General features: G+C 59.2%; 112 protein-coding genes, 1 tRNA gene and 1 pseudogene (2 of these 114 only partly in view). 57 read left to right on the top strand and 57 right to left on the bottom strand.

All coding sequences use genetic code 11. The features are described from left to right. Positions 1-34, bottom strand: partial view of a cysteine desulfurase NifS gene (gene nifS, locus WYS_RS05465; RefSeq protein WP_019177158.1) — the 5' end (the start) only. It extends 1,163 nt beyond the left edge of the window; only the first 34 of its 1,197 coding nucleotides appear in the window; the start codon lies at positions 32-34; its stop codon lies off the left edge, out of view. 204 nt (positions 35-238) lie between these two features. Between nifS and WYS_RS05470 the strand changes: the two genes are divergently transcribed. Next, entirely contained in the window at positions 239-1,450 is a 1,212-nt protein-coding gene (locus WYS_RS05470; protein ID WP_019177159.1) for an aminotransferase class V-fold PLP-dependent enzyme, read from the top strand. Here WYS_RS05470 and WYS_RS05475 read toward each other — a convergent pair. From WYS_RS05475 to WYS_RS05495, 5 genes are all read right to left on the bottom strand, one after another. Further along, positions 1,378-1,854, bottom strand: a complete 477-nt coding sequence (locus tag WYS_RS05475; RefSeq protein WP_019177160.1) for a hypothetical protein — start codon at positions 1,852-1,854, stop codon at positions 1,378-1,380. The genes WYS_RS05470 and WYS_RS05475 overlap by 73 nt on opposite strands. Continuing rightward, a complete protein-coding gene (locus WYS_RS05480; RefSeq protein ID WP_026068844.1) occupies positions 1,851-2,321 on the bottom strand; it encodes a hypothetical protein in 471 nt (156 codons plus the stop codon). The genes WYS_RS05475 and WYS_RS05480 overlap by 4 nt, the downstream gene beginning before the upstream one ends. 5 nt (positions 2,322-2,326) lie before the next feature. Next, positions 2,327-2,803, bottom strand: a complete 477-nt coding sequence (locus WYS_RS05485; RefSeq protein ID WP_147654452.1) for a hypothetical protein — start codon at positions 2,801-2,803, stop codon at positions 2,327-2,329. A 70-nt stretch (positions 2,804-2,873) separates the two neighbouring features. Beyond that, complete coding sequence (thpR, locus tag WYS_RS14495; RefSeq protein WP_019177163.1) at positions 2,874-3,434, bottom strand: RNA 2',3'-cyclic phosphodiesterase; 561 nt, start codon at positions 3,432-3,434, stop codon at positions 2,874-2,876. A 49-nt stretch (positions 3,435-3,483) separates the two neighbouring features. Beyond that, positions 3,484-3,978 (bottom strand): hemerythrin domain-containing protein, encoded by a 495-nt coding sequence (locus WYS_RS05495; protein WP_162137703.1) that lies wholly within the window; start codon positions 3,976-3,978, stop codon positions 3,484-3,486. Between the two features lie 244 nt (positions 3,979-4,222). Here WYS_RS05495 and WYS_RS05500 point away from each other — a divergent pair, with 244 nt between their 5' ends. Further along, positions 4,223-5,167 carry an NAD(P)/FAD-dependent oxidoreductase gene (locus tag WYS_RS05500; RefSeq protein ID WP_019177165.1) on the top strand — a complete coding sequence of 315 codons (945 nt, stop codon included), beginning with the start codon at positions 4,223-4,225 and terminating at the stop codon, positions 5,165-5,167. Between the two features lie 6 nt (positions 5,168-5,173). On the opposite strand, the gene WYS_RS05505 is transcribed toward WYS_RS05500, so the two are convergent. The 3 genes from WYS_RS05505 to cbpB form a co-directional block, all read right to left on the bottom strand. Further along, a complete protein-coding gene (locus WYS_RS05505) occupies positions 5,174-5,923 on the bottom strand; it encodes a PrsW family intramembrane metalloprotease (RefSeq protein ID WP_019177166.1) in 750 nt (249 codons plus the stop codon). Positions 5,924-6,039: 116 nt separating this feature from the next. After that, entirely contained in the window at positions 6,040-6,213 is a 174-nt protein-coding gene (locus WYS_RS05510; protein ID WP_019177167.1) for a DUF362 domain-containing protein, read from the bottom strand. A gap of 116 nt (positions 6,214-6,329) precedes the next feature. After that, on the bottom strand, positions 6,330-7,709 hold the full coding sequence (gene cbpB / locus WYS_RS14500) for a peptide-modifying radical SAM enzyme CbpB (protein ID WP_019177168.1): 1,380 nt from the start codon (positions 7,707-7,709) through the stop codon (positions 6,330-6,332). Positions 7,710-8,079: 370 nt separating this feature from the next. On the opposite strand from cbpB, the gene WYS_RS14505 reads away from it, so the two are divergent. From WYS_RS14505 to WYS_RS05545, 5 genes are all read left to right on the top strand, one after another. After that, positions 8,080-9,147: an amidohydrolase family protein gene (locus WYS_RS14505; RefSeq protein WP_019177170.1), complete on the top strand. Its 1,068-nt coding sequence runs from the start codon at positions 8,080-8,082 to the stop codon at positions 9,145-9,147. Further along, a complete protein-coding gene (locus tag WYS_RS05530) occupies positions 9,129-9,593 on the top strand; it encodes a universal stress protein (protein ID WP_236993906.1) in 465 nt (154 codons plus the stop codon). The genes WYS_RS14505 and WYS_RS05530 overlap by 19 nt, the downstream gene beginning before the upstream one ends. Beyond that, positions 9,590-10,435, top strand: a complete 846-nt coding sequence (locus WYS_RS05535; RefSeq protein ID WP_019177172.1) for a CBS domain-containing protein — start codon at positions 9,590-9,592, stop codon at positions 10,433-10,435. Before WYS_RS05530 ends, WYS_RS05535 begins: the two co-directional genes overlap by 4 nt. Before the next feature lie 21 nt (positions 10,436-10,456). Beyond that, positions 10,457-12,163 (top strand): glycine--tRNA ligase, encoded by a 1,707-nt coding sequence (gene glyS / locus WYS_RS05540; protein WP_019177173.1) that lies wholly within the window; start codon positions 10,457-10,459, stop codon positions 12,161-12,163. A gap of 206 nt (positions 12,164-12,369) precedes the next feature. After that, a complete protein-coding gene (locus WYS_RS05545; protein ID WP_026068845.1) occupies positions 12,370-13,569 on the top strand; it encodes a CBS domain-containing protein in 1,200 nt (399 codons plus the stop codon). Positions 13,570-13,620: 51 nt separating this feature from the next. On the opposite strand, the gene WYS_RS14510 is transcribed toward WYS_RS05545, so the two are convergent. From WYS_RS14510 to WYS_RS05560, 3 genes are all read right to left on the bottom strand, one after another. Continuing rightward, on the bottom strand, positions 13,621-15,000 hold the full coding sequence (locus WYS_RS14510) for an MATE family efflux transporter (protein WP_049796253.1): 1,380 nt from the start codon (positions 14,998-15,000) through the stop codon (positions 13,621-13,623). 289 nt (positions 15,001-15,289) lie between these two features. Continuing rightward, a complete protein-coding gene (locus WYS_RS05555) occupies positions 15,290-15,784 on the bottom strand; it encodes a MarR family winged helix-turn-helix transcriptional regulator (RefSeq protein WP_019177176.1) in 495 nt (164 codons plus the stop codon). A 458-nt stretch (positions 15,785-16,242) separates the two neighbouring features. Next, on the bottom strand, positions 16,243-16,887 hold the full coding sequence (locus WYS_RS05560; protein ID WP_081579849.1) for a DUF1638 domain-containing protein: 645 nt from the start codon (positions 16,885-16,887) through the stop codon (positions 16,243-16,245). 114 nt (positions 16,888-17,001) lie between these two features. Here WYS_RS05560 and WYS_RS05570 point away from each other — a divergent pair, with 114 nt between their 5' ends. The 4 genes from WYS_RS05570 to WYS_RS05585 all read left to right on the top strand — a co-directional run bounded on the left by WYS_RS05570 (position 17,002) and on the right by WYS_RS05585 (position 22,221). Beyond that, the gene (locus WYS_RS05570) at positions 17,002-17,730 is read left to right on the top strand and encodes a winged helix-turn-helix domain-containing protein (protein ID WP_019177179.1); all 729 of its coding nucleotides are present in this window, start codon (positions 17,002-17,004) and stop codon (positions 17,728-17,730) included. A 165-nt stretch (positions 17,731-17,895) separates the two neighbouring features. Next, positions 17,896-20,091, top strand: a complete 2,196-nt coding sequence (locus WYS_RS05575) for a nitrogenase component 1 (protein WP_019177180.1) — start codon at positions 17,896-17,898, stop codon at positions 20,089-20,091. Beyond that, positions 20,088-21,380 carry a nitrogenase component 1 gene (locus tag WYS_RS05580; protein WP_019177181.1) on the top strand — a complete coding sequence of 431 codons (1,293 nt, stop codon included), beginning with the start codon at positions 20,088-20,090 and terminating at the stop codon, positions 21,378-21,380. The genes WYS_RS05575 and WYS_RS05580 overlap by 4 nt, the downstream gene beginning before the upstream one ends. 190 nt (positions 21,381-21,570) lie before the next feature. Further along, entirely contained in the window at positions 21,571-22,221 is a 651-nt protein-coding gene (locus WYS_RS05585; protein ID WP_019177182.1) for a class I SAM-dependent methyltransferase, read from the top strand. Positions 22,222-22,485: 264 nt separating this feature from the next. Here WYS_RS05585 and WYS_RS05590 read toward each other — a convergent pair whose 3' ends face one another. Beyond that, positions 22,486-23,703, bottom strand: coding sequence for an FprA family A-type flavoprotein (locus WYS_RS05590; RefSeq protein ID WP_026068846.1), 1,218 nt, complete (start codon positions 23,701-23,703; stop codon positions 22,486-22,488). A gap of 163 nt (positions 23,704-23,866) precedes the next feature. On the opposite strand from WYS_RS05590, the gene WYS_RS05595 reads away from it, so the two are divergent. Beyond that, complete coding sequence (locus WYS_RS05595; RefSeq protein WP_019177184.1) at positions 23,867-24,628, top strand: V4R domain-containing protein; 762 nt, start codon at positions 23,867-23,869, stop codon at positions 24,626-24,628. Between the two features lie 37 nt (positions 24,629-24,665). On the opposite strand, the gene WYS_RS15960 is transcribed toward WYS_RS05595, so the two are convergent. Then, complete coding sequence (locus WYS_RS15960) at positions 24,666-24,842, bottom strand: hypothetical protein (RefSeq protein ID WP_187120196.1); 177 nt, start codon at positions 24,840-24,842, stop codon at positions 24,666-24,668. A gap of 159 nt (positions 24,843-25,001) precedes the next feature. On the opposite strand from WYS_RS15960, the gene WYS_RS05605 reads away from it, so the two are divergent. The 9 genes from WYS_RS05605 (at position 25,002) to WYS_RS05650 (ending at position 37,383) form a co-directional block, all read left to right on the top strand. Further along, positions 25,002-27,617, top strand: a complete 2,616-nt coding sequence (locus WYS_RS05605) for a valine--tRNA ligase (RefSeq protein ID WP_019177186.1) — start codon at positions 25,002-25,004, stop codon at positions 27,615-27,617. 98 nt (positions 27,618-27,715) lie between these two features. Continuing rightward, positions 27,716-27,791, top strand: a tRNA-Gly gene (locus tag WYS_RS05610). A gap of 151 nt (positions 27,792-27,942) precedes the next feature. After that, on the top strand, positions 27,943-30,063 hold the full coding sequence (locus tag WYS_RS05615; RefSeq protein WP_081579850.1) for an SPFH domain-containing protein: 2,121 nt from the start codon (positions 27,943-27,945) through the stop codon (positions 30,061-30,063). Positions 30,064-30,820: 757 nt separating this feature from the next. Then, entirely contained in the window at positions 30,821-32,500 is a 1,680-nt protein-coding gene (locus WYS_RS05625) for a pyridoxal-dependent decarboxylase (RefSeq protein WP_019177189.1), read from the top strand. Further along, positions 32,497-33,345 carry a hypothetical protein gene (locus WYS_RS05630; protein ID WP_019177190.1) on the top strand — a complete coding sequence of 283 codons (849 nt, stop codon included), beginning with the start codon at positions 32,497-32,499 and terminating at the stop codon, positions 33,343-33,345. The genes WYS_RS05625 and WYS_RS05630 overlap by 4 nt, the downstream gene beginning before the upstream one ends. Then, positions 33,342-34,220, top strand: a complete 879-nt coding sequence (locus WYS_RS05635; protein WP_147654454.1) for a radical SAM protein — start codon at positions 33,342-33,344, stop codon at positions 34,218-34,220. Before WYS_RS05630 ends, WYS_RS05635 begins: the two co-directional genes overlap by 4 nt. A gap of 214 nt (positions 34,221-34,434) precedes the next feature. After that, positions 34,435-35,214: an AAA family ATPase gene (locus tag WYS_RS05640; protein ID WP_026068847.1), complete on the top strand. Its 780-nt coding sequence runs from the start codon at positions 34,435-34,437 to the stop codon at positions 35,212-35,214. Then, positions 35,214-36,134: a hypothetical protein gene (locus WYS_RS05645; protein WP_019177193.1), complete on the top strand. Its 921-nt coding sequence runs from the start codon at positions 35,214-35,216 to the stop codon at positions 36,132-36,134. Before WYS_RS05640 ends, WYS_RS05645 begins: the two co-directional genes overlap by 1 nt. Before the next feature lie 4 nt (positions 36,135-36,138). Next, complete coding sequence (locus WYS_RS05650) at positions 36,139-37,383, top strand: nitrogenase component 1 (RefSeq protein WP_081579851.1); 1,245 nt, start codon at positions 36,139-36,141, stop codon at positions 37,381-37,383. A 15-nt stretch (positions 37,384-37,398) separates the two neighbouring features. Here the strand turns inward: WYS_RS05650 and WYS_RS05655 are convergent, their stop codons facing one another. After that, the gene (locus WYS_RS05655) at positions 37,399-38,022 is read right to left on the bottom strand and encodes an HAD hydrolase-like protein (protein ID WP_026068848.1); all 624 of its coding nucleotides are present in this window, start codon (positions 38,020-38,022) and stop codon (positions 37,399-37,401) included. A gap of 676 nt (positions 38,023-38,698) precedes the next feature. On the opposite strand from WYS_RS05655, the gene WYS_RS16230 reads away from it, so the two are divergent. Continuing rightward, positions 38,699-39,793 carry a phosphotransferase family protein gene (locus tag WYS_RS16230; protein WP_019177196.1) on the top strand — a complete coding sequence of 365 codons (1,095 nt, stop codon included), beginning with the start codon at positions 38,699-38,701 and terminating at the stop codon, positions 39,791-39,793. 252 nt (positions 39,794-40,045) lie between these two features. Here the strand turns inward: WYS_RS16230 and WYS_RS05665 are convergent, their stop codons facing one another. The 3 genes from WYS_RS05665 to WYS_RS05675 all read right to left on the bottom strand — a co-directional run bounded on the left by WYS_RS05665 (position 40,046) and on the right by WYS_RS05675 (position 43,344). Beyond that, the gene (locus tag WYS_RS05665) at positions 40,046-41,236 is read right to left on the bottom strand and encodes a radical SAM protein (protein WP_019177197.1); all 1,191 of its coding nucleotides are present in this window, start codon (positions 41,234-41,236) and stop codon (positions 40,046-40,048) included. Between the two features lie 165 nt (positions 41,237-41,401). Then, positions 41,402-42,235, bottom strand: a complete 834-nt coding sequence (locus tag WYS_RS05670) for a methylthiol--CoM methyltransferase (RefSeq protein ID WP_026068850.1) — start codon at positions 42,233-42,235, stop codon at positions 41,402-41,404. 2 nt (positions 42,236-42,237) lie between these two features. After that, complete coding sequence (locus WYS_RS05675; RefSeq protein ID WP_049796255.1) at positions 42,238-43,344, bottom strand: MtaA/CmuA family methyltransferase; 1,107 nt, start codon at positions 43,342-43,344, stop codon at positions 42,238-42,240. Positions 43,345-44,066: 722 nt separating this feature from the next. On the opposite strand from WYS_RS05675, the gene thiM reads away from it, so the two are divergent. The 4 genes from thiM (at position 44,067) to WYS_RS05700 (ending at position 46,642) form a co-directional block, all read left to right on the top strand. Further along, on the top strand, positions 44,067-44,867 hold the full coding sequence (gene thiM / locus WYS_RS05685; RefSeq protein ID WP_019177201.1) for a hydroxyethylthiazole kinase: 801 nt from the start codon (positions 44,067-44,069) through the stop codon (positions 44,865-44,867). Further along, positions 44,864-45,535 carry a thiamine phosphate synthase gene (gene thiE / locus WYS_RS05690; RefSeq protein ID WP_019177202.1) on the top strand — a complete coding sequence of 224 codons (672 nt, stop codon included), beginning with the start codon at positions 44,864-44,866 and terminating at the stop codon, positions 45,533-45,535. The genes thiM and thiE overlap by 4 nt, the downstream gene beginning before the upstream one ends. Before the next feature lie 23 nt (positions 45,536-45,558). After that, positions 45,559-46,143 (top strand): cobalt-precorrin-7 (C(5))-methyltransferase, encoded by a 585-nt coding sequence (locus tag WYS_RS05695; RefSeq protein WP_019177203.1) that lies wholly within the window; start codon positions 45,559-45,561, stop codon positions 46,141-46,143. Between the two features lie 70 nt (positions 46,144-46,213). Then, positions 46,214-46,642 (top strand): zinc-ribbon domain-containing protein, encoded by a 429-nt coding sequence (locus WYS_RS05700; RefSeq protein WP_019177204.1) that lies wholly within the window; start codon positions 46,214-46,216, stop codon positions 46,640-46,642. Positions 46,643-46,692: 50 nt separating this feature from the next. On the opposite strand, the gene WYS_RS05705 is transcribed toward WYS_RS05700, so the two are convergent. The 7 genes from WYS_RS05705 to WYS_RS05735 are packed head-to-tail and all read right to left on the bottom strand — an operon-like array spanning position 46,693 to position 55,093. Beyond that, positions 46,693-47,265, bottom strand: a complete 573-nt coding sequence (locus WYS_RS05705; protein ID WP_201798853.1) for a chemotaxis protein CheD — start codon at positions 47,263-47,265, stop codon at positions 46,693-46,695. A gap of 5 nt (positions 47,266-47,270) precedes the next feature. Continuing rightward, positions 47,271-47,894 (bottom strand): chemotaxis protein CheC, encoded by a 624-nt coding sequence (locus WYS_RS05710; RefSeq protein WP_019177206.1) that lies wholly within the window; start codon positions 47,892-47,894, stop codon positions 47,271-47,273. Between the two features lie 31 nt (positions 47,895-47,925). Continuing rightward, on the bottom strand, positions 47,926-49,884 hold the full coding sequence (locus WYS_RS05715; protein ID WP_049796257.1) for a chemotaxis protein CheA: 1,959 nt from the start codon (positions 49,882-49,884) through the stop codon (positions 47,926-47,928). A 2-nt stretch (positions 49,885-49,886) separates the two neighbouring features. Continuing rightward, positions 49,887-50,915, bottom strand: a complete 1,029-nt coding sequence (locus WYS_RS05720) for a protein-glutamate methylesterase/protein-glutamine glutaminase (protein ID WP_019177208.1) — start codon at positions 50,913-50,915, stop codon at positions 49,887-49,889. Position 50,916: 1 nt separating this feature from the next. Continuing rightward, positions 50,917-51,285 (bottom strand): response regulator, encoded by a 369-nt coding sequence (locus tag WYS_RS05725; protein ID WP_019177209.1) that lies wholly within the window; start codon positions 51,283-51,285, stop codon positions 50,917-50,919. Between the two features lie 13 nt (positions 51,286-51,298). Continuing rightward, entirely contained in the window at positions 51,299-51,823 is a 525-nt protein-coding gene (locus tag WYS_RS05730; RefSeq protein ID WP_049796258.1) for a chemotaxis protein CheW, read from the bottom strand. Between the two features lie 9 nt (positions 51,824-51,832). Beyond that, positions 51,833-55,093, bottom strand: a complete 3,261-nt coding sequence (locus WYS_RS05735; protein WP_019177211.1) for a methyl-accepting chemotaxis protein — start codon at positions 55,091-55,093, stop codon at positions 51,833-51,835. A 206-nt stretch (positions 55,094-55,299) separates the two neighbouring features. Between WYS_RS05735 and WYS_RS05740 the strand changes: the two genes are divergently transcribed. The 5 genes from WYS_RS05740 to WYS_RS05760 all read left to right on the top strand — a co-directional run bounded on the left by WYS_RS05740 (position 55,300) and on the right by WYS_RS05760 (position 61,665). Further along, positions 55,300-56,139 carry a CheR family methyltransferase gene (locus WYS_RS05740; RefSeq protein WP_019177212.1) on the top strand — a complete coding sequence of 280 codons (840 nt, stop codon included), beginning with the start codon at positions 55,300-55,302 and terminating at the stop codon, positions 56,137-56,139. Between the two features lie 122 nt (positions 56,140-56,261). Continuing rightward, positions 56,262-57,614: a cobyrinate a,c-diamide synthase gene (locus tag WYS_RS05745; protein WP_019177213.1), complete on the top strand. Its 1,353-nt coding sequence runs from the start codon at positions 56,262-56,264 to the stop codon at positions 57,612-57,614. Between the two features lies 1 nt (position 57,615). Then, positions 57,616-59,421 (top strand): cobyric acid synthase, encoded by a 1,806-nt coding sequence (locus WYS_RS05750; RefSeq protein ID WP_019177214.1) that lies wholly within the window; start codon positions 57,616-57,618, stop codon positions 59,419-59,421. Continuing rightward, positions 59,418-60,266: a cobyric acid synthase gene (locus WYS_RS14515; RefSeq protein ID WP_019177215.1), complete on the top strand. Its 849-nt coding sequence runs from the start codon at positions 59,418-59,420 to the stop codon at positions 60,264-60,266. The genes WYS_RS05750 and WYS_RS14515 overlap by 4 nt, the downstream gene beginning before the upstream one ends. A gap of 172 nt (positions 60,267-60,438) precedes the next feature. Beyond that, a complete protein-coding gene (locus WYS_RS05760) occupies positions 60,439-61,665 on the top strand; it encodes a carboxylate--amine ligase (RefSeq protein ID WP_236993910.1) in 1,227 nt (408 codons plus the stop codon). Here WYS_RS05760 and WYS_RS05765 read toward each other — a convergent pair. Next, positions 61,649-62,275, bottom strand: a complete 627-nt coding sequence (locus WYS_RS05765) for a hypothetical protein (protein ID WP_019177217.1) — start codon at positions 62,273-62,275, stop codon at positions 61,649-61,651. The genes WYS_RS05760 and WYS_RS05765 overlap by 17 nt on opposite strands. 120 nt (positions 62,276-62,395) lie before the next feature. Here WYS_RS05765 and WYS_RS05770 point away from each other — a divergent pair, with 120 nt between their 5' ends. After that, entirely contained in the window at positions 62,396-62,665 is a 270-nt protein-coding gene (locus tag WYS_RS05770) for a 2TM domain-containing protein (RefSeq protein ID WP_019177218.1), read from the top strand. 4 nt (positions 62,666-62,669) lie between these two features. Here the strand turns inward: WYS_RS05770 and WYS_RS16235 are convergent, their stop codons facing one another. Beyond that, complete coding sequence (locus WYS_RS16235) at positions 62,670-62,972, bottom strand: DUF3243 family protein (RefSeq protein ID WP_019177219.1); 303 nt, start codon at positions 62,970-62,972, stop codon at positions 62,670-62,672. 321 nt (positions 62,973-63,293) lie between these two features. On the opposite strand from WYS_RS16235, the gene WYS_RS05780 reads away from it, so the two are divergent. Both WYS_RS05780 and WYS_RS14520 read left to right on the top strand, forming a co-directional pair. Next, positions 63,294-64,010 (top strand): ABC transporter ATP-binding protein, encoded by a 717-nt coding sequence (locus WYS_RS05780; RefSeq protein ID WP_019177220.1) that lies wholly within the window; start codon positions 63,294-63,296, stop codon positions 64,008-64,010. Next, positions 64,007-65,371, top strand: a complete 1,365-nt coding sequence (locus tag WYS_RS14520; protein WP_019177221.1) for an ABC transporter permease — start codon at positions 64,007-64,009, stop codon at positions 65,369-65,371. The genes WYS_RS05780 and WYS_RS14520 overlap by 4 nt, the downstream gene beginning before the upstream one ends. A gap of 20 nt (positions 65,372-65,391) precedes the next feature. Here the strand turns inward: WYS_RS14520 and WYS_RS14525 are convergent, their stop codons facing one another. Next, the gene (locus WYS_RS14525) at positions 65,392-65,610 is read right to left on the bottom strand and encodes a DUF3096 domain-containing protein (RefSeq protein ID WP_019177222.1); all 219 of its coding nucleotides are present in this window, start codon (positions 65,608-65,610) and stop codon (positions 65,392-65,394) included. A gap of 598 nt (positions 65,611-66,208) precedes the next feature. Here WYS_RS14525 and WYS_RS15965 point away from each other — a divergent pair. After that, positions 66,209-66,382 (top strand): hypothetical protein, encoded by a 174-nt coding sequence (locus WYS_RS15965; RefSeq protein WP_019177223.1) that lies wholly within the window; start codon positions 66,209-66,211, stop codon positions 66,380-66,382. Positions 66,383-66,412: 30 nt separating this feature from the next. On the opposite strand, the gene WYS_RS05800 is transcribed toward WYS_RS15965, so the two are convergent. The 9 genes from WYS_RS05800 to WYS_RS05840 form a co-directional block, all read right to left on the bottom strand. After that, the gene (locus WYS_RS05800; protein WP_019177224.1) at positions 66,413-67,804 is read right to left on the bottom strand and encodes a DEAD/DEAH box helicase; all 1,392 of its coding nucleotides are present in this window, start codon (positions 67,802-67,804) and stop codon (positions 66,413-66,415) included. 182 nt (positions 67,805-67,986) lie between these two features. Next, positions 67,987-68,628 carry a DUF1638 domain-containing protein gene (locus WYS_RS05805; protein WP_019177225.1) on the bottom strand — a complete coding sequence of 214 codons (642 nt, stop codon included), beginning with the start codon at positions 68,626-68,628 and terminating at the stop codon, positions 67,987-67,989. A gap of 88 nt (positions 68,629-68,716) precedes the next feature. After that, positions 68,717-69,178, bottom strand: coding sequence for a ferritin-like domain-containing protein (locus tag WYS_RS05810; RefSeq protein ID WP_019177226.1), 462 nt, complete (start codon positions 69,176-69,178; stop codon positions 68,717-68,719). A gap of 72 nt (positions 69,179-69,250) precedes the next feature. Beyond that, entirely contained in the window at positions 69,251-70,414 is a 1,164-nt protein-coding gene (locus WYS_RS14530; RefSeq protein WP_019177227.1) for a CorA family divalent cation transporter, read from the bottom strand. A gap of 98 nt (positions 70,415-70,512) precedes the next feature. Further along, on the bottom strand, positions 70,513-71,586 hold the full coding sequence (hypD, locus tag WYS_RS05820) for a hydrogenase formation protein HypD (RefSeq protein ID WP_019177228.1): 1,074 nt from the start codon (positions 71,584-71,586) through the stop codon (positions 70,513-70,515). After that, positions 71,567-71,959 carry a hydrogenase maturation nickel metallochaperone HypA gene (gene hypA / locus WYS_RS05825; RefSeq protein ID WP_026068853.1) on the bottom strand — a complete coding sequence of 131 codons (393 nt, stop codon included), beginning with the start codon at positions 71,957-71,959 and terminating at the stop codon, positions 71,567-71,569. The genes hypD and hypA overlap by 20 nt, the downstream gene beginning before the upstream one ends. 132 nt (positions 71,960-72,091) lie before the next feature. Beyond that, positions 72,092-72,757: an endonuclease III domain-containing protein gene (locus tag WYS_RS05830; RefSeq protein ID WP_147654456.1), complete on the bottom strand. Its 666-nt coding sequence runs from the start codon at positions 72,755-72,757 to the stop codon at positions 72,092-72,094. Continuing rightward, positions 72,711-74,027, bottom strand: a complete 1,317-nt coding sequence (locus tag WYS_RS05835; RefSeq protein WP_019177231.1) for a bifunctional folylpolyglutamate synthase/dihydrofolate synthase — start codon at positions 74,025-74,027, stop codon at positions 72,711-72,713. The genes WYS_RS05830 and WYS_RS05835 overlap by 47 nt, the downstream gene beginning before the upstream one ends. Before the next feature lie 23 nt (positions 74,028-74,050). Further along, the gene (locus WYS_RS05840) at positions 74,051-74,836 is read right to left on the bottom strand and encodes an asparagine synthase C-terminal domain-containing protein (RefSeq protein ID WP_019177232.1); all 786 of its coding nucleotides are present in this window, start codon (positions 74,834-74,836) and stop codon (positions 74,051-74,053) included. An 84-nt stretch (positions 74,837-74,920) separates the two neighbouring features. Here WYS_RS05840 and nikR point away from each other — a divergent pair, with 84 nt between their 5' ends. Next, positions 74,921-75,379, top strand: a complete 459-nt coding sequence (gene nikR / locus WYS_RS05845; RefSeq protein ID WP_019177233.1) for a nickel-responsive transcriptional regulator NikR — start codon at positions 74,921-74,923, stop codon at positions 75,377-75,379. A gap of 75 nt (positions 75,380-75,454) precedes the next feature. After that, complete coding sequence (locus tag WYS_RS05850; protein ID WP_019177234.1) at positions 75,455-77,866, top strand: DNA topoisomerase I; 2,412 nt, start codon at positions 75,455-75,457, stop codon at positions 77,864-77,866. Between the two features lie 2 nt (positions 77,867-77,868). Here the strand turns inward: WYS_RS05850 and WYS_RS05855 are convergent, their stop codons facing one another. The 10 genes from WYS_RS05855 to WYS_RS05900 form a co-directional block, all read right to left on the bottom strand. After that, positions 77,869-79,302, bottom strand: coding sequence for a radical SAM/SPASM domain-containing protein (locus WYS_RS05855; RefSeq protein ID WP_147654458.1), 1,434 nt, complete (start codon positions 79,300-79,302; stop codon positions 77,869-77,871). A 200-nt stretch (positions 79,303-79,502) separates the two neighbouring features. Next, positions 79,503-79,928, bottom strand: coding sequence for a hypothetical protein (locus WYS_RS05860; protein ID WP_019177236.1), 426 nt, complete (start codon positions 79,926-79,928; stop codon positions 79,503-79,505). Then, positions 79,925-80,524, bottom strand: coding sequence for a GTP-binding protein (locus tag WYS_RS14535; protein ID WP_019177237.1), 600 nt, complete (start codon positions 80,522-80,524; stop codon positions 79,925-79,927). The genes WYS_RS05860 and WYS_RS14535 overlap by 4 nt, the downstream gene beginning before the upstream one ends. A gap of 111 nt (positions 80,525-80,635) precedes the next feature. Beyond that, a complete protein-coding gene (locus tag WYS_RS15970) occupies positions 80,636-80,842 on the bottom strand; it encodes a hypothetical protein (RefSeq protein ID WP_147654459.1) in 207 nt (68 codons plus the stop codon). A 421-nt stretch (positions 80,843-81,263) separates the two neighbouring features. Next, positions 81,264-81,710 (bottom strand): OsmC family protein, encoded by a 447-nt coding sequence (locus tag WYS_RS05875; RefSeq protein WP_019177239.1) that lies wholly within the window; start codon positions 81,708-81,710, stop codon positions 81,264-81,266. A 1-nt stretch (position 81,711) separates the two neighbouring features. Beyond that, the gene (locus tag WYS_RS05880; protein WP_019177240.1) at positions 81,712-82,902 is read right to left on the bottom strand and encodes a nicotinate phosphoribosyltransferase; all 1,191 of its coding nucleotides are present in this window, start codon (positions 82,900-82,902) and stop codon (positions 81,712-81,714) included. 133 nt (positions 82,903-83,035) lie between these two features. Next, entirely contained in the window at positions 83,036-84,316 is a 1,281-nt protein-coding gene (eno, locus tag WYS_RS05885) for a phosphopyruvate hydratase (RefSeq protein ID WP_049796259.1), read from the bottom strand. A 95-nt stretch (positions 84,317-84,411) separates the two neighbouring features. After that, entirely contained in the window at positions 84,412-85,374 is a 963-nt protein-coding gene (locus WYS_RS14540; RefSeq protein ID WP_019177242.1) for a DUF835 domain-containing protein, read from the bottom strand. 156 nt (positions 85,375-85,530) lie between these two features. Further along, positions 85,531-85,680: a 50S ribosomal protein L40e gene (locus WYS_RS05895; protein WP_019177243.1), complete on the bottom strand. Its 150-nt coding sequence runs from the start codon at positions 85,678-85,680 to the stop codon at positions 85,531-85,533. Between the two features lie 63 nt (positions 85,681-85,743). Beyond that, positions 85,744-86,715, bottom strand: a complete 972-nt coding sequence (locus WYS_RS05900) for a replication factor C small subunit (RefSeq protein WP_019177244.1) — start codon at positions 86,713-86,715, stop codon at positions 85,744-85,746. Positions 86,716-87,274: 559 nt separating this feature from the next. On the opposite strand from WYS_RS05900, the gene WYS_RS05910 reads away from it, so the two are divergent. The 7 genes and pseudogenes from WYS_RS05910 (at position 87,275) to WYS_RS05930 (ending at position 90,445) form a co-directional block, all read left to right on the top strand. After that, on the top strand, positions 87,275-87,580 hold the full coding sequence (locus WYS_RS05910) for a hypothetical protein (RefSeq protein ID WP_019177246.1): 306 nt from the start codon (positions 87,275-87,277) through the stop codon (positions 87,578-87,580). Between the two features lie 93 nt (positions 87,581-87,673). Next, positions 87,674-87,736 (top strand): annotated as a pseudogene (locus WYS_RS16620) (zinc-ribbon domain-containing protein); the annotation flags it as partial. 132 nt (positions 87,737-87,868) lie between these two features. Continuing rightward, positions 87,869-88,168 carry a hypothetical protein gene (locus tag WYS_RS16445; RefSeq protein WP_019177247.1) on the top strand — a complete coding sequence of 100 codons (300 nt, stop codon included), beginning with the start codon at positions 87,869-87,871 and terminating at the stop codon, positions 88,166-88,168. An 85-nt stretch (positions 88,169-88,253) separates the two neighbouring features. Continuing rightward, positions 88,254-88,466 (top strand): zinc-ribbon domain-containing protein, encoded by a 213-nt coding sequence (locus WYS_RS16625; protein ID WP_081579858.1) that lies wholly within the window; start codon positions 88,254-88,256, stop codon positions 88,464-88,466. After that, complete coding sequence (locus tag WYS_RS14550) at positions 88,445-88,711, top strand: DUF6677 family protein (RefSeq protein WP_019177248.1); 267 nt, start codon at positions 88,445-88,447, stop codon at positions 88,709-88,711. Before WYS_RS16625 ends, WYS_RS14550 begins: the two co-directional genes overlap by 22 nt. A 122-nt stretch (positions 88,712-88,833) precedes the next feature. Next, positions 88,834-89,478: a MarC family protein gene (locus WYS_RS05925; RefSeq protein ID WP_019177249.1), complete on the top strand. Its 645-nt coding sequence runs from the start codon at positions 88,834-88,836 to the stop codon at positions 89,476-89,478. Between the two features lie 46 nt (positions 89,479-89,524). Continuing rightward, positions 89,525-90,445 carry a TIGR00269 family protein gene (locus WYS_RS05930; RefSeq protein ID WP_019177250.1) on the top strand — a complete coding sequence of 307 codons (921 nt, stop codon included), beginning with the start codon at positions 89,525-89,527 and terminating at the stop codon, positions 90,443-90,445. Positions 90,446-90,463: 18 nt separating this feature from the next. On the opposite strand, the gene WYS_RS05935 is transcribed toward WYS_RS05930, so the two are convergent. Together WYS_RS05935 and WYS_RS05940 are read right to left on the bottom strand one after the other, a co-directional pair. Then, positions 90,464-91,741 (bottom strand): serine hydroxymethyltransferase, encoded by a 1,278-nt coding sequence (locus WYS_RS05935; RefSeq protein ID WP_019177251.1) that lies wholly within the window; start codon positions 91,739-91,741, stop codon positions 90,464-90,466. Between the two features lie 117 nt (positions 91,742-91,858). After that, the gene (locus WYS_RS05940; RefSeq protein ID WP_019177252.1) at positions 91,859-92,896 is read right to left on the bottom strand and encodes a bifunctional phosphoglucose/phosphomannose isomerase; all 1,038 of its coding nucleotides are present in this window, start codon (positions 92,894-92,896) and stop codon (positions 91,859-91,861) included. Between the two features lie 165 nt (positions 92,897-93,061). Here WYS_RS05940 and ribB point away from each other — a divergent pair, with 165 nt between their 5' ends. The 5 genes from ribB to WYS_RS05965 all read left to right on the top strand — a co-directional run bounded on the left by ribB (position 93,062) and on the right by WYS_RS05965 (position 96,095). After that, on the top strand, positions 93,062-93,766 hold the full coding sequence (gene ribB / locus WYS_RS05945; RefSeq protein ID WP_026068855.1) for a 3,4-dihydroxy-2-butanone-4-phosphate synthase: 705 nt from the start codon (positions 93,062-93,064) through the stop codon (positions 93,764-93,766). Next, positions 93,763-94,209, top strand: a complete 447-nt coding sequence (locus WYS_RS05950) for an adenylyltransferase/cytidyltransferase family protein (protein ID WP_019177254.1) — start codon at positions 93,763-93,765, stop codon at positions 94,207-94,209. The genes ribB and WYS_RS05950 overlap by 4 nt, the downstream gene beginning before the upstream one ends. Continuing rightward, positions 94,206-94,673 (top strand): riboflavin synthase, encoded by a 468-nt coding sequence (gene ribC / locus WYS_RS05955; protein ID WP_019177255.1) that lies wholly within the window; start codon positions 94,206-94,208, stop codon positions 94,671-94,673. Before WYS_RS05950 ends, ribC begins: the two co-directional genes overlap by 4 nt. Positions 94,674-94,678: 5 nt before the next feature. Beyond that, positions 94,679-95,089 carry a 6,7-dimethyl-8-ribityllumazine synthase gene (gene ribH, locus WYS_RS05960; protein WP_019177256.1) on the top strand — a complete coding sequence of 137 codons (411 nt, stop codon included), beginning with the start codon at positions 94,679-94,681 and terminating at the stop codon, positions 95,087-95,089. A gap of 121 nt (positions 95,090-95,210) precedes the next feature. Beyond that, complete coding sequence (locus tag WYS_RS05965; RefSeq protein ID WP_019177257.1) at positions 95,211-96,095, top strand: NmrA/HSCARG family protein; 885 nt, start codon at positions 95,211-95,213, stop codon at positions 96,093-96,095. 7 nt (positions 96,096-96,102) lie between these two features. Here the strand turns inward: WYS_RS05965 and WYS_RS05970 are convergent, their stop codons facing one another. Then, positions 96,103-97,293 carry an aminotransferase class I/II-fold pyridoxal phosphate-dependent enzyme gene (locus tag WYS_RS05970; RefSeq protein ID WP_019177258.1) on the bottom strand — a complete coding sequence of 397 codons (1,191 nt, stop codon included), beginning with the start codon at positions 97,291-97,293 and terminating at the stop codon, positions 96,103-96,105. 222 nt (positions 97,294-97,515) lie between these two features. On the opposite strand from WYS_RS05970, the gene WYS_RS05975 reads away from it, so the two are divergent. Then, on the top strand, positions 97,516-99,456 hold the full coding sequence (locus tag WYS_RS05975) for a phosphoadenosine phosphosulfate reductase domain-containing protein (RefSeq protein ID WP_081579860.1): 1,941 nt from the start codon (positions 97,516-97,518) through the stop codon (positions 99,454-99,456). Between the two features lie 63 nt (positions 99,457-99,519). Here the strand turns inward: WYS_RS05975 and ftsZ are convergent, their stop codons facing one another. Next, positions 99,520-100,749, bottom strand: a complete 1,230-nt coding sequence (ftsZ, locus tag WYS_RS05980; protein WP_201798855.1) for a cell division protein FtsZ — start codon at positions 100,747-100,749, stop codon at positions 99,520-99,522. A 279-nt stretch (positions 100,750-101,028) separates the two neighbouring features. On the opposite strand from ftsZ, the gene WYS_RS14555 reads away from it, so the two are divergent. Further along, a complete protein-coding gene (locus tag WYS_RS14555) occupies positions 101,029-101,382 on the top strand; it encodes a roadblock/LC7 domain-containing protein (protein WP_019177261.1) in 354 nt (117 codons plus the stop codon). On the opposite strand, the gene WYS_RS05995 is transcribed toward WYS_RS14555, so the two are convergent. Both WYS_RS05995 and metG read right to left on the bottom strand, forming a co-directional pair. Further along, positions 101,379-102,041, bottom strand: coding sequence for a CehA/McbA family metallohydrolase (locus WYS_RS05995; RefSeq protein WP_019177262.1), 663 nt, complete (start codon positions 102,039-102,041; stop codon positions 101,379-101,381). The genes WYS_RS14555 and WYS_RS05995 overlap by 4 nt on opposite strands. Beyond that, positions 102,038-104,248 carry a methionine--tRNA ligase gene (metG, locus tag WYS_RS06000; protein WP_019177263.1) on the bottom strand — a complete coding sequence of 737 codons (2,211 nt, stop codon included), beginning with the start codon at positions 104,246-104,248 and terminating at the stop codon, positions 102,038-102,040. The genes WYS_RS05995 and metG overlap by 4 nt, the downstream gene beginning before the upstream one ends. 139 nt (positions 104,249-104,387) lie before the next feature. Between metG and WYS_RS06005 the strand changes: the two genes are divergently transcribed. Both WYS_RS06005 and WYS_RS06010 read left to right on the top strand, forming a co-directional pair. Then, entirely contained in the window at positions 104,388-106,157 is a 1,770-nt protein-coding gene (locus WYS_RS06005; protein WP_019177264.1) for a ribosome biogenesis/translation initiation ATPase RLI, read from the top strand. Positions 106,158-106,395: 238 nt separating this feature from the next. Continuing rightward, positions 106,396-107,589 (top strand): FprA family A-type flavoprotein, encoded by a 1,194-nt coding sequence (locus WYS_RS06010; protein WP_019177265.1) that lies wholly within the window; start codon positions 106,396-106,398, stop codon positions 107,587-107,589. A 9-nt stretch (positions 107,590-107,598) separates the two neighbouring features. On the opposite strand, the gene metK is transcribed toward WYS_RS06010, so the two are convergent. After that, on the bottom strand, positions 107,599-108,864 hold the full coding sequence (gene metK, locus WYS_RS06015) for a methionine adenosyltransferase (RefSeq protein ID WP_049796260.1): 1,266 nt from the start codon (positions 108,862-108,864) through the stop codon (positions 107,599-107,601). Positions 108,865-108,956: 92 nt separating this feature from the next. Between metK and WYS_RS06020 the strand changes: the two genes are divergently transcribed. Further along, the gene (locus tag WYS_RS06020) at positions 108,957-109,478 is read left to right on the top strand and encodes a CBS domain-containing protein (protein ID WP_019177267.1); all 522 of its coding nucleotides are present in this window, start codon (positions 108,957-108,959) and stop codon (positions 109,476-109,478) included. A 71-nt stretch (positions 109,479-109,549) separates the two neighbouring features. After that, the gene (locus WYS_RS14560) at positions 109,550-110,473 is read left to right on the top strand and encodes a PHP domain-containing protein (RefSeq protein ID WP_049796261.1); all 924 of its coding nucleotides are present in this window, start codon (positions 109,550-109,552) and stop codon (positions 110,471-110,473) included. A gap of 64 nt (positions 110,474-110,537) precedes the next feature. On the opposite strand, the gene WYS_RS06030 is transcribed toward WYS_RS14560, so the two are convergent. Further along, positions 110,538-111,938, bottom strand: coding sequence for a dihydrolipoyl dehydrogenase family protein (locus WYS_RS06030; protein ID WP_019177269.1), 1,401 nt, complete (start codon positions 111,936-111,938; stop codon positions 110,538-110,540). Positions 111,939-112,220: 282 nt separating this feature from the next. Here WYS_RS06030 and WYS_RS06035 point away from each other — a divergent pair, with 282 nt between their 5' ends. After that, on the top strand, positions 112,221-112,400 hold the full coding sequence (locus tag WYS_RS06035; RefSeq protein WP_019177270.1) for an ammonium transporter: 180 nt from the start codon (positions 112,221-112,223) through the stop codon (positions 112,398-112,400). Next, entirely contained in the window at positions 112,397-112,735 is a 339-nt protein-coding gene (locus WYS_RS06040) for a P-II family nitrogen regulator (RefSeq protein WP_019177271.1), read from the top strand. Before WYS_RS06035 ends, WYS_RS06040 begins: the two co-directional genes overlap by 4 nt. Before the next feature lie 87 nt (positions 112,736-112,822). Here WYS_RS06040 and WYS_RS06045 read toward each other — a convergent pair whose 3' ends face one another. Both WYS_RS06045 and WYS_RS06050 read right to left on the bottom strand, forming a co-directional pair. Continuing rightward, the gene (locus WYS_RS06045) at positions 112,823-113,248 is read right to left on the bottom strand and encodes a hypothetical protein (RefSeq protein WP_019177272.1); all 426 of its coding nucleotides are present in this window, start codon (positions 113,246-113,248) and stop codon (positions 112,823-112,825) included. Between the two features lie 217 nt (positions 113,249-113,465). Continuing rightward, positions 113,466-113,735, bottom strand: partial view of a hypothetical protein gene (locus tag WYS_RS06050; RefSeq protein ID WP_019177273.1) — the 3' portion only. It continues 90 nt past the right edge of the window; only the last 270 of its 360 coding nucleotides appear in the window; its start codon lies off the right edge, out of view — the gene reads right to left on this strand; its stop codon occupies positions 113,466-113,468.

A 113,735-nucleotide genomic window follows, 5' to 3' on the forward strand; every position in this document is an offset into this window, starting at 1 on the left:
TAGTGGCGCTGTTGTCAAAGTAGATCCTGTCCATCAGTTCGCCTCAGAGCGCATATTTTCTTGCATTATTTTAAACTTCACGATTGTGAAACGATTTCTTGGAAGAGTAATGGCCCGCCGCGCGGGCGCACGATACATCCAATAGGCGCTTCAGAGCTTATAATTCATTGGGAGGGTCCGCTTTTTCCCGTTTTTCCCAAACCTGATATACGAGATAGCCGAATCCCAGGTCGTTCCCATGGATGCTGAGAGGCTGCGCGAGGACTTTCCCATATACTCGTCCCAGGATAGGGACATCATCTACCTGGACAACGCGTGCCAGACCTTCCGCCCCCGCCAGGTCATCGAGGCTATGAACAGCTATTATGCCGACTTCCCGGCCTGCGGCGGCCGCTCCGTCCACCGCCTCGCCACGCTGGTATCCCTTAAGCTGGACGAGGCCCGCGAGAAGGTGGCCGGATTCATAGGCTGCTCCGACCCCGACCGCATCGTGTTCACCAAGAACTGCACCGAGGCGCTGAACCTGGTGGCCAAGGGCTACCCGTTCAAGAAGGGCGACGCCGTACTCACCACCGACATGGAGCACAACAGCAACCACGTCCCCTGGCTCCAGATGTCCGAGCGCGCCGAGCTGAGGCATCGCTATGTCGCGACCCCGTCGTCCGGCATCTTCGACGTCCAGGCATACCGCGGCGCGCTGATGCCGGACGTCCGCATGGTCTCCATGGTCCACACCAACAATGTCACCGGGACCACCATCCCCGAGAAGGAGGTCATCGAGCTGGCGCACGAGCGCAACATCCCCGTGATGCTGGACGGCGCACAGTCGGTCCCGCACCGCAAGATCGACGTGGAGGCCCTGGATGTGGATCTGCTCACATTCTCCGTGCACAAGATGCTCGGCCCCGCCGGGGTGGGGGTGCTGTACGCCAAGGAGGGTATGCTGGAGAGGATCGAGCCGCTCATAGGGGGCGGGGGCGGCGTCGGAACCACGGACTACGGCAGCGCGGAGTTCCTTCCACCACCCGAAAAGTTCGAGTCCGGCCTCCAGAACTATTCCGGGATCATCGGCTCGGGGGCGGCGGTGCAGTACCTCGAGTCCATCGGCATGGACGAGGTCAGGGAGCACGAGGCCCGGCTGAACACCCTGGTGACTGACGGACTCAAGGACATCGAGCAGGTCAGCATCCTCAAGCCCCTGGACCCCCGCCTCCGCAGCGGGGTGTTCTCCTTCAACGTGCGGGGGATGAGCTCCCATGACGTGGCCATGATCATCGACGAGATGGCCAAGGTGCAGATGCGCTCCGGCATGCACTGCGTGCACCCGTTCTTCCTGTCCCGGAACATTGACGGGTGCGCTCGCGCCTCATTCTATGTCTACAACACCGAGGCGGAGTGCAAGAGGTTCGTGGAAGCGGTGAAGGAGATCGTGGACACCTTCTCGAGCTGAACCGTCACGAGCACTTTGCTGTCCACTATTCTGTTCTCCAGGCGCACGCTCTGCCCGTACCGCAGCTCCAGCGTTGCGGCGGCCTCGCCGTTGGAACACAAGAGCACGGGGGCGCTGCACTCCACCGCCGTCCTCTTCCCGTCGTGCATCGTCCATACCGAACCGTTGGCCACGATCAGGCTGTGCTCGGGGGTCGGCAGGAACCTCGACGCCTCGATCACCATGCTGGCTCCCTCCCCGCACCCCGGAAAACGCTCCAGGAGCTCGCCGAGCTCAGTGGCACCGTCGATCGCGGCCCGGTCCGTGCTGGAATCGTCCAGCGAGGCGAAGGAGGCCATGATGACCGCCATCACCGCCAACCCGCAAGCGGTCAGGGCCACCCGGGACCACAGGAACTCGATCACGCCGTCACCTCCATCAGGACCACCAGGCGGCTGTCGGAGCGGATGCAGGACAGCGTAACTTCGGTGATACCGGGACCGATGCTGATCTCGCCGCCCGGGGCGATGAGGTGCACCGGAGGATCGCTCATGTACTCGGTATGGAACACCGCGCCGTTGTACACGCAACGCACCCCTAAGGAGAATGAAATGCCTGTGGCACCGCCGACCTCGATCCGCCCGTCGCCGCGGGAGGCCGATGAGGATATCTCCACCGCCACGGTCCTGACGTTGCCCTCCCCGGCCACCAGGACCTCGGTGGCGGCTGCGGCAAGCTCCTCGGCGGAGGTCCGCATTGACGCCTTGGCCACCGATGCCTCGTAGCTGTCGAGGCTCCCTATCACGGCGGGGAGGGCGAGGGACACCATCAGGCTTATCAGCATCAGCTTCAGCGGAAGGCCTTCGATGCCCCTCTTGTTCCAATTCTTCATCCTTATCACTCAGAGACGACCGGTATGGTCAAGCTGTTGTCGCTGCCCATGCCGCTCTTGGTGGCGGTGACGGTGATGAACCCGACGGACTTACCGGTCTGCGAGGCCGTGAGCCCGGTGAAGGTCACCTTGCCCAGGCCGTCGGTGGTCCCATGCACCTGCTTGCCGTCCTTGAGCACGTTGCACCCGTCAAGCACCACGGTGGTGCCGGGCACGGCGTCCCCGTTCTGGTCCATGACCGTGATGGTCAGGCTCATGCCGGAGATGGTGTAGATCCCATCCTTGTCGCCATCGGCCAGCACTATCTCGGTCGGATTGGAATACACGGCGTCGATGGAGCTGGGGGCGCTCAGCCCGCCCATCCATCCCAATATCAGAGCGGTCCCCAGCCCCGCTATTACGACCATTATCATCAGCTGCAGGGGCAGTCCCTCGATCCCGGCCTTCTTGTCGTTCTTTATGCTCTTCTTGAACAGGCTCATGTTTCTCCCGGGGTCGGGGAGGGCCGGGTGGAGTATCAATGACCTGCGACTACAGTGAATATTCGGCCGGCTACGGGCTGTTGAGGACGATCTCTTCCAGGGTAGTATACTGGGGGCCACACCGGGTGAGCACGCTCTTCTTGAGCTGGATGCGGTCCACCCTCTGCTCGCCGAAGTCGTCTTCAGCGTGGTTCTCGATGATCTGCCGCAGGGTGGCATTGGACGTCTCCACCTTGGCCCGGGCGACCGTGAGATGGGGCGCGAACGCCCTGGCCTCTCGGGAGAAGCCCAGTTCGGTCAGGCTTTCGTCCAGCCTACCGGCCATGGTGGCCATGGGCAGAGCGTCGTTCATCCCCACCCAGATCACTCTGATCCTGGATCTGCCGGGGAACGAGCTGACGCCCTTGAACCTGATGGTGAAAGGGCCCACACCCTGGGCGGCGTCCCTCATGGCCTCGGCGAGGCGGGAGACCAGCTTCTCATCGGTGTCGCCCAGGAACTTCAAGGTCACATGGATCTGCCCCGGGTCCACCACCTTAAGCGTTGGGTCAGCGTTCTTCAGCTCGGCGGCGAAGTCCTCGATCCTCTGCTCCCTGGCGAGGTCAACGGAGATGAAGGCCCTGATGGTCATCCATGGAGCATCTGCTCCGGTGAGGCATCAAGCTATCGACCGCACGCCGTCACCTGTTCGCCATCGTGCTGGCCGGGACCCCGACTCGGGTCAGCTCGGCCTGGGTCTTCCGGTACTTGTCAGCGAGCTCGTTGATCTCTTCCTGGGTGAAGTGGCCCGCTATGGCCCCGAAGGTGATGTCCTCCTCCGACTCCATATGCCTCTGGAAGAGGTCCCGGAGGAGCTGCAGCTTGGCCGTCCAGTGCTCGTGATCAAGGCCCTTGTACAGCAGGTCGTTGAGCACCGCCCTGGCCATATAGTGGTCCTCCTCGTTGCGGAGCCCGATCGAACGGTACACGCCCTGCAGCTGCTCTATCGCCGGGTATATGGAGTGCTCTTCCGCGCTCATGTGCGTGAGCGCCCTGACGATCAGGTCCCCCATGGTATCGACCCGATCGGCGGGATCGCTGCCGATCAGGCGTTCCGTCGCTTTCATTATCTCCTTGTGCTCCTTGCGGATCATCTCGAACAGGTCCATCATCGGCCTCCTGACAGCGCCACACATGTCATTTCTGTCCCTAACGTACAAAATAATACCCCTGTCCGGCCGCCTCCGCAGGGCGCGCCGGGGACTGTTCGGGACGCCATGATGCAGTGCGGACGGCCCGCCCGCAACGGTAGTATATGGCCGTTGCGCGCACGCTCCCGGCGGACGGCGCCCGGGATCCGCCGCTCCGGCAACGGTTTCCGAGGCCAGGTCCATTTAATGGCGAAAGTCTAAATTATTATGGCTTGATTAACAACATTGCATGTTGTTCGATCTCATTATCATTGGGGCCGGGCCGGCAGGCCTCACCGCGGGCATCTACGCCAGGACCCGCAAGCTCAACACTCTCATCATCGACGCGACCGTTCCCGGGGGGCAGCTGGCGAGCCTGTACCCGGAAAAGGCCATCGAGAACTACCCTGGACTGGTCCAGACAGAAGCGGGGGCGCTGTCCGGCAACCTGGTCAACCACGCCAAGAGCATGGGGTGCGAGCTCCGGGAACACGAGAGGGCCCTGGGGATCGAGAACGCAGGAGATCATCTGAGGGTGAGGACGGAGAAGGGCACCCACGAGACCAAGGCAGTGATCCTGGCCATCGGGATGGGGCTGTTCAAGCCCAGGAAGCTGGGGGCCAAGGGCGAGACGGAGTTCGAGGGCAAGGGGGTATATTACAAGATGCCGGAGAAGGAGACCTTGCTCGGCAAGGACGTGATCTTCGTGGGCGGCGGCAACTCCGCACTGGAGATGGCCCTGCTCGCCTGCGACAACTCAGGCGCATGCGTCGTGCATCGCCGGGACCTGTTCCGGGCCGACGAGGCCATCGTGGAGAGGGTCCACAGCTCCAACATAGAGACGATGATGACCTCGGAGGTCGTGGAGATCAGGGGCAAGGACCGCGTGGAGAGCGTAGTGATAAAACAAGGCGACAAGCTCATCGAGCGGAAGGCCGACGCGGTGGTGGTCAACATCGGCACCGCCAACGAGCCCGAGGACATGACCAGGTGGGGGGTGGAAGCGGAGGGCGGCCTCATAAAGGTGGATACCGACATGTGCACCTCCCGCAAGGGGGTGTTCGCCTGCGGGGACGCGGTGGCTTACCGGGGCAAGTACAAGCAGATCGTGGTGGCCTGCGGGGAGGCCGCCATAGCGTCCAACAGCGCCTACAAGTTCATCAAGGAGCCGTACTGGGCGGAGACCCACAAATAAGGATTTTCAGGCATTGTACCCTCCGATGCGCCAGCGGAGGTACAGCACCACCGCGAAGACCAGGACCAGAGAGAACAGCAGGCCGAACAGGGAGGCCGACGAGCCCAGCCTGCCCTCGAAAAGCTCTCCGAACGAGGCGAACAGGTTGAACGATGCGTGCATGAGCACGGCGATGCCGAAGTAGGGCCACCAGCGCCCCCCGTAGACCTTGGCCCTTGCTACCCCGTACCCAGCGATGGAGGAGGCCGATGCGTGCATGAGGGTGGACGAGAAGCTCCTGACAATGGCCACGGCGAGGAACGCGGAGTACCCTCCCTGGAACAGGGCGGTGCTCTCGTACAGGAAGTTCTCGGTGGCGGCGAAGCCCAGGCCGCTGGCGGCCCCGAACACCAGGCCGTTGCGCGGCCTCCAGATATAGCGGGAGGAGAACCGTATCACCCCCAGCACCTTGGCGAGCTCCTCCACCAGGGGGGCGATGACGATGATCAGCAGGAACGTGGCGGTGCTGGGGTTCCGGACGAAGAACTCGTACTCCCGCAGGATAACGAAGTCCAGCAGGGTGGTGGCCACCAGCTCCAGGGCGGTGGCGAACACCGCCGCCACCACCGCCCCGAAGAGGTAGGTTGGGATTATGTGCTCCCACCGCTCCTTCCTCCCTCTCTCCCCGGAGCGGAGCCAAAGCAGCGCCAGCAGCGTCGGCACGAAGGCGGCGAAGAGCAGCACCAGAACTGCCGCCACGTTATCGAGGGGGGACATGCAGGCGTTATTTCAGGCCTGAAGGTATATGAACGTGCCCGGAGCAGGCCGGGGACATGATGAAAATCAAAGAAGGGTGGAGCGAAGCTCCAGTTGGGTGTGGTCCGACGGAACGTTCAGTCCATCGAGATGGCGGAATTGGGGCACTCGTCAACGCAAGCGCCGCAGTCAACGCAGTCCTTCTCGTTGATGACCGCGATGTCGTTCTCGATCTTGATGGCCGACTGGGGGCAAACGTCCTCGCAGGCTCCGCATCCAACGCACTCTTCGTTCTTTACTTTCACTGCCAAACTGAACACCTCGATTGTGGAAGTGCGAAACGAATGTTTGTATAAAAATCCTTTCACTGCGGCATCTACGTCCATCAATCAAAATAAAGAAAGAAAAGAGGTGAGGCGGGGGCGCCTCAAGAGAAGATATTGTACCTGAATTCGTAGCCCTCGGTCCTCACCAGGTTCGGCAGCTCCCCCCGGCCTATGAGCTGGAAGGCGTGGCGGATGACGGCCTCATAGAACTCGCAGTAGGGGCTCTTTCCGAAGATGGTGCCATTCTCGCTGTACACCTCCCCGGGGCACGGCGCCCCGCAGATGTTGCGCAGGGCGCAGGTGCCACAGGTAGGGATGTTCTCCGCCCAGCGGGACCGGACCAGAGAGAGGGCGGGGGACCTGACGGCCCTCTCCACCCCTCCGGCCTGGAACACGCTCTCGGTCCTGAAGTCCGCCAGGCCGAGGAATTCGCTGCACGGGTAGATGGAGCCGTCAGAGGCTACCGAGACAAAGCACCGCCCCCCGCCGCAGGGAGTGATGTCGCACATCAGCCTCCGGCCCATGGGGGCGATGATCCCCAGGACCAGGTTAGAGAAGTCGGCGATGGTGATCCTCTGCCCGCCCTTGGTCCTCTCCACCGCCCTCTCTACCGCGGCCATGAACTGGGGGATCAGCAGCTCGTTGGCCGGCCTGATCTTCCTCGCCACCTCTTGCGTTCCCCTCACCGGGTTCATCAATACAGAGGGCACTTTCCTGTCGGCGAGGAAGTCGATCATCTGAGGCAGCGTGCCCACGTTCATCGAGCTGATGGTGCAGATGACGCTCATCGCCTTGTAGCCATCGAGGCGCTCGATCACGTGGACGGCCTTATCGTAGGTCCCCCCGCTCCCTCCGCGCAGCGGCCGGATGCGGTCGTTGACCTCCTTTATCGGAGAGTCAAGGGACACTCCGACCGACACTTTGTGGTCCATGAAGAAGTCGCAGGTACCGTCATCGAGGTGAAAGCCGTTGGTCTGGACCCCGAAGGCGAAGCGGTCGGAGTAGTCGAGAACCACCTGCTTCAGGACGTCCTTCACCAAGAGCGGCTCGCTGCCGTGGAAGATGATCACCGGGCGCTTGCCGTCGCGGTTGCGCATCACCGAGCCGGGATAGTTCTCGAAGAAGTCGTGGAGATTGTCCAGGGCCAGGGACACCTGGGCATAGGTCATGTGCGGCCCCGCCGCCCTGAGGTCGTCGGGGAGATAGCAGTACTTGCAGCTGGCGTTGCACATGCCGGTAGGATTGAAGTACACCGCGCTGAAGCGCTCCGATTCACGGAACTCGCGAAGCTCCTTGCGCATGCTCTCGGCGTGCTCGCTGTACATAGGGAGGATCTCGTTCTGCAGGGACGAACTTAGGTCCCGGTCCTTGGAGACCATCGCCCAGAACATGGTGTCGGGGTCCAACAGGGCGTACCATTGCCCTACATCTATGAGCTGGAGATGCGGCCCTTGGCCGGAGTTCAGCCCGAACGGGATCACAGAGCTTGCGCTGGGTTGGGGATTTTCTGACATCATCAAATATCACACCTTTGAGGAAAAGGTTTGGGGAAAGGGGTTTAGAAGGGCAGTTCGCCCGCACCGTCGTAGATGATGTAGTGCGAGAGCCCGTTTCCGTCCACCTTGCACTCCATCCTACACATCACAACGCTCATTTTTTCACACGCTCCTCAGTTGGATGATACATCCAACTAACACGGAAACTAAAATCCCGACTATATAACCATTACTGCATGTAAATTACAGTTGGATGTATGCTCCAACCAATCTGGCCCATTGGATTGTTTCCACTTTTTTCAAGGCGATGCCGCACATACATGTTTGAAATACTGGGGTCCCGTTTTTCTCCCCGATGCAGTACGTTTCGGGGCAGCTGCTGACCGAGGAGGGCTTCGTCGAGGGGCACGTCGGCTTCGAGGATGGGGTCGTCGCCGAGGTGGGCAGGGGGAAGGCAAAGGACAGCGTGTCCGAGGGGCTCATCCTCCCCACGTTCGTGAATGCGCACACCCATATCGCCGACTACGTCGTGCCGGTGGACCCCTTGCTGTCCCTGGCCGAGGTGGTAGCGCCGCCCCATAGCCTCAAGTACCGTGTGCTTGCTGCTACACCTGAATCGAAGCAGCGGGAGGCCATCGGCTACCTCTCGGAGCGCATGGCTAGGGGCGGGACCTCGGTGTTCTCGGACTTCCGCGAGGGCGGCATTGGCGGCGCGAGGCTGATGTCCTCGGCCGAGGGAGCGAGGGCGTTCGTCCTCGGAAAGCCCCAGGCCCCTCATTTCGACCGCGAGGAGATCTCCGCCCTCCTGGATGTCGCTGAGGGCATCGGCCCGTCGGCCATCTCGGACTGGGACTACGAGGAGCTGCGGGAGCTGGCCTCGTTCGTCCGCTCCCGGGGGAAGGTGTTCGCCATCCACTGCTCTGAGAGGATCAGAGAGGACCTGGACAAGGTCCTGGACCTGAGGCCGTCGTACCTCGTCCACATGACCCAGGCCACCGACGCGGACCTGGAGAGATGCGCCCAGCTCGACGTTCCCGTGGTGGTGTGCCCGAGGTCCAACATGTTCTTCGGCATGGCCCCGCCCCTGGCCCGCATGGTCCGCCACGGCGTGACCGTAGCGCTCGGCACCGACAACGCCATGATATCCATGCCCGACCTATTCGTGGAGATGGAGTTCGCGGGGAGACTGCTCCGGCAGCAGGGCGAAAAGCGGCTGGACTGCGTAATTCGTATGGCGGCCAGTCATGGCAGAAAAATTATAAATCGTAGCCCACTAATAGAGATTGACCCGGGCGCGCCATGCGACTTCATGGTGGTCCGGTCCCAGAACGGCGATCCCGTCACCGACCTTGTCCTGCGGACCGCAGGGGAACAGCCCCTCCTGGTATGCATGGGAGGTAGGACATGGAGAGGACCACAATGAACCAGTTCAAGAGGATACTTATACCAACAGACGGAAGCGAGTACACCAAGGCCGCTATAGCTCAGGGTCTGGAACTCGCTAGGCTCATGAACGCCGAGGTCACCGCGTTGTACGTGGTGGACCAGACATCGTTCGTCAACTTCCCCATGGACTCCACCGTGGTATCGGTGTACTCTCTGCTGGAGAAGGAGGGCAAGGATGCGGTCGACTACGTCAGGCAGGAAGGCGAGAGGCTGGGCGTGAAGGTCGACGTGGCGGTGGTAGAGGGGTCCCCGGCCAAGAAGATCGTGGACGAGGCCAAGGACTATGATATGGTGGTCATGGGCACTCTCGGCCGCAGCGGATTCTCCAAGCTCCTGCTGGGCAGCGTGGCCGAGAGGGTCGTCCGGTTCGCTCCCTGCCCCGTGCTGGTGGTGCGCGCCGCCCCCAGGGAGGAGAAGGCATGACCACGGTCGAACAGGTCATGACCCACAACCCCATCGTAGGACAGATACCGGGCTCACGCACCGATGTCCTCAAGCTCATGGTAAAGCACAACCTGACCGGCATCCCCATCGTCAAGAAGAACGATGGCTCGCTGGCCGGGATGATCACGCGCAACGATATATTCCAGAAGCCGGAGGAGGACCAGCTGGCCATGATCATGACCAAGAACCCCGTCACCATACTCCCCGGCTGCCAGGTGGAGGAGGCGGCCCGCCTGATGCTGCGGACCCAGGTCACCCACATGCCGGTGGTGGACGACGGGAAGCTGGTAGGCATACTCACCCCCACCGATCTCCTGTACGAGGTGGAGAAGAAGGCCTCCGGCGTTCCGGTAGGGGAACTGGCCCTGTCGCCGTGCGTGCCCATCTATCAGGACGCTCCATTAAGAGTGGCTTTGATGACCTTCCGGGTGAGCAAGGTGAACGCGCTCCCGGTCCTGGACAGCAATGGAAAGCTGGCTGGCATCCTCACCGACCGCGACGTGTTCAACAAGAGCCTCATCAACGGCTCCATGGCCATGTCCGCCCTGGGCATCGCCGGGGACGAGGACGAGTGGACCTGGGAGGGGCTCCGCGACGTCATGAAGCTGTGGTTCGAGGTCTCCAAGATCGAGCTGCCTGCCGTCCCCGTCAGGGACATCATGAGGCGCTCGCCCACAACAGTTTTTAGTAAGACCAACGTATCCGAGGCCGCTAGGACCATGCGCCGCAACGATTTCGGGCAGCTTCCGGTGGTCGACTCCAAGGACAACCTGGCGGCAATGCTCTACGACATCGACGTGGTGTCGATACTGGCCAAGTGATATCCCAATAGAGGAATTCAGATGGATGCTTCGGACGTTCTTTCGCTCTGCAAGCGCAGAGGCTTTCTATTTCCCTCTTTCGAGGTGTACGGCGGCGTCGCCGGCATGTACGACTACGGCCCGCTGGGCACGGCGTTGAAGAACAACATCGTGGAGATCTGGAGGAGGCTCTACACCCTTGGCGAGGGGTTCGTGGAGATCGATTCCGAGACCATCGGGCCGGAGATCGTGTTCAAGGCGTCCGGCCACGTGGACGAGTTCGCCGACAAGATGGTGAAGTGCAAGTCCTGCGAGGAGCCGTACCGCGCCGACCACCTGGTGAAGGACAAGCATCCTAATCCAGGGGTCCTTAAGGAGAAGGAGCTGGACGATCTCATCCGCGCCAACGGCATAGTCTGCCCCGCTTGCGGCGGCGAGCTATCCTCGGTGGAGGAGTTCAATCTCATGTTCAAGACCGTCATCGGCCCCGGCTCCGGCCGGGTCGGGTACATGCGCCCGGAGACGGCCCAGGGCATCTTCGTCAACTTCCCCAACCTGTACCGGTACAATCGCGAGAAGCTTCCCCTCGGCGTCATCCAGGTAGGCCGCGGGTACCGCAACGAGATCTCCCCCCGCCAGGGCGTCATCAGGCTGAGAGAGTTCAACATGATGGAGTGCGAGCTGTTCGTGGACCCCGAGGACAAGACCTGGCCGCGCTTCGACGATGTCAAGGACGAGAAGCTGAAGCTCCTGGCCAACGACGGCCGGGACATCGAGATCACCGTCGGTGACGCCGTCGAGCAGCGAGTCATCTGCAACCAGGTGCTCGCCTACTTCATGTGGTTCACCCAGGAGTTCCTCAAGGCCGTGGGTGTGGACGGGGCGCGCATGCGCTTCCGCCAGCACGAGAAGGACGAGATGGCCCACTACGCCGCGGACTGCTGGGACGTGGAAGCTTTGCTCACTTACGGCTGGACCGAGATCGTGGGCATCGCCGACCGGGGCTGCTGGGACCTATCCAGGCACAGCCAGTTCTCCGGCGCGGACATGACCGCGTTCAAGCGGTTCGATGAGCCCAAGGAGATGGAAAAGGACGTCATCAAGCCGAAGTACGACCTGCTGGGCCCGAAGTACAAGGGCAAGGCCGGTAAGATCGGCAAGGCCATGGAGGCCGCCGACCCCAGTTCCATGAAGGACGGGGCCATCACCGTGGAGGTGGATGGGGAGAAGTTCACGCTCGGCAAGGAGACCTTTGAGGTCGCCAGGGTCAAGGAGAAGGTCACCGGGGTCAAGGTCATCCCCCACGTCATAGAGCCGTCGCACGGTCTGGACCGCATCACCTACACGGTCCTGGAGCATGCCTTCAGCCAGAACAAGGAGAGCGCCGTGCTGAGGCTGTCGCCCGCCGTCGCTCCCATCAAGGTGGGGGTCTTCCCTCTGATGAACAGGGACGATCTGGACTCCATCGCCGAGGAGATCGAGCAGGAGATCCGCTACAGCGGCATCGAGACCAACTACGACGATTCCGGGTCCATCGGCCGCCGGTATGCCAGGATGGACGAGATCGGCACCCCTTGGTGTATCACCGTGGACTATCAGACCAAGGAGGATGGTACGGTCACGATCAGGGAGAGGGATACCAACAAGCAGATCCGGGTCCGTGCCGGCGACGTGGTCAACGTGGTCCGCGCGGCCCTGTGCGGGATGGACCTGCAGCAGTTCGCTGTCGGCACTGAGCCGTCGCAATAAGCCTTCCGGGGGCCCGCCCCCGTTCTCGTTGTTTTTCTGTTCTTTTTCGAAGCATTCTGTCGGATTTCCTACTAACACCTCCTCTATTTCTGATAATCATAAGCAACATTGAATACCATAGAACGCCCATCAATGGCTGTCAGAACAGTTGAACGACCGCAAGGTAAACCGCTTCAAATCTTTCCCAACTCGTTTGGAGGGAAAAAATGAACGCACAGGAACTAGCGGGAATGAAGAAGAGAGAGCAGCTGAGGTCGATTATCGAGTCCATGACTATCGGCGACCTCATGAGCAAGGGTTTTGAATATGTAGGCCCGGACGAACAGCTCTCCGATGTGCTCAAGAAGATGGGGGCGCTCGACCTTCACGAGATCCCCATCAGCCCGGACGGCAAGAGGCTGGCAGGAGTGGTAAGCTACGGCACGCTCCTAAAGCGCAGGAACCTCTCGACCTCCACCAAGGCCGGCTCCATCGCGGTAATGCCGCAGGAGATCGGACCGGATTCCTCGGTCACCGAGGTAGCGGAGGCCTTCCTCACCTCCGGATACAGACAGATACCCGTCGTCAAGGGAGGCATGATCCAGGGGATCATCTCCCGCGCGGACCTCATCAAGGTGGTCCCCAACATCCGCGACCTCAAGGAGCTGAAGGTCGAGGACATCATGACCGAGGAGGTCCAGACGGTCCGGTCCGCGGACCCCGTGGAAAAGGCCCTCATGACCATGAAGAACCTCAGCATTCGGACCCTGCCGGTGGTCGATGACGCCGGCGCGCTCACCGGGATCGTGGGCATCAAGCAGGTCGCCGACTACAACTGGAGGGAGCGGAAGCGCGAGACCGTCGGCGAGATCACCGGCAGCAACACCCCGGTGGAGGTGAAGGTGTCCTCCATAGCTCACGACACGGTCTTCACCACCGAGGCGGACGCCGAACTGGGCAAGGCCGTCGACCTCATGCTCAGCAAGAAAGTATCCACCCTCCCAGTGATGGACGGCGATGAACTGGCGGGGATACTGACGAAGTACGATATCATCGAGCTACTGGCGTCCTTCCGCCAGAGGGACATGGTGTACACGCAGATCACCGGCCTGGAGCAGGACGACCGCTTCGCCCTGGACCAGATGGAGAGGGAGATCACCACCTCGCTGCAGAAGATCGCCAAGATCTCCCGGCCCATGCTGTTCACCATGCATGTGACCAAGTACAACTCCCAGGGCAACAACTACAAGTACGCGCTCAACGGGAGGCTCATCACGGAGAACAAGATCTGGGTCGCCTCGGCGGTGGAGTGGGACCTCATCAAGTCCACGCAGTCCCTGATGCAGCATTTCGAGCGGAGGGTCATCGAGAGGAAGGAAGAGAAGCTGAACCACCGCAAGAGGGCCCGCACCATCGGTCACTCTTGAGCGAATCCCTAACGGAACGGGGCCCCGAGCCCTTTTTTTCTTGTTTTCTTTTCATTTGATCTCCGGCCCTGAGAGGGTGGAAGACCCCTCACTCGCGCCTGCGCTCATGTCCTTTCTGTAGTGGGTCCTCAGGATAACAATGGCCAGGACCGCGGTCGTCAAGCACGTGAACGGCATGTTGAGCCAGAGCCCGTCCAGTCCGAGAGGTCCCAGTAGGAAGAGGAACGTGATCGGAAAGACGAGGACCATGGATAGGGATATAGCAGCCGCATGGCCCGGTTTTCCAATCGCGGACATGTAGCTCTGCGTGGCCAGCGATACCCACCGGGTCAGGTAGGCGAAAGCGAACAGGGACAGCGCGTGCACTGACAAGGCGACCAGGGCCGCATCCTCCGCTCTCACGAAGATGCTGACGATTGGTTCTTTCGCGAACGTCATGATCGCGGCCATCGCCATGGACAGCACTGCGCAGGCGCCGAAACATCGGCGCATGATGGCCGAGATGCGGCGGTAGTTCTTGGCTCCATGGTTGTATCCAACGGCTGGTTGCAGGGAATCGCAAAGGCCGTAGAGTACCGGCTGCATGATGCTGTCGGCATACATCAACACTCCATATGCCGATACCGCCATGGCCCCGCCTAAACGAAGCAGGAACACGTTGATGATTATCTCGGTGAAACGGCCGGCGATGTTGTTGAGGAAGGTGGGGGCACCGTTCATGAAGATGATCCTCATTGTCTTGCGGTCGATCCTTGGCCTGGTGAAACGAAGCTGCATTTTGCCACGGAAGAACGGCACGAAGGCGATGATGACGCATATGGACATACCCAGGCAGGTCCCCAGCGCTGCGCCCCATATGCCGAAGCGCAGAACGAACAGGAACAAGAACTCCAGCGATATGCTGAGGACCGCCATAAGTATGTTTACCACCATGCTGTAGTGGACCTTGCCGCAGATGCGGAGGTAGTTGTCCACCGCGAACAGGATCGTTGTGAACGGCGAGAAGGCTGCGTAGACGCGCAAATATTGAGAGCCCATTAACACCAGCTGTTCGTCGGCGCCTATGATCCGCACGAAGCTCTCGGCGAAAATGAAAATGATCACGCCGAGAACTATCCCTGCTCCGACTATCATCAGGCAGGCGCTTGAAAAGATGTTGTTTGCCCCTTCCTCATCCTTTTCACCGAGCTTGATAGCAATGGGTACCGATGAACCGACACCTATCAGATCGGCGATTGAAAAGTTGATTATCACGAGCGGCATGACGAGGGTCAGTGCGGCGAACGCCTCGGAGCCCAGGATCTGCCCGACGAACGCCCCGTCGATGATCACATATAGTGACGACACGAGCATGCTGATGATGCCAGGGATCGCAACGATGACGAATAACCTGGTCGGTGGTGTTTTTTCGTATAACGCCTTGTAGTCCATGTGGTGCCTGTCTTATCTCGCTTGTCGTTCTTCCTCAACCGTCCTTTGTCGTTCGTGCGTTGGTGCCATTATTTCATAGACATGCCGTTCGTCATCGAGTTCGGCAAGATGAGATGTGGATCGTCTCTCCACCTACCGAGCCTTGTTTAGCAAGTACATTGGCCGCAACCGGTCGTTCTTGTCCATGACAGATGTGCGCCATTCAACCCACAGGAGGAACGCTCCCCTTTCCGGCGCATTCCGACGGCGTCGCGAACGGACCACATGCCGCTGATGCAGGGTCGGCAATTCAGTGGTACCGGTCGTTTTTCAAAAAACGTTCCGATTCCGCCCGGAACAGCTCATGATATTTTCGGCTGCATTCCATTAGGGTTCTGCGCTCAACATGGTTCATTTTCTGGAAAGCTAACTGCTCCGCCTCAAAAACCATGTCGATATTTTCCTGAGCGAATTTAACGCCCTTCTCGGTGAGAATGACATATTTTCCGCGCCTATCGATTTCCGACGGTTCCAAAGTGATATAGCCTCTCTTTTCCAGTCCCTTCAGCGCGGAGTTGATGGTCTGCTTGGTTATGGCCCATTGATCGCAGATCTCCTTTTGAGTACGTTTCCCATCCTCTTCTCGAATCGAACACATCAGCCAGAAGGCACTGATCGACAGACCGCTCTGTTTGGCAAATTCACCATATATCGCATCGCCTTCCTTGAAAAGAGAAATGAGTTCTCTCAGTTGTCGATGTGCCTCCTCGCGGTCCGAAGCATTGCCTAATTGGTCCGATTTCATACTAAATAGGGCATACTGAACATTCCATATATAAGCTGCGGTCAAGACATTTCATGGGCACATACCAAGCCCAGTAGAAGGAGGGCATTCCCAGGAATCGGTGTGATAAGCACCTCTCGGCTACCTTTTCGTTGGTATGCTGGGGAACAACAGACCTCAATCTATCATGAAATATTCGTATGTGCCCCCTGTGCGGCGGAGCACTAGACATTATTATTTTATTTAATATTATATGAATGAATATATCTGAATCAATTTATCTTTAACTTTCCGTGACGGGTCAAAAGTAAGTAGCAATCCTGCGGGCCGGATCATAGCCCCCTGCCCTCACTCATCAGCCAGAATGTGGCAACAGATAAAAAAAATAGAAGTTATGGCCAGTGGCGGTCTTTTTAGACCACACTAATCGAATGAAAAGATGCGGTTAAGACTATGGTTGGTGGTCGATGTTCGTCATCTCACGAAGTACTATCCGCTCGGTCCCGGGCGAGCTCCTTAGTCCGGGCCAAAGCTTCGGCCAAAACAGACAGTGTTCCCCCTCTGCATTCATGCCTCAGCTTCAGTTCAGCGGCGAACTGCCTAGATAGATCCATGTACTCTCCCATGTCGCCCCCACACCCGTCGTCGATGAACAGTATCCTGGAGTATCCGTTGTACAACATTTCAAGGTACCAGTCGACGGTGAGGCCGAGTTCCTTGTAATTAGGCATCTCTCTCCTAAGCCATTCCTCATGCCATTCTCTGCCCTGAAGACTGAAGTAGGGAGTGTTGTAAAACGTTCCAGCGCACTTCTTCCTCTCGCGGTCGTACTCCTCCGGAGTAAGCAAGATCGCAATGCAATCATCACCAACCGGCTGCACCGTTGGGACCCGAAACTGCTTGGTGATATCCTTCAGCGAATTGCAAACACCATAGCCTAGGAGGACCGCATCCACCCTTCCTTCTAGATCGTTGACCTTTTCTATGACTGTTTTCTTCAAATTATCCGGCACCATATGAAGGCCAAACTCGAGATATTCTACGTATACGACGTCCGGATCTCCCTGTGTGAGATGATCGAGATTGCGCTTGAATGCTTCGCAGGCGATGATGCCTATTCGCATTAGGCCACTCCCAGAACGTGCACGTTTGTAGTCAAGTTCATGCCTTTCATCCCGGGTCGCTCTAGAGCGATGGAAATATTTATTTATGACTGAGTCATACTTTATTATTACATTATGAAGGACACAGATATCCAAAAGCAGCTGGACATCATGCACGAGGAGATCAGGAATGTGAATGCTTTCCTCTCCCGCCTCAGACCAGAAGACATCAGAACGGTGTTCGGAGATCAGACGAAACCTATCCTGATGGAATGGATAGAAAGATTTTTCCAGCAAAGAGCACAGAAGGTAGGGAAAACTAAAGAAGATACATGTCTCAAGGCTCGACTAATCGAGGCTGTGGAGGGTACTGACCGGGCAGTGCGGGGGGAAGGCCGAGACGAGGCCAAGATGATCCTCAATCAACTCGAGGGGGACTTTGTATCGCCATCCTCAGCGAACGACCCCGACCGCCGAAGGTTTGTGCTCGATCTCATCAGGCAGGCCAGATGGTACATCGAAGAATCCGACAGAATGATATGGATAGCGGGTGAGCAAAGAGGGCCCGCCATAACCGACACGGGACCGCTGTCCCCGGGCACGGTGGAGGAGACCCTGGTGCCTCTGGCGAATTCCCTAAGGCTCCGGATAATGTTGATACTGTCGAAGGAGGAAGAGCGTCTGGTGGACCTATGCAGGGCGATGGAGATGCAGAAAGGGCACATCCAGTACCACCTGAAGACCCTAATGGGGCGTGGGTACATCAGGTATGACCGCAAAAGCAGACTATACTCCCTTACCGGCCGGGGCACAGTGGCCCTGGACGGGCTAGCTAAGCTGACCGATGATATTCTTTCGGCGTAAGAGCTTGATGTGAGGCAAAAGAGCTCTTGCCCTCCCAGTGTAATAAAAAAATATTACGGTTGAATCTATAATTATTACTTATGCGCTAGGGAGAGGCATGTCTGACGGCTGCGGAAGATACGCAGAAAAGAATTCAGGCTAGACAAGTAGCCGTGAGGGCGTCCGATGGGCCATGTACACAACACGAAGATAGCGATATACGGCAAGGGCGGCATCGGCAAGTCCACTGTCAGCGCTAACCTGTCCGCTACTCTCGCTAATGACGACAAGAAAGTCCTCCAGATAGGGTGCGATCCAAAGCACGATTCTACTCGCATGCTTCTTGGTGGAGCGTCCGTTCCCACGGTCCTTGACTATATTAAAGAGATACCGGCGAGCAGCAGGAAGCTGGATGATATCCTGCGCTGCGGCTATGGAGGGACGAGGTGCGTGGAGGCAGGAGGCCCGCAGCCCGGCGTAGGATGCGCTGGCCGCGGCATACTCAGCACGTTCGAGACGCTCGCCGAGCTCGGCATCGACGATATTGAATTCAACATCACCATCTACGACGTCCTCGGCGACGTGGTGTGCGGGGGCTTCGCCGTCCCCCTGAGAAAAGAGTACGCCGACATCGTGCTCATTGTGACATCAGGCGAATACATGTCGCTGTACGCGGCCAACAACATCTTGCGCGGGGTGGCCAGCTACGACGGCGCATCCTCTAGAGTGGGTGGCATCATATTCAACGGACGTGGCCTCGTTGATGAGGGGAGAATGGTGAGGACCTTTGCTCATGAGGTCGGTCTTCCCGTTCTCACGTCGATACCACGCAGCAATGTGTTCGCGCAGGCCGAGGCCAAAGGGTGCACGGTAGTCGAAGGGTACCCGGACTCTGCTGAGGCGGCACTGTTCAAAGAACTGGCAATTCGCGTCGAATCGTTGGCTTCCGGCCTGAGCCCGTTGTACCATGCACGACCGCTGACCGACGAGACCATGGAGAGGGTGTTGCTTGGCAGGTGCCATGAGACTTCCGCGTTACCATACGCCCATCCCTCATCAGCACAGCCCGTACCGGCTACCACGGGGATGGGAACGACCAAACGCAAGAGGAGTCGCATCGATGCTGACAGAATAATACATGGATGCGCCTTTGCCGGCGCCGCAGCAATCACTACCCAGGTAAGGAATGCCGTCACTGTGGTGCATGGGCCGCTCAGCTGCGCCAACGTCGCCCTATACTATATCTCTTGCAACCTCACTCGGGACCCCCCTGACCGTCTCGAAAGAGTCAGACCGCTGCAGCGGATAGTTTCCACCGCCATGGACGAGAGGTCCATGGTATTCGGCGGCACATCCGACCTCGAGTACGTGACAAAGAAGGCACTCGAGAAGGGCTACGAGGCTGCGTTCATAATCACTACCTGCCCCTCCGGCCTAATGGGCGAGGATATCTATCCGGTCGCTAAGAGGGTAGAGAGTTCGATGCCGGCAAAAAAAGTTGTAGTAGTCCCTGCTGGCGGGAACATCCATGGTAACTTCTCCAGTGGGATCACTCTTGCCCTTGTGTCCGCCGCCTCGCTGATCGACCCATCCGTACCAAAAGAACAGGGAACCGTTAACATCGTTGGCGAGAAAAACATGGTCGCCAACAGGGACCGCAACTACAAGGCGATTGTAGAGATGCTCTCGAAGCTTGATATTAAGGTGAACTGTAGGTACATCAGCGGCGCCTCGGTGCAAGACATTGTCGGCTTCCAGAAGGGAGAGGTGTGCCTCCCCGCTAACCACGACCTGGCCACCAGGGAGACCATCTCTTTTCTGTCCTCCCGAGCGCAAGTAGAGGATTTCCCCCTCCCATTCCCCCGGGGATTCCAGGAGACTTCGGTCTGGCTTACCGCCCTGGGTGAGAGATTCGGGAAGGAGAGGGAAGCGACCTCGCTCATCTCGGCGTGCCGGGGGAAGTACGAGAGGGAGATCAGCGCGCTGTCACCAGGACTGAAAGAAAAGAAGGTCCTATTGGCCTCCGCTGACCCCCAAATCAATTGGATCGCTGACCTCATAAGGGATCTGGGAATGGTGATGCTGAAGGCAGGTATAGTCTCGACGGGGAAGGATATCCTATCCGCCTCCTCGCCCCACCATAGCTACCAGTTGAATTATTCACTAGAGCTTCTGGAAGAGGATATCAAGATGCTCCATCCAGACCTCGTGATAGTCCAACCTTACCCAGGAGTGGAGAGCCTGGGAACGAGGTTTGCATTGATCCCGTACAACCCTGACGTAGGCATCGATGCCGGGATATCGATGGCAAATGAGTGGTCGGTCCTGATGAGGGTACCTGCCGTCGAAGGATGGCGAAAGGGAGCAGGGGTCCGTCCATGATAGGCATTGACGGCTTCAGTGCCACCATACTCGCCGCCGAGGGCATCGCCGACGCCACCGTGCTGCTGAACGGACCGCTGGGCTGCAAGTACTATCAAGGTCGCTTCGCCGATCGATGGTTCCCGAAAGATATTTTCCCAGGGAGATATGGGCATCTCTGCGATCTCAGCTACTTCGGCCAACCGCGAGTGCCGTGCACCTTCCTCGACGAGGAAGATTACATTGACGGCGCACAAGAGAAGTTGGAAGTGGCTCTTCCCATCGTTGCGAAGAGGGCGAGCGGACCGATCATAATTGTGAACTCCCCAGGGGCTGCGCTTATCGGGGACGATATCGGTCGATCCGTCCGGGAACTCGGCCTCACGGACCGTGCGATCATCATCGAGAGCCCCGCCTTCTCTGCGCCGGCGTCGCAAGGCTTCGAGGAAACGATGATGCGCGTCGTGGAGGCGTTGGTGCCAAAGAGGGCACCAGCGCCCGACAGGTCAGTGAACCTCCTTGGCCTATCGATAATGCACAAGCATTGGCAGGGGACGGTTCTCGAACTGAAGCGCGTCCTTGGACTTATGGGCCTCGATGTAAAAGCGGTGCCGGGGGCGGGCTCCTCCACGGACGAGCTTCGTTCATCGGTCGACGCGTCGCTCAACATAGTGCTGTGCCCGGAGTACGGTGCGAAGCTGGCGCGATACTATAAGGAGGAGCACGGGACGTCTTACCTGGTACCGTCGAAAGGAGCACCCCTGGGCTTCGATGCCACGGAATGCTTCATCCGCGAGGTGGCCTCAGCGATGAAAATGGATCCATCACCGGCGCTGCGCGATCTGCAGGCGTCGATGAATCGAGCGGCCCAAGTCCTGGCGCGATGCGCCTCCAGATTAAATTCGGTTAAAGGATCGACGTTCGCTCTCCGCGCCGACAGTTCTATCGCCTATCCGCTCACAGAGTGGCTCTACTCATACATGGGGATGTGGCCAGAGGCCGTCGAGCTGCTACCGCGCTCAGACCCCCTGTTCAGCGAGAAGCTCCGATCGTTCCTAGAGACTATCGGCGCGATTGATGCATTGATGAGGCCGGTGGAATCGACCCCTGCCGACACGGTATTCGCAGAAGGAAGGCTGGTGGAACAGCTGAAGGAGGAGGGGCAATGCATCGCCGGAGTGGATATCGCCATGCCTGAAGGCGAGCATATCTGCTTCGCTCCGAGAACCCATTGGGGATCGGTCGGACCGCTATACCTCCTGGAAGAGATGGTCAACGACCTGGTATGGGGGAGCGAAGACTCGGCGTAGGGGCGGGAGAACTGTCCTGTGCAATATTATCGCATGTTCCGTAGGTTAATGAAAATGACTAGTTCATCAAAAGATAAAGAGATACGAGGCAACAATGACATTTGATTGGCACGATAAAAATTGCAATGTCCTGCGATATGAAAAATGCTTATTCCTATCGGAAAATGATGAAATCTGACCAGGCGAAGATATGAAAAATCCATGGGAAGAGATTGAACTGGTGGACTACGAGAACCATATGAAGTTAAGTTCGGTTTTGCAACATCAAACAATGAACATTATGATGAAAAAACAGCTTTACCAGTATCCCGCCGGAGTAATTATGATATTAGGTATTGCGGGCGGAAACGGTTTGGAGCATATCGATCCTCGAATAATAAAGAAAGTGTATGGTGTTGACATAAACAAGGTATATTTAGAAGAGTGCGAAAAGCGCTATCCGCAACTAAACGGGAAACTACATCTTTTTTGCGTTGATTTATTGGGAGATGTTGCCACATTACCATATGCGGATCTAGTTGTTGCGAATCTACTGTTAGAATACATTGGATGTGCTTGCTTCCAAAAAGTGATAAAATGGGTTGAACCCAGATATGTGTCCTGTATCATTCAGATTAACACCGATGCATGTTTTGTATCCGAATCGCCCTACAGTCATGCATTTGACGGCCTAAGTAGAGTATATCATAAAATAGAGGAGCGATCGCTCATAAGGGCCATGGAGAACATAGATTATTGTGTAGTTTTAAGAGAGGAAATCAGTTTGCCTAATCATAAAAAACTGGTTAGATTAGATTTTGAGCAGCAAATAAAAAATATTAGCGAGCGCAGGCGGTCCTGAACTACCTCGCTCCATCTCCCTCCTGATTATCGATTAAAAAGACGATAGCCCTTGTCTTTTCATGGGGCATGGGCCGACGTCCGCACCACCAGCCGCATCCATAAAGCGATTATCCCCAATCAATGTGGACGCTAGATATATCTCGATGAGCACACGGCGTAAGGACGTCCGCGTCGGAACAGTGCCCGCTCAAAGAAAAAAGTGATTAAAGGGAGGCAAGACGCCTCGTTACTATTGCAGTGGTCTCGAGCCTCGTGAGCTCGATCAGAGGGCCTTGACCCGCCGGGCCAAGTCCCTTCCCAGCTCAGTGGCCCGCTCCAGGTCTGCGCTCTCGGGCCGGTACTGGACCCCGAAGCCGTCGTTGATGACATCTATGCCCGCAGCCTTCAGGTCGGCGGAGATGAGCTTTATCGCCACCACGCTGCCGCCGTGAGAACCGAAGGCGAAGCCGAGCTTCTTCTTGCCCAGCTTCCCTGGCTTCAGTCCCTTCAGGTAGCTCAGGAAGTCCGCCACCGTTGGGTATAGCTGGTTCTGCAGGTTGGGGGAGCCGACCAGCAGCGCCTTGGAATCAAGGACGTCGGCCATGATGTTGCTGCGGTGGGTACCCTCGGACTTCCCGTCCTTGAGCAGGCAGACCTTAACTTCCACGCCCTCCTCCATGATGCCCTCGGCAAAGGCTTTAGCCAGCGTGCCCGTGGAGCCGTGCATGGAATCGTACACGATGGTCACCTTGTCCTTGGATGCCCCCTTGCTCCAGTTCAAATAGGCGTTCACGATGTCACTGGCGTACGAGCGCCAGATCACACCATGACTTGGCGCGATCATGTTTATCACGATGCCCAACGAACCGACCTCTTCCAGCTTCTTCAGCACGCGCGGCGCCAGGGGTGTGATCAGGTTCCCGTAGAATTTCTGGGCCTCCTTCAGGGCCACGTCCCTGCCCAGCTCGTCGTCGAACCGTTCGGACGAGGCGATGTGCTGGCCGAAAGCATCGTTCGGGAAGAGGATCTTCTCCTCCGCGTAGTAGGTGAACATGCTGTCCGGCCAGTGCAGCAGGGGCGCCTCCAGGAAGGCTAGGGTCTTGCCGCCCAGGTCCAGGGTGTCCCCGCTCTTTACGACATGGAAGTTCCAGTCCTTGGTATCATAGTGCTTCTGGAAACCGGTCTTCCCGTTCGCCGTGCAGTAGATGGGGACGCCGGGCAACATCTTGGTGAGGGCGGGAAGGGTCCCTGAATGGTCCACTTCCACATGGTTCCCGATCAGCACGTCGATCTCCTTCGGGTCCACCACCGAGCGGACACGCTCGATGATCTGGTCATCGAACCCGGGATATGCGCTGTCGATGAGGGCTATCTTGTCGTCCCCTACCACCAAGTACGCGTTGTACGTGGTCCCCGGGAGCGTGTATCCATGGTAGTCGCGCAGGTCCCAATCTATCGCTCCGACCCAATATACTCCATTGACTATCTCGATCGATTTTATATAAATCTCCTCCGATGTCTTTATGTTCGTATGTACACGAACATTTTGGTAAAGGCGCGAAAGAGTATTTGTAATTTAAGGCAATGTTCGCACTATATCGAACGTTCTACGTCCCACGAACATTAATTATTTGTAGTCCCGAGGCGATTTGATCCAACACAGCATGAAGACCGCCAAGAAGGGGAAAAGAACGGTCGAGATGTTCGCCACTCCCGGCGGGATCAAGACCGTGGACAGCCAGGTCAGGATGGGCATCCTGTCGATGTTGCTTGAGAAGGAGATGAGCTTCGACGAGATAGTAGCCTCCTCGGGGAAGGTCAAGTCCACAGTGTCAGTTCACCTGAAAGGCCTAACCGATGAAGGGATCATCGGGTCGAGGCCGGACCCCCGCGATGCAAGGAAGAAGATATTTTACATAAAGTCCAGTTATTTGGGCGGCCTCTCCCAGAGAAGGAAAGTGGACAAGGACATGGAGGAATACATCTCCAACTTCACTTGGGGGTCCGGGGACCCGTTCAAGTTCTTCCGCCTCGTGTTCCGGACGTTCCGGGTCTCCCTGCTCAACGAGGGCATTGATATCGACCCCGTGCTGCATGACGCGGGCATGAGGGTGGGGGAGGCACTGTACCAAAAGGTAGGGGACCAGGACATCGATGTGCTGCTTAGCAATCTGGCAGCGTTCTGGGGCGAGCAAAAGCTGGGGCGGCTGGAGGTCGAGAGCGTCGAACCGCTGGCCATCCGCATCTATGATTGCTACGAGTGCCAGGACCTGCCGCAGTTGGGAAGGCCTGCCTGCGCCTTCGATTCTGGCATCCTGGGGAAGGTCTTTTCCATGCATTTCGGCGCCGAGATGAAGGCGATAGAGACCCACTGCTACGCCATGGGGGACGACCACTGCCGCTTCGAGGTAAAGCTTCAGGATTGAGGCGGCCTCATGGCCGCGGACAATGAGGATGGCATGATCATTTCGATCTGCCCTTGGGAGGCATGAACAGCGTGGCGAACTTCCCCAGCGCCACGAACGCCAGGAACCCGAACGACGCGAACATGGCCTTCCCGACGTCCAATATGGCCCGCCCTATTGCCGCGACACCCACCGAGGCCGCCAGGGCCAGCATGCTTTCTGTCAGTCCGGACAACATCGTTCGATCCCTGTCGTGACAGCTCCTAGCTGGCGCATTAGTCTTGTGAATGTATTGTCCATTCATCTCCGTAGAGCTCCAAGTCCCAATCCGGTGAACGACCCAGCCTCAGATACATAACCCTTTTAAGCATTTCTGCCATTTGCTTCCCCGTCCATGTCTCAGTATGAAGCAGTTCCTACGGAAAGGAAGTGGCAAGCGAAGTGGAAGGAGTGGGAGATCTACCGGTTCGACCCGAAATCCTCTGCCCCGGTCTACAGCATTGACAACCCCCCGCGCTACACTTCCGGCTCCCTTCACCTTGGCCACGCTACAGGTTACTCGCTCATCGACTTCGCCGCGCGGTACCGGAGGATGCGCGGCTACAACGTCTTCTTCCCCCTGTGCTTCGACGTCAACGGAACCCCGACCGAGGTGAAGGTGGAGAAGAAGTACGGCATCAGCAAGCTGACCGTCCCCCGGCAGGAGTACATTCGGCTGTGCTCGGAGTTCGCCAACTCCTTCATCGCCGAGATGACCCGCCAGTTCGAGATCCTGGGAGAGAGCATGGACCCGTCCATCTACTACCAGACGGACGCCCCGTACTACCGCAGGATCACCCAGATCACCTTCCTCCGGCTGCTGGAGAGAGGGCTGGTGTACAAGGGCTCCTACCCGGTCAACTGGTGCCCCTGCTGCATCACCGCGCTGGCGGACGCCGAGGTAGAGTACGAGGACAACATCACCAAGCTCAACTACATCAAGTTCAAGGTGAAGGAGACGGGCGAGGACGTGCTGGTCGCCACCACCAGGCCGGAGCTGCTTTCCGCCTGCCAGCTGGTCGCGGTGCACCCCGAGGACAAGGACAAAGGGAGGCTGGTCGGGAAGACCCTTCAGACCCCCGTCTACGGGAAGGAGATCAAGGTCATCGCCGACGAGAAGGTCGACCCCGCCTTCGGCACCGGAGTGGTGATGATCTGCACCATCGGCGACAAGACCGACCTGGAATGGGTCATGAAGTACTCCCTGCCGCTGGACAAGGCCATCGACGAGCAGGGGAAGATGACCGCTATCGCTGGCAAGTACCAGGGTATGAGCGTCAAGGAGGCCAAGAAGGCCATCATCGAGGATATGAAAGAGCAGGGGCTCCTGGTCAAGCAGGAGGACACCAAGCAGAACGTGGGCTGCTGCTGGCGCTGCCACGCCCCCATCGAGTTCCTCAAGGTGCCCCAGTGGTTCCTCAAGACCATGGACTACAAGGACGAGGTGCTGAAGCTCGCCGACCAGCTCAACTGGTACCCTGAGTTCATGAAGGTCCGCCTGCTGGACTGGGTCAACAGCCTGCAGTGGGACTGGGTCATATCGAGGCAAAGGTTCTTCGCCACCCCCATCCCGGTGTGGGAGTGCAAGGACTGCGGCTACGTGGTCCCCGCCCGTGAGGAGGACGCCTACGTTGATCCGACCGTGGACAAGCCCCCCATGGACCGCTGCCCCCTGTGCGGCGGAAAGCTGGTGGGATGCACCGACGTGTTCGACACCTGGATGGATTCCAGCATCTCCCCGCTGTACAACACTTTCTGGGGCCGGGACGAGGAGATGTTCAAGAGGCTGTATCCCATGTCCATGAGGCCCCAGAGCCACGACATCATCCGCACCTGGGCGTTCTACACCCTGCTGCGGTGCCACCTCATGACCGGGGAGAAGGCTTGGAGCGACATCATGATCCACGGGTTCATCATGTCGCCGGACGGGACGCCGATGCACTCCTCGCTAGGGAATGTCATCGACCCGGTGCCTATCCTGGAGGAGTACGGCGCGGACGCCCTGCGCTACTATGCCTGCACCTGCGCCCTGGGCGAGGACAACGCCTTCCGGGAGAAGGACGTCATTCACGGGAAGAGGCTTTGCACCAAGCTGTGGAACATCGGCAAGTTCACTGGCATGGTCGTCAAGGAGAAGCCGGAGATGAAGGGGCTCCAGCCCATGGACCGCTGGATCCTCAGCAGATACTCCAAGGTGGTGGAGAAGGCCACCCAGTACTATGAGCAGTACTCCTTCGACAAGGCCATGAGGGAGATCGAGGAGTTCGCCTGGCACGAGTATGCTGATCATTACCTGGAACTGGTGAAGCACCGCACCAGGGAGGGCGACGACGGGGTCCGCTTCACGCTCTACACCATCACCCTGGGCATCGCCAAGATGCTGGCGCCCCTGCTGCCGCACGTCACCGAGGACATCTACCAGGACTTCGCCGAGCTCGACGGCGCGAAGAGCGTACACGTCTCGAAGTGGCCGGAGCCGGTGCTCATCTCCGAGGAGGATGAGAAGCGCGGCGACCTGGTCAAGGACGTGGTGTCCGCCATCCGCGCCTGGAAGGCTGAGAATAAGCTCCCCCTGAACAGGGAGCTGGAGCTTTTGGAGCTGGTCGGTCCGGCGGCCCTTTCGCTGAAAGGCTACGAGAGCGACATACTGGAGACGTCGAGGGCCAAGGACCTCAAGATCGTGGCCGAGGCCTCTCTGGAAGAGAAAGTGATGGCGGTCAAGCCGGTCAAGTCCAAGGTCGGGCCGACCTTCAAGGAGAAGGGCAAGGAGGTCCTGCAGCTGCTGGAGAAGGCGGACCCCCAGGAGGCCGCCGCCGCGCTGGACAAGGGCGGTCTTGAGCTGACCCTGTCCGACGGCTCCATGGTGACGCTGGACCCTAGCTTCGTAGAGGTGCAGAAGAAGCTGACCCTCGGCGGCAAGGCCGTCGACACCCTGCAGGTCGGGGATATCCTCATCGCCCTGAGCCCGTGAAACCCCTTATCCACATTCCATTTTTTCCAGCCTCTTAGAGCGTACCCAGGATAAGTAAGGTTTAAATGCAAAGAGCATATTCCTTGATTCGCTCACCTGCGGGCGTGGTGTAGCTGGTTATCACTTAACCTTGCCAAGGTTAGAACTCGGGTTCGAATCCCGACGCCCGCACCAATCACATCATGATTCTTCAGTGATGTTTCTCAATAATGCCTCTTAATGCATATGCGGGGGCATTGAACGCCCTCGCGATCTTAACACAGCGTTAATCCAAATCTCTGGATTCGTTTATAAATCCAATAGCGAATATCCCGCCGGAGAGTCCATGGTAGGGATCGGAACCGTAATTGGAATTATAGCAGTCGTAGCAGTAGCGATATTCGCTTATTTTGGATTTTACCTGATCCAGGACAACCAGGTAGGAATCAAGCGAAGGAGGATGTTCGGGAAGGCCATGCCGCAGGGGCACATAATCGCCATTGACGGCGAGGTGGGCATTCAGGCAGACACTTTGATGCCCGGCCTTTACTGGAAGATGCCCATCGTCTGGAAGGTCGAGAAGGTCAATGTCATCTACATCAGCCCTGACTCCATCGGCGTGGTCAATGCCATCGACGGCGCCCCCATGCCCAAAGGCAGGGTGCTGGGCGACGAGGTGGATAGCAACAACTTCCAGGACGCCAAGCTGTTCCTGCAGAACGGCGGCATCAAGGGGCCGCAGGTGGCCATCCTGAGGCCCGGGGTGTACCGTATCAACACCGGTGCTTTCAACGTGACCGTGGCCAAGGCCACCAAGATCGGGGAGGAGATGATCGGAGTGGTCATAGCCGAGGACGGCAGGCCGCTGCCCTCGGGGTACCTCATCGCCCCCAAGCCCCCCGAGGCTGCGTCGCAGGAGTGCCCGTACGCGAGGACGCACAAGCACTTCACCGACGGGCAGGCCTTCATCGACTCCGGCGGGTACAGGGGAACGCAGCAGGAGTCCCTGCAGCCGGGTGTCTATTACATCAACCCGCTGTTCTTCACGGTGAAGCCCGTTAACATCCAGGAGGTGCCTCCGGGCTACGTCGCGGTCATCCGGTCCAACATCGGGGTGGAGCTGGAATCGAAGCAAGGGGCCCCGAGCTTCAACACCGGGCAGGACGACATCACCACCCCGGTGCACGAGGAATCGGAGACGTTGCTGATCTCGGACAAGAACGTCCGCGGCATCTGGAAGGACCCGGTGGCGCCAGGCAAGTACAACCTGAACCCGCTGGCCTTCACCCCATATCTGGTGCCGACCAGCGCCATCACCATCGACTGGGCCAACGATCTCCAGAAGAGGCACGAGCCGGACTCGCTCAACAAGAAGACCGACGATTTCTTCAAGTTCAGCCAGCTAAAGGTCACCAGCTCCGACGCGTTCACCTTGGACGTGGACGTCAGGATGATCATCCGCATCAGGCCGGAGAACGCGCCGTTCGTCATCGCCAGGTTCGGCTCGGTGGAGAACCTGATCCAGCAGATCGTTCACCCCCTGATCGACTCGTCCTTCCGCAACAAGGCCGGGAACGAGAAGGCCATCGAGTTCATCAAGAGCAGGACCAGGCTCCAGGAGGAAGCGCTCAACACCGCCAGGCTGGAGTTCGACAAGTACCACGTGGAAGCCCAGAACCTGCTGGTGTCGTACATCCTCGCTCCTCCCGAGCTCATGAAGACCCAGACCGACAAGGAGATCGCCGAGCAGCAGCTGGCCCAGTTCCAGAAGCAGGCCGAGGCCCAGGAGATGAGGAAGGACGTCATGTCCAAGACCGCCCAGGCCGACAAGCAGGGCGAGGTGGTGGCGGCGCAGCTCTCCATTGAGATCGAGCGCAGCCGGGCCAATGCACGGAGGGAGTCCGCGGAAGGCGACAAAGCCTCTGCCATGATCATCGCCGAGGGCGAGAGCTACAAGCTGCAGAAGATGGCGGAAGGTGAGGCGGCCAAGATCAAGTCCATAGCAGAGGCGGAGGCCGCCAAGATCGAGATGACCGGCAAGGCGGACGGGGCCAAGATCAAGTACATCGGGGAAGCGGACGCCATGAAGGTCAAGTACATGGGCGATGCCGAAGCGTCCCGCATCAAGGCAGTCGGGCAGGCCGAGGCCTATTCCGAGAAATCGGTCGGCGAGGGGCTGGCCGACGCGTTCAAGGCCCAAGTGGAGGCGATGGGGGGCGACAACATCGCCCGGCTGAAGATAGTGGAGGCCATCGCCGCCGGGAAGGTGCAGATCGTCCCCGAAATCCTGGTGTCCAGCAACGGGCCCAGCGGAGGCGGCAGCCTCGGCGATGTCCTGACGCTCCTATTCACCCAGAAGGTGGCGGAGGAGGCCAAGAAGGCCGAGGCCGCCAAGAAGCCGGAGACGATAGACATCAAGAGCGCCGAGCTGCCCGTCAAGAAGCCCGAGGAAGCGGAAACCTTTTGAAACCCATTTTCTTTCTTATTTCTTTTTTGACCAGATAGCAAGGTTATTCTGGACAGGTGCCACTTCATAGAGAGTGTCCGCGACTGCTACACCGCGGGATGCGTGAAACCGCAGAAGTCAGTCGTCAGCCGCACCATGCTCAAGAAGACCTCAGGATCATATCCGTCCTCGAACGCCTCCCAAAGGCAGTTATGGGGCGCGAATCGTACCAGCCGATGACCTATTCCACTTTTCTTCTTTTTTTATCGAGGGGAGATTACGGAGCATCACTATATCCTGCGCGACCCTAGTCGCAGGGAGGTAACAATGCGGCATCAGGCATCCTCAGCCCGTTCCAGGTGAAGAATGTCAGCTTCGCCAACAGGGGGTCACGTCACCTATGGTGCGATTCGTGATCCCAGGCAAGGGTGACATAACGGGCGAAAAAATGATGGGTAGTTGCCTGGAAAGGCTGGCCAGGACATGCTGACAGAATATGAGCTGCCCGGAACGGGGACTCATTCATCCAAGTAGCGAGGATATGTTAGAAGACCAGCCTCGACGGCATCGATTCCCATGGGGCCACATAACTTCTTCCTGAACATGATAGCCTCCGCGCACCCCAATAAGCGAAGGGACCGTTACGGCGGCGACCTGAAAGGGAGGCTGACCCTGGCCAGATATAATGCAAAGCTAAAAAAATTCGGTTTCGATGAGACTCTTATCGAATCGCTGACATCTTTGTAATATATAAATAACAACAATAAGGTTCTGGATTATGGATTTCGATAGGAAGATATACTTTGGAGATTACAGGTGTACGAATCTCAAGAAGTTGGCAGCATACATCGAGGAGCTGAACGAAACAATCGAGCCGTTGTTCGATGCGCACCCTTTATTTAAGGGAGAGTACGCACTCGATTACTACGAATATTTGAGTAGATGTGAGTTGAACAGCGAACCTATCGAACCCAAAAAGGTGTTCGAGTACATCGCTCCACTATACTCGAATCTTCCAGATTGGCGCAATCCGGGAACCATGATTAATGTTATCCCAGCCGTTAATCTAGTTTCAGCGGCCACATCTAGTGTCACTCAGATGTTCAATCCGAATTTTGCTCAGGACACGTATTCCGGAAACCTCACACTTGCCGAACTCGAGTCTGTCAAGTATCTTTCGCAGATAATCGGATGGGACTGGGAGAAGAGTTGCGGTGTGTTCACTTTCGGAGGCACGGGAACTAACATGTACGCCACGAAGCTTGCATTATGTAACGCCGATGCAGAGTCTGGAAAGTACGGGGCAGTCAAGGGAAGGTACTTCACGCTTACCAGCAAGAATGGTCATCCAACTCATTACCAGATCTGTGACTGGCTTGGGATCGGGAGCGACAGCTGCATCGAGATTGAATGCAATCCCGACGGAAGGATTAATGTTTCCGAAGTGAAAAGGGTCATCCGCGAGAACATCGAGGTTGGGAGGACATTTCTCGGCTACAATATGACTGGCGGAAGTACCAACGAGCTTATCGTGGATCCGATTAAGGAGATCTATGACCTCAATGACGAGATAGTGAAAGATTACGACCTGCCGTACAAGCCCATGATCCATGTGGATTCGGTGTTGGGTTGGATATTCTTGTTTTTCAGATATTACGACTTCGAAAAGAATCCTAATGATTATCCAGATGATGTCTTGAAACGGATTAAGTCCATGTACGACCATGTTTTCGAGTTTAAATATGCCGATACATTGGGCGTTGATTTCCATAAGACTGGTTTCTGCCCATATATCACCAGTGCGTTTGTGGTGAAGGACCGGTCCAAATTCTTTAATCTCAACCCGTCCACTTCGATCGATTTAAAGGATATGAAGTATGGGGATTACAATCCATTCTACACATCGTTGGAGTACTCCAGAACGGGTGTCGGACCTATGGCTGCACTTACGTGTCTAAAGTCGCTAGGCACCAATTCATTCTGTAAATTGGTGGGCGATCTTGTTTTGGCGACACACATTTTCAGGAAGAGATTGAAGGACAACCCGCATGTGTTCATGCTCAGTGATGGGTCGGAAGGATTTGCTACACTGTTCCTTCTCGTTCCACCTAGGTACGGAAAACTGACATATAGTACGGTCTTTAGTCTTACTGATGGGCAGACCAAGGAAATCAAGGATTACAATACCAGGTATGGGAAGTTCGTCCTTCGCGAATGTATAGAAAGAAAAACTAATTTCTTATTCACATCTTCCAGAAGCTATACGTTGCCTGGGACTGATATAAAGATAGGCGCCATCAAGGCATATCCATTTTCGATATTCCTTACAGAAGAGAATGCCGAGGTATTGGCCAAAGAGGTTGGTGAAAGCATCCAGAGATTTACAGACCAAGATGGCGATCAGGCATGCACTAGAGACGAGTATTTTGTGGACATGACAACTGCGGGCAAGAAGTGAATAATGTGAAGAACGATGCTTTGATGAATAATTTGTCCGAAGAGATACAGCGCCTGAAAGATTACTTGTTGAACGATTTGTTTTCATTGAAAATCACGTGTATCACTGCATTCGGCAACTGTGTCCGTAACGCGACCACAGTGCCGAATTATTCGGACGTGGACATCGTAGCTTATTCGGATATGGTGAGCTATGAGAACATAGACCTGATACTGAGGACGATTTACGGATCATACAAAGATTTCTGTGATAAACCGCCGAGGTTTATCACAGACTCCATAGCTCCTCGCATAGAATGGTTTATGCGGATTAATGATGTCAAATTTGATCTCAATCTCATGCCCACCTATCTCCCCGGATATGAAAGGATGATGGTCGATCCAGTCCATGATACGGTCGATATAATTATTGGAGCGATGTATCTGAATGCAATAACGCTCCATGGGGAGATACCATTCAGGCAGCTCGTCGAATCGGAGATGATTCCATTTTATAATGATGAGCTGAGGCTTAACAGGATGAAGATACTGGGGGGGAGGATTGATGAACAATTGAGCATAATCGAAGGCATTCAGGACGGTGATGGCGAGAATGTGTTGTATTACACATTCAAAACCCAGGCATATGTGACAAAATGGATTTTCATCGCTTGTCGTAAGTACCCTCTCGATGCCCAAAGGCATCTCGGAACGCAGCTCGCAGGACTGGAATGTATGTCTTCGGAGGAGATTGAGAGCATTATGTTGAAGAACGGTGAGAATATAAAGGCGATTGTTTGGAATTTCATCAAAGGAACGAGAGAAGTCATGATTAGGTTAGGCAGACCCTCAGAGGTCGAAGAATGATTGTAGAGCATGAATATGACGGAAAAAAGGTATTCATACTAGCTTGTTCCAGTTGCAATGTTGTTTGCAAACATTGCTACATCAATTTTAAAGGTGATATGGGCCTAGAGAAACTTGTAACGACCATATACGCTCTCAAAGATAGATATGTGCTCAATATCACTGGAGCGGAACTGCTGATTGATTCTGAATACGTTCGGAGAATAACTGAATCCAATCAGAAAGGGTTTATGACTAACGGTCTCGCTCTTTATAAGAACGTCAATCTGTTGGATAAACTCTTAGAATGGGGCGTGAAATACGTGGCCCTTTCATACCACCATATGGTTCAGGAAGAGTATTCACCCATTCCAAAATACAAGGTGGAATGGGTGATTAAGGAATTGATAACAAGAAGAATAGACGTGAGCCTTATGTCCACAGTGACGAAGGTAAACTATGACAAGATTGACGATGCCTGCAGAATCGCAGAATCGCTCGGGGCCAAAAGGATACATTTCACCAATTTCACGGCGCAGGGCAATGCTCGTAAGATATCTGACATGTGGAAACTGAATGATAAGGAGATTCAGGTATTTTTTGAGAGATATCGCGAATGTGTGGAGAACTATCCAAATCTCATTGTGGAGAAGTGTTGCAGTTTCGGTAAAGATGTTAACGAGCCCTGTGCACAAGTATGTGCTGCTGGAAAGGACAAGGTCGCGATCACTCCTGATGGAAACGTATATCCCTGTTTCTTCCTTGCCGAAAAAGGAAATGAGATCGGGCGTTTCGATAATGGCATTATAACCATCTTCCGTGAGATCGACTGGGATGGGACAGATTGTCTTTCGAAGCGTGTTCTCAACTACAACGGGGCGCTAAATTATAAATGAATGTTGTCTGAGCGGTTTCATGCGCCCGTTTCACATGGATGAGAATCCTTCTTGACGCAATTGGTAGCGATGGGATATCAGGATACGACTCACCAGTCACGGGGTCCAAGGTGGCGCGATATTTGCCTGATTTAATCCGAGATATTATATGGCAATAGATGGTGATGCCTCTTAGCAAACCTTTTTTCATTATCTATCATTCTGGAGTTAGGGAATGAGAAGAATCGCTATCTATGGCAAGGGCGGCATAGGGAAGTCTACGACAGCATCCAATATTTCCTCGGCATTATCTGAAGTTGGATTGAAAGTGATGCAGATTGGGTGTGACCCCAAAGCTGATTCAACCCGAATATTGACGCATGGAAAAATACCGACGGTACTCGATGCTCTCTACAGCAAAGGTCATCCTGAACTGAAAGACATAATATTCGAAGGAGACAATGGAATCCTTTGTGTGGAATGCGGTGGGCCGCGTCCTGGAGAAGGATGCGCTGGCAGGGGGATAATCGCCGCGTTCGAGAAGATCGAGGAGCTTAAAGCTGTTGAGGCATACAAACCAGACGTAATATTGTACGATGTCCTCGGTGATGTGGTCTGTGGCGGCTTTGTCATGCCGATACGTAATGGGTATGCAAAGGATGTGTTTGTGATATCCTCGGGCGAGATGATGTCGCTTTATGCTGCATCAAATATAATCAGTGCCGTCAATACCATGTCGTACATGGGCTATGCCAAATTCGGAGGCATCATTCAGAATTCACGCGGCATCGTGAATGAGGATGCGATTGTGAATAAGGTTGCCGTGGAGATGGGGGCCGATGTAATCTATAGGCTCCCTAGGAGTCCAGTGGTCCAATCCTGCGAGAATGCTGATAATTCTGTCGTTTTTGGTGCACCGCAATCATACATGGCTTCGGCATACAGAGAATTATCTAAAGTTATCTTGAAACGCACCGAAGATATTGCTGGAAAAATGAAACTTTGTATTCAATAATGTCCGATGGTAAGATGGTTCCCGTGGAAGACAGAAACCCCAGGATATATGCAAAATGTGCGATTGCAATGCCGTTCTTGGCTAGTAGACACACACAAGCTTTGGAGCTGTGCATGAAGTCGATTCTGAGATACGGTCCCGAATCCATGGACATATTCATATCTGTGGATGCTAAAGGGTCTGTATCTGACATATTTCCGAAGGAAAGAATCCAGTCCATCAGCGATAGGATAAATATCATCCCTCTTGATGATAAAAATTACAAGCAGGCGTTGCTAAATTACATGGCATCGCTGGATTATGACTACACATATGTAATCCATAGTGATGTTTTCTTTACGGGAAATAAGGCCTTAAATAAGCTTTTGAAAGCATTGGTAGATAAGTCGGATGCTGTGTTGAGTTACTATGATGTTCCGTTATGCATACATGAAAGTACCTATCATATGAGCGGGGAGTCCAAACGTAAATACGTGTTGTCTCCGCGCGTCAGTACATGGATTATGTGTTTCAATGTTGGAAATTACAGAAAGATAAAGAAGAAATACGGTATGAAGATTGATTTTGTCCGTGTATGGATGAATCTTAATGACGATTACTTCGAAGAATACAATCAGTGGATGAGGAGCCAGAAAGAATTTGATTTGATATATAGCTCCTTTCCGTTCGATGAGTATATGGTGGATATCGGCGGACTCATTAAATACCAGATAGACACGGGGAACGTAAATGGAGTGTCCGTTGGTTCGGAGTCTAATCCGGATTTCAACTCCATGAATCTGAACAAAAGGTCCGACGAGTATGTCCATATTGAACAATTTGATCCATCGCGTTACAATGATAGATTGTATTCCAAGGGTTTGTTAGATACGAGGGCCAATCAGATAAAAGATTACATGAAGAGAAACTACCCGGAGTGAGTTAATGTACTGCGAGCCATTCAAATCATGTTACTTATTCGGTTCGCTTAGAATCGTGTCGAATTTCAAGAATTGTGTTTATCTGATCAATGGACCTTCAGGATGTGCCTTTTTCTGTAGGAACTCTGTTTTGTTGCTCAATGGATACACACATATGCCTTATTCAGTGAATCTGCCAAGGATATTTACCACCAATCTGACTGATAAGGATGTGGTGTTCGGTTCCACAGATAGATTGGAAGAGGATGTGCTGGAGATCGATGTCAAATACAATCCAGATGCCATATTTATTTTCAATTGTTGTGTTTCTGAGATTATCGGCATGTATATTGAAGATTTGGAGAAGAAACTAGAAAAAATAACGAAGGCTAAGATTATTGCTGTTCCAAGCGCCGGCTTTAAAGGGGATCATAAGATAGGCATGAAGGTTGCGAATAAAAAAATCTTCGAAAAGGTCGTTAAGCGCCCCACTATGAAGGTTCCGTATTCGGTCAATATACTTGGCGATGCGGATAGATTTGGGCACACGACGAAAGAACTCAGGTCATTCCTAGATGAAAACAACATCAGCATCATCACCAGTATCCCCGGAGATGTGGATATGAAAAGTGTCTCGGAATCATCCGAGGCGTCCTTGAATATCATCGTTTGCGGTACTGCGGGATATGGTATGGCCAAACTTTACTTAGAGGAATATGGCGTCCCGTTCGTGGGAGGTCAATCGTCGGTATTCGGAATTAATCACACGTTCGAACTTTACAAAGCAATACTCGACCACTTCGGTAAGTCCTTGGATGACCTGGAACAAAGAAGACAGACTGCATTTGATAACATCAGAAGATTCAGAACAGAATTGTCAGATAAGAAAGCATTCATCATCGCGGGTGCACGCAGATCCTTTGGATATGCCGCTCTTTTGAAAGAGCTTGGGATGTCGGTGGAATACATATTCACGGAATCTAATGATTGTGTTCTGAGGGAAGAAGATGCCCTGAGAATGATATCTAAACAAATAATATATGATGAATGGGATGAAGAGTTACGTAACCGTATAAGAATGAAAAGGCCGGATCTGGTTCTCTCCACGCTGCCGGAGTTGATCATTCCTGAAAAATACGTCTCCAGGACACTAGATGATTTTGCTGGATTCTCCGGTGCAGAGAGATTTGCCCAGTATATCTACGATACGATAATATTGCAAAAAATGGAAGAAGTAGTATTCATCCGGGCCAAGGATGACAATCTCTGACTAGCATCGTTCAATTCAGAGGAGGTCTTGAAGAGAATTGATGCATGTGCATCCTGTCAATTCTTTGCAAAAGATTCCACTCAGGCGATTTATAATGACGCAATCAATGTTCGCATACGCTGATGCCATAACGTCTTCTTGCTCATTTCCTACATAAACAGTACGCTTTGCATTATACGTCTCATATAGTCCCATGCATTTTAAAATTGGAGAGGGGTCGGGTTTGTGAATCTCAGTGTCTTCGAATCCGATTATGTGGTCAACGTATTGAATCATGTTATCTCGTCTCAATAATTCTTCGACCTTCCATCTTTTTTTACCTGTGACTATGGAAACGTTCTTGCCCAACGATTTTAGGGATTTCAGAACCATTAACGAATCGGGGAAAGGCACGGATTTCAGATATGAATCACAGACGACTTCGTTGAAAATTTTCATGTATGTTTCAGTCTCTGTCCCTCCCAGCCCGTAATATCCGCATATATACTCTGGGGATTTTCCAATGAACTCCGGCACCATATCCTCAGAAAGATAGATATTCATACCGTCAAGCGCCAATCTCAGAACGTGGTACACATCCATGATTTTATCATACAAAGTGTAATCGAAATCGAACAGATATGTATCGTACTTCTGCATAAGAGTTATACTCCTTATATCCAAAAATATATTTGGCGCATAGATGCGACCTAAGTTGAACTTCGAATTATTGAAATCCAATCTATTGACCATAGCATCCATAACAGGTATAGATTCGTTTGTCGTTCGCGGCAAGTATAGCATTTATCTCCTGTCCCAGGATGTTGCAGATGGTATGATAGATATCATTGTGAAACCACATATCTTCAATTATTGTGTGGAATCGCTCCCACGCAATGATATCGGTTGTTTTCGGTATCAGATGTGCTTTAGAGGTCGCAGATATGATGCAGTTCAAATAAAGATCCCATGTGCGATTGTACGGTTGATCGCCATGGATGATGATACGGACTATTGTCTAATAAATTATGATGTGTGTTCAATAAAGTATCCTTCGATGGAAATCGAAAACGTATGCGAGTTGAAAGAAGAGTGTCATATACTACCGGGCGATATCTGTCCTCTTCCTGGAAGTCCGTTTGAAATCATTCGAAGAATCATCGGGTCTGCTTTTATATCCGACACAGAGGAATCTGAAGACAACATAGTACGTTGCATCGAATCCGTTTTACAGATGGCATCGTTTCGTAAGATATGTGACGAATATTTTGATTTGATAGCTCCGCTGAACTGTTTGGAAATGATATGTAGCTGTAGATACTTGGGAGACTGTTCGATGCGCGATCTGTTGATCCACATCATTCGTAAGATCATTCCAAAAGCTGACATATCGTTTGTGTCGGACTATATAGATAATATGAAATCGGAACGCACAATTGGTGCTATTCCGAGCCCGGATTTTGAAGATACAGATTTCTTATTCATACTAGATCGCATGTATGAAATATTTAAGAAGGGCAATGTGGATTGCTATGAGAATCTTTGTTTAAGATTCGCCCACATATCCGGCATCGATTCCAAATCCGAAATCCGCTCTGTGGGAATTGGACATTCTGACGACCTCAAATTCGAAGTAGTGAACGGAAATGAACACTCCTTTGTGCGAGTATGTACGGGCGTATCTGAGAAGAGACTCGAATGCATCAAAGAGCTGTCTTCTAGAAATGGTGAAGGGAAGCTGACGGATGTTATTCGTATCAAAAATCTAGACGTATTGGTTTTTGAATGGATCGACGGAAGGTCTGTTCGCGATGTGATGAATGGAACAACAAATCGCGAGCATTTTTACTGGGGTTATAGATCAGGAATTAAACTGAAGAAACTACACGAAATCCCATTATTCGCTAAACCTGATGTTAGTAATTTCGTGAAAAGTCTGAATGATTTGCTCGACCGCTGCAGGTATTTTTCAGAAGCTATTCCAGGCTATGATAGAATAGTGTCTCGTATACACCAGTACTTACCCAAAATAACAGAAGCTGATTTTGCTATTTGTCACGGAGATTACAATGTTGACAACATACTTGTCTCCAATCAGGAGTTAATGGTGATAGATTTCGAATATTCCCGGATTGGAAGTGTATATGAAGATGTGGACACCTTGATGCTATTTGATGGATACGATCCTTACTTCTCTGCAGGTATGATCTATGGATATTGTGGCGGATTCGGAGATCAAAGCTTTTGGAGAAATTTATCATTCTATCACAATGTTTACCTGTTGAATTATTACTGTAGGACATTCGTATATAATTACGGCAACATGGCATTATTACATCGAGTCGATGAATATAATTACAAATATTGCGAGGATGGGCAAGGAGTCCCGGGGTGGTTCGTCAAAATCCTCGATGAAATGGCATTGCTATGATTGAGGAGCAGTCATAGCAATGCCATTCGGGTTTGTAATACTGTTCTATCATTATTCAGGCAGATATGCCCGATCGGATATGCCAGGGCCAGTTATGCAATTCGCTAAAGGCAACTGGGAATCATCTTTAACATGCCATCAAATTCATATACACTGAAGAAAAGGAGAGTTAGCGACCCGTGGACGTATGCTAAGGGACAGAGTCCCTGCCTAGCAGAATCACATACTTGGGATCGCGGATGGCTTGAGCCCTCACTCCACGCCCCTCACTCTGAGGGCGTCGTGGAGCAGGGAGTTCCCGTCGCACCGGAAGCAGTGATTGTCCGTACCGGGCGGCACTCCGGCCGACTTCACTATGTCAGCCGCTTCGAGCATCGTCTCGACATACCACTCGCTCGACGGGGCCCGATGGCCTTCCAGCTTCGAGCCGGGGTTGGGCGCCCACACGAACGGCAGGACGTTCGCGCCGATGGAGGACAATTCCCTTATTCCTTCCAGGAAGGTCTTCTTCGGCTCCAGTCCCGCTACGAATACGGCCCATGCGTTGCCCTCGCCGAAGATGTCCACGGCGTGCTTGACCGACTGCACGAACTCGTCGTGGCTGACGCTCTTGGACTTCCCGGGGCACACGGCCTTGTACATCTTCTCGTCCCAGATCTCAAGGCTGAAGCCTATGCCGTTGATGCCCGAATCATAATACTTCTGGAGGTCCTCCTTCCTCTTGGCCGGGGAAGGAAGGATAGTTCCGGGCACGCGCTCGCGCCCGATGTGCTCGGCGATGGAGCCGACAATACGGGAAACAAGTTCGATCTCCTTCTGGGAGTTCAGGCACCCTCCCGTCATCATGATGTGCTTCGTCTCTCCCTCCCTGAACGCCTCGGCGGCCACCTCCCCGATGTCCTGGGGGCTCTTCTTCCGCATGACCGAGTCGTAGGTGTCCGAGGTGGACACCAGATTGCAGAACAGACATTGTTCGTCCCTGGCGAAGTGGCTGCAGTAGTTCTGGTAACAGAAGAACAGGCAGTCCGCCCCGCCGAGCTGCCCGATCCTCACCATGTCATGGCCGGACGAGGTCTTCTTGCTATAGAACTCCGGCTGGGGGAGCCATTTTACCGTGCACAGGTCCTCCTTCCCATTGCTCAACACGAGCTTCCCGTCCCTGAGGTCTATGAGATAGGGAGAGCGGCGGTTCTTCCGGAACTGTACGATGGTGCCGTCGGGGAGCTCGAAATCATCCGGGACCGCCAAGTCCACGTGGTTCTCGAAGTCCCAACCGAACAGGCCGTGGTTCTGGGCCTTGTACGATGTACCCACTCCCTGCAGGGCCGCGGGGGTGGCCTCCAGGCCCACGGTGAGAAGCTCCGCCTTGATCTCCAAATACTTCGTGCCGCTATTCTCGAACAGGTCGGTGTTGCTGTGACCCAGGTAATCGGTGTTGCTCATGAGATATCACCTTAGATTGCATGGTGAGAGACTGAATGGCCGGAGCGCCCGGTCCATTCACAATCGTTAATGCACATGGGAATGATGTTGCTTTCGGATTTGCGGGCCGATGCGGCGGCCGCGCGCGAACATAAAGAATTGATGGGGGGTTTGGGGCCGGGAGGCTCAGTGCTGCTCCTCCCTGACCGTTCTCCAGTCCTTGCCCGAGGCCACCTTCTCAGCGATCCTCACCGCGTCGATGGGGGACTTGCCGTACACGGCGTTGTCGAACGTCTCCACGAAGGTCTTGGAGACGGCGGAACCACCTGCGGCCAGGGGGACATCGAGCTTCCCATCCTTGATCATCTCCGCGATCTGCTTCAGGCTTCCCTTGGTGGTGCTCATCAGGGTGGAACCGTTGACCAGGATCAGCTTGCCGGACCTGATGGTGTCGATGACCCTCTCCGCCGGGACGTCCCTGCCCAGGTCCAGGACCTCGAAGCCGTTGGCCCGCAGGATGGCCGCCACGATGTTCTTGCCGATGTCGTGCAGGTCACCTTCGACCACGAAGGTGGCAACGGTCCCCTTCTTGGGGACATCGCCGAGCTTTTCCTGGGCGAGCCTGATGCCCTCGAGCATGGTGTTGCTGGAGATCAGTATCTCCGGGACGTAGGCCTTCCCCAGGTCGTACAGCTCGCACTGCGCCTGGATGCCGGGCATCAGGGCATTGGACACCAGGTCCACGGGGTCCGCCCCCTGCGCGATGAGGGCCGCGGTCCGCTCCTTGACCTTGGGCTTGTTGCCGGCGATGACGGCGTCGGCGATCTCGGCGTACGAGGGGTTCTCCGGCCTGTACCGGGCGCGGATGTCCTCGGGAGTGTCGGTCTTCAACCCCTTGGCGTTGACGTCGAAGCCCAGCTCGGTGAGCAGGCCTTCGTTGACCAGATGATCGTACCGCGCGGGGTCCTTTTCCCTCACTTCGAATATCTTCTCTATGAGCAGGTCCAAATGCAGCACCATGTTCACGCACCTCCCAGGGTCTCGGCCTTGATGCGCTTGGCCTTGGCCGCACCGATGGCGCGGATGGCGTCCTCCACGTTGTCCTGGGGATCGGGTATCGGCGTCTCCTTGGCCGCCCGGACGTACGCCTTGATGTTATCCAGCGAGGTGCCGTAGGAGACGTCGCAGCCGGAGCCGACGATGTCGACCCCTTGCTGGATGCATTCCACGGTGCGGGCGTACACCTGCTCCGGGGTGCCGTTAGGCATCAGGTCGATGACGTCCAAGCTGCCGAGCAGGGACACCTTGTTGCCGAGAATCTTGCGAGCATACCACACCGGGGTCTTGACGTCGAAGGAGAAGGCATCGAAGCCCGCTTCCCTGATGTACGGCAGCAGGGGCTTGGTGTTGCCGCAGATGTGCAGGACCTTTGGGGCGCTGATGCTGGATGCCAGCTTCTTGTGGTACGGGAGCACGAACTCCCTGTACGTTTCGCCGGAGATCAGGTCGCCGGACGCGGACGGGTCAGCGGGGAAGAGGATGTGAGCCCCGTAAGCGGTCTGCAGCCTGCCGTATTCGATGCAGAAGTCGGTGGCGGCGGAGATGAACTTATGCGCTTTCTCCGGGTCCGTCACTGTCCACAGGACCAGGTTCTCTACGCCGGCGATGTGGCCGGCCACGGTGAACGGGGCCGTTAGCACGGGAATTATGGGAAGGTTTCCGTCGTAGCGCTTCCTCAATATGTCGATGGCGCCGAGGACGTGGGGTATCCTGTCGGCGTTCTCCAGGTCAGTAGGCCAGGTGACGTCTTTGGGATCAGTATAGGCCGGACCCGTCACCGGCGGCCGGTCGGGCTTGTTCCAATCCAGCTTGCAGCCCAGGACCTCCGCTTCCAGCGAAATATCGAATTGAGGCCTGGCGGCCTCGACGCCGCATACCTCGTGCGGCGCGGCGGCCAGATCTGCCATCAGCTTCGCGTCGTAGTGCGCCTTGGGCCATGACGCCTTCACGATGTTCATCAGCTCATTGGTCGTTTGCGCCAGCGGATTGGCTGGCGGAGTATAGTCCACTCGGCCTCCTAGCACGGCTGCCAATGCTCTCCTCGTCGGGGTCAGATCAATCCTTGCCATTCTGGATCACCATACAACAGATCGCAATAGTTCACGATAGTTAACTGTCCTGGAAGAGGAGTGAACCGCTATTTATTGGAAAATGCGGGGAATATTCAAAAGTGAATAATTCGATCGTAGATACCGCGGGCCTCTGGCTGACCTGGTCGCCTGACATCCAGCTTCAGATGCGAGCGGGGTGCGGACAAAATATTAATTCAAGACTGTATAGCACGGGGTGTCAATGGGCCCCGTCGCCGCAATTCTCGGAGCGATGCGTTTCTCGGTCGGCTCACTGCTCACCGCCATCTCCTTTCCGCTGTAGGACCGGAAGGTGGACGTGAACGGCCTGTACGGCGTACGCATCTCCAAGAGCTTCAAGCCGGAGGAGAGCGGAGTTACTCCCTCGGCGCCCACTTTGGCAAGAGATCATCTGGTGGGCCGCAGGCATGATATTGTTCTCCCCAATGAGCGTATTCTCCCATATCAGGGCAGCTGCACGTTCCTCATATTCTTCTCCTTCGCGCCCCCCCGCTGTTCATTGCCCCTGGTAGCGCGGACGCTGCTATACGCCCAGAAGCTGGATCGAGCGCGATATGACGCATCGGGCGGATCGTTCGGAATATCGGGGCGTGCCGAACCCCCAGAGCGGCAACAAGTCATATAATCAAAAGGCGTTACTGCCGCCCCGTCGGCGCTCCGGCATCCGATGACGTAGTGGCGTTGACATAGGAGACCGCCGAATGAACGCACAGAGAATAGCCGAGCAGTTCATCGCACTGAGAGCCAAACGTCCCCTGGTCCACCACATCACCAACTACGTGACCGTGAACGACTGCGCCAACATCACCTTGAGCATCGGGGGCGCTCCGGTGATGGCCGAAGCGCATCAGGAGGTCGCGGAGATGGTCTCCATGGCCGGGGCGCTGGTGCTCAACATCGGCACCCTGAGGTCGGAGCAGGTCGAGGCCATGGTCCTGGCCGGCCGCCGCGCCAACGAGATCGGTGTCCCCATCGTCCTCGACCCCGTGGGGGCCGGTGCCACGAGATACCGCACCGAGACGGCCAGGAAGCTGCTCGATGAGCTTGACATCACCGTGCTCAAAGGCAACGCCGGGGAGATCGGCGTGCTCGCCGGCACCGGCGGCGTGGTCAAGGGGGTCGACTCCCACGGCATGAGCGGCGATCCCGTCAGCGTGTGCAGGGACCTCGCAGAGAGGGAGAAGCTTATCGTGGCCATGAGCGGCGCCACCGACATCGTCTCCGACGGCACGACCACCTACCTGGTCGATAACGGGCATGAGATGATGGGGAGGATATCCGGCACCGGGTGCATGGCCACCTCCATCGTGGGAGCGTTCATCGCCTCCTCTGACGACAAGCTGCTCGGCTCGGCCGGGGCGCTGTCGGCGTTCGGCATCGCCGGGGAGAACGCGGCGCGGAACGCCAGGGGGCCGTACGCGGTCAAGACGGCATTGTTCGACGAGGTCGCCTCCCTCACCCCCGAGGTGATGGCGCAGCGCGCCAAGGTCCGGTCGGCATGAGCGCGAGATACGATCTCTACGTAATAACGGACGAGGGGCTGTCCCGTGGCCTCACCCACATCGAGCTCGCTCGAAGGGCCGTCGAAGGAGGCGCGGACGTCATCCAGCTCCGAGACAAGAAGATGAGCGGAGGGGACCTGTTCCTCGCCGCTTCCGAGATGCGGGACATCTGCAGAAAGGCCGGGGCGCTGTTCATCGTGAACGACCGATTGGACATCGCTCTCGCCTCCGGCGCCGACGGCGTGCATCTGGGACAGAACGACCTGCCAGTGGGAGCGGCCCGGCGCATCGTGCCGGAAGGCTTCATCATCGGCGTCTCCGTTTCCTCGGCGGAACAGGCCGTCATCGCTGAAAGGAACGGGGCGGACTACGTGGGCTTCGGCCCGGTGTTCCCGACCAGCTCCAAGGCCGACGCGGGAGAGGAGCGCGGGTTCGCCGAGCTCGCGAGGGTACGCCGCAGCGTGCGGGTCCCGGTGGTGGCGATAGGAGGGATCAACGAGGGGAACGCCGCGGAAGTGGTCCGCGCCGGCGCCGACGGGATCTCAGTAATTTCGGCGGTGGTTAGCCAAGAGGATGTCTCTGCCGCGGCCGCGAGGCTCAAGGCGCTGATAGCAAAGGTCAAGGCGGGCCCGCTCACGGGACCACAGCAACTGAGTTCTACCCCCTAGATGATACGGTCACGGGACGATAGATGATACTGGTAGGCGTGGGTTGCGGTCCGGACCTGATAACAGTGCAGGCGGCGAAGATCATTTTCAACGCCAAGAGAGTGGCCGGCTCCTCCAAAGCCCTCGCCCTGGTCGAGGAGTATATCCAGGAGGACTGCAGGGTCTTCGTGATCGAGGGCAGCTTCAGGCTCGATGAGTATCCTGATGACACGGTCATCCTCTCCACCGGCGATCCCATGCTGGTGGGCTACGAGCCCAAGGACGGGGACGTGATACCGGGCATATCGTCCCTCCAGGTGGCCTTCGCCCGCCTGGTGATACCCATCGAGACGGTGAGCGTGGTGCCGGCTGTCGGCAAGAGCTTTCACGGCGGCTCGATCGAGAGCATACTGGAAGAAGCGAAGAGAGGCAGGAACGTGTTCGTGCTCGCGGACCCCCAGTTCAACGTTCCCGGTCTCGCCAAGAGGCTCAAGGATAGATCCATAAAATGCAAGATCGCGGTGTGCGAGAACCTCGGGTACGAGGATGAGAGGATCGCCGTGGGGACGCCGTCGAAGCCGCCCAAAGCGGGATCTAAGCTGTTCTCGCTGGTGGTCGGCAACTGGTGACCGGCCCGGCCTCGCACCGGCCACGTCTTTTCTAAATTATCCAACCAGCCAGAAAAAACCTTATCCCTCCATGGTGGTCCCGGTCAGGATGTACAAGCAGTGCCCTTCCTGCCAGGCCACCGTTCCCGCCACGTCCAAGTTCTGCCCGGCCTGCGGGACCTTGGTGAACGCCCAGGCCCCGCCCGACCCCGTAGCTGCGGTCAAGGAGTCGGCGGACACTCGGTCCATGCTGTGCGCCATGTTCGGAGGGATGCTGCTGTTCTTCAGCTTCGGGTTCCTGCTCCCGGGCGTGCTGGCCGAGCCAGGGTTCCTCATAGTGTCAGGAATCCTGGCCCTGGCGGGGACCATCCTGATCCTCATGTGGTACGCCATCAGGAAGCGGTCCCGCGTGAAGATCGAGGAGCTGAAGATATCGATGCGCGTGCAGTGCGAATATTGCAACGGCTCCAACCCCAAGGAGGCGCACAAGTGCGCCTTCTGCGGCGCGCCGCTGTGGTGAGAAGAAGAGCACGAGTTCGTTCCTTTCCTGCTCATTGTTCCGGCCGTCCTTCACAGGAGCGTGTACTCCCCGGACTTCTGCACGCGGAGGGAGCCGTTGGACGGGTCGAAGTGCACAGTACGGCCTTTCGAACCCCCCACGTCCTCGGCTATCAGGAGTATTCTCTCCTCCTCCAAGGTCCTCCGGGCCGTCTGGCAGTTCCTAAGGCCGATGTTCAGGAAATCGGACGATGCGAACGAGAACATCTGCGCGCCTCCCGCCATCTTGGCCCGGAGCGCCGAGCGGCTGGCGCCCATCTCCACCAGGTCGTCTGCCATCAGCATGATGGCGGAGTCGACGTATTTGGACGCCTTGGTCTTGTCCCTGCCGTCAGCGTAGCGGGGCAGCATGGCGTGGATGAGCCCGCCGATCCCCCGATCGAGGTCGAATATGGCCACTCCCACGCATGACCCTAGGCCGATGCACATGAGCCGCCGCGGCGCCGTCACCACACTGTACTCACCCACGCCCACCACATGCTCGTCGCCTATGCGGTGGACGCTGGGGATGCCCGCGCATCGGGACGGTGACGTCCTGAAGGGATACCGACCCCCCGAAGTCCCGCTGACACTTTGATCGTGCACCGGGCTCACATCACCCTAAATTTCTCCATCAGTGCGGCCTGGGAGCCGCGATCAGGCATATACAGCATGAACCCTAGACAGGACTCATGGCCGTACACGAACCGGGTCTTGATGACGACAGAGCAGTCGGACTCCGCCTCCGCCAGGGCGGCGGGGTACTGCAGGATGGCGCGGAGCATGTCCACCGCCACACCCGGCGGCGAGGGCAGCAGGGTGGTCCCCAGGAACTTGGCCACCGCGCTCAGGTAGGCGGACGCGCAGATGTTCCCAATCTCGCAGATGGCGTCCCGGTCCATGTCATCCAGCGCGCGCGACTCCTGGTGCTCCCGGCCCAGCACCATGTCGGCCAGCTCGGTGGCCATGTGCTGGTCCAGTATCAGCATGATCTCCCCCTTTCCCGTCCCGTACGCTTCGAGCAGCACCGCCACCACGATCTCTTGGGCGTCGCCGAAGGCCGAGGGAAGATCCTGGGCCTTGCACATGAAGCATTCCGAGACCTCCACCAGGATGTCCTTCCCCACCAGCGTCGATAATGCAGATGACGCGTGGGCAGCCCCGATGCTGCCCATCTCCCTCAACCCGTCCATTTTCATGTCGTCCAATCCTCCCGTGATATGAATGTCTATCATGCGTTCCCCACCGTCTTTCGTAAGCTGCCGCTCATATGAACGCCCCGACGTCCAATATCATGGCGACCTTTCCGTCGCCAAGTATGGTGGCACCGGAGAAATACCCGGTCCGCCGGAGGTCCTTGCCCACGTTCTTGACCACAATCTCCTGCTGCCCGATGAGGCGGGACACCAGGAGGCAGGCGCGGCTGTCGTTCTTCTCTACTATGATCGCGGGAGCGTCCCCAGCAGAAAGCATGGTCTCCGCTCCCCCGAACTCCTCGTTCACGTCCAGGACCGGCAGCACCTCGTCGCGCAGCTTGAACACCGCCTGCGAGGCGACCTCGTGCACGGCGTCCCGGGGCACCCGGACCGTCTCCCTCACGTTCTCCAGAGGGATAGCGTACTTCTCCGCGTTGACCTCCACCAGCATGGCCCGTATTATGGACATGCTGGGAGGGAGCCGGAGAGTGATCTTGGACCCCTTCCCGAGGACGGTGTCGAGGCGGACCACCCCGCCGAGGCTCTCGATCTTGGTCTTCACCACGTCCATTCCCACGCCCCTGCCGGAGATGTCGGTGATCTTCTCCGCAGTGCTGAGGCCGGGAAGGAACACCAGCTGGAGCTTGGCGCGGTCGTCCATCTTCTCAGCGTCCTCCTCGGAGATCAGGCCCTTCGATACCGCCTTTGCCGCGATCTTCCCCGCATCCATCCCCCTGCCGTCGTCCTCCACGGTGATGACTATGCTGCTCTGCTCCTGATAGGCGGAAAGCACCACCGTTCCCTGGGGCCTCTTGCCGGCGGCCGTGCGCGCTTCCTTGGGCTCGATGCCATGGTCCACGGCGTTCCTCAACAGATGCACCAGGGAATCGCCGATCTCGTCCAGGAGCCCCCGGTCGATCTCGATGTCGTTCCCCTTCATGGTGAACTCAATTTCCTTCCCATGGTCCTGGGCGATGTCTCTGACGATGCGGGGGAACCTCTTGAATATGAAGTCCACCGGGACCATGCGCGTCCTCAGCACGATGTCCTGAAGCTCCCCCACGAGGCGGGAGTTGTTCTTCAGCGCCTGCTTCAGCTCGCGGTGCTTGATGTCATTGGAGATCTGGTTGATCCGGATGTTGCTGATCATGGTCTCGCCGACCAGGTCCAGCAGCTGGTCCAGCAGCTTGGTCCTCACCCGGATGGTGGCCACGGCGGGTACTATCGGGGAGCATTTCTCGTCCTCCTTGGTCTCCCTCTTTGGCGCCTCTTTTGCCGACGCGCTAGGAGGTGCTTCCGGCGCCCCTCTGAACGGGCAGGCCGCGGCGTCCTTGATCCCAGTTACTCCTCGGGCCGCTGCGGCGAGGTCATCCCCCGCCCGGTCGGTGGCGACCAGCAGGGTGAGCTGGGGCGCGGCGTCGGGGAGGCCTTCCACGACCGGCGCGGAAGCCACCACCACGCCCAGCTTGGACATCTCCCGCACCACCTGATAGGCCCGGCCCTCGCGCAACTTCAGGCCCGGTTCGAACGTAGCCCTGATCTCCCAGGGGCGCTTCCCCTCGGCCTTCAGCTCCTCCAGCCGGGAGAGGTGCTCGGGTGACGGCTTCAGCTCCGCCGAAGAGTCAACGCGCTCCGGGGCGGCCGGAGCGGCCTGGTCCCGCAGGATGGCCATCTTGGCGATGAGGTCCCTGGCCATCACCGAGGTCGTGCCGGTCCGCTCCAGGTCGTCCAGCATCTTCTCGATGCGGTCGGCCCCGGCGAACAGCAGCTGCAACATTGCTTTCTCGGGCGCCTCCTTGCTCTTGCGCAGGATGTCGAAAAGGTCCTCCATGACGTGGGCCAGCTCGCTGATCGGCTCGATGCCGATGACCCCCGCGGTGCCCTTGATGGTGTGGACGACCCTGAAGGCCTCGTCCATCCGCGCCTCGTCGAACCCCTTTTCCTCCAGTGACAGGAGTACGCTGTTGACCACCTGGAGGTTCTCCTTGGCCTCTTCGATGAACACGTCCAGGTACTTTGATGGTTCCATGCTCACATCCCCGCGCTGAGCATGACGATGATGCTCTTTGCGATGTCCTGCAGCGGGACCACCTTGTCGGCGGCCCCCAGCTCCACCACGGCCTTGGGCATACCATAGACGGTGCAGGTATCCTCGTCCTGCACCACGGTCTTCCCGCCGTTCATCTTTATGTGGCGCATCCCCTCGGCCCCGTCTGAGCCCATGCCAGTAAGGATCACCCCTACCGCCCGGGGCCCGTAGATGGGGGCCACGCTCATCATGAGGACGTCCACCGCCGGGCGGACGTAGTTGACCTTGGGGCCGTCGTCGAGCATGATCTTGTTGTCGGCCACGGTCATATGGCGGTTGCCGGGGGCCAGATACACCATGCCCTTCCTTATGTCCTCCCCGTCCTCGGCCTCCTTGACCTCCAGCGAGGTCGACCAGCTCAGCCTTTCAGCGAAGGAGTGGGTGAAGCCTTCCGGCATGTGCTGTACCACCAGGACCGCCGCCGGCAGGCTCCCGGGCAGCCGGGACAGCACCTCGGGGAGGGCCTTGGGCCCGCCTGTAGACGCCCCGATGACCACCAGCCAGTCCCCGCTCAGGGTGGGCACCGCCACCGGCTCGATGCCGAATGCGGGGGAACGGCGGGGGGAGACTTTGGCGTCGGCCGCGGCCTTGACCTTCTCCAGCACCTCCCTGCGGACGTGCTCAAGGTCCAGGGACAGAGAGCCGGAGGTCTTGGATATGAAGTCCACCGCGCCCAGGTCCATGGCCTTGAAGGTGATGTTAGCCTGCCTCTTGTCCATGGAGCTGAGCATCACCACCGGGAGAGGGCATTCTGCCATGATGTGCTGCAGCGAGGTCAGGCCGTCCATGACCGGCATCTCTATGTCCATGGTGACCAGGTCCGGACCCAGCTCCCTCACCATCTCGATGGCCTCGGCGCCGTTCTTGGCCGTCCCCACTACCTCCAGCTCTTCATCGGAGGACAGCAGGTCCGTGATTATCCGGCGCATCACCGCTGAGTCGTCGACCACCAGCACCTTTCGCTTCACCATTTCATCTCGCCGTCTTGCGGGCCGCTTCCAGCAGGTCCTTGTTCTCGAACGGCTTTACCAGGAACTCCCTGGCCCCGTTGTCCATGGCCTGCATCACCAGGCTCTTCTGGTTCAGGCCGCTTACCACCACGATGCGGGCGTCCTTATCCAGCTCCACGAGCCTCTTGACGACATCGGTCCCGTGCTCCCCGGGCATGATTATGTCCATGGTGACCAGGTCCGGCCTGAGCTGCTGGTACTGCTCCAAGGCCTCCTTTCCGTTCTTGGCCTGGCCGACGACCTCGAAGCCGTCCTTGGTCAGGACATCCTTGATCATAGCCCGCATTACCATGGAATCGTCCACGATGAGTACCCTCTTCTGACTGCTCATTTCGAAACCTCCGTTATCCTGTGCTGATAGCCTTCTGCTCCCTCTCGTTCTGCATGATCTTCATCAGCTCATCCTCCCCCATGATGCGGTCCATGTCCAGCATCATGATCAGCTTAGTGGGAAGGGTGCATATCCCGTTGAGGCCGTTCACCCCGACCGCCGTGATGAGGTTCTTGGGCGGTTCGGTGATGCTCTGTTTGGGCACCCGCATGACGTCCTCGACCGCGTCCACGATGAGGCCGAGCTGGTTGCCCCCGATCTCGGCGACGATGATGCGGGACTGGGCGCTCCTCAGCTGCCCGTCCTCGGGAGCTATGTTGAACCTCTTCCGGAGATCGACCACCGTGGTGATCTGCCCCCTCAAGTTCATGACCCCCTCGATGAAGTCGGGCATCCGGGGTATCCTGGTGATGTCCTGGACCTTGCCGATCTCGCGGACCTGGGCCACCTTCACCCCGAAGGTCTCCTTGCCCAGGCGAAAGGACACTATCTGCTCCGCCTCCCCGGTTATCTCCACCTTTTCCCGTCTCCGTCGCATTCCATCACCTCATTCGCTGGTGTCTATCCCTCTCTTGGCCAGTGCCTCCCTGACCTTGACGGGGACCTTGGCGGCCTCTTTGACGGGGGGCTTCTTCTCCTGCTTCTTCTGGTAGACCACCCGGGGAGGCTCCTCTTCCTCCTCCGGCTCGTCCTCGTCGACCTTGAACTGGGCGGCGATCCTCTTCAGGTTGATGGCCATCTCGCTGAGCGATTGCGCCCTGGCGGTCATGTCCTCCATCGAGGCGGTCAGCTCTTCCGTGGACGATGCCGACTCCTCGGCCGCCGAGGCGGTCTCCTCGGCGATAGAGGCTATGCCGTCCACCGACTTGGCGGCCTTCTGGGTACCCTCCTTCTGCGCCTCCATCAACGTGGCGATGGTGGTCATCTCCGACGACGACTGGGCGACGCTCGACGAGATCTCCTGGAAGGCCTTCCCGGTCTGGTCCACGATCTTCATGCCCTCGGCCGCCTCCTTGGTGCCGCGGCCCATGGCCTCTACCGCCTTGGAGGTTTCCTGCTGCACTTCCTTGATCATCTTGGCGATGCGTTCCGCGGCCTCGCGGGAATCCTCGGCCAGGTTCTTGACCTCCTCGGCCACTACCGCGAACCCTCTTCCCTGGTCCCCGGCGCGGGCGGCCTCGATGGCCGCGTTCAGCGCCAGCAAGTTGGTTTGATCGGATATATTGGTGATTACGTCGACGATCTGCCCGATCTCCTCGGACCTCTTGCCGAGGACCGCGATGACCTTGGCGGACTCCTCCACCACCTTCTGGATCTCCTGCATCTTGTTGACGGTGCTCTCCACGGCGGCCTGTCCCTTCTCGGCGGCCTCCGCGCCCTTCTTGGCGGACTGGGTGGCGAATTGGGTCCGGTCGACCACCTGAATGACCGCGGTGGACATCTCCGCCATGGCCTTGGCCGTTTCGTCCACCTGGGCGGACTGGCTCTGCGCGCCCTTGCTGATCTGCTGGATGGCCGCGGACACCTGCTCGGTGGAGGCGTTCATCTCTTCAGCGGACGAGGCCAGCTCCTGCGAGGTGGAGGACACCATGTCCACGGAGTGATTGACCTCCTTAACCAGCGAGGTGAGGCTCTCCCCGATCTTGTCGAGGCTGTCGGCGAAGGTAGTGAAATCGCCTTGGGTCTCCACCTCCAGGCGGGCGGTGAGGTCACCGTTGGCGAAGGAGTCGGCCACCCTCATGGCGTCCTCCAGCGGCCGTATCACCGCGTCCATGGTATCGTTGACGCCCTTCACGATGGTCTGGTAGTCTCCTTTGTGCACCGAGATGTCGGTCCTGGTGGAAAGCTGGCCGGCGATGGCCGCCTTGCTCAGCATCTCGGTGTCCCTTACCAGCGCGTCGATGGCATCGATGCACTGGTTGAGGTTTACTTTAATAGTGTTGAAGTCCCCGTTGTACTCCTTGGTGATCTTGCTGGGGATGTTGCCCTTGGAAATCCTGTCCACGTACGCCGCGGCTACCTTCAGGGGGGTTATGAGCGCATCCAGGGTATCATTGACGCCCTCGATGACCTTCTGGTACTCCCCCTGATGCTTGCTCGCGTCGGCGCGCGAGGAGAGCTTTCCCTGCACCGCCGACTTGGACAGGGTGTTGACGTCGTCCACCAGAGTGGATATGGCGTTCCTGGCCTGGCCCATGTTGTCCATTATCTTAACGAAGTTGTCGTGGATCTCCTGGGTGTACTGGTCGGGGTTGGCCACGTTGAGGTCCATGACGAGGTTGCCGCAGGCCAGGTTCTGGAGGTTCAGCGCCATCCTCTCCACCTCGGCGGCCTGGTACTTGCGCTGGCGGATGGCCTTGGTGATGTCCTGCAGCACCTCGCAGTGGCCGATGGATTCGCCCTTGGCGTTCTTGATATATGTCGCGTCCACCTGGAGGGCCTTGCCGTCACGGTCCGAGACCGTCCTTCCGGTCCCTTCCCTAAGCCGCACTATGCCGCAGTTCTTGGTGCGGCAGATGGGGCCGTTCCAGTTGTGGCAGGGCTTTCCGGCCATTTCCCCCTTCTTGACCTTGAGCATGTCCAGGGAGGCCTGGTTCAGGTAGGTGATGTTCATGTCCATGTCCGTGACGGACAGGGGGAACGGCACCGAGTCCAGTATCTGCTCGTACCAGAACATCTTGTCCACGACCGTGCCGAGGGTCTCGTTGACACCTTCCACCACCTTGCGGTATTCCCCGTGATGGTTGGTGGCATCGACCCTCTGGGTGAAGTTGCCCTTGTTGGCCGCCTCCGACAGGCCGTTGACGTCGTGCACCAGTCCCCTGATGGAGTCGATGCAGATGTTGAGATTGTTCTTGATAAGGTTCATGTCCCCCTTGAAGTCGTCCTCGACCTTCTGCGACAGGTCGCCCTGGGCCACTTTCTCGATGTGCTCCGCGGTGATCAGCATGGGACTGGTGACCGCGTCCAGGGTCTCGTTGAACCCCGAGATTATGGATCGGTAATTGCCGTCGAAGCGGGATGGGTCGGCCCGGGCCTTGAGGTTCCCGGCCAAGGTCTCGTCCACCAGGCGGTGCACCTCCGAGGTTATCTCCGTCTCCTTGGCAATATCAAGGATGAACTCCACCGCGCCGACGATATTGCCCTGCTTATCCTTGAGCGGCCCCACCATCCCGCGGATGGGGGTGTCCCCGCTGGGCAGGTGGGCGATGGCGTCCCCCACGAAGGAGCGGTCCTCGGCCATGGCGCGCCTGGTCGCGCAGTTACCGCCCTTGCAGTGATCGGTGCGCATGAACTCGTGGCAGGGCTTGCCCTTTACCTCATCCTGGGTCCGGCCGGTCATCTCCAGGGCCGAGGCGTTCATGAACATTACCCGGAGGTCCTTGTCCATCGCCAGAACGGGAGTGGGAAGGCTGTTGAGGTAGTTTAGGTGGTCATCGTCGCCCTCATAGCGGACGTTGACGAATCCCATGGACCCGGAGGCCTTGCCGGTCTTATCCTTGAGGGGCTTGGCGCTCACGGTGCAGATGACCGTCTCGTCGTCGTTGTTGGTGAACTTGATGTTCTCGGCATACACGCTCCGCCCGGCGCCGATGGCCTCGAACACCGGGCAGCCCTTCTTGCCGATGGCCCCATTGAAGACGTCGCGGACCCTCAGGCCCACGGCCTCGTGGACGGGGATGCCGGTGAGCGCCTCGGCGGCCTCGTTGAACATGGTGATCTTCCAGTGAGAATCGGCCGCGTAGGCGGCGATGGGCATAGTGGCTATCAACTCTTCGACAGCGGTCTTTTCCTTCTCCGCTTGCATAATTCAACCCCATTCGGCCAGTTACCAGATTTTGGCCATAAATATCAATTTAGAAAAATTCTTTAGTATATATGTATTAAGAACCCAATATCGATAATGATTACAATCTTTTTATTTATGTCCTCGTCCTATGTCTGCTTCCGACATATTTATCCCTGTTCATCAATAGACAAGTTTTATAATCGCAGTTTCTCGATGGAGCGCGGATGCCCAGCAAGAAGACCGCCGACCCGGAGTTCATCGCCCTGAAGAAGGAGGTTTACAGGAAGACCTCCCTCGATTGCGAGCAGTTCAAGGACTCCTATCTTCGGCGGAGGTTCGCGGCCCGCATGCGCTCCCGGGGGGTGCAGCAGTACGCTGACTACATCGCCCTGCTGGGCTCCGACCCCGCCGAGGCGGGGGAGCTTATGAGGGACATCACCATCAACGTGACCCAGTTCTTCCGGGACGCCCCCGTGTTCAAGGCATTGGAAGAAGAGGTCGTCCCGCTCCTGATCTACCGGAAGGTGAAGGAGGGAAGGCCTATCATCAAGGTGTGGAGCGCCGGCTGCTCGAGCGGCGAGGAGCCCTATTCCGTAGCCATCATCCTGCGCGACCTCCTGGGAGAGGAGTATGATAAATTCTCCGTATCCATCGTGGCGACGGACATAGATAGGGAGTGCCTGATGTCTGGCCAGGAAGGGATCTATCTCCCACGTCAGCTGATGAACGTGGCCCCGGAGCACTTGAGGAAATATTTCGTGCAGGAGGGGGAGAGGCACCGGGTGGTCCCGGAGATAAGGGACATGGTGGACTTCCTGGAGCTTGACCTGTTCTCGGGGACGGCCGGCACCAACTTCGACCTCATCCTGTGCCGGAACGTGGCCATCTACTTCACCAAGGAGATGCAGGAAAGACTGTACATGAAGTTCGTCCGGGCCCTGGGCGAGGGGGGTTACTTCGTGATGGGCAACACCGAGAACCTGGTGGGGGACGCTTCCAGGATGCTGACCACGGTAAGGACCAGGGAGCGGATCTATCAGAAAGCGGCTAGGGAGCGGCGATAGCCCCCTAACGTTCGTTCCAGGTGCATGTACGAATCGCATCCGATTATTTATACCAGCTGGATGATACATCCAGCGACGTTGGCCCGGGGTCCGCCGGGCACTTCCGGACGGAGGAAAGGACGATGAAGGCACCAAGGTTCGTGATCGCCGGAGAGCGGAGCGGGGTCGGGAAATCCACCATTACCGTAGGCATACTGCTCTCGCTCAAGGCCAGGGGGCTGGACCCCCAGCCGTTCAAGACCGGCCCCGATTTCCTCGACCCCATGCACCACAGCATCGTGCTGGGCAAGCCGTCGCGGAACCTGGACACCTGGATGTTCGGCCCGCGGGTCAAGGATACCTTCGCGCGCGGGGCCAAGGGCTCAGGGATATCGGTCATCGAGGGCGTTATGGGGCTGTTCGACGGCGACGGGGGCCGGCGCGAGGAAGGGTCCACCGCACACCTCTCCAAGGTGCTGAACGCTCCGGTGGTGCTCATCGTCAACGCGGCCAACACCGCGCGCAGCGCGGGGGCCATCGCCCTGGGGTTCAAGAACTATGACCCCGATGTCAACATCGCAGGGGTCATCTTCAATAACGTGTCCAGCAAGAGGCACCTCGGCATGCTGGAGGATTCGCTGAGGGGCATGGAAAGCCTTGGCGGCATCCCCGCGGTGAAGGACGTGCGCCTGGCGAGCAGGCATCTAGGGCTGGTGCCGGCCGGGGAAACGTACGATGCCGACAGGTACGAGCGCATCCGGTTCATGATCGAGGAGAACCTGAACATGGACCGCCTGATCGAGATCGCCCGCTCCGTTCCGGATATGGAGGAAGCGGAGGCGCCGGTGATGAAAGGCCGGCCGCGGGCCCGTATCGGGGTCGCCCAGGACAAGGCCTTCAACTTCTACTATTATGACAACTTCGATATCCTGAGGGGGTTCGGGGCGGAGATCGTGCCGTTCTCTCCCATGTACGACGACCTGCCGGACGTGGACGGCCTGTACTTCGGGGGCGGATATCCAGAGACGTACGCTCAGCAGCTGCAGGACAACTCGTCCATGCGCCGGAAGGTGAGGGAGCGCGCCTACGAGGGCATGCCCATCTACGCCGAGTGCGGGGGCATGATGTACGCCTGCGACAGGGTGAGGGACTTCGACGGGAGAACGTACTCCATGACCGGCATCTTCGACCCCGAGGTGGAGATGACCGACAAGCTCCAGGCGGTGGGGTACGTGGAGGCGGAAGCGGAAAGGGAGAACGTGCTGTGCGGGAAGGGGTGGACCACCCGCGGGCACGAGTTCCACTACTCCCGCGTGCTGGGGTCGGGAGAGAAGGAGTACGCGTACAGTCTCAAGCGGGGCAAGGGGATCGCCGGGAACAAGGACGGGCTGATAGCCCACAACACCATGGCCTCGTACCTGCATCTGCACTTCGCGTCCTGCCCCCAGTTCGCCGAGCGTTTCGTGGGGAGCTGCGCCGATCATGCGAGGCGATGAGATGAAGGATTACTGGTTCAAGGTCCGCGAGCAGCTCCGGGACTTTCGGCCCGGTCCGAACGTCCGATGCGAATGGTACCCCTGCCATTTCAAGGGGCAGGACTGTAGTCTGTGCTTCTGTCCCCTCTACCCTTGCCACGATGAGCGCCTGGGCGAGTTCATCTCCGGCAAGGACGGATCGCGGATATGGAGCTGCAAGGAGTGCTTCTGGCCCCACCGGAGCGACGTGGCCAGGGACATCTATGCCCGGCTCGGCGCGCCGGAGGAGCGGCCGTCCGGGGAGGACCTGAGGAGGATCAAGGAGGAGATAGAGGCCCGGCATCCCGTGTCGGCCATGCCCATCATGGTGCTCGGCGCGACATCGGGAGCGGGAAAGAGCCTGCTGGCGGCGGCACTATGCCGCATCTTCTCAGACATGGGCTACAACGTCGCGCCGTTCAAGTCCCAGAACATGTCCCTCAACTCCATGGTGACGCCGGAGGGAGAGGAGATCTCCAGGGCCCAGGCGCTGCAGGCAGCGGCGGCCCGTACCGTTCCGGACGCGCACATGAACCCTATATTGATGAAACCGAAGAAGGACGACATCTCCCAGATCATCGTGGAGGGGCGGCCGTACAGGGACATGGCCGTGCCCGAGTACTTCGGCGGCTTCACCAACGGGGAGGGGATGGAGATCCTCCGGAGGAACTGGGAGCTGCTCCGGCGGACCCGCGACGTGGTGGTGATTGAGGGCGCGGGGTCCCCCGCGGAGATCAACCTGATGGACACCGAGATCGCCAACATGCGGACGGCGGAGGTCGCCAGCGCGCCCTGCCTGCTGGTGGTGAACATCGAGTGGGGCGGGGCCTTCGCCTACGCCTACGGCACCATCATGCTGCTGCCTCCCGAGCAGCGGAGAATGTTCAAGGGCATAATCATCAACAACCTCTACGGAGACCCGGCGTCCCTGCAAGGCGGCATCAAGGAGCTGGAGGAGCGGTTGGGGATCCCGGTGCTGGGAATCGTTCCGCACGCCGACCACGCGCTGCCGGACGAGGATTCCCAGGACCTCCGCAAGGTGCGGGGGAAGGGAGGGCTGCAGATCGGGGTGGTGCACCTGCCCCGCATCGCCAACTTCACCGACTTCGACGCGCTCGCTCTGGAAGGCGCTTCGGTCCGCTTCGTCAAGGACCCGGGGGCGTTGAGGGGCGTGGACGCCGTGGTGATACCCGGAACCAAGAACACCGTGGCCGACCTGAAATGGCTGAGGGGGAGCGGGCTCTTCGACGCCATCAGGGAGCTGAAGGGAAAGGTGCCCATTCTGGGCATATGCGGCGGCTATCAGATGCTGGGAAAGGAGGTCATCGACCTCAAGGGCCTGGAAGGGGACGAGAAGAAGGCCTGGGAAGGACTGGGGCTGCTGGACATCTCCACCAACTTCGAGGCCTACGAGAAGAGGACCGTGCTGGTCAACGGCCGCATGAACGCCGGGAACGGCGGCAAGGTGCGCGGGTACGAGATCCACATGGGGAGGTCGGAGAGCAGGGAAGCGCCCCTGTTCTACCTGGAGGAGAACGGGAAGGACCGGCCGGAGGGGGCGATATCCCCCGACGGCATGGTGATGGGGTCCTACGTCCACGGCATGTTCGACCTGCCCTCGTTCCGCTCCTACTTCCTGGGCAAGGCGCCGGGGGAAGGGCAGCGGGCGGAAGCGGAGGTCGACTACGAGGCCTCCGTGGACCAGGGCCTGGACCGGCTCGCCGCGGTGGTGCGGGAGAACCTGGATATGGATAAGCTCGTGAGCATCCTGAAGGAGGGGCTGCCGTGAAGTGCGTGATGGTGCAGGGCACCAGCTCCGGCGCGGGCAAGACCACCGTCGCCGCGCTGCTGTGCCGGCACTTCGCCCGGCAGGGCCTGAGGGTCGCGCCGTTCAAGGCCCAGAACCTGTCGCTGAACTCCTTCGTCACCGCCAGGGGCGAGGAGATGGGCATCTCGCAGGCGTTCCAGGCATGGGCCTGCGGGCGCGAGCCGGAGGGGGACATGAACCCCATCCTGCTGAAGCCCCGCTCCGAGGGGAGCTGCCAGATCATACTGTCGGGAAGGCCGTACGCCGACGTGGGGCGAGGGGGTGCGACGGCCCACCGCGAAGCGCTGCTGAAAGCAGTGAGGGAGTCCTATGGCCGGTTGGCCGCATCGAACGATGTGGTGATCATAGAGGGTTCCGGCTCCCCGGCGGAGATCAACCTGCGTTCGACGGACATTGCCAATATGACCACCGCGGAGATGGCGCGAAGCCCGGTGATACTGGTAGGGGATATCGAGCGCGGCGGGGTGTTCGCCGCCGTCTACGGCACCTATGGGCTGCTGGAGGAGCGCCACCGCGACCTGGTCAAGGCGTTCGTGATAAACCGCTTCAGGGGGGACGCGTCCATCCTGGGGCCGGGGATGGCGAAGCTGCAGGACCTCATGAAGGTGCCCTGCCTGGGAGTATTGCCGTTCGTGGACCTCCGCTTCCCCTCCGAGGACAGCCTTGACCTCGGCCGGCAGCAGGGCCGGGGGGCGTCGGGGGAGGACATCAGGGAGGCCTGGCTGAAGAACCTTGACCAGTTCTACGATACGTCCCGCTCGCACATCGACTACGGGATCTTGGAAGCCATCGTGAACGGGCGCTGAGAGCGCCAGGAAGACGGCAGACCGGCGCCTACAGCGATGGAGCGGGCGTCGGGCCGTCGCGACAGTGGCCAAAGCTAATAGGCAGCATCATCTGAGATAATGTTCGGCCAAAGTGATGCGGCGATCCAATTCTGCGTTCGTGCTAGGGGTCAGCACGCCCAATGGCGTGGGCGTGGTAAGAAGCCTTGGAAGGGAGGGCATACCCCTGGTTGCGGTGGATTTCGTGAAGAAAGCCCCGGGCCTTCGCTCGAGGTACGCGAGGCCTCTGCTAGTCCCCGATCCCGTGAAGGATCCCCAGGGCGTCCTGGATATCCTGCTCAGGGATGGCGATAGCGGCAGCAGGAGCGTTCTGTACCCCACCTCGGACGCCTTCGTCCTGTTCATGTCGCGGTACCGCGACGAGCTGTCGGAGAGGTTCATCTTCAACATCCCTTCCGAGAGGGTGCTGGAGGGGATGGTGAACAAGCGGCTCCAATACGAGGAGGCCAACAGAGTGGGCACGCCCATCGCCAACACCCATTACCCCACTGACATGGCGGACATCGAGAGGATAGAGCATGACCTCGATTACCCGGTGTTCATCAAGCCATTGTACTCCCACCTGTGGCACGAGCGGTTCGGGAACAAGGGATTCAAGGTGGCGAACCCCCGCGAACTAGGCGCCAGGTTCGAGGAGATCTTCGCCGCGGGCCTGGAGGCGCTGGTGCAGTCGATAATTCTGGGCCCCAATACCAACCACGTCAAGGTGTGCGCGTACTATGGCACCGACGGCGGCCTGGGGGCGCTCTTCCAGACCAGGAAGCAGAGGCAGTATCCCACCGAGTTCGGGGTGGGGACGATCATGCACAGCATCCATGACCCCGAGGTCGCGAAGATGGGGCTGCGGTTCTTCGAGGGCGTCGGGTACCGGGGGGTCGGGTCGATAGAGTTCAAGCTGGACGATCGGGACGGGAAGTACAAGATGATCGAGCTGAACCCCCGGCTGTGGGCGCAGAACTCCCAGGCCACCTACGCCGGGGTCAATTTCTCGCTGATAGAGTACCTCGACGTGACGGGGCAGGGCATGGGGCCAGCCCCGGACTGGAAGGATAACGTCAGGTGGATGGACTCCTTCGAGGACCTCCAGGCGTTCAGCTGGTTCAAGGACTACGGGATGGTGAAGCGCAGGGACCTTATCAATTCCTGGATGACCATCGACTGCCACGCCTATTTTGCCTGGGACGACCTCGGCCCGGTATGGGCGCACACCGGGGGCGGAGTGGAGGCGGCGAAGCTCCTGGTGGCCCTCGGCAAGATGGGGCGCGCTGACCGGGTGTCCGAGAGCGTGCGGAGGGGGTACGCCCACCTCCGTCCGAGGAGGTCGATGAAGGAGGCTGTGGAGGTCAAACGTACCGGATGACGCCCTCGGGGACGTCCTTCTTTCTCTTCAGGCCGAGGTCCAGCCACAGGCCCAGGGCCTTGCCGAGGTCGTGGATGTATTCACCCGCGGCGAGGGCATTCCTCTCCACCACGGCGGCCAAGCGGTCCATCAGTTCGGGGGAGGGGATGAAATCCAGGCCTCTCCCGTTCCGGTCCAGCTCGAAGTGGATGACCCGGTCCGGCAGGGTGCAGAACTCCTCCCTGAGGAACGCGGGCTCCTCGGTCATCTTCAGCTCCATCTTCTTCCCCAGGTTGAGAGATGCCTTCTCTACCGTGCGGATCTCTTCCATGATCTGGGCGACGGCCCTTCTCCCCTTTAGGCAGTGGTCGTGGAAATCCTCCACCCTCACGCTCTCATAGTCGGCCTTGGCCGCCTTTTCGCACTCCCGCACCAGGTCCATGAGCTTGCCCATCTCCTCGAACATCGCCAGTAGTATGGCGAAGCGCATCCTGTCCTGGCCAGAGTATCTGTCCGCTTCGCCCAGGACATGATAGGAATTAGCGTTCTCCAGTATATGGGCGGCCAGGTCCTCGGCCGTCTGGAAGGCCACGTCCCTCGGGGGGTAGGCCACGTCAGGGTCACTGCTCATGTCTCTTCAATCCTCATCGACCCATATAATCCATTTGGCGAGCTCCTTCCACATGACGGGGCAAGGAGCGGGAGAGCTCGGCACGCATCTTTATCACCCCTCCGCTCATAACGTGAAGCCATGGAGAGCGAACAGGAGCTGTGGGCCCGGGCGAGGCAGCGCGCCGAGGACAAGATGGGGTTCTACATACACCTGGGATTCTTCATCCTGGTGAACGCAGCCCTGATCGGGATATGGTGGTTCACCGGAGGCGGGTTCTTCTGGCCGGCGTTCGTCCTGGGGTTCTGGGGCATCGGCCTGGCCGCGCACGCCATCGGGACCTTCGGCAGCGGGAGGTACACCGATCGGCTGGTCCAGAGAGAGTACGAGCGGCTCCGGGACCGGAAGTGACGTCCTAGTCCTCGATGATACGCAGGAAGATGCGGGCGAGAGCCCTCCTCTCCTCCGGCTCAGCGTGCGCCCATACCGAGGCCATGAGCTTTTCCTCCGGGGAGCCGGGGCATATCCTCTCGTTGATGAATTCCAGCACGTCCTCGGTTACGTCCACCAGGTGCTCCTCGGAGGGGTCCGTCTCCCTTGCCGATTCGACCGTCTCCTTCAGCGATCCTTTCCAGCCCTCCCAGTCCCTGGAGAAGTTGAACAGGTTCAGGCATGCCTCGACACTTTCCCGCGCGGAACCCGTGAGGTCTTCTTTCATGCCCTGAAAGTGGAGACTGATAGCTAATAATGGTTCTTCATAGGCACCATACTCTTTGGTGGGCCATTTGATGAGGGTTGCCGCCGATGAGGGGACGATGGCACCGCCTCGCGCAATCCTTCCCCCGGGACGGCGGCGCAAGGTTAATAATGTGATGTATATCACATGATGTGAACTATACCTCACATATTGTGGAGGGAATACCATATGAGGCGAGAACATGAGAACGCTTAGAAGGGGCAGGGGACACGACATAGATATTTATTCAGCATTATGCATGCTAATTAGAGCAGGGCTTACCAGAGAGGATGGAAGGTTCAGATGACTGCGGTAGAAGTAAAGGACCTGGTGAAGAACTTCGGGGATTTCCAGGCGGTCAAGGGCGCCTCCTTCTCCGTCGACGAGGGTGAGGTGTTCGGGCTCATCGGCCCCAACGGGGCGGGGAAGACCACCACTATGAGGATGATGTCCACTTTGCTGGAGATCAGCGGAGGGAGCATCAATCTGTTCGGCTACGACGTGAAGGAGCAGACCGACGAGGTGAGGAGGATCATCAGCTATCTGCCGGAGGAGGCGGGGGCGTACAAGAACCTCACCGGGCGGCAATACTTGTCGTTCATCGGCAAGTTCTTCGCCGAGGGCAAGGAGTTCGAGGACATATTGGAGCGGGGCATCAAGATCGCCAACCTGGGCGAGCGCATCGACGACAAGGTGGAAACGTACAGCAAAGGGATGACCCGCCGCCTGCTGGTCGGCAGGGCCCTGATGTTCAGGCCGCGCCTGGCCATTCTCGACGAGCTGACTTCGGGTCTTGATGTCATCAATGCGCAGAAGGTAAGGAACACGGTGAAGGACACCACCAAGGACGGAACGACCATCATCGTGTCATCCCATAACATGCTCGAGGTCGAGCTGATCTGCGACCGCATCGCCCTCGTGAACGATGGGCGCGTAGTGGAGCAGGGGACCCCCAATGAGCTGAAGAAGAAGTATGACGCATCCAACATCGAGGATGTCTTCGTGAGGGTGGTCGGATGAAGCGCAAGAGGAAGTCGCCGCTGGCTAACATCATGGGCAAGGAGATCAGGGAGATGCTCACCTTGGGCACCCTGATCCCCGTCATCGCGATGGCGATCCTGTTCGCCTCGCTGGGCGGCATGATCGGAGGAGTGCAGGACGAGGCGGAGAAGCCGCCGGTGATCGGACTGATAAACCAGGACACCGACACCGTGTGGGGCACCGGGGCCGCCGCAATGCTGGCCCAGAGCACCGAAGTGGTATATAACGGCACCAGCATCGAGGAGGGGCTGGAACATGTCTCCGACGCGGGCGGGGTCGCCCTGCTGGTGATCACACCCGATTTCGGGTACAACATCACCAATGATCGGCCGGGGACCATCCAAGTTTACTGGATAATGTACGGCGCGGGGATAATGGACTCCATATCCTCGTCGGTCGTGGACGTGCTCATCGACCAGGTCAACACCCAGCTGTCCGCGGTCCTGATCGAGCAGGGGAACACCAACGCGACGATGGTCCTGGACCCGACCACCAAGAGCGAGACCACCTATTTCAAGGAGAAGACCATGGAAGGGATCTCCCCGGCCACCATCTCCTCGACGCTGTCGTCCCAGTCGCTCATCATCCCGCTGGTAGTGATGATAGTGGTAATGATGTCCGGAGGCATGATCATAGCTTCCATGGGCATGGAGAAGGAGAACAAGACGCTGGAGACCCTGATGACCATGCCGGTCAAGCGCAGGGACATAGTCTTCGGCAAGCTGGGCGGCGCCGCGGTGGTCGGCCTGATCATGGCGGTCGTATACATGCTGGGCATGAACCAGTACATGGACTCGATGCAGAGCGTCTCCACCATCGACCTGGCCAAGTACGGGCTGGTGCTCGACGCTACGGACTACGTGCTGGTGGGCGTCTCCCTGTTCCTGGCGGTGCTGGGGGCCCTGACCCTGTGCATGCTGCTCGGCGCGATGGCCCGCGACTACAAGTCCGCCCAGAGCCTGACCCTGCCCGTATCGCTCCTGGCGATGGTGCCGCTCTTCATCCTGATGATGAAGGACTTCGCCACCCTGCCGACGGCGATCCAGGGCGCGCTGTTCCTCATACCCTTCACCCATCCCATGATGGCGATGAACAACCTTATGTTCGACGACTACACCCTGGTCCTGGCCGGGATCGGCTACGAGCTGGTGTTCGTTATCGTGACCATAGCCATCGCGGTGTGGATCTTCAAGAAGGACATGCTGGTCTCGGGAAGGCAGAAGAGGAACAAAGGGGCCGGCGGGAAGAAAGTGTGGCCAGGCGCAAAGCTGGGAATAAAGAAGGGGGAAAGTACCGAAAGGAAAGAGGGAACGCCCCTGTGGAAGGACCTCGGAAAGTGAGGCCCTTCCGTCAAACCCTTTTACTTTCTTTCAGGGGGATGAGCGTGCTCGTGGCGCTCTCCGGTGTCCCTTCTCCTTCCCCGGCCGGTCCACCAGCCGACAAGGAACCATAGTCCCAGCAGGACTAAGAATATCCCTACGATCCAGCTCAGGAGGTTCGAGAACGCTATAACCAGTATCCCGAAGATTATAGCGATCACCGCCAATATCGGATGGAACTCCATATTTATCCCTACCATTTTCTACGTAGAGAACGATATTTAACTATTTGGTCCGGACAGGGCCGATAACGAAGACGTTCCGGCCCAGCCAGTTGACATTGGGCCCTCCACCGGACAAGCGGACGCCGTGCTGGTAGGGGTCGTTGCCATGACCGGCATCAGCGGGCGAACCTTGATCTTTATAATGCGGCCCCCTCCTGCGATCGGCCGCCTAAAGATGGCAGAGAAAATAATTTTATAAAATTATATTATCGACCGCATTGGTTCCGATATCTCAAATGACGGTGGCCAGGCCAGGCGCCGGAAGGTCCCGGCCCGCACCTTATTATTAACGAACTCCCTCGTCACGGACCGGTCTCGGGCGCTGCCAGACGCCTTTTTTATATTGCTAGATGCACACCGATTGCCCGAAGGTTTAAGTATGGGTCACCTTCTTGTCGTTGGCGGAGTAATAATATTGCGAGGTAGGAGACCACCATTCAAGACGGACGCGGAGCGGAGAGCGGAAGAGAACCGCCGCCGGATGCGTCCCCAGACACCACGCACTGCGATGCTCAACCTTCATCGTTTGGGTTCTTTCAAATATGATTTGAGGGAGATTCTCAACGCATCGCCTATGGACAAGACCGCCATACCGACCGTGGTCGCGAACATCATTGCCAAAGCATCCAGGGTCTCTGTGAGAGAGACAAAAGAGTACATACGGGACATCGAGAAGCAGGGGGTCATAGACAAGATCGCCGCTGATGACACCTGCTCCCTCCTGGACAGATATTCCAAGTGGCGCTGAACGACCTTCCCTGTTTTAGGATATAGCCCCTCAGCGAGCTGCTCGAGGCAGGGGCTGTACGCTCAGCTTTTTGCCCTTGTAGCTGGTCTGTCGAAGCGCGCGCAGTACCTTCATCGCCACATCCTTGTGCACCTCAACAGTGGACCTGCGGTCATCGATCTCGATCTGGCCAATGGCCATGTCGTTGATGCGGGCGGTGTGGGCGACGAAGTCGGAGATCTCTACCTTGTTGGTCCCGTCGGCCCTGCCCACCGATATTTCCAGGCGCACCATGCCGAAGATGTCGGCCATCTCGTCGAAGTCCAGCACCTCGCGCACCAGCTCCTTGCCCTTGTGCTCAGGCACCTCGACCTGCTTCAGCTTCACCTCGGTGAACTTCTCGATGGCGTCCAGGAGGTGCATCTCGTCCTGGGAGACGAAGGTGATGGCCTTTCCCTCCTTCCCGGCCCTCCCGGTCCTGCCGATCCTATGAACGTACACCTCGGGGGACTCCGGGATGTCGTAGTTGATGACGTGGGTGACCCCTTCGATGTCCAGGCCCCTGGCGGCGACATCGGTGGCGATGAGAACCTTAATCTTTCCGGAGCGGAAGTCGGAGAGCACCTTCTCCCTCCTTGCCTGGGTGAGATCACCGTGGATAGCCGCGGCAGGGTATCCATAGGACGCCAAGCGCTTTTCGATGATGTCCACCATGAACTTGGTCTGAGCGAACACGATAGCTTTGGGCCTCTCCTTGTCCAGGACCCTGCACAGCGCCCAGATCTTGTTCTTCCGGCCTACCGCGAAGTACATCTGCTTGGTGTTCGGGAGCACCAGCTCATCCTCGGACACCGACACCACTTGGGGGTCCATCATGTGCTGCTCCCCCAGGTTCCTTATCTCCCCGGGCAGGGTGGCGGAGAACAGCATGGTCTGACGGTCCTTGGGAACCTTGGAGATGATGTACTGGATGTCCTCGATGAACCCCATGTCCAGCATCCTGTCGGCCTCGTCGAGGACCATAAAGCGGACCCCCCTGAGGTCCAGGTTCCCCCTCTGGATGTGATCGATCACTCTACCGGGAGTGCCAGCGACGATGTCCACGCCCTTATGCAGCGCCTCCACCTGCGGCTCTATGGCAGCCCCGCCGTACACGGCCAAGACCCTGATGTCGGTGAAGGTGCTGAGCCTCTTCAGCTCTTCGGAGACCTGCACCGCCAGCTCCCGGGTCGGGCACAATATGAGCGCATGGGGCCGTTTACCTGGCTCGATGCTCTGGATGATGGGGATGCCGAAGGCGGCGGTCTTGCCCGTGCCTGTTTGGGCCTGGGCGATGACGTCCTTGCCCTCCAAGAGGAGGGGTATGGTGCTCACCTGAACGGGGGTCGGTTCGGCCCAGCCGAGCGAATCTATCGCCTTCAGCACTCTCTCGTCGATGTTCAATGAAGGAAAATCTTGCGCCATGGATTATCACACTGTTACAGATCATCTCCCAGGGGCCTGCCCTGGGCGTTATCTAGTTCTGCAATTCCCCCATCCACCCGGCCGTTCTTAATATTATTGCTGTGGGGCGAGGAATGTCGCTGGAACGGCGGAGCCTGGTCCCGTTCCCGCGGAGCGCCGGACTAGGCCTTCCCGGCGGCCCCGGCGGCGAGCCGCTTGGTGCGCTGTATCGACGCGGACAGGCGGGACAGGTCCCCGGCCCGGCAGTCATGGCGCAGCCTGAGCTTGTCGGCGAAGTCCTGGGACATGGCCTCGAACTCCTTGGTCCCGCTCACCCCGGTGTCGACGTAGAGGCAGCGGGAATATCCATCGAAGATTATGTCCATGAAGTACATGGGATCATAGCCCTCGTCCTGCATGGTGTCCAGGCGCAGTTCCTTGATAATGCCGTCCACACCCTTCTCCGCCCACCCCGGGGAGGAGAACCATGTGCCGGTGCAGGCGGCCTTCTCCTTGGCATATTCCTCCGGGCTTATCATCACCGCCACGCAGTCGTCCCCCTCCAGCATCACCGAGGGGACCTTGACCGACGCGGGAAGATCGCTCAGCGACCGGCAGGTGGCGTACCCGATGAACACCGCATCGACCTGCCCCTCCAGGGCGTCCACCTTCTCGATTATGGTCTTCCTCATGTCCTCCGGGTACACGTGAAGGGCGAACTCCAAGTACTCCCGGTGCACGATGTCCGGATCGTCCGCGGTCAGCCTCTCTATCTCCTTCTTGAGTATCTCGCAGGCGATGATACCTATCCTCGTCCTGATCACCCAAGAACGTTAGGGCCTTCCGGCCGCATAGAACCTTCGCTCTTCGGCGTGGAGGATGGAAAAACGTAAAATGGCTGGGCCGGAGGCCTCAGCGCTTTCCCCCTTCGGGGTCGTCCAGGAAGGAGGTGAACCAGTCGTGGTGCTCCTCCTCTTCTTCCAGGATGTGTTCGAACAGCACCCTGGTGGTGACGTCGTCCTCCTTGGCGGCCAGCTTGATGATCTCGTTGTAGTGGGCGATGGTGCTCTCCTCGGCCTTCACGTCCATCCTGAGCTGGTCCCAGACATCCTCGCCTCCTACGCTGACCGTGGCGGGCTTGGTGGTCGGGATCCCCCCGAGGTAGTACAACCTCTCGGCGATCGCCTCGGCGTGCTTCATCTCGGCGATGGCTATCTTCTTGAACATGTCGTTGCCCGCGTAGGCCTTCGCTCCCTTCCACTGGACATGCTGCCACATATACTGGATGCTTACCTGAAGCTCCATTGCTATGGCCTCGTTGAGCATCTTCTTCATCTTCTCAGAGGCCGCGCCTTCCTTTACCGGTTTTGCCAAGCCATCTCCTCCATCATGATCTTCTTGGCATTATTGTTTGAAGCAGGTCCATATTAAAAGTATTGGAGGTCCTCAGGCCCCCTTTCCCTTCCTCTTGGAGGGGGACCCGGGAGGGACCCACTTGTCCGCCTGGACCGGCAGCTTGACCCTCTTGGTCACCCACCACCACGCTATGATGGTGGACGCGACGGTAGCCAGCCCGATCAGGCCGAGGAACCACGTCAGGCCGCTGCCCTCCAGCGACATCATCCCTCCCACCGTGGCGAGGGTGTTAGGCACCAGCACGGCGGTGCCCAGAATGGTCAGCCAGGTCATGGCCAGCGCCATGCGGTTGTTGAGCACCTGAAGCTGGTTGTTGTAGATGGACTGCAGCACCTCCAGGCCCGACGCCAGCACTTCGGACATGTGCTCGCTAAGCGATATCTGCTGGGTCACGTTCTCTACCAGCAAGTTGACCTTAGCCAGCACCTTGTTGTTGTCGGAGATGAGGTCGGCGTCGCCGTAGCGGAGGTTGTTGAGGGTGTCCAGGGTCCTCCACAGCGTGTTGAGGTACACGATGAGGGTGTGCTTCATCTCGTAGATGTCCTGGCCCAGCCGGGCCCGCTCGGCATTGGCGTCGACCAGCGCTTCGGAGAGCCAGTCGGCCTGGTCCTCGATCTCCCTGAGCTGCTCGAAGTTGCGGTTGTTGTTCTCGTCGATGATGCGGGCCAGCATCAGGGTGAGCTTGTCCTCGGAAGACATGCTCTCCGGCAGCTTCTTCACGAACACCTCGGAGTAGCGGGAGAAGTTCACCAGCCTGAACACATCCTCCTGGTGGATGGTGAGGATGAAGCTCTTCTTCACCAGGATGATGAGCGGGAACGACTCGAACTCGACCTTCTTTATCCTCACTGCCGGCAGCAGCATGCCCAGTTCCACGTCCCGGTCCTCGAAGTTCGCCAGGTATCCCTTCAGCAGAGCGGGCACGAGGTTCTCGCTGAAGCCGAAGGCTTTGGCCACCAAGGTTCCGTCCCGCTCCACGTCGCTCACGGTGAAGTTCAGCCAGGTGAGGCTGTTGTCGCGGACCTGGCCCAGGAAATCGACGGGGGCCTCGCCGGACAGGCGGATGGGCCTGCCGCCGGGGGGAAGGGTCACGCCGACCGCGCGCATCTTGGCGTACCCGTTGCCGTTGCCTTCCGGAGCCTTGGGCTCCGCCCCGCTCACCCCGTTCGCCGCGCCGCTGATCGCCTGGTCCATATATCTCCCTCGGACGAGAATGAGGGGTATCCCGCACCCGGCTATTTGAGGGTGCTGTCCCCCTGCTTGGGGCGTCGGACCATCGGTCCGGGGCGCAATTATAGCTTCCCGCGGTAACGGAACGCGATGTTGCATCCGCCCTCGCGAGACACCATGCATGGGCCCATGGGATAGCGGGGGTTGCACGCTTTGCCGAACGCTGGGCACTCGTCCGAGTTGATCAGCCCACGCAGCACCTCCCCACAACGGCATCCCTTGTGCTCCTCCGCCACGGGCGGCCTCGCCTCGAGAACGTCCTCGTGCACCAGCCGGGCATTGTGGGCGTCGAACTCCTCCTGGAGGTCGTAGGCGCTCATGGGTATGGTGGGGAACCCTCTCCAGGTCCGGTCCACCGGCTTGAAGACCCGCTCCAGGAGCTTCACCGCGATGGGGTTGCCGTCCTTCCTCACCAAGCGGCTGTACTCGTTCTCCACCTCGGCCCGGCCTTCCTTGACCTGCTTCACCAGGTGGTGGGCGGACATCAGGAGGTCCAGCGGCTCGAAGCCGGCGATGACCTGGGGGATGTGGTACTTCTCGGAGAACACGTCGTACGGGGCGGTGCCGATGATGGCGCTCACGTGCCCCGGCTCAATGAGCCCGTCGATGCGGAACTCCCCCATGTTGATGATAGCGTGCAGTGCCGGCGGCAAGAGGCGGTGGCATGAGTACACGGAAAAGTTCTTTGGCAGAGGCTCCACCATCACCGCCGCGGTGGTGGGGCTGGTGGTCTCGAACCCGATGCCCATGAACACCATGCTCTTGACCTCAGGGGCCATGCGGACGGCGTCCTCCACCGAGTACACGATGCGCACGTCCCTACCGCGGGCCTTGGCGTCGCCCAGCGAGCCCAGGGGGGTCGGCACCTTCAGCATGTCCCCGAACACTGCTATGGTGACCCCGGCATCGGCGAGGGCGATGGCGTCGGCGACCTCGTTGGTGGTGGTGACGCATACCGGACAGCCCGGGCCCTGGCGGATCTCCACGCCTACGTCCTTGAGCATGGCCTCGAGACCGAAGCGGACCAGGGTGTCCTGGTGGGTCCCGCACACGTGCATGAACCGAAGGTTCACTTCCTCCCTGCGGATGGACTCGATGATCTTCTGCGCAGCCTTCTCATCCCTGAACCGGAACATCTGCTTCCACCACCTTCACCGAACGGACCAGGCAGCTCTTGCCCTTGGTCAGCTCCACGCCTCTGCCGCACTTCGGGCAGTTCAGCGTAGGCATGCTGGAATGGTATATCTCATCATCGAGGCGGTCGGGCGCTCCCTGATACTGGCAGGAGCGGCACTTCACCTCCGCGTCCTCGTGGCCGATGATCAGCTGGGAGCCTTCCAGTAGCGTTCCCTTGCTGAGGATCTCAAAAGCGAAGCTGAGCTGGTCCTCCCCCAGGAAGGTCATCTCCCCGATGGTGAGGTGGACCTCCTCCACCTTCTCCACGTTGTACTTCTTCAGCTCCTCCAGCACCGACTCGATGATGCTGGACATGACCGATACCTCGTGCATTCCGTTCTCCATCAGGCCCCCGATATTTAAGAGATTGCCGGCCCCCTTCGCCCAGGGGCAGGGGGCTGGCCAGGACCGCTGCGTTTTCCGTGAGGGCCGGTACGAAGTGGAGTGCATGGGAGGGAGCTGCTTCTACCTCTTTCCCGCGTCCCTCTGGTACGTGTCGCAGAACTCCCTGATGGGGCACTGCTCATGCTTGGGACGAAGGGGAGTGCAGACCTCCTGGCCGAACCGCACGAACACCTCGTTGATCTCCGACCACCGGTCCCGGGGCACCGTTTCCATCAGCTGCCCCTCCGTCTCATCTGGGGTCTTCGATCTCACGAGCCCGATGCGGTTGGATATGCGGTGCACGTGGGTGTCTACGCATATCACGTCCATGTGGAAGGCGTACCCCTGCACGCAGGTGGCCGTTTTCCGTCCGACCATGGGGAGGGACATCAGGGACTCCGCGTCCCTCGGCACCTCCCCTCCGAACTGGTCCTGCACGATGCGGGCGATCTCCCTTATCGCCTTGGCCTTGGAGGTGTGGAAGTTTACCGATCTTATTAGGGCGTCCACCTCGTCCAGGGGCGCGCGCATCAGCAGGGCCGGGCTAGGGTACCTGGAGAACAGCCTCTCCGAGGCGGCGTAGGTGCACTCGTCACGGTTGCGTTGCGAGAGCACCGTGGATATCAGAGTGGTGAAGGGCGTCCTCTCCCAGGAGGGCTCCCGGCCCAGGGCCGTCCCCGGGAAAGCACGCTCGTCCGACCTATGCTCTAGCCTGTCCAGTATCTCCGACACGGGTTTTCCTTTCATTCAGCCACCTCATGGCCTCGCCCACGGTGTACAGCGAGCCGGTCACCAGGACGGTGTCCTCCTTTCCCGCCGCGCCGAGCGCCTTCTCCACCGCCTCCCCCACGTCGTCGACCATCTCCACGGGGCAGTGAGGTCGCAGCGCCTCCTTCGTTGCCGAGGCGGCAGCGGCCCTCTTGGTACGGGGAGCGGTGGCGATAGCACGCCGGGCGATGCGGCCGAAGGATGCGGCGATGGAGCGGACATCCTTGTCGGCCAGCACTCCCAGTACCAGGACGACATCGCTGCCCACCAATCGCTCCACCTCGGCGGACACGGCCTCCGCCCCGGCGGGGGTATGGGTGACGTCGAGGATGAGACGGGGGTCCCATGACACCACGTCCAGCCGGCCCGGCCATTTCACGTATCTCATCCCCTGGTCGATAGCCTCATCAGGTATGTAGATGCCCCGCCCCATCAGTTCCGCCAGCACGCCGCACGCCAATGCACAGTTGGCCCCCTGGTAAGACCCCACCAGAGGCACCTCTATGTTCATCCCCAGCTCCTCGACGTACACGCCGGTCCCGCTGAGGGTCGAGGATATCAGTTCGTATCCATGGTCGGCCCCCACGATCTTGAGGGGGGCCGTCTTCTGGCGAGCGATGGAGGCGAACACCTCCAGGGCCTCGGGGGACTGGTCGATCGTCACCACCGGCACGCCCGGCTTGATTATCCCGGCCTTCTCCCCGGCAATGTCCCTGATGGTAGGCCCGAGGTACTGGGTGTGCTCCAGGCTGATGGCGGTGATGGCACAGCATTCCGGCTCGATGACGTTGGTGGCGTCCAGCCTTCCCCCCATGCCCACCTCCACCACCGCCATCTCTGCCCCCTCCCGGGCGAAATGGGCGAAGGCCATCGCCGTGGTGAGCTCGAAGAAGGTGAGCCTCTTCTTCTCGGACCCGGAGCGCATCTCCTCGGCGTGGCCCCGGACCTCCTCGGCCAGACGCAGCATCTCTTTCTGGCCGATATCTTTCCCGCCTACCTTCATCCTCTCGCGGAAGTCCACCAGGTGGGGGGAGGTGTATAGGCCGGTCCTATACCCCGCCTTGCCCAGCACCGAGGCGGTCATTGCGCTCACCGACCCCTTGCCGTTGGTCCCGGCCACGTGCACGGAGCGGAAGCTCTTGTGCGGATCACCCATCCTGTGCAGCAGCTCGGTGACGTTCTCCAGCCCGAACTTGATGCCCATGGTCTCCTGGTCGAACAGCCAGGTCAGCGTCTCATGGTAGTCCACGGGCCGCTCATGCGCGAGGCTGCTTAACTATGTTGCTCCGCCCCGCCGAGCTCGGCCATGAGATCCTTGAGGCTAACGCGGCGACGGCGTGCCTCCGCCTTCATTGCCTTCATGAACCCAGAACCGTACTGGGCGGCCTTCTTCTCCCGGGAGGCAATGCTTTCGATGCCGAGGAGCATGGCCGCGTCCCGCAGGGGTGCCTTCCTCACTCCGTCCCTGATCATCTCCCCCGCGGGAATGGCCCCGGACACATTCCGCACCCCAGGGTCCAGGAAGGGGTGGTGGATCTCTTTTCCATAGTGGCCGGCGATGCGATGGTCCATGGGAGCTCCGTCCCTGAGCACGTGCTCCAGGTCCGCCCTTAGGCTCATTCCCAGTTCCTCCGAGGGCATGTCGAGGTAGCGGCGATATCCGCCGTATATTTCATCAGCCCCCTGCCCGCTCATGAGGTCCCTCTCCCGGCATCGCGAGGCGATAATCTGAAGGGGCAGCTCGAAGGAGAGCACCACGGGATGGTCCATGGGGACGATGGACAGGGCCTCCCGGCACGCCGCCAGTACCTCGTCCTCCGTGAGAACGTACGGCGTCCAGGGGAGGTCCAGGGCGGACGCCCCCTCTTCGCCCGCGCGGAGGTCATGGGATCCATCTATGCCAACAGTATACAGCGTGGGTGACCCGTACCTCTTGGCCAAGGCGGCCAGGACCCCGCTGTCTAGGCCTCCCGAGAACATGATCGCCACGGGCTTGTCGGACATCGTTTTCGCCACCGCGCCGTCCAAGGCGCCCAGTATCGCCTCGCCGTAGTTCATGACATTCGTCAATGTCAAGGCCGCTGACGAGATAAACCTGAGCCTGACAAGGATTTTAAGGATTGACCGCGTTCGTTCCTTTCGATGGACAAGGTCACCCGCATCGGTGTATCCCTCGAACCCGAGCTGCTTGAGGAGTTCGATGTTCTGGTCAATGGAAGGGGCTACGACACCAGGTCGGAAGCGATTAGGGATCTCATACGCAGTGCGCTGGTGGAAGACCGATGGACCGATGCCGATGCCGACGTGGTGGGCACCATCACCCTGGTATACGAGCATCACAAGGGAGGGGTGCAAGAGCGGCTCATGGAGATCCAGCACTTCCACCACGCCAACATATCCTCCACCACCCATATACATCTGAACCTCGAGCAATGCCTGGAGGTCATGGTGATCTGGGGGAGGGTCAAGGACGTCAAGCACCTCGCCGACGAGCTGATCTCCGTAAAGGGGGTCCTCTTCGGGAAGCTGACCATGACCTCCGGCTCCATGGACAGCGGGCGGCCGCACCAGCACTCCAATCAGCATCCTCACAAGCACTGATCTGTATATCTGGCTGTGAAATTTCGAGGGGCCTGGGGCACCTTTTTTATACTCCGTGTTCTTTGGACGGAGAGCATGAGCAGGCTCATCATCTCGGAGAAAAGCGATGCCGCGGCCAGGATCGCTACCATATTATCCCAAGGTGCGTCAAAGAGGACCAGTATCAACAAGGTTCCTGTCTTCCAGTTCGAGGACGATGGGGGCATGACTTATATCGTCGGCCTCAGGGGCCACATCATCGAGCTTGACTATCCTCCGAGCCTCAATAACTGGACCGAGGTGAAGCTTGCCGACCTTATCTCCGCCGAGCCGGAGAAGAGGATCACCGCTCACAATATCGTCAGCACCCTCCGCGACATCTCAAAGGATGTGGATGAAGTGGTCATCGCGACCGACTTTGACCGCGAGGGGGAGCTCATTGGACTGGAAACGGCCCGCCTTCTTGACCTGGCCGGCAAGAAGGTGAGCAGGGCCCGCTTCAGCGCGTTCACCAAGCAGGAGATCGACACCGCGTTCCGGGACCTCACGGCGCCGGACGAGAAGCTCGCCGACGCCGCCGAAAGCAGGCAGAAGATCGACCTGGCCTGGGGCGCCGTCCTCACCCGCTTCATCTCCCTCGCCTCCAAGCAGGGCGGCGGGAACTTCCTTTCCGTGGGCAGAGTACAGAGCCCCACCCTGGCCCTGGTGGTGGCGAGGCACAAGGCCATCGAGGAGTTCATCCCCACGCCGTACTGGAACGTCTCCGCGCGCTTCCAGCACGGGCCCGAGTTCCACGGCAATCACGTCAAGAACCCCTTCCATGACGAGGCCGAGGCCGCCAAGGCCCTGGCCAACTGCGAGGGGCAGACCAATGGGAAGGTGTTGGAGTATGAGAAGCACGAGAAGGACGAGTATCCTCTCCCGCCGTTCAACACCACCATGATGCTGATGGAGGCCAACAAGCTCGGCTTCACCGCGTCCCGCGCCATGAAGATCGCCGAGGACCTCTATACCGCCGGGTACATCTCATACCCCAGGACCGACAACACTGTGTACCCGACCTCCCTGGGCCTCCGCAGGATACTGGAGAAGCTGAAGGAGTCGGACTTCAAGGCCGAGGCAGAGGAGCTGCTGGCGCAGGAGCACGTCCGCCCGTCCCGCGGCAAGGTGCAGACCACCGACCACCCTCCTATTTATCCGACCGAAGCGGCCACCAGCAAGCAGCTGAAGGGGGAGAAGTGGGCCATCTACGAGCTTGTGGCCAGGCGGTTCATGGCCACGGTGGCGCCTCCGGCCAAGGCCGAGCTTTCCTCGGCATCCATCGATGTCAACACCGAGGTGTTCGACGCCAAGGGCTACAAGATGCTGTTCCTGGGATGGAAGAAGTACTATCCCTACTTCAAGATCAACGAGACCGATCTCCCCGAGCTGTCAATAGGGCAGGAGGTCGATCTGCTCGGCGTCACCTCGGACAAGAGAATGACCCAGCCTCCCAGCAGGTACTCGCAGGGGAGCCTGATCCAGGAGATGGAGCGCCTGGGCCTGGGGACCAAGTCAACCCGGCATGATATTATACAGAAGCTCTACGACCGCAAGTACGTGGAGGGTAACGATCTGATGCCGACACCCAGCGGGGTGGCTGTGGCGGAGGCGCTCATCCGTCACGCCCAGATCGTCGCCGATCCGAAAATGACCGCCCATCTCGAGCAAGATATGGACGAGATCGCCAGTGGCAAGACCTCCCTGAACGATGTGGTATCGGAATCGCAGGACATGCTCTCGGATATCCTGGACACCATGGAGACGCACCGCGAGCAGATCGGCGGGGAGATACAAAAGGCGCTGGAGTCGCAGCACTTCATAGGTAAATGCCCCAAATGCGGTTCCGACCTGAAGGCCATACGAACGCGGTTCGGCAAGTCGTTCGTGGGGTGCTCCAAGTACCCGGAATGCGACCAGACCTATCCGATGCCGCCGGGCGCCCTGGTGCAGCCTACCGAGGAGATCTGCCAGGAGTGCAAGGCCCCCATGGTAAAGGTCATCCGGAGAGGGCAGCCGGTATCGGTGCACTGCCTTGACCCCAACTGCCCCACCAACAAGGAGCGGACCACCATCGCCACCTGCCCCAAGTGCGGCAAGGATCTCCGGCTCATCTATTCCCGGGCGGGGAAGAGGTTCCTGGGGTGCTCCGGCTACCCCGATTGCGATCAGACCTACCCGCTGCCGCAGATGGGGCAGCTCACCGGCACCGGCGAGAAGTGCAGCGCCTGCGGCGCCCCCGTGCTGATGATCCGGAACCGCGGCCGCACCTGGACGTTCTGCGCCAACATGGAGTGCCCGACCAAAAAGGGCAAGGACAGCGCCAGCGCCAAGAAGCCGGCGGCCAAGAAGACCGCCGCGAAAAAGGCCCCAGCAAAGAAAGCGTCGGCGAAAAAGGCGGCCCCCAAGAAGGCCACGGCGAAGAAGCCAACGGCCAAGAAGGCCGAGCCCCCTGCTCCCGCCGAGTGACCTCAGCGGATGTCCTTTATGATCATAGATCGAATGTCCCGATAGGCCTGGGCGTTCCTGACGCACCCCGGGTCGGGGGCGAGATGGTCTCCCCCTGAATAGCTGTAGGCGCGGGCCCGGCAGCCCCCGCAGTGATGCCGGTAATCGCAGGAGCCGCAATTCTCCCGCAAGGAGTCCTTGTCGCGCAGGGAGGCGAAGAAGGGATCATGCCTCCACAGGTCCTCGAGGTCGTCCCTGCGCACGTTCCCCACAGTATGGTGGAAAAACACGCAGGGGTCCACGTCCCCGTTCGCGCGTATTGCCATGTAGAACCTTCCCGCGCCGCAGCCCCCCACGAACTCGGTCAGGCCCATGAGGTCCCCGGCGACCTTCTGGTTAAAGAAATGAGTGGGAACGAACGCGGGCCCTCCGCTCTGCTGCAGCGCCACCCTGGCGAACTGCGGGGCGGTGGTGAGCACCTGCATCTTGGAACCGTCGTTCCGATGGTACAGCATCTCCAGCAGCTCCTCCCTCTGCTCGGGGGAGAGGTCCTCCTCGATCATGTTCCGGCCCCGCCCCGCCGGGATGAAGTTATAGGCCATGAACCAGTTGACCCCCAGATCGCCACAGAGATCGATGATCTGAGGCACTTCGCCGATATTGTTCCGGGTGACCGTGGTGGAGATGTTGACGAAGAGGTCCTGATCTATCGCGTTCCTGATGCCGCCAACGGTCCTGTCGAAGGCCCCGGGGACGCCCCTGAACCCGTCGTGAACGGCGGCGTCGGCCCCGTCCAGGCTGATCTGCAGATACCCCACTCCGTTCTCCTTCAAGGCCGCCACCTTTTCCGGCGTCAGCAGGGTGCCGTTGGTAGCCAGGGCCACGAACATCCCCTTCCCCTCGGCGTGCTTGGCCAGCTCCAGGAGGTCGGGGCGGACCAGGGGCTCCCCGCCGGAGAACGCTATTATAGGCACACCCATGGCGGCAAGGCGGTCGATCAGGGCCACGCCCTCCGCCGTGGTGAGTTCGTCCTGGTGGGCCTCACCCGCCGAGGCGTAGCAGTGCTTGCAGCGGAGGTTGCAGGCATAGGTGACGTCCCAAACCACCTGGAACGGCGCCCCTGGCACGAAGGGGCGCTTCATCCCGAACTCCGAGATGCCCTTGACCACGCTGAGTAGGCCTTTCCTCCAGTAGGGGTCCTGGAAGGTCCTCTTGAGGTCCTCCTCGGTGACCCCGAAGGCCTTGCCCCCGGTGGAGAGCAGAGAGGCCAGCGGTGCCTCGGCTAGGCGGCAGCGCAGGCACACATCCTCCCTTAAGCCGAGATAGTGCTCCAACGCCACTTCGAGCCGGTTCCCCCCGTCGGCCTCGCAATGGTGGGAGTAGGATGCAAGGAGCGTCCTGGTCACAGGGTTGCCGATGAGGGAGCCAAGCAGCTGCACGCTCGTTGTCGACGTCATATCCGAGCCTCCATATCGATCCGACACCAAGGGCAGGCACGAGGGCCTATGGGGTGGCCCCATCCCAAGCCAGTCCCGCTTTTCATCGGCTCAGGGCCCGTGGCCGTTCCTCTTTTATGAAAATATAGAAGTCTAAGAGTGAGTAAAAATAGGTTTGCGACGGGAAGGGGGCACGAGCGATGCGCCCGCCCCCTTTCGCATCAGTGGTCCTGGAAGTGCACCATGGTGCCGTGCTTCTCCTCGATGTTCACGAGCTTTACTCGCGCGCCGGGGAGGCTCATCTCCTTTTCCGCCAGGGGGTCCACGATCTCCCGGACCTGGCCCTTGGTGAGCCCGTAGAGGAGGACATTGATGACCAGGTCGGCCTGGGCGATGCCATCCTGCAGCTCCCCCCGCGACGCCGGCCTGCCCTGGGGCTCCAGGACACTGGTGGCCCTGAACCCCTTGTCGGGGGTGTCCACCACGCCCTTGATATGGCCGATGAGGATGGCCCCCGCGTCGCCGCAGGCCCGGGCGATCTTGGAGAGCAGCTCTTCCACCTTCGCTCCCAGCTCACGTCCGCCCACGGGCGGGTCGAACCACATCTCCACCTTCAGGGCGTAAGCCGAGAAGTCAGGAGTGATCATGCTCCCACCATGGCTTCGACCACCTTGTCGATGTTGGTGCCCCCGGTGGCGGAGGTCGGGATGATGGGGCGGTCGGCATTGATCTCCCTCAGCTCTGCCTCCATGCCCTTGAGCGCGTCGGCGCTGACGGCGTCGGCCTTGTTGATGAGGATGACATCGGCCGCCTTAAGCTGGGCGGTCAGGGGGCGGTTCAGCGCTTTCATGATGGCATGGAAGCGGACCGCGTCGACGGCCACGATCGTCCTGATGCTGCGGGGCGGCGTGCCGGGGTAATGCTTCATGCAGTCGATGATGGCCTGGGGGTCGGCGACCCCGGTGGGCTCGATGACCACCAGGTCCGGGTTGAAGCCTTTCTCCACGTCCCGGACCGTGGTGAGGAGGTCGGGGCCCAGGGTGCAGCAAATGCAGCCCGATGCCAGTTCCTGCACTTGCAGGCCGTATTTGGTCATGATCTTGCCGTCGATGCCCACTGTGCCGAAATCATTGACGATGACCACGACCTTCTTGCCGTGGTCCTCCACGATCTTGCCTATGGTCGAGAGGACCAGCGTGGTCTTGCCAGACCCCAGGAAACCCGCCACGATGACCAAGTCCATCCAGAAACACCTGCGATGGGTTCGGATTCTCCCTGGCGTATTTATAATTCGTCATTTTTCGATTTGCGGTCAAGGACCGAACGTTCTCACGTCAAAAGAAGCCGCCAGCGGCTATTGCATTTCGTCGATCTCTTCATCGGTGATGCCCAGGAAATGGCGCTCCAAGGACTCGTGCTCCTGGGCGATCCTCTTGTTGCGGCAGCGTGCGCATTCCACCCTCTTGCCCAGGTCGGCCTTCCTCTTAACCACCTCGACGTCGAGGTCGGTGAGAGCGCCACAGATGCACAATGCCTTGTTCTTTGGATATGGACCAAACATAATCTTCCCCTTCGCATATGCTTGATCCCATCGGATGCTGTGAGAGACCCCCACCACGGTTCCCACGAACCCGCCGGTCCCTCCAAAGATCCTATGAGAGATTCATAGCATTCGCTGATCGATCGATTGTTCTCTGCTCCCTCCAAACGTCTCCGCCGGCGACCCAGAAAACCGAAGGATGAGCCTCGGCGACCCGGGAACCGCCCACAGACCATATGTATCATCTTTCTGACTTAAATATTTCCGTAGTGAGCTACATTCTCAGACTCATTATCCAGAACATACTGGATGAGGGCCAGACGAATTAATATTCCATGCCTTTTTATTATTTGAAAAACCCGCGCGTTGGACGGCGAGGGCTGCCCGAGAACGTCTTCCGTCGGCCAGCTCGAACTAGGTCCGGGGGTGTTCCGGGAGGCATTCACACGCTGGGGTCTTTGGAACGTGTCGGGAAGACCTCCACGTCGACGTCGATCCCCTGCCTCACGCTCTGCGTGACTATGCAGAAGTCCTCGAAGACCTCCCGGCACCGCTGGAACTTGGCATCGTTCTCCACCTCGGGGAACATCTTGACGGCGATGTGCGTGATCCGCAGCCGGCCCCGCTCATTCCGGGACAGGGTGGTGAACACCTCGGCACATATATTGGGCACCTCTCCCCTGGACCGTTCCATGCAGTAGACCAGGGAGGCGCACATGCAGTTGCCCACCGCCGCCGCCAAGAGCTTGCCGGCGTTGGGATACTCTCCCTTCCCCAGGGGCTCCGGCTCGTCCATGAATATGTCGCCCTCCTTGTCGGAGTGGAAGGAGATGCGGAACTTGTACCGCTCCTCGCGGCAGACCTTGACCTTGAACTCTCCCGGCTCCATCTCAGTTCAGCTCCAGCTGTTCCAGCTGCCTGAGGACGTCCGAGCGTATGTCCTTTGGCTCCTTCCCCTTGGAGGTCCTCTTGCCGCCCTCCATGAGCTTGACGGACGCGGTCCTCATCTCCTTACCGCAGCACCGGCACACCGGGACCTCGTCCTGATCGGCCGATACCTCGTAGTTGAAGCAGTCAGGGCACTTGAACAGGAACTTTCGGCCGCCGAACTTGCCGCGCTTGGCCACCGGCGCGCCGTCCTTCTCCACGATATCGAGAGCGAAGTCCACGGTGGGCGCGCTGGATATGCTGGTCCCGACGCCGAAGCCATCGGCCCCGGCCTCCACCAGTTCGGGAAGGGTCTTGTCGTCCAGCCCCCCGGACAGCAGGATCTTGACCTTGTGGTAGCCGCGGAGATCAAGCTCCCAGCGGACCTCCCGCACCAGATCGGGGAACGAACCCCGCCGGGAGCCGGGGGTGTCCAACCTCACCCCGGCCAGGTCCCTGATCGTTTCCGCCGCCAATATGGCATCGGCCTTCTCGTCGGAATAGGTATCGACCAGCGCTATCCTCGGCACAGAGGGCTCGGTGAACTCGTCGAACGCGCGGAACGCCTCCTGGGACGAGCCGAGCATGACGATGAGGGCGTGGGGCATGGTGCCGTCCGGCTCCTTCCCTATGAGCTCGGCGCCCATCAGCGAGGAGACGCCGTCGCAGCCGCCGATGTAGGACGAACGGTCCAACATGGGGCTGATGGCCGGATGCGTCCTCCTGACCCCGAACGCCATCATCGGCCGGTCCTTGGCGGCCTTGCGGCACCGCGCCGCCATGGTGGCGACGCCGGTGGAGTGGCACATGAACCCCAGCATGGGGGTCTCCATCACGCAGTATTCAGAATAGGGGCCTTCGATGTTGAGCACCGGGAGCTTGATCCCGCTCTGGGTGCGGCACGGGAACACCGTGCCCTCCGGCAGGCCCCATATGTCCACATTCTTCCCCTCCAAGAGGCGCAGGGCCTCCTCCAGGCCGCAGAACACCCCCCACTTCCAGTCGCGGGGGAACTTGGCCAGGGTCATCTCGGCCAGCGCCTCCGCCCCCAGCATGTCTTTGGCCTTCAGGACCTCCATGGTGCGGATGAAATAAATGTCGGTCGTCCTGCCCTGGACAATGTCCTCGTCGGTGGCGGTGAAGAAGCGCTTCAAAGTGATCCCCGGATAATGTTTGTTAAGATGCCGCCACAACGCCCTGGAGTGATAAATCATTTTCCCACGGATGCTGTCTGGACGTCCTTCATGCGAATGGATAAAAATAGGAAGGGGGGCGGACACGCCCGTTTCAGCTCAGCGCCTTGAAGGCCGAGGTGCCCGCGTATTGGGCCTTGGGGCCGAGCTCCTCCTCGATGCGCAGGAGCCGGTTGTACTTGGCGGTCCTCTCCGCTCTTGCCGGCGCCCCGGTCTTGATCTGACCGCAGCCCAGGGCCACCGCGATGTCGGCGATGGAAGTGTCCTCGGACTCGCCGGAGCGGTGGCTCACCATGACCGCGTACCCGGCGCTCTTGGCGAGGGCCGCGGCGTCCATGGCCTCAGATACGGTCCCGATCTGGTTGACCTTTAGGAGCAGGGCGTTCCCGGCCCCCATGTCGATGCCCTTCTGGAGCCTTTCCATATTGGTGACGAAGATGTCGTCGCCCACCAGCTGCAGCCGGGAGCCCATCTTCCGGGTCATCTCGGCCATGGTAGAGTAGTCATCCTCGAACACGGGGTCCTCCAGGCTGATTATCGGATAATCGTTCACCAGCCCGGCATAGAGGTCCACCAGCTCCCCGGGGCCGAGGTCCTTGCCGTCCACCGAATACACTCCCTCCTTATAGAACTCGGAGGCCGCCGCGTCGACGGCCAGATAGACATCCTTGCCCGGTTCGTAGCCGGCCGCCTCGATGGCCTTGAGGATCACGTCCAGCGCCTGCCTGGTGGTGTCCAGCGGGGGGGCGAAGCCGCCCTCGTCGCCGATGTTCACCGCTCCCACGCCATAAGTGCCCTTCAAGATCCCCTTGAGGGACTGGTACACCTCAGAGCCGGTGCGCAGGGCCTCCGCGAAGGCCTTTGCCCCGGCCGGCGCGATCATGAACTCCTGGATCTTCAGGTTGCTTCCGGCGTGCTTCCCCCCATTGAGGATGTTCATCATGGGCACCGGCAGAACGTGGCTCCCCGCCACCAGGTGCTCGTGCAGCTCCTTGCCGGTGACGGCCGCGCCGGCCTTGGCCGCGGCCAGGGACACCGCTACAGTAGCGTTCGCCCCCAGCCTCCCCTTGTTCGGCGTGCCGTCGAGCGCGATCATGGCCTTGTCGACGGCCCTGAGGTCCGTCACGTCCATCCCCTTGAGCTGGGGGGCGATGAGGGTGCGAACGTTCTCCACAGCCTTCTGCACGCCCTTACCGCTGTACCTCTTGCCTCCGTCGCGCAGCTCCAGGGCCTCGTGGGACCCCGTGGACGCCCCGGAAGGCGCGATGGCCGGCACCACCAGCTTGTCGACGGCGATCTCCGCCTCGACGGTAGGGTTGCCCCTGGAATCCAAAACCTCTCTGGCCCATACACGGGTGATCTTTGACGATGACATTTTAGCTCGACTCTCCTCGATGATCCCAAGTATATTATGGAGTGGATAATACAGGACCCCTTTTATGTCCTTTCTTCGAGGGATGAGAAAAATGATCAGCGAGTGACCTTGACCGCGGCGGGGACCTCCCCCTCCACGATCTCCATGTTGCGCTCCAGCAACGCCATCTCCCTAAGGTCCAGTGCGCGGGGGTCCACCGATACGATGAGCCGGGACTTGTACTCCATCACTACCTCAGTGATGCGGTGGATCATCTTCAGCACCTTGTCGAAGCTGTTGTTGACGATGAGGAACTCCACGCCGTCGATGAGGACGACGCTGTCGTCGGACTTCTCGATGAAGCGGATGACCGTGTCGCCCAGGATCCCGATGTTGGCGGGGTTCACGTAAACCTTGCCCAGCTGGTTGCTGAGCCAGATTATCGGGGTCTCCTCCAGCCCCCACTCCTGGCGCACCACCGCAGGGAACTGTCGGGTTATGCACAGCCCCTGGATGTTATGAGTGACCTGGTCCACGAAGATCTCGAAGGACTTGGTGGCCTTCTGCTCCTTGACCACATAGCTGAGCCCGCGCCGGAGCTCGTACTTCTTGGCGGACTTCCTGGCCTTCTCCATACCCTCCGGGGCGGAGGCCTTCTTCTTGGTCAGGAAATGGAATATGCCGGATGGTTCCTTGATCTCAGGGACCTCCTGCACCGGCGGCCTCTCATCCAGTGCTGTCCTCAACCGATCGGACAGCTCCTTGTTGTTGAACGGCTTGCGGATATAGCCGGAAACGACGTCCTGCAGGCCGAAGATGTCCGTCCCCACATCGGTGGTGGCGGTGAGCATCATGACCTTGGTGGAAACTGTTACGCCCTCCTCCTTCAGCTTGCGGAGGACGCTCCACCCGTCCATGTCCGGCATGTTAATGTCAAGAAGAATCAGATCGGGTCGCTCGCTGTCGGTCTTCTCCAGGGCTTCCTTACCCCCTGACGCGGTCAGCGGGACGAAGCCTGCTCCGGAGACGAGCTCCGAGACTATGTCCTGTATAGCCGGATTGTCGTCGACGATGAGCACCTTCTTGATAAGTCCCGCCTCCCCAGATAACCAAGCTCATCGAAGCGAGAAACTATGCTAAAAACCTATCCCCATGATTATTATCTATGCGATGAAGATAGTTTGTGGAAACGACGAAGCGGGGGCGGAGCCCCCAATTGAAAATAGGAAGGAGGTTTAAGCCTTTCTGCTTTCCTTCGCCTTCTGGCGGAGGCCGTCGTAGCCACAGCGGCGGCAACGGGTGGCCCTGGGGGCGTTCCGCGCGTCGCACTTCATGCAGATCTTCTTGTTAAGAAGCCTCTCGTCAGCTTCCTTGAAACGTGCCATATGAGTCCTCTGCCGTGATGAATATGATAGTCATATAAATAAATTGGGTAGGACTGGCCCCACTCAGTCTGCACTGTCCGCGCGGTTCTCGCCGACAAGGGCCAGATATGCCAGCAGGGACTCCAGCTGAATGCGTTCGTTCGACCCTTCCACTATGCGGAACTCTATCTCCCCGGTGCGGTCGACCAGGCGGACCTTTTCGTAGTCCGGGATGTCGAGCTCGAACACGGTGCGGTGGATCTGCTTCAGGATGTCCTCGCCGGAGAGCCCATATGATATCATGATATCGTCCAGGCGGTTCCGCGCTGCGATGAACTCGCCTGACAGCGCGACCTCCAGGAGCTGCTTTACCTCCTCCGGCCTGGCCATGCCGGTGGTGTGATAGACCAGCTCAACGGTGATTTTCTCGCCCAGCGACGCCGCCACCTGCAGCGAGTTCACGGCCTTTCTCATGTCCCCCTGAGAGACATGGACGAGGGCATCTAGCGCATCATCCTCAATGGACAGCATCTCCGCCGCTGCAATCTGGCCGAGGTTCTTCTTGATGTCCTCCGGTCTGAGGGGGCGGAAACGGAACACCGCGCATCTGGACTGTATCGGCTCGATAATGCGTGATGAAAAGTTACAGCTCAGGATGAACCTGCATGTCCTACTGTACCGCTCCATTGTCCGCCTTAGGGCGGCCTGGGCGTCGGAGGTGAGGGCATCCGCCTCATCCAGGAAGATGATCTTGAAATCAGCCCCCCCTATGGGGGCGGTGCGAGCGAACTCCTTGATCTTCCCGCGCACCACGTCGATGCCCCTCTCATCGGAGGCGTTGAGCTCGTTGAAGTTGCCCTTCCAGGAATCGGCGTACAGTTCCCTCGCCAGGGCTATGGCTGAGGTGGTCTTCCCGGTCCCGGCGGGGCCGGCGAACATGAGATGAGGAAGGTTCTTGGCCGTCACGTACGACTGCAAACGGTCCACGATGTCCTTCTGGCCCACCACGTCCTTGAGGCTCCGGGGGCGATACTTCTCGATCCAAATCTCGTTCATGCGCGTCCGGGCCGTCCTAAGGGTATAGTGCGAGTTAAAGGTTTTGACCACCATGCTGAATGGGTGCAGCGTCGCCCCGTGCTCGACAGGAGCCAGCACCTTCGGGCGCTGCTCGGTAAATTATTAGTACGTTGCATGGGCAACCACGTCCGTCCAAGTCATCTTGGAAGGAGCTGAGCTAACAATGGTCACCTGCCCAAATTGCCGTGCCGAGGTGGAAACCGGAGCCAGGTTCTGCGGGACCTGCGGATGCAACCTGGAACAGGCGCAGCGCGCGGAGCGGCGTGCCGAACCGGTCCGGGCCCAAGAGCAGCCCTGCGAGCCTGCCCGGGAACAGCGGCAGTACGTTCCGCCTCCCGCGCACACCCACGCTCAATACGAACAGCCTGAGCGGCCTCGAGAGCCGCCCAGAGCTGCCCAGACGCAGTATCGGCCCTCGCAGCCGCCGCAACAGCAACAGCCTCAATATCAGCAGTATCAGCAACCGCAGGCCCAGTACTCGCAGTATGATCAGTACCAGCAGCAGCGCCCGCAGTACCCGTCATATTACGGTCCCCATATGAAGAGCGCGGGAGCGGCCGCGGTCCTCGCGTTCATCCTGGGATTGTTCGGCATTATGGGCATCGGACACATGTACGTCGGCAAGCTCACCAGAGGATTCATCATACTGGCGGCCGGGATAATCCTCATCGCGGTGATCGCAGTGACCATCGTACTGGGGGTCGCCGCCCCGATATTATGGGCCGTCACCCTGATCTGCGGCATAGCGCTGATCCTCCTGCTCATATGGCAGACCTATGACGCATACAGGCTTGCGAACGAATACAATAGCAGCATCCACCGGTCCGGGCGCCCAGCGTGGTGACCCGGACCGTCACTGGAGGCAAACCCCCACCAAACCTCAATAGCATAATTTTATGAAGGCGTCCGGTAATGGTGCTCCCAGTGATGGATCCAAATGTTCTGTCCACAATGTGGTAAAAGCGTCCCGGAAGGGAGCAGGTTCTGCGAGCATTGTGGAGCGGCGGCTCCGGCACCGTCAGCGCGATATTCTGCACAGGTGCCGCCGGGCCAATATCAGGCTCCCCCGCCCCAGTACCAGGCGCCGCCTTACTACGGACCTCAGCCGTACGGGTATGCTGGTGCTCTGCCGATGAAGAGCGCGGGCATCGCTGCCATCCTGGCGGTCCTCATCCCCGGGCTGGGCCACATATATCTGGGTAAGATCACCGAGGGGATCGTCTACCTCGTCCTGGGTGTCATCATATTAGGCATGGGAGGCGCCGTAGCAGTGTTCCTCGGAGTGGCGACCGGAGGCGTTGGTTATCTGATCGGCCTCGGGATCATCGCCGTACTGTACCTGGCGTTCTGGGCGTGGCAGATCTACGACGCCTACAACAAGAGCAACCAGTACAACGCCTCGCTCCAGGGGAGCGGACGGGCACCCTGGTGAGCGGCCCATTATGCTGATCTTAGCATGAGGAGCGAGATACCCTTATCTAGCAACATGCTTATGGAACCCCCCAGAGAGGTTACTAATGACCTGCCCTAATTGTGGAAGTGAGGTCCCCGCCGAGGCGAAGTTCTGCGAGCACTGCGGAGCTGCTGCCCCGTCCGGGAACCAGCAATATGCTCAGGCGCCGGGCCAGTATCAGGCCCCTCCGTCTCAATACCAGGCCCCCCCACAGCTTATGGGCAGCCTCAGTATGGCGCGCCCCAGGGAGGGCCAATGTACGCTCCCATGCCCATGAAGAGCACCGGAATCGCTGCAGTCCTGGCGGTGCTGGTACCAGGGTTGGGCCACATATATCTGGGCAAGATAACCGAGGGGATAGTATTCCTCGTCCTCGGTGTGATCCTTGGAGTCATCGGGTTGCTGACCCTGTTCCTGATCTTCCTGCCGATCGTCTTCTGGATATGGCAGATCTACGACGCCTACAACAAGAGCAACCAATACAACGCCTCGATCCAGCAGACCGGGCGCGCTCCCTGGTAAAATCCCTTTCAGAATCCCTTTTCATTTTCCTTTTCCCCGATGTCCCCTGAAGGGCCTTCCGCAGAGTTCCATATTACATTTTGACAATCGTTATTTACATCCTGCATCATGCGGAGCCCTGAATGTCGCTCCTCGACCCCGGCCTGCTGGACCTGAACGGATTGTTCTACGCAGCTACGCTGCTGTTCTTCGTCTACGATCCGTTCGCCAGCCTGCCGGTGTTCATGGCCCTGACCAAGGGGTACGATGAGGCGACCACGCGCAGGAGCGCCAACCGCGCCATCCTGGTGTCGGGGGTGCTCCTGCTCATATTCGTCCTGATAGGGCAGCAGCTGCTGTCGGCCTTCGGCATCACCATCGACGGGTTCCGGGTGGCCGGCGGCCTGGTGCTCCTGCTCATGTCCATGGAGATCATATTCGGTCTGAACCTCATCCGCTCCAGCGACCAGAACGTGGCCTGGGTCATCATCGCCACGCCCATACTCACGGGCCCGGGGGTCATTACCACGGCCATCATACTGACCGTGCAGTATGGCGCCATCACCGTGCTGCTGGCGGCGAGCTTTTCCCTGATCATAACCTGGTTCCTGCTGAGGAACGCTTACCAAGTGGTGAAGCGCGTCGGCACGCAGGTCATCGACATCTTCTCCAAGGTGGTCGGCCTGCTCATCGCCGCCATGGCCATCGAATACATGTTCAGGGGGGCGAGCCAGTGGTTCGCATTGTACGGAGCCCAGTCTATCCTGGTGGCGATGGGGCTGTCCTGAACGACGTTACCAAAGGTTTATGACCGGCCTCCCTTCTTGGCGAGATATGGCTCGGTGCAGCAAGTGCGGTCAGGACGCGGTCACCTACATCCGCTACAACGGCAGCCATCTATGCGCCGAGCACTTCAAGGAATATGTGGAGCGGAGGGTCAAGAAAGAACTGCGGGACCAGGTGGACCTCAAAGATACCAAGAGGATCGCCGTGGCCATTTCCGGGGGCAAGGACAGCCTCGCCGCGCTGCTGCTGGTCCACGACGTCCTCGCCGAGCGGCGGGACGTGGAGATCTCCGCCATCACGGTCGACGAGGGCATCGCGGGGTACCGTCCCGAAGCGTTGGAGAAGGCCCAGAGGCTCTGCCGCGAGATCGATGTGCCGCACCACACCATATCCTTCGAGAACGAGCTGGACCTCACCATGGACGAGGTTTCCGGGCTGCTCGGCGAGCGGACCCCCTGCGCGTACTGCGGGGTGTTCCGCCGGAGGTGCATGAACAAGGTAGCCCGGGACATCGGGGCGGACGTCCTGGCCACCGGGCACAACCTCGACGACATGGCCCAGGCCGTGCTTATGAACTTCACCAGAGGGGACGTGGAACGGCTGGCGAGGCTGGGACCTCACGTCAAGGTACAGCCTGGGCTGGTGCCCCGCATACATCCTTTGCGGCAGGTGCCTGAGAAGGAAGCGTATCTCTACGCCATGCTGAGGGGGATCGACTTCTCCGACGCGGTGTGCCCCTATTGGGAAGCGGCCCTGCGCAACGAGTACCGGGACATCATCGATTCCATGGAAGCACGGTCCCCCGGCACCAAGTTCTCCATCCTGGCCAGCTACGACGCCATAAGGCCGCTGCTGAGGGAGAAGTACCCGCAGTCAAATCTGGCACTGTGCTCATGCGGAGAGCCGTCCCCGAGCGGCCGGTGCATGGCCTGCGCCTTGCTCGACGAGATAAAGAAAAGGAAAGGGTAAGGAGTTTGAAGGGGGAGCTCAGACCAGCTCCTTGTACCGGTAGGCCTCTTCGCCCTCGTTCAGGCAATATCGGACCTTGGTGAACTCCTTCTTTAGCTCCCACGCGTCCTTCTTGACGACCTGGGGGTCCTCCTTCTTCACCACTACGCGGTAGATGAGCCGGGCGACCTCTTCCATCTCGCCCTTCTCCATCCCCAGGCGGGTAAGCTCCTGCGTGCCCAGTCGTATGCCGGAAGGCTTGACCGCGCTGGTGTCGCCGGGGAGCATGTTCTTGTTGACGATGATGTTGGCCTTCTCCAGGTCCAGGGCGACCTGGGGGCCGCCGCCGTTCTTGGCCACGCTGACCGCCAAGGTGTGCGACTCGGTGAAGCCGAGGTGAGAGGCTTGTACGTCCAGGCCCATCTCGTACAGCGCGCTGCCGAGGGCTTTGGCGTTCTTGATGACCTGGCCGGCATACTGCTTGCCATAGATCTCGTACTCGGCCATGGTGACGGCGAGGGCGGCCATGGCGTGAAGGTGGTGCGAGGACGTGACGCCGGGGAAGGCGGCCTTGGCCAACTTTGCCTGGACATCGTCGCTGACCTTGTCGGCGATGATTATGCCGTGGTTGGGGCCGGGGAAGGTCTTGTGAGTGGAAGCGCTGATAACGTGCACGCCCTCCCTCAGGGGATCCTGGAACTTGCCGCCGGCGATGAGGCCGAGCACGTGGGCGGCATCATACCACACCACGGAGCCAGCCTCCTGCAGGGCGTCCTGGATCTCCTTGATGGGAGTGGGGAACAAGAACACCGACAGGCCGAACTGGGCGACCTTGGGCCTCTCCTTCTTCAGGAACTTCCTGGTGGCGTCGACGTCCAGGTTCCAGTTCTTATAATCCCATGGATAGTGAACGGGGTTGAGGCCCCTGAGGCCGACCGCGCCGAAGGGGGCGGTGGAGATGTGCGCGCCGGAAGCGAGCTCGGGGGTGGCGATCTTGTCGCCAGGCTGGGACAGCGCGAACAGGACCGCGATGTTGGCGACGGTGCCGGAGATCGGGCGGACGTCCACGAACTGGGCCTTGAAGATCTTCCGGGCGAGCTCGAGGCACTTCAGTTCCACCTTGTCCACGTAGATGTTGCCCTGGTAGTATCTCTTGCCGGGAAGACCCTCAGCGTATCTATCATGGAAGTCCGAAATCATCATCTCTTTCGCCAGGGGGCTCATGAGGTTCTCGGAGGCGATCATGGGGAGGCTCTCCTCGAACCACTTGGTGTGGGCCTTTACCTGGTCCCTAATCCAGTAAGCATCTTCCTTCATGAAAGTTACCGACGTGTCATACTGAAGCCTCTAAAAATAAATGTTGGTCGATTCTCCCCAGAGATAACATTGGTTAGGATGATGGGGCGCTTCTGCTGACAGGAGGGCACTCGGCGCTCAGCCCAGCCGCTTCTTCAGCTCGGTGATCGATGGTACTGGCATGGGGTCCACGCCCTGCACCATCGCCAGATAGTAGCTGACGAAGTCGCCGATAACGACGCCACGCATGACGTTCTCAAGGGGCGACGCCCCCTCCAGCTCCACAATGAGGGGTTGGCGACCGAAGTCCGCGAACATGCCGATGGTGGTGCTCATGATGTCGGCCATCATCCCGCTGTCGGTGGACGCGCGAAGGAACACCGGAGTTACGGCATCAGGCGCGCCGTCTAGCCAGCCCACGATCTGGTTGTGGTCCGCCTCCGGCAGCTCCCCCTGTAAGCACAACATCTTGGAGTTCTCGTTGATCTGGGTCTGCCACCGCTTCGCCGCCGCCCTCACCGAACGGGACGAGTATACTGCGGGGATCTTGCCTTCCAGGTCCCTAGCGACCTGCTTTGCCACATTGCGCTCGGTAGGCACCGAGGGCACCAGCTCGCCGACGAGCCTGTCCAGGGACGCTACCATGCCCGAGAGCTCCGTCGCCACTGGGGTTACGCCAGCGGACTCCAGCACCTTGGCCGATGCGCCAAGCAGATAGCCCAGAGCTGCACGGGGCTGAAGTCCGGAGGGCACTTCCACGGTCCGCTCGCCACACTCCTGGCAGGTCTGGAGCAGGGAGCCCCCCGACGTGATGGCCACCAGCAGGGAGTTCCTCTTGCGGGCCTGCTCATACATGGCCATTGTCTCCTTGGTGTTGCCGGAGTATGATATCAGGAGGGTCAGGGTCTTGTCGTCCACCCATCGGGGGAGCTGCACGTCGCGTACCACCGCGGACGGGAACAGGGACGAGCGGTCCAATTGATCGCTCAAGATGTCCCCGCTCATGGCCGAGCCACCCAGCCCGCATATGCAAACGTTGTCCACCCGCGCCTCTCCCATGTCGACCTTCGTCGCGATGGAAGCTTTCAGCTGCTGGGGGAGATCGGCAATCTGACGCAGCATGCCCGAGCTGTCAGCCCTGGTGATGGCGTCAGCATCGTCCAACATGACGAACATAACGCTCATAATAGCGCCTGGACCTAATTAAAACATTCCTAATGAATCACCTGCTGGCTATCACGGCCAGTGCAGTATCGGGACATCTCCTGAACATTACTAAAAACATAGTAGCTACAGAATGAATGATATACGAAGGGAGGCATGGCCTCTGAGGGTCAGAACATGGACAAACTATCGAAGGCCTTCTCTGACCTCAGGGAGGGCAAGTTCGTACTGATATTCGATTCGGACAGCAGGGAAGCAGAGACCGACATGGTGATCGCCTCCGAGTTCGTGACACCGGAGAGCGTGCGTGCCATGCGCAAGGAGGCGGGCGGCCTCATCTGCACCTCCTCCCCCAGCGACATGTGGAAGAAGCTGGACCTGCCATTCCTCGCGGAGCTTTTCGCCGAGTCCTACGCCAAGCACCCGGTGCTGCGGAAGCTGGCCCCCAACGACCTGCCGTACGACACCAAGTCCGCTTTCTCCCTCACCATCAACCACCGGAAGACCTTTACCGGGATCCCGGACCGGGACCGCGCCCTGACCATCTCGGAGTTCGCTAAGCTGGGGAAGCGCATCCCGGACATGGACCCGGAAGCGGCCAAGGACGCGTTCGGCGCGGACTTCAGGGCCCCAGGGCATGTGTTCCTGCTCAATTCCCAGCCCGGGGTGCTCAACGACCGCAAGGGCCACACCGAACTTTCCACCGCCCTGCTCAAGATGGCAGGGATGTTCCCGTCGGCCACCATGTGCGAGATGATGGGCGATGACGGGAAGGCCCTGCGCAAAGAGAAAGCTCAAGAGCACGCCAAGAGATATGGCCTGGCCTACCTCGAGGGCGCCGAGATCGTCGACGCCTGGAAGGCGAGCGAGTGGTCCAGATGACCAGGGTAATGGCCAGCGGAGTGTTCGACATACTGCATACAGGTCACGTGCATTATCTGAGCGAAGCCAAGAAGCTCGGCGACGAGCTCGTGGTGGTGGTCGCTACTGACAACACGGTGCGAAGGAACAAGCACGAGCCCATCACCCCGGAGAAGATGCGCCTGGAACTGGTGGAATCGCTGAAGCCGGTCGACCGCGCGGTCCTGGGGCGGGAAGGGGACATGTACGGCGTGGTCAAGGAGATCAGGCCTGACATCATCGCCCTGGGCTACGACCAGGCCTTTGACAGGAGCATGCTGGAGGAGGAGCTGGCCAAAAGGGGCATGGACATCGAGGTGGTCCGCCTGGGCAAGTTCGAGGACGACCTCAACGGCACCCGCAAGATCATCAGGAAGATCATCGATTGGCACACCGCCAACATGGCCAAGGAGGAGGGGAAGTGAAGCTCATCGGCATCGCCGATACCACCTTCGCCAGGGTGGACATGGGCGGTGCGGCCATAGAGGAGCTCAAGACCATGGGCACCGGATTCAAGGTGTTGCGCTACACCGTGCCGGGCATCAAGGACCTCCCGGTGGCCTCCAAGAAGCTCATCGAGGAGGAGGGCTGCAACATCGTCATGGCGCTGGGGATGCCGGGGCCGCAGGACAAGGACAAGCAGTGCGCCCACCAGGCCTCCATCGGCCTGATCCAGGCGCAGCTCATGACCAATCACCACATTATCGAGGTCTTCGTCCACGAGGACGAGGCCCCCGACGCCAAGACCCTGGACTGGCTGGCCAAGCAGCGGGCCCGGGAGCACGCGCGGAACGCCTATAACCTGCTCTTCAGGAAGGAGCAGCTGGCCAGGAACGCCGGCAAAGGCCTGCGCCAGGGATACGAGGACGCTGGACCGATCAGGGAGTGAATAACATGAAGAGATACAACATAGGGATCGTGGTATCCGAGTTCAACTTCGACATCACATCGATGATGTTGGAAAGGGCGAAGGCTCATGCGGCCTTCCTGGACGTGAACGTGAGCAAAGTGATCTACGTGCCGGGGGTCTACGATATACCCCTGGGCGTGAAGAAGCTGGTCGAGGACAAGGACATCGACGGCGTGGTGACCCTCGGCGCGGTCATCGAGGGGGAGACGGAGCATGACCAGATAGTGATACAGCACGCCGCCCGGAAGATCATCGACCTCTCGCTGCAGTACGACAAGCCGGTGAGCCTGGGCATCTCCGGGCCGGGGATGACGAGGCTGCAGGCCGAGGAGCGCATCGAGAAGGGCCGCGACGCGCTGGAAGCCTGCGTGAAGCTGCTCAAGAACCTCGGCTGATACGCCGGGGCCAAACCGCTTCCCCATTTCCCGTTTTATCTGTCCGTGCCTCCATCGGAAGCCTTCTCCTCATAAAACTAACTTATACGAGAGAGTTCCAACTTCATCCCGAGGCAAGAGCATGGCCCGAAGTGACAGAACGATAGTGGTGACCGGGGCCACCGGGCACCAAGGAAGCACCGCGGTGAGACATCTCCTGGAAGCGGGGTTCGACGTCAGGGGTATCTCCAGGAACCCCCAGGGCCCCCGGGCCCAGGCGCTCGAGGGGCTGGGGGCGGAGATCGTGAGAGGCGATCTCGATGATCCCCGGGCCATCCGCAGGGACCTGGAGGGTGCCTACGGGGTGTTCTGCGTCCTTACCTGGATGGAGGAGGGGCCCGCCGTCGAGGCCAAGCAGGGCAAGATGGTCTCGGATGCCGCCAAGGACGCCGGGGTCGAGCACTTTGTCTACAGCTCGGTGGGCGGAGCAGAGAGGAATACGGGGATACCTCACTTCGAGAGCAAGTGGCAGACGGAGTGGCACATTCGGGATATAGGATTACCCTGGAGCGTCATCAGGCCGGTCTCCTTCATGGAGAACTATAACGCGCCGCAGAACGTCCAGGCCATCATGTCGGGGGAGCTGATAAACACCCTGGACCTCGATAAGGAACTGCAGATGATCGCCACCGAGGACATCGGCTTCTTCGCGGCCATCATCTTCGACAACAAGAACGATTGGCTGGGGAAGGCTATCGAAGTGGCCGGGGACTCGCTTACGATGCCGCAGGTGGCCGAGGTGCTCTCACGGGAGATAAAGCGGCCGGTGGAATACTACCAGCAGGAGCTGGAGGGGCTGGACATCAGCGACGACGGGTACAGGATGCTCAGCTGGATGAACGAGAGCGGGTACAACGCCGACATCGCCGCCCTCAGGAAGCTCCACCCCGGCCTGATGACCTTCGAGCAATGGCTCCAGAACGGCTACTGGAGAGGTAGCAGGGTAAAGGAAAGGGTGCCGGCCTGAGCCGCTCTCAGGCCACCTTGTTCATGTAGTCCTCGATGGAGTCGAACGCCTTGCCCAGCGTCTCTATCGGCGGCAGGAACACCGCGCGGAAGTGCATCTTGCCATAGGTCTCGTCGAACCCGGAGCCCGGCGTCAGGAGCACATGGCAGTTGTTCAGCACGTCCAGGACAAAGTCCCAGTCGCGGTCCCAATGCTTGGACTCGATCTTGGGGAAGATGTAGAAGGCGGCCTGGGGCTTGGTGGTGCTCAACCCGGGTATGTCGTTGATGCGCTTGACGATATAGTCCCGGCGCTCCCGGAGCTTCCTGGTGGTGTCCCCGAGGTGGTCCTTGGGGCCCTTGAGGGCCTCGATGACCGCCATCTGGCAGGGGTTGTTGGCGCTGATGCGCAGCCTCAGCTGGCGCATCATGCCCTCCTTGATCTCGTCCAGCTTTCCCTGGGGGTCCCGGAACACCGTGTACCCGAGGCGCCAGCCAGGCAGAAGGTCGGCCTTGGAGAACCCATTGCACAGGATCACCGGCACGTCCTTAGACAGTGAAGCGGGCGAATGGTGGACGCCGTCGAGGGTCATCAGATCGTAGATCTCGTCGGATATGATGAACAGGTCATGCTCCCCGGCCAGGTCGGTAATCTCCTTCAGCGCCTTGTCCGAGTACAGCGACCCGGTGGGATTGTTGGGGTTAATGACCACGATGTACTTGGTGCGATCGGTGATCTTCTTCCTCATGTCGTCGATGTCAGGCTGCCAGTTGTTAGCCTCATCGGCCTTGTAGGCGATGGGGGTCCCGCCGAAGAACTTGGTGAACTCGGTGTAAGTTGGATATCCCGGCCCGGGTACCAGCACTTGGTCGCCGGGGTCCACCACCGCGGCGGTGATGGTCTGGATGGCTTCCGTGACCCCGTTGGTGATGACACAGTCCTCTATGCCCACATCGATCCCGTTCTTCTGCTTCTCCTTCTCCAGGATGGCACGGCGAAGCTCGACGTAGCCCTCGGACTCGGCGTACCCGTTGTCATTGACCTCGACGGCGCGGCACAGGGCATCGCGCACGTGCTTGGGGGTCTCGAAATCGAACTTGTTCGGATCGCCGATATGCAGCTTTATGATCTCGGCACCTTTCTTCTCCAGCTCCCTCGCCGGCAGAAGGATGTCTCGTATGGCGTATGTCACACCCATCGAGCGCTTCGTCGCCTTCATTATTAAAACCGCTCCCCTGATTATTTCCCCCCTATTTAGATTGCGCTGGAAAGGTTTGAACGCTCCAGTGGTGCCCCGGAGCACAAGGAGCGCCGCCCAGTGGGCGAAAAAAGTGCTCGTTCGTCCAACGGCTGGCCCCCTAAGCGTACGGACGAGCATCCATGCGAAGGATGCGCATATGGAACGACATGACCACGGGACCTCCCCAAAAGTTTTAATTCCATGACCCGAGTCGGTGCCCCCATGGCCCTGGTCCGCCTAGGCAAGATGGTACTGCGCTGGTGCCCCCATTGCAACGTCCCGATACTGGAGCAGAAGGAGTGCGGCTCCTGCGGCGCCGCGACCGTTCCCGTTGAGGTCACCCCGCCCGGGGACATCCGCCCGGCGTTCGCGCATGATATCGATCTCGTCAGGAGGACCATCGACGCCCAGTTCGGCGACGGTGCCGGCAAGGCGGTGCTCCCGGACGGCCGCGTGGCGCTGATGAACAAGGCCCCCGCCCTGGACCGCATGGACGAGATCATTGTCGACGGCGCGGTGGTCGGCTCCCTGAGGTACGACCTGGACCGGGGATGGGTGTTCCTTCCCCGCATGCCCGCGGCACGCGCCATGGAGGCCGTCGCCACCAGGGGCAGGGTCATCGGGGACGACGGTGCCATAAAGCCGGTGCTCAGCGGCTCGAACCTCCTCGCGCCGGGCGTGGTGAGCACGGACCCTGGGATCAAGGTCGGCGACGAGGTCATCGTCCTCGACCAATCGGGAAAGGCCTTCGCCGCCGGCATGGCCCGCATGAGCTCGGAGGAGATCGCACCCGATTCCCGGGGCATGGCCGTGAAGGTGCGGTGGAACGAGGCGCCCCGCGAGAGGGCGGCGCCGAACGGTTCCACCTGGCAGCAGGCCATCGAGGCCAACCGTCCGGAGATGGAGAGGAAGGTGGGCGAGGCGGTGTCGTTCATGAAGAGGGTGGTCAAGGAGAACGACCGGCCCGCCATGATATCTTTCTCCGGGGGAAAGGACTCCCTCGCAGTGCTCCTACTGTCTTTGAAGGCAGGAATGAAGCTCCCGGTCTTCTTCATCGACACCGGCCTGGAGTTCCCGGAGACTGTCGAGCACGTCAAGCGGGCGGCGGAGAGGCACGGCCTGGAGCTGATCATCGAGGAAGCGCCCCGGCAGGCCTTTGAAGAGGGGCTTCGTGTCTTCGGGCCGCCCGGGCGGGACTACCGGTGGTGCTGCAAGACCAACAAGCTCGGCCCCACTGTCAGGGCGATCATGAAGCACTACCCAAAGGGGGTGCTGTCGTTCATCGGCCAGAGAAGGTATGAGTCGGAATCGAGGGCCTCCAAGCCCCGGGTGTGGAGCAATCCCTGGACCCCGGGGCAGATCGGCGCCTCGCCCATCCAGAACTGGACCGCCCTCCACGTGTGGCTGCTGATCATGGGCGAGGGAGAGGAGCACAATCCCTGGTACGACCGGGGCCTGGACCGCATCGGCTGCTACCTGTGCCCTGCGTCCGACCTGGGTGAGATGAGGCAGGTGGAGGCGAGCTCGCAGAGGTTCAAGGAGTGGACCTCCTTCCTGGAGGGCTACGCCGCCTCCCGCGGGTATCCCAAAGAGTGGATCGAATACGGCGCCTGGAGGTGGAGGTCCCTGCCCCCGTCCATCAAGCAGGAGCTGGACCGCATCCACGTCTCCGTCAAGGCGAACGGCCCGGGAGAGGGGGAGAAGCCCCCGGAGAATCTCCGCCTGTACATCCAGAAAGGCGCCTCGCCGTGCACCATGGGATATAGCATAGAGGGGGCGTTCAACCGCCCTCTGGACCTGGAGCGCGTGGCGAACGTCCTCAACATGCTCGGCGAAGTGACCCTTAACGTGGAGGAGGGATGGTGCGCGGTCGACGGCATCACCGTGTACGATCAGGGCGCCCTCATAGGCAAGAGCAAAGAAGAAGAGGAGCTAAGGAAAAAAGTGGAAAGGGTGCGCCGAACGGTGGTCAAGGCCGAGGAGTGCGTCGGCTGCGGCGTCTGCATCGCCAGATGTTGCGAGGGTGCACTTAGGCTTGAGCGGGGCCGTGTCCTTGTGGAAACTGCTAGATGCGCCCACTGCGGGCGCTGTTTGGAACCGTGCCCAGCCATTACCTTCGGCGACAGCGCCTTCGAGTTTTGACCTCCCCGCCTTAGATTAAAGGCGGAAAGGGTTTGACCGACGCGTCCCCGAATGCCCCCTCGTTCAGCGCACGAAGTCTATGCCGTCGTCATCATAGGCGGGAGCGGCCTGCCTCTGCTGGGACTGGGCCTTCTGCTGCCCTCCGAGCTTGGGCTTGGGGATATCGTCTTCGAGGACGCCGAGCCTGCTGGTCGGAGCGCCGCCCTTGCCGTACATGTACTTGGAGGAGGCGCCGGTGACGATGAGCAGGATCTTGATGGTCCCCTCGATCTCGGGATCGATGGAGCACCCCCAGATAATCCTGGCGCGCTCGTTGACGGAGTCGTTGGCGATCTGAGCGGCCCTCTGGGCCTCGCCCACGGTCATGTCCGGACCGCCCACTACGCGGATCAGCACGCCCTTGGCGTCCTTCAGGTTGATCTCGCCCAGCAGCGGGGAGCTGAGGGCCTCATGCACCGCGGCCTTGACCCTGTCGTCCTCGTCATCGGTCGCCTCGCCGATGCCGACGAAGGCGACGCCGCCCTCTTTCATGACGGTCTGGATATCGGCATAGTCTAGGTTGACCAGGCCGGGCTTGGTGATGATCTCTGTAAGTCCCTTGATGGTCTGCATGAGCACCTCATCGGCGACCTTGAACGCGGCGTCAACGGGGAGCTTAGGCACGAGCTCGAGGAGCTTGTCGTTCGGGACCACGATGGTAGTGTCGCAGACGGAGCGGAGCTTGTTCAGGCCGATCATGGCGTTCTCGGCGCGGACGGTGCCTTCAGCCCGGAAGGGGAAGGTGACCACGCCGACGGTGAGCGCCCGGATCTGCTCCTTGGCGATAGAAGCTACATAGTGCGCGGAGCCGGTCCCGGTGCCGCCGCCCATGCCGGCGGTGACGAACACGATGTTGGAGCCCTGCAGGAAGGTTCTGATGTCAGCGTCGTTCTCCCTCGCCGCGGCCTCGCCGTTCTCCGGAAGAGCGCCGGCGCCCATGCCCCTGGTGGTGCTCCTCCCGATGAGGATCTTCTTGGGGGCGCGGATGGTCAGGAGGTGCTTGGCGTCGGTGTTGATGGCGCAAAGCTGCGCTCCGCTTATCCCGGCATCGACGCAGCGGTTGATGGTGTTCGAACCGCCACCGCCGCAGCCGATGATCTTGATGCAGACATCAAGCTGCTTGGCGAGCTCAAGGAGCTCGCGGTCGGTGTCGGACAGTATCTGCTCATGCGGCATCGGCTCGGAGGCCGGTGTAGCATTGACCTTTTGCTGGTATTCACTACCCAGTGCGTTCTTTACCAACGAATTTGGCATAAGTGCATCCCTCGCCAGGATGAGCGAATAACGCGGATATAAATCTTGCGAATTTGATACCATGAACAAAATTATCCAAGAAGATATTATGTGGTCTGACCCGCTTACGAGAAAAGAGGCCATGCCCAACAGCGATGACAAATAATATAATTGTAATTGTATATTATTTTCTGTCGGCCCGCCACCGTCCAGCTCACATTGTCAGTGAGACCATTATTATCAAAACCTATTTATGACCCTTCTTCAATTAACGTCATCGGTCTGGATACTGGTATTGATATGAGCGAGCTTTCTCAGGTAAAGGGCGCTTTGGAAGACATTAAAAAGGTCGACGGGGTCCTGACCGTCTCCCTTGTTTCCAGAGGCGGCTTGTACGTCATGGGCGAGCCCCTTAAGGGCGTCCACAAGGAAACATACTCCGCCATGTCCGCCATCATCCTGGGGGCCGCCGAGACCACCGCCAATGATATGAAGGACAGGCTCGACAAGGTCGTGGTGGAGCTGTCCGACCAGAACCTCATACTCATAGGGGCCGGTCCCAAATATCTCATGGCGGTTACCGCGAACAAGAGCGCCGACGCCGGGCAGGTGGCCCTCCGGGCGACAGAGGCCGTCTCCGAGCTTGACACTTAGATCCTTTTGAAGCCCCTTCCCGTCCACTTCAGCACGCTTTTCACGCCGAAGTACAGGAAGCCGAAGAAGGACCGGTGCCGCCCGGCCGCGCTGGTCCTCCTCTCCACTATCGCCTTCAGCACATCGCTCTCCGTGGCGCAGTCATCGGGGAGGATGGTGAAAGCGCGGCCCAACGACACCTGGTGATGGGCGTCGCTGCCTCCGGTCTCCCCGACCCCCATCTCCTTGGCTAGACGGATGGCCCCGGCATTGCTCCATCTCAGCGAGCGGCCGTTGATGGCCTCCACCGCGTCGAAGGTCTTCCCCCGCACGTTCTCCGCGCCCAGTCCGGACCAGGCCCGGTAGGGGTGCGCGGCCACGGCTATGCCCCCGTCCCGGTGCACGTGATCGATGGTCTCCTGCACCCCCATCCCCTTGGGCACCGGCCCGCTCACCCCGAGCGCAAGAAGGTGGCCCTCCGAGGTGGACACCTCCACCCCCCGAATGAGTATGATGCCGTACTTGTTCTCCCTGGCCGCCTCTTCCCAGCTGCCGATGGCATTGTGGTCGGTGATGGCCAGCGCCCCGAACCCCAGGAGATGGCAGCGCTCCAGTATCTCGGGGACGGTCTGCTTGCCGTCCTCGGAATAGGTCGAGTGAACGTGAAGGTCAGCCTTCATCGGACGGTCGCTCCGTCGGGCACGCCCTCGTCCACGGTCACCGCGCCCTTGTCGGTGAACAGCGCCAAGGCCTCGTCAGATTCGGGGGCGGGAAGGAACACCGCGATCTTCTTGGCCCCGGTCCCCTCGGGGACGGCGCACCTTACCTCGCGGCCCACGTTGACCCTGTCCTTGCCCATCACGCCGGCGATGCGGATCGTCAATTTCTGGAAGTCCTTGTATTCCAGCGGCTTGTCTCCCTGGGTCATCCCGCTGCTAACGGCGTCCCCGGGCAGGGACCCGGCGGGCGGGGACAGCACCTGCACCATTTCGTCGGCGTCGGCGGCCAGCAGCATGCCCTGGGACTCGTATCCCCGGAGCTTGGCCGGTTTCAGGTTCGAGACCACCACGACCTTCTTGCCCCGGAGGGCGTCCCCGGGATAGTACTTCTTCAGCCCGGCCACGATCTGGATCTTCTTCCCGATGTCCACCTGAAGGAGCAGCAGGGAGTCGGCGTTGGGATGGTCCTGCACGTCCACGACCTCGCCTACCTTTAGGTTGAGGGCCCCGAAGCCCTTGAACGGTGAACTTTCCTCCTTTTCCACCATGATCTTCGAGAAGAGAGGCACGGGCTCCTTAAGCTTCTGATGCTCCGGCAGCACCGAGCTCACGCCGCCCCATCCCGCCTCGACCAGCTTGCCGCCGTACCCCAGCAAATTCCACGCGCCCTGGGCGGAGCGGGGCAGGAACGGATAGCTGAGCACGGCCAGCGCCTTCACCAGCTGCAGGTTCAGGTTCAGCACCGTCCCGCACCTCTCCCGGTCCTTCTTGATAAGGGCCCACGGCCCCACGGAGTCGAAGTAGCGGTTGCCGAACTGCGCCAGGTCCATGACGGCCTTCAGGGCGCGCTTGAACTCGCACTTGTCGAGGTAGGCGTCGACCTCGTCCCTGGTCCGGGCGATGACGCCCATGATCTCGTCCCGCTCGGCCTCGGTCCCCTTGAACTCCGGAACCTCCCCGAAGTGCTTGTAGGTGAAGCTGAGGACGCGGTGGTAGAAGTTGCCCAAGGTAGCGACGAGCTCGTTGTTCACCTTGGTCTCGAAATCCTCCCAGGAGAAGTCGGCGTCCTTGTTCTCCGGCATGTTGGCGGCGAGGTAATAGCGGATGGCATCCACCTGGAACTTCTGGACCATCGTCGGTATGTCGATGCTCACGCCGCGGGACTTGGAGAGCTTGTCGCCCTTGAAGGTGAGGAACTCGTTGGCCGGCACGTCGTACGGCAGGTTGAGGCCCCCATAGCCCATCAGCATGGATGGCCAGATGATGGTATGGAAGGGAATGTTGTCCTTGCCCAGAAAGTAGTAGCCCTTGACCGAGGGGTCCTGCCACCAGGCCTTCCAGGCGTCCGGCTGCCCGATGAGCTTGGACCACTCCTTGGACGCCGCGAGGTATCCGATGACCGCATCGAACCACACGTAGATGACCTTGTTGTCCCAGCCCTCCAGGGGCACCGGCACACCCCAGTTCATGTCCCTGGTGATGGGGCGGTCCTCCAGCCCGGCCTCCAGCCAGTTCCTGGTGAACAGCTGCACGCTGGGCTTCCAATAATCCTTGTCCTTGACCCAGTCGAGCAGGCGGTCCTGGAACGCGCTCAGTTTCAGGAAGAAGTGCTCCGTCTCCCTGAGCTCGGGGGCCACAGTGCAGTGTATGCACCTGGCCTCCTTCAGCTCACCCGGCTCGAAGGCCTTTCCGCACTTCTCGCACTGGTCGCCCCTGGCCTTCTCGTTCCCGCAGTCAGGGCACTTGCCCTCCACGTAGCGGTCGGGGAGGAACTTCGCGCACTGCGGGCAGTAGTACTGCAATGTGCTCTTCTTGTACAGATAGCCCTTGTCCAGGAGGGTCAGGAAGAAGTCCTGCGTGACCTCGATATGATTGGGGTTGTGGGTCTTGGTGTACAGGGAGTACTCGATGTCCAGGTCCTCGATGGCCTTCTTGATGATGTAGTGGTACTTGTCGGCCAGCTGTTCGGGGGTGAGGCCTTCCTTCTCGGCCTTCACCGTGACAGGGGTGCCGTGCTGGTCCGACCCGCCCACCATGAGCGGCTCGTTGCCCTTGAGGCGGTGATATTTGGAGAATACGTCGGGAGGGAGGAGGGAACCGGCCACGTGCCCCAGGTGGATCGCTGAGTTCGAGTAGGGCCATGCCACGCACACTAGTACCTTTACCATATCGATCGCCCATCGGATTGTGTAGGATGGATTTAAGCGTTGATGCTGTCCCGGGGCGGCTGGCCCTGACCTGCTGGGCCCAGGTCCTCCCAAGGGCTGACAATCAACTTTTTATCGCAGAGTCAGCATTGCGAAGCCCATGCGCATCGCCGTGCTATTGCGGGACCACTGTCAACCTAAGAAGTGCAACAACGAGTGCATCAATTATTGTCCCAAGGTGCGCACCGGCGTGGAGGCCGTGGTCATGGGCGAGGGCGGCAAGCCCGTGATATCGGAGGAGCTGTGCGCGGGGTGCGGCATCTGCGTGAACAAGTGCCCCTTCGAGGCCATAAAGATCATCGGACTGCCCGAGGAACTGAAAACGGACCTCATGCACCAGTACGGCAAGAACGGGTTCCGCATATACCGCCTCCCCGTGCCCAAGAAGGGGCTGGTCACCGGCATCCTGGGTCCGAACGGCATCGGCAAGACCACCTCCATTAGGCTGCTGTCCGGAGAGGAGGTCCCCAACTTCGGCGATTACGAGCACCCCCTCAGCAAGGAAGACGTCCTAGCCAAGCTGGCCGGTTCGGAGCTCGGCGACTACCTGACCAAAGTATATGCGGGCAAGGTGCGCACAGTGGTCAAGCCCCAGTATGTGGACAAGCTGCCCCAGGTCGTCAAAGGCGTCGTCCGGGACCTCTTGCAGAAGGTCGCGGAGCGGATGACCGTGGAGGAGGCGGCGGACCTGCTGGAGCTCAACGAGGTCGTCGACCGACCTCTAGATAAGCTGTCCGGCGGCGAACTACAGAGAGTGGCCATCGCGGCGACCATCATGAGAGAGGCGGACACCTACTTCTTCGACGAGCCGTCGTCCTACCTGGACATCTACCAGAGGATCAAGGTCGCCCGCGTCATCCAGTCAATGGCGGAGGAGAAGCAGATCGTGGTCATCGAGCACGACCTGGCCATCTTGGACTTCTTGGCCGACAACGCCTACCTGGTGTACGGCTCCGAGGGCGCCTACGGTGTGTTCGCTCAGCCCCGCCAGGTGCGCACCGCCATCAACACCTACCTCGATGGCTACATGAGGGAGGAGAACATCCGATTCCGGGACACCCAGATACGGTTCGAGTCCCATCCCCCCCGCGACAGCCAGCTCACCGTCCCGCTGCTGGAGTACGGGGCCCTGGAGTGCGACTTCAAGAATTTCAAGCTCAAGGCCGACCCCGGCAGCATCAAGATCGGCGAGTCCGTGGGTGTGGTCGGCCCCAATGCCATCGGCAAGACCACCTTCGTGAAGATGCTCGCCGGCATCCAGGAGCCGACCGTGGGGTCCCTGGACCGGAAAGTCAAGGTATCCTACAAACCTCAATATATCGCCCCCGACTTCGACGGCACGGTCATGGATATGTTCATGACCGCCAACCACGAGTTCTTCGGGTCGGGGTTCTTCGAGAGCGAGATCGCTCATCCCCTGACGCTCCGGCGCCTCTACGAGAAGAACGTGAAGACGCTGTCCGGCGGCGAACTGCAGAGGGTGGCCATCGCGCTTTGCCTCACCCAGGAGGCGGACATGTATCTCCTGGACGAGCCTTCCGCGTACCTCGACTCCAACCAGAGGATGGAGGCGGCCAAGACCATCCGCAGGGTGATGGAGAAGCGCGGCCGCAGCGCGCTCATCGTTGACCACGACATATACTTCCTGGACATGGTCTCGGACTCCATGATGGTGTTCTCCGGGAAGCCGGGCACGGAGGGGCGGGCCTCCGGACCGTTCGACATGAGGGCGGGGATGAACATGTTCTTGGAGAAGGTCGATGTCACCTTCCGCCGGGACAACGAGACCGACCGCCCCCGCATCAACAAGCCGGGGTCGAGGCTGGACCGGGAGCAGAAAGAGAAGGGCGAATATTACTACACCACGTAAGGCGGGAAGGCAGGAACCAGGCCTGCCCGGCCCCCCATCTCCGGGGAGCCGATGGATCGGATGGCGCTCATTGCCGCCCCGGCGATCCGGGCGAGGGGGCCTTGGAGCAGGACGCAGGCACTATTTATCAAGGACCGCCCATTAATATTGCGCCTATTTTTTTCTAGATGGGCCGGCCGATGCTTTGCTCGTAAATGATAATACCCCGTGAGCCGATATTAATGGCCGGTGAGACAAGATGAAGGAAGCAGTGCGGGTAACCGACGGGATATACTGGGTAGGCGCCATCGACTGGAACGTAAGGAACTTTCACGGGTACACCACGCCGCGCGGAACGACCTACAACGCGTACCTGATCACAGGGGAGAAGAACATCCTGGTGGACACGGTGAAGAAACCGTTCTACGGAGAGCTGGTGGAGCGCATCAGCAGCGTCATCGATCCCAAGAGGATCGATCTCATAGTGTCGAACCATACCGAGATGGACCACTCCGGGGCGCTGCCGGAGATGCAGAAGCTTACCGGGGCCAAGATCCTGGCGTCGAGGATGGGGGTGGAGGGACTGAACAAGCACTACCCGGGCCTGGACGTGGAGATGGTCAAGGACGGCTCGGAGATCCAGCTCGGCGGCAAGACCTTGAAGTTCATCGACACCCCCATGCTGCACTGGCCTGACTCCATGTTCACCTACGTCGAGGAGGACAAGCTCCTGTTCAGCATGGACGCCTTCGGGCAGCACTACGCTACTACCAAGCGGTTCGCCGACGAGGTAGACCAGGATGTCCTTTTCCAGGAGGCGGCGAAGTACTACGCCAACATCATCCTGCCCTTCAATGCCCGCGTCCTCAAGACCGTGGAGAAGGCCCAGGAGCTGGACATCCAGATACTGGCGACATCCCATGGGGCCATCTGGAGAAAGGACCTCGGGAAGATCGTGCAGCTGTACACCGACTGGGCCAACAACCGGACCAAGGAGAAGGCCATCGTGGTCTACGACACCATGTGGGGCAGCACCAGGATAATGGCCGAGGACATCGCCGAGGGCATCGCTTCGGAGGGGCCCGAGGTGACCATCCTCAAGCTGACCGATACCGACCGCAGCATGGTAATGAAGGAGCTGCTGGACTCCCGGGCCGTAGTGGTGGGCACGCCGACGCTGAACAACTCCATGTTCCCGTCGGTGGCCGACATGGTCACCTACATGAAGGGACTGCGTCCCAAGGACCGCCTGGGGGCGGTGTTCGGCTCCTACGGCTGGAGCAGCGGGGCGGTGCAGGCGGCGCGAGAGCTGATGAAGATGGGCGGCCTGGACATGCCGTTCGGGGAGCTGACGGTGCAGTGGGTCCCCTCGGTGGAGGAGCGCAAGCAGTGCCGGGAGTATGGCAGGACCATCGGCCGTAAAGTAATGGAGAGAAAGGAGAAAGGGGATTGAAGAAGGGATTTAGACCGTGGCGACCTGGCCGTTGGTCTTGACCTGCTTCACCTTCACCTTGCCGTTGGCGGGCGCGGCGATGCCGGCAGCGGTCCTGAGGGCGTCGACCTTGTTGACCCTCTCCCAGGTGAAGTCGGCGTCCTTGCGGCCGAAGTGACCATATGCAGCGGTCTTCTGGTAGATCGGCCTCTTCAGGTTCAGGGCCTTCATGATGCCGTCGGGGGTCAGATCGAACACCTTGGCCACGGCGGCGGCGATCTTCTCGTCCTCGATCATACCGGTGCCCTCGGTGTCGACCATGATGGACACCGGCTCGCTGACGCCGATGGCGTAGGCGACCTGGACCTCCACCTGCTTGGCCAGGCCGGAGGCCACGATGTTCTTGGCGATGTAGCGGCACATGTACGCCGCGGACCTGTCGACCTTGGTGGGGTCTTTTCCGGAGAAGGCGCCACCTCCATGGCGGCCCATGCCACCGTAGGTGTCCACGATGATCTTCCTGCCCGTGACGCCCGAGTCGCCGCACGGCCCTCCGATGACGAACCTGCCGGTGGGATTGATGTGGAACTTGGTGTCCGCGTCGATCCAATCGCCGCAGACTGGCTTTATGACATTTGCCATCACGGCCTTCCTGATGATGTCCTGAACGTCCTTGTCCTCGGTCTTCCCGTCGATCACGGGGGCGTGCTGGGTCGAGACCACCACAGTGTCGATCCTCTTGGGCGCGCCGTTCTCGTACTCCACCGTCACCTGGGTCTTCCCATCGGGGCGGAGCCACGGCAGGGTGCCGTCCTTCCTGACTGCGGCGAGCCGCTGGGCCAGCCTCTGGGCCATGTAGATGGGCAGGGGCATCAGGTCAGGGGTCTCGTCGGTAGCGTACCCGAACATCAGTCCCTGGTCGCCGGCTCCGGTGGCCAGCTTCTTGCCCTTCTTCTTCCTGCACACCCCCATATCAATGTCCGCGGACTGGTCGTGGACGGATGCCAGCACCGAGCATCCGTCGGCGTCGAAGCCGAACTCGGGCTTGGAGTACCCGATGTCGCGGATGGTCTTGCGGACCACCTTGTCCACGTCGACCATTACGCTCTTGCAGGGATCGGTCTTGACCTCCCCCACTACAACCACCATGCCAGTGGTGGTCAGCGTCTCGATGGCCACGTGAGCTTCGGGGTCCTGGGCCAGGTAAGCGTCCAACAAGGCATCGGATATCTGATCGCACAGCTTGTCGGGGTGACCCTCGGTCACGGACTCGGAAGTGAACAAATGACGTTCCATGGATCTCCACTCTTTTCCAGGAAAAAGGAGGAAAGGCTATATATGCATTTTGACACATCACTTGCTACTAAAATTATAACTGCGGGTTATACATGGACCTATCGGAGATCAAGAAGCTGCGCACCCGGGCGGGGATGAGCCAGACCGATCTGGCCAAGAAGGCAGGGGTGTCCCAGGCGCACATCGCCAAGATCGAGGCGGGGAAAGTGGACCCGCGGTTCTCCACGGTAGAGCGGATACTCCGGTGTCTCAGGGAGGAGCAGAAAGAGCACTGCTCCAGGTACATGACCAAGACCATCTTCGGGGTCCAGGCGGATGACAGCGTGGCCTCGGCGGGGCGCTTGATGAGGCAGAGGGGAGTGTCCCAGATAGTGGTGTTCCGGGGAGAGGGCGTGGTCGGCCTGATCACGGAAGAAGACCTGCTGAGGTTCAAGGGCGACAGCGACTCGACCAACTCCGAGGACGTGATGAGCGATTCCCCGCCCACGGTCTCCAAGAACACCAGCGCAGATGCGGTGAGGGACCTCCTGCTGGAGTTCCCAGCGGTGGTGGTCATGGACAGGGAGAAGGCGGTCGGCATCATCACCAAGTCCGATCTGCTGAAGCGCATCTGATTCCTTTTAGAATTATGCCGCCGCGGCAAGTTGGCGAATGGTATTTATCTATGCAGCATTCTTCATGGGGGGTGCAGGGCAAAGCGGACATCCATGTGCACACCAAGTATTCTGGGGTCCATCGCCTTGGGGTGGTCCGATTCCCGGAATCGGTCTCCAACCCCGCAGATGTTGTGCTGAAGGCCCGCTCGGTGGGAATGAACGTCCTGTGCATCACCGACCACAACTCCACCGCCGGGGCCATGAAGGCCAAGGCGGAGTCGAAGGATGTCAAGGACATAGAGGTGGTGGTGGGTGAAGAGATAAGCACCGCCGACGGCGAGGTCATCGGACTGTTCTTGAACGAGGAGATCCCAGCAGGGCTGTCGATCGAAGAGAGCATCGACCGCATCAGGGCCCAGGACGGCCTGGTCATCGCCCCCCATCCCTTCAGCCTGCACTGCCCGGCGCTCGGAGAGAGGATCGAGGGCCTGGACCTTGACGGCATCGAGGTGCTGAACGGCGGGCATCGCGACGAGTATGCCAATGCCAAGGCCGCCGAGGTCGGGAAGAGCGGCAAATGGGCCAAGATGGGAGGGTCCGACGCCCACTATCTTCCGGTGGTGGGGTCCGCCTACACCACGTTCAACGGAAGTACGGCCGAAGAGCTCCGCAGGGAGATCCTGGCCAAGAGGACCGACGGCGCCGGCGAGGTCATCCCCATGGACAAGGCCATCGCCTGGAGCATGACCGTGATCGTTCACTCCGACGCCCTGATATTGCGCTCGTTCCTCGACCTCGACCGGGACAAGAGGGACGATCCCATTGTCAACAAGGTGTATGCGATGAAGCTGGGACAGAAGCTCGGCGCTCTGGTGGGCTCGTTCGTGTACCTTCTGCCGCCGGTCCCCTTCCTTGCTGGAATGGCCAGTGAGAAGCTTTTCCACAGATGGGCGGCCCAGGTGGAAGCGGGCATCGACCGCATCGGCAAGCTGGGCCCGTTCCTTCTGCCATAAAGCGGACGCATATTAAGGTCGTGCTTCATGTCGCGCCCACCTCTGGTGCGCGGACCGCCATGGATCAGTGATGGTGCACGTGCCCGGGATCGTCGGGGTCGACCAGGCGGGCGAACGCTCCGGCCACCGCCTCGCTGAGAGCTGGATGTATCACCTGGCTATGTCCCATGGGCAGGTAGGTCTGGTCCCCCGAGTTCATGAGGTACACTATCTGCTGCACCAGCAGATCGGCCTCCTTCCCCACGATATGCGCCCCGATGATGCGGCGGGTGCCCTTTTCCACCACCACCTTGAGCAGGCCGTGATCGTCGGCCATGGCGTTGCCCTTGGCCACATTGGCATATCTATTGAAGCCGACCAGTACCTTATACCCGACCTTCCTGGCCATCTCCTCGGTGAGGCCGACACTGCCCACCGTGGGGTAGGTGTACACCGCATGGGGGATGGCATGCTCGTCCACGGGGGTCCTCTGCCCGGAGGTCATGTTGTACCATACCACTTGGCTCTCGTAGTTGGCGGTATGGCGGAAGAGGTGCCTGCCAGTGATGTCCCCCAGCGCCCATACCCCTGGGGCGGTGGTCTCCAGGTACTCGTTCACCTCGACATACCCCATCTCGCTGGCCTGCACCCCGGCGGCCTGGACGTTCAGGATGTCCGCGTTGCCGCGCGCGCCCGTCCCCAGGACCAGCATCTCCGCCTCCTCGGTGACCTCCTCCCCGGTGGCGGCATCTTTCCTGACCACTTGGACGCCGTTGCCCGAGCGCCGGACCCCCGTAACGTACTGGCTAGTGAATATGCGGACATGCTCTCCCAGCTTCTTCCTGACCACGAAAGAGATCTCAGGCTCCTCCTCCGGGACGAGGCGCTGGTTGCGCTGGATGATTGTCGACGGCACCCCAAAGGCGGAGAAGAAGTGCGCGAACTCGCAGGACTTGTAGCCCCCGCCCAGGAAGATGATGCTCTTGGGCAGCGACTTTATCTCGAATATGGTCTCGGAGGTCTGGTACGGCACCTCGGCCAGCCCGGGGATGTCCGGCACGTAGCTCCGGGAGCCGGCGCTGATGACGACCTTGGGGGCGCGAATGTGCTGGCCGTGGACCTGGAGGGCCCGGTCGCCCACGAACCTGCCGGAGGCAGGGAACAGTCTGACATTAGGGTCATCGGACAGCGCTTCGGCCATGTTATGCCGATCGGCGAGAACCAGGTCCCAGGTGCGCCGCCTGACCTCCTCGAAGTCCGCCTTCTCCAACTTGGCATGCACGCCCACCCTGGCAGCATCCTCGATCTCCCTGATGACGTCAGCGGGATAGGTCCACATCTTGCTGGGAATGCAGCCCCGGTTCAGGCAGGTGCCTCCCAGCGGTCCGCTCTCCACCAGTGCCACCTTCATGCCGCTGCTGGCCGCGGCGGAAACGATATTGATCCCAGCTCCCGAGCCGATGACGATCAGGTCGAAGTTCTCCATAGGGGTCCCTGACAATAATATTCCGGGTAATTATATGATTTTGTAGCGGCGGGGCGGCGAGCGCGCCGGCCGCAATAATTACATGATATGTCACGTAAGTTCGCATTATTCCTATAATACGTGTATGATTGTATATATTAGAAGTATTTATTTAGTTAATTATCTAATACATGGTCATCGGAGCGAGTAGGCGAAACAATGCCGACATCTCGACCGTTCGAGAGGTCCCGGGAGCGGTCAGAATGAAGGAACGGGATAAATGAAAGGATTGAGGTGGAGGGGATGGTTTTCGATACCGGCGAAACGACATGGATGCTGGTCTCGACCGTCCTGGTCCTGATCATGACCCTCCATATCGGCTTCCTCTACGGAGGCGTGCTGAAGAAGAACGATGAGAGGCGCATCGGCGCTGACATCGCCCAGCACGGGGAGAGCGCCTGCTCTTGGGGAGATCGAACATGAAGAAGATCGAGGCGATAATCAGGCCGGAGATGCAGAACGCAGTGAAATCGGGATTGGAGGCCGTAGGGGTGGTGGGACTGACCATCCATGAGGTCCAGGGACGAGGGGCGCAGAAAGGGCTGGAGTTCGTCAACCGCGCGGGCAAGTTCCGCGTGGACCTCCTGCCCAAGACCCTCATTTCCATAGTGGTCCCTGACGAGGAGGTGGATAAGGTCATTGACGCCATCGTTCAGAACGCCCGCACCGGGGAGCCGGGCGATGGGAAGATCTTCGTCATGCCAGCGGAGAGGGCCATACGGATCAGGACCGGCGAGGAGGGCGACCAGGCCATCTGAGGATCGAGCCGGCCTGCCAAACCCATCTCTTCTTTTTTCACGATGGGAAAGGGTTTGGAAAGAGTTTGTAGGAGGCAGATAGGCATGTCAGTGCTGGACTGCCAACAGCTCGATGTCAGCGCGTATGGACCTCCCGTTATGCGCGTAGGCGCTGTTCGCACTATGCTCGTCAGCGGGCCTCTCCTCGACAGGACCGCCATACCATTCACGATGCGAAGTCCTCTCGGAGAGCTTCCTTAGGAGATCCTCAGTGACCTTGCGGTCGCTGTCGGCTATGATGGCCTCCCGGACATAGGTCGCCGCGCTGAACCTGTTGGTGCCAGCTACGGCCTTTATGAGCTGCAGCAGCTCGCTATTTCGTATGTGCCGACGCTCGAAGCGATACAAGGTCAGACCCAGATCATACTCGAGCTGGTCGAAGACCGCCTCTCGGATCTCCGGGGACGCCTCTACCGAGTCGCTCTTCGCCAAGCTGGCAACGAAGCTGCTAACGTCGGTCTCGGATATGCCCATGCAGTTATCGGTTCCAATTGAAGTCCTGTAACTCATTTTTCACACCTTTGATGATCGTGCCTTAACGGCCGCCCGGGTCGACCCGACCCGAGGCTAGATTGCTCTAGCCCCTGGAAGAGGTATAATGCCTGTTGACGCAAAAAGTCGATAATGATTAATTAGGTGTGAAATCTAGTCGATATTGAGTTAAGTAGGCTGAAAAAGAGGGCAGGTAGGCTCATTGACCGAACAGTCCGGTGCGGAACCGGCGGATCTGCCAGTCCAGCCACTCCTCGCCGCCTTCGGTGGATTCCACCGTGCAGACGATGTCGCGCATGCCCTGCTCCATGAGCCAGCGCTTGACGTTGTCAGGAGTGAGCATGTACTGGACCTTGGGGAACCCTCTGGTCCACTGCCTAGCTTCCCTCAGTCCGTGCACCCCTTCCCGCGGGGCGTTGTCCACCCAGAGCTGGAACAGGTCAACGTCGTCATAGATCGCCCGCTTCAG

The organism is Methanomassiliicoccus luminyensis B10 (genome assembly GCF_000308215.1).
Taxonomy (GTDB): Archaea; Thermoplasmatota; Thermoplasmata; order Methanomassiliicoccales; family Methanomassiliicoccaceae; genus Methanomassiliicoccus; species Methanomassiliicoccus luminyensis.

Excerpts from the sequence above, each read along its gene's own strand:
- WYS_RS14520 (WP_019177221.1), top strand. The coding sequence starts at position 64,007 with ATGAAGCGCAAGAGGAAGTCGCCGCTGGCTAACATCATGGGCAAGGAG.
- WYS_RS05575 (WP_019177180.1), top strand. The coding sequence starts at position 17,896 with ATGGGCCATGTACACAACACGAAGATAGCGATATACGGCAAGGGCGGC.
- WYS_RS05925 (WP_019177249.1), top strand. The coding sequence starts at position 88,834 with ATGTCGCTCCTCGACCCCGGCCTGCTGGACCTGAACGGATTGTTCTAC.
- WYS_RS14530 (WP_019177227.1), bottom strand. The coding sequence starts at position 70,414 with ATGGACCAGGCGATCAGCGGCGCGGCGAACGGGGTGAGCGGGGCGGAG.
- WYS_RS14555 (WP_019177261.1), top strand. The coding sequence starts at position 101,029 with ATGAGCGAGCTTTCTCAGGTAAAGGGCGCTTTGGAAGACATTAAAAAG.
- WYS_RS06040 (WP_019177271.1), top strand. The coding sequence starts at position 112,397 with ATGAAGAAGATCGAGGCGATAATCAGGCCGGAGATGCAGAACGCAGTG.
- WYS_RS05470 (WP_019177159.1), top strand. The coding sequence starts at position 239 with ATGGATGCTGAGAGGCTGCGCGAGGACTTTCCCATATACTCGTCCCAG.
- hypD (WP_019177228.1), bottom strand. The coding sequence starts at position 71,586 with ATGTTCCGGTTCAGGGATGAGAAGGCTGCGCAGAAGATCATCGAGTCC.
- WYS_RS16625 (WP_081579858.1), top strand. The coding sequence starts at position 88,254 with ATGACCTGCCCTAATTGTGGAAGTGAGGTCCCCGCCGAGGCGAAGTTC.
- ftsZ (WP_201798855.1), bottom strand. The coding sequence starts at position 100,749 with ATGCCAAATTCGTTGGTAAAGAACGCACTGGGTAGTGAATACCAGCAA.
- WYS_RS05900 (WP_019177244.1), bottom strand. The coding sequence starts at position 86,715 with ATGAACGAGATTTGGATCGAGAAGTATCGCCCCCGGAGCCTCAAGGAC.
- thiE (WP_019177202.1), top strand. The coding sequence starts at position 44,864 with ATGAGCGCGAGATACGATCTCTACGTAATAACGGACGAGGGGCTGTCC.
- WYS_RS05645 (WP_019177193.1), top strand. The coding sequence starts at position 35,214 with ATGTCCGATGGTAAGATGGTTCCCGTGGAAGACAGAAACCCCAGGATA.
- WYS_RS05710 (WP_019177206.1), bottom strand. The coding sequence starts at position 47,894 with ATGATAGACATTCATATCACGGGAGGATTGGACGACATGAAAATGGAC.
- WYS_RS05720 (WP_019177208.1), bottom strand. The coding sequence starts at position 50,915 with ATGGTGAAGCGAAAGGTGCTGGTGGTCGACGACTCAGCGGTGATGCGC.
- WYS_RS05635 (WP_147654454.1), top strand. The coding sequence starts at position 33,342 with ATGATTGTAGAGCATGAATATGACGGAAAAAAGGTATTCATACTAGCT.
- WYS_RS05700 (WP_019177204.1), top strand. The coding sequence starts at position 46,214 with ATGGTGGTCCCGGTCAGGATGTACAAGCAGTGCCCTTCCTGCCAGGCC.
- metG (WP_019177263.1), bottom strand. The coding sequence starts at position 104,248 with ATGGTAAAGGTACTAGTGTGCGTGGCATGGCCCTACTCGAACTCAGCG.
- WYS_RS05965 (WP_019177257.1), top strand. The coding sequence starts at position 95,211 with ATGGCCCGAAGTGACAGAACGATAGTGGTGACCGGGGCCACCGGGCAC.
- WYS_RS15970 (WP_147654459.1), bottom strand. The coding sequence starts at position 80,842 with ATGTTTGGTCCATATCCAAAGAACAAGGCATTGTGCATCTGTGGCGCT.
- glyS (WP_019177173.1), top strand. The coding sequence starts at position 10,457 with ATGGATGCTTCGGACGTTCTTTCGCTCTGCAAGCGCAGAGGCTTTCTA.
- WYS_RS06020 (WP_019177267.1), top strand. The coding sequence starts at position 108,957 with ATGGACCTATCGGAGATCAAGAAGCTGCGCACCCGGGCGGGGATGAGC.
- WYS_RS05970 (WP_019177258.1), bottom strand. The coding sequence starts at position 97,293 with ATGAAGGCGACGAAGCGCTCGATGGGTGTGACATACGCCATACGAGAC.
- WYS_RS05830 (WP_147654456.1), bottom strand. The coding sequence starts at position 72,757 with ATGAAAGGAAAACCCGTGTCGGAGATACTGGACAGGCTAGAGCATAGG.
- WYS_RS14505 (WP_019177170.1), top strand. The coding sequence starts at position 8,080 with ATGCAGTACGTTTCGGGGCAGCTGCTGACCGAGGAGGGCTTCGTCGAG.
- WYS_RS05715 (WP_049796257.1), bottom strand. The coding sequence starts at position 49,884 with ATGGAACCATCAAAGTACCTGGACGTGTTCATCGAAGAGGCCAAGGAG.
- WYS_RS05765 (WP_019177217.1), bottom strand. The coding sequence starts at position 62,275 with ATGAGCAGTGACCCTGACGTGGCCTACCCCCCGAGGGACGTGGCCTTC.
- WYS_RS05615 (WP_081579850.1), top strand. The coding sequence starts at position 27,943 with ATGGTAGGGATCGGAACCGTAATTGGAATTATAGCAGTCGTAGCAGTA.
- WYS_RS14535 (WP_019177237.1), bottom strand. The coding sequence starts at position 80,524 with ATGGACTTGGTCATCGTGGCGGGTTTCCTGGGGTCTGGCAAGACCACG.
- WYS_RS05780 (WP_019177220.1), top strand. The coding sequence starts at position 63,294 with ATGACTGCGGTAGAAGTAAAGGACCTGGTGAAGAACTTCGGGGATTTC.
- WYS_RS06030 (WP_019177269.1), bottom strand. The coding sequence starts at position 111,938 with ATGGAGAACTTCGACCTGATCGTCATCGGCTCGGGAGCTGGGATCAAT.
- WYS_RS14550 (WP_019177248.1), top strand. The coding sequence starts at position 88,445 with ATGTACGCTCCCATGCCCATGAAGAGCACCGGAATCGCTGCAGTCCTG.
- metK (WP_049796260.1), bottom strand. The coding sequence starts at position 108,864 with ATGGAACGTCATTTGTTCACTTCCGAGTCCGTGACCGAGGGTCACCCC.
- WYS_RS05545 (WP_026068845.1), top strand. The coding sequence starts at position 12,370 with ATGAACGCACAGGAACTAGCGGGAATGAAGAAGAGAGAGCAGCTGAGG.
- WYS_RS05750 (WP_019177214.1), top strand. The coding sequence starts at position 57,616 with ATGAAGGATTACTGGTTCAAGGTCCGCGAGCAGCTCCGGGACTTTCGG.
- WYS_RS05935 (WP_019177251.1), bottom strand. The coding sequence starts at position 91,741 with ATGAAGGAAGATGCTTACTGGATTAGGGACCAGGTAAAGGCCCACACC.
- WYS_RS05840 (WP_019177232.1), bottom strand. The coding sequence starts at position 74,836 with ATGAACTACGGCGAGGCGATACTGGGCGCCTTGGACGGCGCGGTGGCG.
- WYS_RS06005 (WP_019177264.1), top strand. The coding sequence starts at position 104,388 with ATGCGCATCGCCGTGCTATTGCGGGACCACTGTCAACCTAAGAAGTGC.
- WYS_RS05895 (WP_019177243.1), bottom strand. The coding sequence starts at position 85,680 with ATGGCACGTTTCAAGGAAGCTGACGAGAGGCTTCTTAACAAGAAGATC.
- WYS_RS05560 (WP_081579849.1), bottom strand. The coding sequence starts at position 16,887 with ATGCGAATAGGCATCATCGCCTGCGAAGCATTCAAGCGCAATCTCGAT.
- WYS_RS06045 (WP_019177272.1), bottom strand. The coding sequence starts at position 113,248 with ATGGGCATATCCGAGACCGACGTTAGCAGCTTCGTTGCCAGCTTGGCG.
- WYS_RS05485 (WP_147654452.1), bottom strand. The coding sequence starts at position 2,803 with ATGAGCCTGTTCAAGAAGAGCATAAAGAACGACAAGAAGGCCGGGATC.
- WYS_RS16230 (WP_019177196.1), top strand. The coding sequence starts at position 38,699 with ATGCGCGATCTGTTGATCCACATCATTCGTAAGATCATTCCAAAAGCT.
- WYS_RS16235 (WP_019177219.1), bottom strand. The coding sequence starts at position 62,972 with ATGAAAGAAGACCTCACGGGTTCCGCGCGGGAAAGTGTCGAGGCATGC.
- WYS_RS05850 (WP_019177234.1), top strand. The coding sequence starts at position 75,455 with ATGAGCAGGCTCATCATCTCGGAGAAAAGCGATGCCGCGGCCAGGATC.
- thiM (WP_019177201.1), top strand. The coding sequence starts at position 44,067 with ATGAACGCACAGAGAATAGCCGAGCAGTTCATCGCACTGAGAGCCAAA.
- WYS_RS05570 (WP_019177179.1), top strand. The coding sequence starts at position 17,002 with ATGAAGGACACAGATATCCAAAAGCAGCTGGACATCATGCACGAGGAG.
- thpR (WP_019177163.1), bottom strand. The coding sequence starts at position 3,434 with ATGACCATCAGGGCCTTCATCTCCGTTGACCTCGCCAGGGAGCAGAGG.
- WYS_RS14510 (WP_049796253.1), bottom strand. The coding sequence starts at position 15,000 with ATGGACTACAAGGCGTTATACGAAAAAACACCACCGACCAGGTTATTC.
- WYS_RS05860 (WP_019177236.1), bottom strand. The coding sequence starts at position 79,928 with ATGATCACTCCTGACTTCTCGGCTTACGCCCTGAAGGTGGAGATGTGG.
- WYS_RS05670 (WP_026068850.1), bottom strand. The coding sequence starts at position 42,235 with ATGGTGCTGCATTTGGACCTGCTCATAGAGAAGATATTCGAAGTGAGG.
- WYS_RS05655 (WP_026068848.1), bottom strand. The coding sequence starts at position 38,022 with ATGCAGAAGTACGATACATATCTGTTCGATTTCGATTACACTTTGTAT.
- WYS_RS05950 (WP_019177254.1), top strand. The coding sequence starts at position 93,763 with ATGACCAGGGTAATGGCCAGCGGAGTGTTCGACATACTGCATACAGGT.
- WYS_RS05730 (WP_049796258.1), bottom strand. The coding sequence starts at position 51,823 with ATGCGACGGAGACGGGAAAAGGTGGAGATAACCGGGGAGGCGGAGCAG.
- WYS_RS05740 (WP_019177212.1), top strand. The coding sequence starts at position 55,300 with ATGCCCAGCAAGAAGACCGCCGACCCGGAGTTCATCGCCCTGAAGAAG.
- WYS_RS05745 (WP_019177213.1), top strand. The coding sequence starts at position 56,262 with ATGAAGGCACCAAGGTTCGTGATCGCCGGAGAGCGGAGCGGGGTCGGG.
- WYS_RS05930 (WP_019177250.1), top strand. The coding sequence starts at position 89,525 with ATGGCTCGGTGCAGCAAGTGCGGTCAGGACGCGGTCACCTACATCCGC.
- WYS_RS05555 (WP_019177176.1), bottom strand. The coding sequence starts at position 15,784 with ATGAAATCGGACCAATTAGGCAATGCTTCGGACCGCGAGGAGGCACAT.
- WYS_RS16445 (WP_019177247.1), top strand. The coding sequence starts at position 87,869 with ATGAAGAGCGCGGGCATCGCTGCCATCCTGGCGGTCCTCATCCCCGGG.
- WYS_RS05770 (WP_019177218.1), top strand. The coding sequence starts at position 62,396 with ATGGAGAGCGAACAGGAGCTGTGGGCCCGGGCGAGGCAGCGCGCCGAG.
- WYS_RS05580 (WP_019177181.1), top strand. The coding sequence starts at position 20,088 with ATGATAGGCATTGACGGCTTCAGTGCCACCATACTCGCCGCCGAGGGC.
- WYS_RS05535 (WP_019177172.1), top strand. The coding sequence starts at position 9,590 with ATGACCACGGTCGAACAGGTCATGACCCACAACCCCATCGTAGGACAG.
- WYS_RS05640 (WP_026068847.1), top strand. The coding sequence starts at position 34,435 with ATGAGAAGAATCGCTATCTATGGCAAGGGCGGCATAGGGAAGTCTACG.
- ribB (WP_026068855.1), top strand. The coding sequence starts at position 93,062 with ATGGACAAACTATCGAAGGCCTTCTCTGACCTCAGGGAGGGCAAGTTC.
- WYS_RS05595 (WP_019177184.1), top strand. The coding sequence starts at position 23,867 with ATGAAGACCGCCAAGAAGGGGAAAAGAACGGTCGAGATGTTCGCCACT.
- WYS_RS05585 (WP_019177182.1), top strand. The coding sequence starts at position 21,571 with ATGAAAAATCCATGGGAAGAGATTGAACTGGTGGACTACGAGAACCAT.
- WYS_RS05910 (WP_019177246.1), top strand. The coding sequence starts at position 87,275 with ATGAAGAGCGCGGGAGCGGCCGCGGTCCTCGCGTTCATCCTGGGATTG.
- WYS_RS06035 (WP_019177270.1), top strand. The coding sequence starts at position 112,221 with ATGGTTTTCGATACCGGCGAAACGACATGGATGCTGGTCTCGACCGTC.
- nikR (WP_019177233.1), top strand. The coding sequence starts at position 74,921 with ATGGACAAGGTCACCCGCATCGGTGTATCCCTCGAACCCGAGCTGCTT.
- eno (WP_049796259.1), bottom strand. The coding sequence starts at position 84,316 with ATGTCATCGTCAAAGATCACCCGTGTATGGGCCAGAGAGGTTTTGGAT.
- WYS_RS05505 (WP_019177166.1), bottom strand. The coding sequence starts at position 5,923 with ATGTCCCCCCTCGATAACGTGGCGGCAGTTCTGGTGCTGCTCTTCGCC.
- WYS_RS05975 (WP_081579860.1), top strand. The coding sequence starts at position 97,516 with ATGACCCGAGTCGGTGCCCCCATGGCCCTGGTCCGCCTAGGCAAGATG.
- WYS_RS14525 (WP_019177222.1), bottom strand. The coding sequence starts at position 65,610 with ATGGTAGGGATAAATATGGAGTTCCATCCGATATTGGCGGTGATCGCT.
- WYS_RS05675 (WP_049796255.1), bottom strand. The coding sequence starts at position 43,344 with ATGGCAAGGATTGATCTGACCCCGACGAGGAGAGCATTGGCAGCCGTG.
- WYS_RS05940 (WP_019177252.1), bottom strand. The coding sequence starts at position 92,896 with ATGTTCGTCATGTTGGACGATGCTGACGCCATCACCAGGGCTGACAGC.
- WYS_RS05500 (WP_019177165.1), top strand. The coding sequence starts at position 4,223 with ATGTTGTTCGATCTCATTATCATTGGGGCCGGGCCGGCAGGCCTCACC.
- WYS_RS05530 (WP_236993906.1), top strand. The coding sequence starts at position 9,129 with ATGGAGAGGACCACAATGAACCAGTTCAAGAGGATACTTATACCAACA.
- WYS_RS06010 (WP_019177265.1), top strand. The coding sequence starts at position 106,396 with ATGAAGGAAGCAGTGCGGGTAACCGACGGGATATACTGGGTAGGCGCC.
- WYS_RS05855 (WP_147654458.1), bottom strand. The coding sequence starts at position 79,302 with ATGACGTCGACAACGAGCGTGCAGCTGCTTGGCTCCCTCATCGGCAAC.
- WYS_RS05735 (WP_019177211.1), bottom strand. The coding sequence starts at position 55,093 with ATGCAAGCGGAGAAGGAAAAGACCGCTGTCGAAGAGTTGATAGCCACT.
- WYS_RS05480 (WP_026068844.1), bottom strand. The coding sequence starts at position 2,321 with ATGAAGAATTGGAACAAGAGGGGCATCGAAGGCCTTCCGCTGAAGCTG.
- WYS_RS15965 (WP_019177223.1), top strand. The coding sequence starts at position 66,209 with ATGGACAAGACCGCCATACCGACCGTGGTCGCGAACATCATTGCCAAA.
- WYS_RS05650 (WP_081579851.1), top strand. The coding sequence starts at position 36,139 with ATGTACTGCGAGCCATTCAAATCATGTTACTTATTCGGTTCGCTTAGA.
- WYS_RS05495 (WP_162137703.1), bottom strand. The coding sequence starts at position 3,978 with ATGTGTGGCGCTGTCAGGAGGCCGATGATGGACCTGTTCGAGATGATC.
- WYS_RS05725 (WP_019177209.1), bottom strand. The coding sequence starts at position 51,285 with ATGAGCAGTCAGAAGAGGGTACTCATCGTGGACGATTCCATGGTAATG.
- WYS_RS05995 (WP_019177262.1), bottom strand. The coding sequence starts at position 102,041 with ATGAAGGCTGACCTTCACGTTCACTCGACCTATTCCGAGGACGGCAAG.
- WYS_RS05665 (WP_019177197.1), bottom strand. The coding sequence starts at position 41,236 with ATGAGCAACACCGATTACCTGGGTCACAGCAACACCGACCTGTTCGAG.
- WYS_RS05695 (WP_019177203.1), top strand. The coding sequence starts at position 45,559 with ATGATACTGGTAGGCGTGGGTTGCGGTCCGGACCTGATAACAGTGCAG.
- WYS_RS05875 (WP_019177239.1), bottom strand. The coding sequence starts at position 81,710 with ATGGAGCCGGGAGAGTTCAAGGTCAAGGTCTGCCGCGAGGAGCGGTAC.
- ribH (WP_019177256.1), top strand. The coding sequence starts at position 94,679 with ATGAAGAGATACAACATAGGGATCGTGGTATCCGAGTTCAACTTCGAC.
- WYS_RS05625 (WP_019177189.1), top strand. The coding sequence starts at position 30,821 with ATGGATTTCGATAGGAAGATATACTTTGGAGATTACAGGTGTACGAAT.
- WYS_RS05605 (WP_019177186.1), top strand. The coding sequence starts at position 25,002 with ATGTCTCAGTATGAAGCAGTTCCTACGGAAAGGAAGTGGCAAGCGAAG.
- hypA (WP_026068853.1), bottom strand. The coding sequence starts at position 71,959 with ATGCACGAGGTATCGGTCATGTCCAGCATCATCGAGTCGGTGCTGGAG.